Here is a 115,343-nt window from a genome sequence, read left to right on the forward strand (position 1 = left end):
GGCTGCGCCCCCGGGTCCGGCGGGCCCCGGGGGCGGGGGGCGCCCCCCCGGGGGGGGGGGCCCCCCGCCTTGGGGCGCGGGGGGGGCGGGGGGGGGGCCCGGCCGCGGACCGGTTAGCTGAACGAGTCGCCGCAGGCGCAGGAGCCGGTGGCGTTCGGGTTGTCGATCGTGAAGCCCTGCTTCTCGATGGTGTCGACGAAGTCGATCGAGGCGCCGCCCAGGTACGGGGCGCTCATCCGGTCGGTGACGACCTTGACGCCGCCGAAGTCCTTGACCACGTCGCCGTCGAGCGAGCGCTCGTCGAAGAAGAGCTGGTAGCGCAGTCCCGAGCAGCCACCGGGCTGGACGGCGACGCGCAGAGCGAGGTCCTCACGGCCCTCCTGCTCCAGCAGGGTCTTCACCTTGATGGCGGCAGCGTCGGACAGGAGGATGCCGTCCGTCGTGGTGGTCTCGTCCTGAACCGTCATGTGCTTCTCTCCCGGGTTGTACGGACTGCTGGCTACCGACTGCTAACCGGCAACCGCGCGGATTCATTCCGTGCGTGTCGAGGTCCGCTACGACTTATTCCCCTCCATGCTCGCACACCGCGGCGGCGGCGAGGGAGGGCGCGGGGAGCGGTGAGAGCGAATGCGTCACATTGACGAAACCGGCATCGTCAATCTGACACGAACGGGCTATCATAGATAACGTCAAGTAGACGAAAAGGTCTGCGCTGCAAAGAAAGGGCTACGGGCCCGTGACCACGACGCAACCGCTGGACGTACAGCCCACGCCTCTCGCACTCCTCCTGCTCGGCCGGGAGTCCGACCCCCGCAGCGAGCGCGGAGTCGAGTGCCCCGGGGACCTGCCCGCACCGTCCGACCCGGACCTGGTGGAGCGCGCCCGCGCCGCCAAGGCCCGCCTCGGCGACAAGGTCTTCATCCTCGGCCACCACTACCAGCGCGACGAGGTGATCGAGTTCGCGGACGTCACCGGCGACTCCTTCAAGCTCGCGCGGGACGCCGCCGCCAGGCCGGAGGCCGAGTACATCGTCTTCTGCGGTGTGCACTTCATGGCCGAGTCGGCCGACATCCTCACCTCGGAGCGGCAGCAGGTCATCCTGCCCGACCTCGCCGCGGGCTGCTCGATGGCCGACATGGCCAGCGCCGAGCAGGTCGCGGAGTGCTGGGACGTGCTCGCCGAGGCGGGCGTCGCCGACGTCACCGTGCCGGTGTCGTACATGAACTCCTCCGCCGACATCAAGTCCTTCACCGGCCGCCACGGCGGCACCATCTGCACCTCGTCCAACGCCCGGCGCGCGCTGGAGTGGGCCTTCTCGCGGGGCGAGAAGGTGCTCTTCCTCCCCGACCAGCACCTCGGCCGCAACACCGCCGTACGCGACATGGGCTTCTCGCTGGACGACTGCGTCGTCTACAACCCGCACAAGCCGAACGGCGGTCTGACCGTCGAGCAGCTCCGCGCGGCCAAGATGATCCTGTGGCGCGGCCACTGCTCGGTGCACGGCCGCTTCTCGCTGGAGTCGGTCGAGGACGTCCGCGCCCGGATACCCGGCGTCAACGTCCTGGTGCACCCCGAGTGCAAGCACGAGGTGGTCGCGGCGGCGGACTACGTCGGCTCGACCGAGCACATCATCACGATGCTGGACGAGGCCCCCGCCGGTTCCGCGTGGGCGCTGGGCACCGAGCTGAACCTGGTGCGCAGGCTCGCCAACTCCCACCCCGACAAGCAGATCGTCTTCCTCGACAAGACCGTCTGCTTCTGCTCGACGATGAACCGGATCGACCTGCCGCACCTGGTGTGGACGCTGGAGTCGCTGGCCGACGGCAAGCTCGTCAACCGCATCCAGGTCGACGCGGAGACCGAGCACTTCGCGAAGCTGGCACTGGAACAGATGCTGGCCCTGCCGTAACGCGCGGCGCGATGATGGACGCGTGATCCTTCGACCGGTACGTGACGACGAGGAGGACGCCGAAGTCGTGCGGGTGATCTCGTCCGCCGCCTTCGGCGCCTCGCACGTGCTGAAGGGCGAGGCGCCGCAAGGGCCGTTACCGGCCGCGGAGATCGCCAGACAGCACAGCACCACCCGGCACCTGGCGCGCAGCGACCCCGGCGGCTGCTGGCTGATCGAGGACGGGACGGCGGGCCCGGTCGGGGTCGCGCTGTCCACCCGGCGCGAGGGCACCTGGGGCCTGTCGCTGCTGGCCGTGGTGCCCGGCGCGCAGGGCAAGGGCGTCGGAAAGGCGCTGCTCGCGCGGGCGTTGGTGCACGGCAGGGCGTGCCTGCGCGGCATCATCTGCGGCTCGCGGCACCCGGTGGCGGCCCGTACGTACCGCAGGGCGGGCTTCACGCTGCACCCCGCGATGCGGCTCACGGGCCCGGTGGACGCGGCCGGTCTCAAGCCGCCGGACGGCGCGGTGCACGAGGGCACCGCCCGCCACCGCGACCTGCTGGACTCCCTCGACCGCAGGACCCGGGGCGGCGCGCACGGCGCCGACCACGAGGAACTGCTGCGCCACCACCGGCTGTTCGTGGTCGACGACCTCGCGGGCAGCGGCTACTGCTATCTGCGCGGCGGCAGCGTCGAGCTGATCGCCGCCACCTCGCGGCGTCTTGCCTCCCGCCTCCTGACCGCCGCGCTGCTGAGCGTCCCCGAGGGCGAGACCGCCCGCGTCGACCGGCTGACCGCCGAGCAGGACTGGGCCCTGGACGTCGGGATCGCCGCCGGCCTGGAGATCGCCAACGCCGGATTCGTCTGCCTGCGCGGCATGCGCCCGCCGATGCCGTACATCCCCTCGGAGACCTTCCTCTGAGGAGTCTGACGAGGCGGCTCCGCTGCGGGCGGGCGGTGGCGGGGCGGGCGAAGGGCCCGGCCGGGGGGCGCGGTCAGCGGGGGTGGGGGCGGACCAGGCCCGACTCGTAGGCGGCGACGACCAGTTGGGCGCGGTCGCGGGCGGCGAGCTTGGCCATGGTGTGGTTGATGTGGGTCTTGACGGTGAGCGGGCTGACGCCGAGGCGCGCCGCGATGGCCGCGTTGGACAGCCCGCCCGCCACCTCGATCAGCACCTCCCGCTCCCGGACGGTCAGCGCGTCGAGACCGGCGACCGTACGGACCCCGGCGTCGATCTGCTGCGACACGAAACGGGCGATCAGGCTCTTGGTCGCGGACGGCGACAGCAGCGCGTCGCCCGCCGCCACCGTCCTGATGCCGCCGAGCAGTTCCTCGGGCTCCGCGCCCTTGCCGAGGAAGCCCGCGGCCCCCGCGAGGATCGCCTGCACCACGTACTCGTCGGCCTCGAAGGTGGTCAGCACCAGCACCGCGACCCCGGTCAGCTCCGGGTCGGCGGTGATCTCGCGGGTGGCGGCGAGGCCGTCGGTACGGGGCATCCGGATGTCCATCAGCACCACGTCGGGGCTTGCGGTCCTGGCCAGTGCGACCGCCTCCGCGCCGTCGGTGGCCTCCCCGACCACCTCCATGTCGGGCTCGGACTCCACCAGGACGCGCAGCGCGCCGCGCAGCAGGGCCTGGTCGTCGGCGAGAACGACGCGCAGCGGTCCCCGCTCGCGCTCGTCGGCGAGGCGGCCGGTGCCGATCATCCGGCGCTCCCCTGGGCGCGCGGCGGGACGGCCGGGGCGGCGGCCGGGTGCGGGGGCGTGGAGAGCGGGAGCCGGACCCAGACGCGGAAGCCGCCGCCGGGGCGGGCACCGGTGCGGCACATGCCGCCGAGCGCGCTGGCCCGTTCGTGCATGCCGAGCAGGCCGTGGCCGCCGGGGGCGCCGTCGCGCGGATCGGCGGGACACGGCGGCCCGCCGTCCCCCGTACCGCCCGCGCCGCCCGTACCGCCCGTACCGCCCGTGCCGCCCGTGCCGCCTGCACCGCTGCCGCGCCGGGGCCCCGGCAGCGCGCCGGACGGCAGCAGCGAGGCGGCCTCGCCGGGCGCGCCGTCGTCGTCCACCACGACTTCGAGCACGCCCGGCTCACGGCGGATGCGGACGACGGCGCCCGCGCCGGGGCCCACGTGCTTCTGCACGTTCGTGAGGGACTCCTGGATCACGCGGTACGCGGTGAGGTCGACGCTGGCGGGCAGCGGCGGCACGGCCGGGTCGTCCGCCGCGCTCCCGCCCCGCTCCCCCGGCCCGGCACGCGCGTCCTCGCGCACCTCGTGGCCGTCCACCGCGCATTCGACGGTGACGCGCAGCCCGGCGCGCAGGAAGCCGTCGAGGAGCTGATCGAGGACGGCGAGGCCCGGCGCCGGTTCCATCGGCGCCTCGGGCTCTCCCGACTGGCGCAACAGGCCGACGGTGGCGCGCAGTTCGTGCAGGGCGGACCGGCTCGCCTCGCGGACGTGCGCGAGGGCCTGCTTGGCCTGGTCGGGCCTGCTGTCCATGACGTGCGCGGCGACCCCGGCCTGCACATTGACCAGGGCGATGTGGTGGGCGACCACGTCGTGCAGCTCGCGGGCGATCCGCATCCGTTCCTCCGCCACCCGCCGCCTGGCCTCCTCCTCGCGGCTGCGTTCCGCACGCAGCGCCCGTTCCTCGACGGCGGCGACGTACGCGCGGCGGCTGCGGGCCGCGTCACCGGCCGCCGCGGCCATGCCCGTCCAGGCGAAGACGCCGAAGTTGGACTGCCCGTACCAGGGCCCCGGACCGCAGGACATGGCCAGCGCGGTCAGTCCGACGCTGACCAGCAGGCCGGTCACCCAGGTGGTGTGCCGGTCGGTGCGGGCGGCGACGGTGCACAGGGCGAGGGCCACCGCGAAGATCACCGGGATCCGGCCGTCCACCGGGCGCAGCGCGATGAAGACCGCGGAGAGCACACAGGTGAAGACCAGCACCGCCCACGGGACGCGGCGGCGCAGGACGAGCGACCCGCAGGCCAGCGCCGCGAGCGCGGTGTCGACCAGGCCGAGCCGGTACGTCTGGATCCCGGCCACCGTGCCGGCCAGGATCACCGCGAAGACGAGGGCGGCGAGACCCGCGTCAGCCGTCCCCTGATGCGCCCGCAGCCAGCGGCTGGGGCCCACGAGAGGATTCCTCGGCGGAAGCGGATACTGCACGGTAGGCAACGGTACGGGAAGCCCGGCGCGCCCCGTACCCGCCCGGTGCCCCGCCCTCAGCCCGGGATCAGTCCGTCGTCGTTGAGCAGTTCACGGACCTCTTCGAGGCTCGCGTCCGGCGACGGCAGGATCAGTGTCGACGGCTCCAGGGAGTCGTCGGGCACCGGCTCGCCGAAGCGGCGGACCGCGTCGAGCAGGGCGCCCAGCGTGCGCCGGAAGCCCTCCTCGTCCCCGTTCCTGACCTCGGCGAGCAGCTCGTCGTCCAGCTTGTTCAGCTCGCCGAGATGGCTCTCGTCGAGCCCGACCTGGCCCTCCCCCATGATCCGTACGATCATGACGGCCTCCTCCGTAACCCTGCTGACGTGCCGCCCGGCGGCCGAGCCTGCCTGTCCTGCGTACCCCTGCGGCGCGCGTCCTGTCCACGTCCACCGCAGTCCACATCCACCGCTGGTCACGACCTACCGCCGGTCATGACCTCCTGCCGGTGAGACCTACTGCTTGTCGAACCGCGGGGTGTCCTGCGGCTCGGGCTTGGCGGCCTGACCGCCCTGCCCGCCCTCGATCGCCTGCGGCGCGCTGCCCCCGGCAAGCTCGGCCTTCATCCGCTGGAGCTCCAGCTCGACGTCGCTGCCGCCGGAGAGACGGTCGAGCTCGGACTGGATGTCGTCCTTGGCCAGACCGCTCGGGTCGTCGAGCGCGCCCGAGGCCAGCAGCTCGTCGAGAGCGCCCGCGCGGGCCCTGAGCTGCTCGGTCTTGTCCTCGGCACGCTGGATCGCCATGCCGACGTCGCCCATCTCCTCGGAGATGCCGGAGAACGCCTCGCCGATCTGGGTCTGCGCCTGGGCCGCGGTGTACGTGGCCTTGATGGTCTCCTTCTTGGTGCGGAAGGCGTCCACCTTGGCCTGGAGCCGCTGGGAGGCGAGCGTGAGCTTCTCCTCCTCGCCCTGGAGCGTGGTGTGCTGCGTCTCCAGGTCGGCGACCTGCTGCTGGAGGGCGGCCCGGCGCGACAGCGCCTCGCGGGCCAGGTCCTCACGGCCCAGCGCCAGCGCCTTGCGCCCCTGGTCCTCGTAGGTCGACGACTTCTTCTGCAACTCCGTGAGCTGCAATTCGAGCCGCTTACGGGAGGTGGCGACGTCCGCCACGCCCCGCCGTACCTTCTGCAGCAGTTCGAGCTGCTTCTGGTACGAGTAGTCGAGCGTCTCGCGCGGGTCCTCGGCCCTGTCCAGGGCCTTGTTGGCCTTCGCGCGGAAAATCAGTCCCATCCGCTTCATGACACCGCTCATGGGCCTCGCGCGCCCCCTTCTCCGGCAACTGCTCCAGCATGCCTCAGCACCTCTACAGACCCCAGCCTACGGGCCCTGGTTCCATTACCGCACTGTTCGGGTGCGGATGCGGTCATCCGTAGGGACGATCACGGTTCGGTGACCTCAGGCCCAAGGAGTAGGTGAGGGGCTGGGGCCGGGCCCGGGAACCACGTAACCTGGAGGTGTGTTCCGACGTCGTTCCGAAGATGAGCAGGTCTCGACCACCGCGGTGATCGAAGACCAGGTACGTGACCCGCAGGCTCCCAAGGGTCGCCCCACTCCGAAGCGCAGTGAGGCCCAGAGCCAGCGCCGCAAGGCCGTCACCGCGCCGACCGACCGCAAGGCGGCCACGCGGCAGGCCCGCGACGCCCGCCGCACCGAGATGGCCAAGCAGCGCCAGGCGCTGGCCGGTGGCGACGAGCGGTATCTGCCGGTCAGGGACAAGGGGCCAGTGCGCAAGTTCACCCGCGACTACGTCGACTCGCGGTTCCGGGTGGCCGAGTTCTTCCTGCCGGTCGCGGTCCTGATCCTCGTGATGAGCATCATCGGCTCCCTCCAGAGCCTGTCGCTGCTGCTGTGGCTGGTCGTGATCGTGGCGATCGTGGTCGACTCGTTCGTCACCGCGTTCCGGCTGCGCCAGCAGTTGCGCAAGCGGCTCCCCGACAAGAGCCACAAGGGCGCCGTCGCCTACGGGCTGATGCGCACCCTCCAGATGCGCCGTCTGCGGCTGCCCAAGCCGCAGGTGCAGCGCGGCGACCAGCTCTGAACGGCGGCGGATCCTGAACGACGCGAGGGCGGCCGACGCCGCCGGTTTCGGTGCGCCCGCTCCGGGCGGGGACGACCCGTCCGCCGGGTCCTTCGGCGCGGTGACGCCGTACGGGTCGGCGTATCCGGCCGGCGCGTACGGCTTCGGGACTCCGGCCGCCGGTGTGCCCGTCCCGCCCCCGGCTCCCGCCGCGGAGCCGCCCGGCGCGGGCGGCTTCTCCGGCGGCGCGGGCAACTGGCTGGCCGGGCTCGACGGCCTGCGCAACACCGTCAGGCAGGAGCTGGTCTCGCGCCAGCTCGACGAGCGCCTCACCGCGCACTTCCCGCCCAGCGGCGGCGCCCACGCACGGCACCAGCGGTCGCTGCGCGTGCTGGACATCGGCCCCGGCCAGGGCACCCAGGCGCTGCGGCTGGCCCGCGCGGGCCACATCGTGACCGGTCTGGAGTCCGACCCGGCGATGCTCACCGCCCTGCGGGCCGCGGTCGCCGCCGAGCCGCAGGACGTACGCGACCGGATGGCGCTGCTGCGCGGCGACGGCCGCCAGACCGGCCGCCACTTCGGGCCCGCCTGCTTCGACGTCGTGCTCTGCCACGGCGTGCTCATGTACGTGCCCGACCCCGAGCCGCTGCTCGCCGCGCTCGCCAGGGTGCTGGCCCCCGGCGGCCTGCTCTCGCTGCTGGTGCGGAACGGCGACGCGCTGGCCATGCGGCCGGGGCTGCTCGGCGACTGGTCGGGCGCCCTGGGCGCGGTCGGCGCCACCGGCTACACCAACCGGCTCGGCCTGACCACCCGCGCCGACCGGCGCGAACGCCTCACGGCGACGCTCGCCGGGATCGGTGTGCCCCTCCAGGCGTGGTACGGGGTGCGGGTCTTCACCGACACCGCGCCGGACGGCGCGCGCCCTCCGCAGGACCCGCACGAGCTGGCCCAGCTGCTCGACGCGGAGGAGGCCGCCGGGCGGACCGATCCGTACCGCGCGGTGGCCGCGCTGCTGCACCTGTGCGGCGTGCGCTGCTGACCGCGCCTGCGTGAAGGTGTCCGCACGGAGGTCCGCGTGAAGGCCGCGTGGAGGCCCGTACGGAGATCCGCGTTCCGGCCGCGGGGAGGCCCGAGTGAGGTCCCGCGGGGAGGCCCGGGCGGAGGACGGTGTCCCGGCGGGGGCGAGACCCGTTTGGCCGTGCGGGCCGAGTCAGGGGCAGCTTCAAACGTGACAATTCAGGCATGAGTGGATCGCGTACCCCTTGGCACCGCACCCGGTTCCTGCTGCCCGGCGCCGCCGCCGTCTGCGCGACGGCGATGTTGGCCTCCGGTTGCAGCTCCGACTCCGGCTCGGCGGCGAGGTCGGCCCCCGCCACGGTGGCGCCCGCGGCCGACACGTCCTCGTCGGGGAGCAACGACCTCCAGACCTCGTACGAGAACACCGTGAAGAACGTGCTGCCGTCGGTCGTGCAGATCACGACGAACTCCGACCTCGGCTCCGGGGTCGTGTACGACGACAAGGGCGACATCGTCACGAACGCCCATGTGGTCGGCACCGCGAAGAGCTTCCAGGTCAATCTGGCCACCGGCGGCAAGGCGCTGGCCGCGACCCTGGTGGCGACCTACCCGGCCGAGGACCTGGCCGTGATCAGGCTGTCGTCGCCGCCGAGCGGTCTGCACCCGGCGAGCTTCGCGGACTCCTCGAAGGTGGCGGTCGGCCAGATCGTGCTGGCGATGGGCAATCCGCTGGGGCTGTCGAGCAGCGTCACCGAGGGCATCGTGTCGGCGACCGGCCGCACCGTCAGCGAGGGCGCCACGGGCGGCGGGACCGGCGCGACCATCCCCGACATGGTGCAGACCTCGGCGTCGATCAATCCGGGCAACAGCGGCGGCGCGCTCGTGAACCTCGCCAACCAGGTCATCGGCATCCCCACGCTGGCCGCGACCGACCCGCAGCTCGGCAACGGCTCGGCGCCCGGCATCGGCTTCGCGATCCCGTCCTCGACGGTCACCCGGATCGCCGGCCAGATCATCAAGGACGGCAAGGTCGTGGACTCCGGCCGGGCGGCGCTCGGCATCACCGTGCGCGGCGTCGTGGACAACGGGCTCCAGCCCGCGGGCGCCGCGATCGTCTCGGTGACCAAAGGGGGCGCCGCCGAGAAGGCCGGGCTCAAAACTGGCGACGTGATCACCAAACTGGGCTCGACGCCGATCACCACGGCGCAGACGCTGACCGAGGCGCTGGCCTCGTACAAGCCGGGCGACAAGGTGCGGGTCGGCTACGAGCAGGACGGGGCGGCGAAGACCGTGGAGGTCACGCTGGGCTCGTTGTGAGCGCGGTACGGCATGACGACGGCGGTGCCGCACCCCGTGCGCGGGTGCGGCACCGCCGTCGTTCCGGACAGGCCCCGAGGTCAGTCCTCGTCGCCGTGCAGGCTCATCGGGCCGTAGATCTTGGTGTCGCCGTCGAAGAGGTGGACCTGGTCGGTGCCGCCTTCCAGCAGTTCCTTCCAGACCTCGCCCACCCAGGACTCCGCGTCGCCCTGTGTGGTGAACTCCTCGGGCTGCACCGCGGGCTGCACCTCGGTGCCGTCGGCCTTCTCGAACCGCCACGTCCACGCCATGTGTGTCTCTCCTCGGTCCCGTCGGTCCACCGTGCCGCCCGCACTCCCGTTCCCGCCGCCGCGAGCTGCGGGGATCACCGGGCGCGTGCCGCCTGCACCGCAGCGTATCGGGAGTCCTCGCCGTATCGGGAGTCTCCGCATGGCGGACCCCGCGCGCCCTGCGCGGCAGGACGCGAGACGATCGTCCCGTGGAACTGACTCTGCTCGGCACCGGCGGCCCCGAGGGGCTGCCGCTGCCCGACTGCCCCTGCGCGGCGTGCGCGCTCGCCGTCGGCGCGGGCGCGCGCGGCGCGACCGCCGTTCTGGTGGACGGTGTGGTGCTGCTCGACCTGACGCCCGGGGTGGCGCTGGCCGCGGCGCGGGCCGGGCACACGCTCGGCGGGCTGCGCCTGGTGCTGCTCTCGCACCCGCACGACGGCCCGGCCGTGGAGATCCCGCCGGGGCTGCCCGCCCCGACCCGCGTCCCCGACGGGCAGCGGCTCGCGCTGATCACCGGGCACCATGTGCAGGCCGTCGCCATGGACGCGCCCGGCACCGGTTACGCCGTCGAGTCCCCCGACGGGCTGCGCGTGCTCTACCTCCCGCCGGGCGGCGCGCCCGCCGGGACGCCGGACGGGCAGGTGCCGTACGACCTCGTCCTGCTCGACGCCGTCGGACGGCCGGACGCCCTCGCCCGGCTGCGCGCCGCGGGCGCCGTCGGGCCGACCACCGACGTGGTCGCCGTCCACCTCGACCACGGGGCGCCGCCGCGGCCGGAGCTGGGCCGACGGCTGGCGGCCCTCGGGGCCCGCGCGGTCCCCGACGGTACGACGCTGACCGTCGGGGACTACCAGGAGGTGCCGGACATCCCGCGCCGGACCCTCGTGCTGGGCGGGGCCCGCTCGGGCAAGTCCGCCGAGGCCGAGCGGCGGCTGGCCGGTTTCCCCGGGGTCCTCTACGTCGCCACCGGGGGGTCTCGCGACGGCGACGACGAGTGGGCCCGCCGGGTGGCCGCCCACCGCGAGCGCCGGCCCGCCTCGTGGCGCACCGAGGAGACCTGCGACCTCGTCCCCCTGCTGACCGCCCCCGGCCCGCCCCTGCTCATCGACTGCCTCGGCCTCTGGCTCACGTCCGTCCTCGACAAGGCCGACGCCTGGGCGCCGGGGGCTTCCCTCGACGAGGTCCGCGGCCGTACCACCGAGCTCGTCGCCGCCTTTCGCCGCACCCCGCGCACCGTCGTCGCCGTCTCCAACGAAGTCGGCTCCGGCGTCGTCCCCTCCCACCCCTCCGGCCGCCTCTTCCGCGACGAGCTCGGCCGTCTCAACGCCGCCGTCGCCGCCGAATCCGAATCCGTCCTCCTCCTCGTATCCGGCCTCCCCCTCCCCCTCCGCTGACCCCTTCGCCCGGACGGCGAACCGACCTTCTAGCGGCGCGGGGAACGCTCCCGCACGTCACCACCCGCCCCGGCGGGGCAGATCGGTCGTCCCCGGACCACCGGCCGGTGGGGGCCGGCCGCGCAGTTCCCCGCGCCCCTCACGGGGCGGGCCGCCCCTTGTCCGGGCGCCAGCCACATGTCTTTAGGGGCGCGGGGAACTCCGCCACCAGCCACCACGCTCCCGCACGACACCACCCGCCCCGGCGGGGCAGATCGGTCGTCCCCGGACCACCCGCCGATGGGGGCCGGCCGCGCAGTTCCCCGCGCCCCTGACGGGGCGCACCGTCTTTCGTCCGGGCGCCAGCCACGTGTCTTTAGGGGCGCGGGGAACTGCGCCACCAGCCACCACGCTCCCGCACGTCACCACCGGCCCCGGCGGGGCAGTTCGGATGTATCCCGACCACCGGGCCGGTGGGGGCCGGCCGCGCAGTTCCCCGCGCCCCTGACGGGGCGGGCCGTCCTTCGCCCGGACGGCGAACCGACCTTCTAGCGGCGCGGGGAACGCTCCCGCACGTCACCGCCCGCCCCGGCGGGGCAGATCGGATGTATCCCGACCACCGGGCCGGTGGGGGCGGGGCCTCGGGGAGGTTGGGGGTAGCGGGTGAACCCGTGAGGCCACGCCGGCGAGGCGACCGGTAGGGTTCCACGGGTGAGCGGCATCGACTTGGACGACTTCGGCTCCCTCGTGGAGCGGCCCGACGCTGGGGTTCGACGCGACTCGCAGGAGCGCTGGCAGAAGCTGGTGCGTCCGGCGGGAGGGCTGGGGAAACCGGCCGAGCTGGCGGACTGGCTGGCGGCGGTGCGCGGCGAGGTGCCGACCGGGCCGATCGCGGCGCCGCGCGCGCTGATCTTCGCGGCCGACCACGGCGTGGCCTCGCTGGAGGTGTCGGCGCGGAAGGCCGGTACGGCCACCGAGTTGGTGAAGGCGGTGCTGGACGGCACCGCACCGGCCAGCGTGCTGGCGCGCCAGTACGGCGCGCACGTCGACGTCATCGACATGGCGCTGGACTGCGACCCGTCCGAGCTGCCGGACTACGTGACGGCGCACCGCGTGCGCCGCGGCTCCGGCCGGATCGACATCGAGGACGCGCTGACGCGGGAAGAGGCCGAGCAGGCGTTCCGGGTCGGCATGACCGTCGCGGACGAGCAGGCGGACTCCGGCACGGACCTCGTACTCCTCGGCGACCTGAGCGTCGGTGGCACGACGCCCGCCGCCGTACTGATCGCGGCGCTGTGCGGCACGGACGCCTCCGTCGTCACCGGCCGCGGCTCCGGCATCGACGACCTCGCGTGGATGCGCAAGTGCGCCGCGATCCGTGACGCGCTGCGCCGGGCCCGCCCGGTCCTCGGCGACCAGCTCGCGCTGCTGGCCGCGGTCGGCGGCGCCGACTTCGCCGCGATGACCGGCTTCCTGCTCCAGGCGGCGGTCCGCAAGCTCCCGGTGGTCCTCGACGGAGTCGTCAGCGCCGCGTGCGCGCTGGTCGCCCAGCGGATCGCCTTCCGGGCGCCGGACTGGTGGCTGGCGGGTCACGCCAGCGGCGAGCCGGGCCAGGCGAAGGCGCTGGACCGGATCTCCCTCGAACCGCTGCTCGACCAGGGCGTGCACCTCGGCGGCGCGGCCGGCTCCCTGCTGGCCCTCCCCCTCCTCCAGGCCGCGGCGGCGCTGTCGGCCGAACTCCCGTACCCGGCGGAGAAGCCGGACCCGGAGCCGGAGAAGGACGCCGAGGACACCGAGGACACCGAGGAAGCCAAGGACCCCGAAGAGGCAGAACCGCAGGCAAAGGCCGAGACGGAGCCGGCGCCGCAGCCGGAAGCCGACCCCGCCTCGTAACCGAAAAGCACCTCGGCGGAACCGTCCCCGCCGAGGTGCGAGCGGCCCGGCGCGACCCCAAATCGGGCATTACGTCATAAAATCCCCTCCTATGGGAACGGGCAGCACCACCAGCACACAGCCGCGCCCTCACGCGTGTCCGGGACGCGCGGCCACCTTCGCCGTCCGCTACCTGCGCACCGTCGCGTGCGTGAATCTCCTCGGCGCCGTCTGGGTCTCCTTCGGCCAGGACATCCGCCGCCACAACGTCGAGGACTACTTCACCCCGTACCTGCTGAGCGCGGGCTTCACCTCCGGCGCCTTCGCCCTCTTCCTGGCCGTCACCATGCGCCGCCGCAAGCGCGCCGCGTGGATCCTCAACCTCGTGCTGTGCGGGCTGTTCCTGGCCGCGCTGTCGGTCAGCATGGTGTGGCCCGACATCCACCGGCACGCGCAGAACTGGATCTCGCTGGCGCTCACCGCCGCCTTCCTGGCGGCGCTGCTCGTCGGCCGCGGCGAGTTCCGGGCGAAGGGCGACCCCGCCAACCCGCGGGACGCGGCCCTGGTGGCCGCCGCCGGTCTGCCGCTGGCCGCGCTGCTCGGCACCGCGCTGGTCACGGTCACCAACGACGACCAGGGCGCGGGCTTCGGCGACTGCCTCGGCTACGCGGTCCTGCGGCTGGTGTCCCTGGTGCCGGACGACAGCGGCTCGCTGACCATCTCCACGCCCGGCTGGGTGGACGTCGTCATCAACGCCATGAGCGCCCTGCTCTTCCTGCTCGTGCTCTTCGTCGCCTTCCGCTCGCCGCGCGGTCGGGCGCTGCTGTGCCCGGCGGACGAGGAGCGGCTGCGCGGCCTGCTCGACCGGCACGGCGACCGCGACTCCCTCGGCTACTTCGCGCTGCGCCGCGACAAGAGCGTCATCTGGTCGCCCAGCGGCAAGTCGGCCATCGCCTACCGGGTGGTGGGCGGTGTCTCGCTCGCGTCCGGCGATCCGATCGGCGACCCCGAGGCGTGGCCCGGCGCCATCGAGGCGTGGCTGGCGGAGGCGGCGGGGCACGCGTGGGTGCCCGCCGTGATGGGCGCGAGCGAGGAGGCCGGTACGGTCTACGCCCGGCACGGCCTGGACGCGCTGGAGCTGGGCGACGAAGCCATCGTGGACACCGCCGAGTTCACCCTTGAGGGCCGCGCGATGCGGACGGTCCGGCAGGCGTACAACCGGGTCGCGCGCTCCGGCTGCACCGTACGCATCCGCAGGCACGCCGACATCCCGGCCGCGGAGATGGCGGCGCTGCTGGAGCGGGCCGACCGGTGGCGGGACGGCGGCACCGAGCGCGGCTTCTCGATGGCGCTGGGGCGGCTGGGCGACGCGGGCGACGGGCAGTGCGTGATGGTCGAGTGCCACGACGGCGACGGCGTGCCCAGGGCGCTGCTGAGCCTGGTGCCGTGGGGTCCGCGCGGGCTCTCGCTTGACCTGATGCGGCGTGACCGGGGCGCGGACAACGGGCTGATCGAGTACATGGTGATCGAACTCGTCCAGCGGGCGGACGAGGTCGGCGTGGAGCAGATCTCGCTGAACTTCGCGATGTTCCGGTCGGTCTTCGAGCGCGGCTCACGGCTCGGCGCGGGGCCCGTCCTGCGGGTGTGGCGGTCGCTGCTGACGTTCTTCTCGCGCTGGTGGCAGATCGAGTCGTTGTACCGGGCGAACGCCAAATTCCGCCCGATCTGGGAGCCCCGCTATCTGCTCTTCGGCAAGTCCAGCGAACTGCCCCGGATCGGTATCGCGGGCGCCCGCGCCGAGGGTTTCCTCGAAGCGCCCAGAATGCCGTCGCCGCTGCGCCGCAGAGAACGGTTCACCGCCAAGTGAGGGGCCCCGCGCGGGCCGCCGGGGGGCCCGGCCCCGCGGAGGCGCGGTGAGCGCGTCCGACAAGGTGCGGGAGTTCGCGCGCGCCGAGTGGGGGCAGATGGCGTACGACGTACGCGACCGGCTCTGGGCGCGCGGGCTGCGGGCGATTCCGCTGACGCTGTGGTCCTGCGTGGGCATCCTCTGCCTCCAGCTCGTCCAGCACGCGCAGGGGCCGAGCGACTGGGTGGACCGGCTCGGCGGCATCTACTGCACCCTGCCGTGGTGGAAGGCGCTGCTGCGCACGCCCCTGTCGCTGTTCATCCCCGATCCGACGCTGCCGATCTGGGGGCTTGTCATCCAGGTCGTGGTGGTCTTCGGGATCGCCGAGACGACGCTGGGCGCGCGCCGGACGCTGGCCATCGCGCTGTACACGACGCTGGCCGGCACGACCTTCGCCCGCTACTCGTACTGGGTCGGCCCCGACGGCTTCCTCGGGCTGCCCGTCGCCGAACTCATCGGCCGCGACACCGGGCCCTCCGCCGCGGTCGTCGCGCTCGGGGTGTACGTCGCCTGCCGGTACCACGCCTGGTGGACGGCGGCAGCCGTGGCCATGTCCATGGTCATCGAGGTGCTCGCCCTCGCCAATCTCGCCGGTTACGAGCACCTGACCGCGATCATCGCCGTCCTGCTGCTCTTCGCCGTCGAGACCTGGTGGGCGCGGCGGCGGCGCCGTACCGATTCCTCCGGGGACGGCCCCTCGGGGGACGGCGGCGACGACCACGCCGACCTGGTGCGCTGAGCCCGCGGCCACGCTGACCTGGCGCGATAGCCTCACGCGGTGACCGAACCCGAACCCGAACCCGAACCCGAGCCCGTGTCCGGGCCCTTGCCCGAGCCCTTGCCCGAGCCTTTGCCCGAGCCCTTGCCCGAGCCCTTGCCCGAGCCCGGCGGCAGGGCGACCGTCGGCGACGCCCTGCGCTTCGCCTTCGGCACGCTCAGCGTGCTGCCGGTGACGGTGACGCGCTGGGACCGGGCGGCGGCGCGCGGCGGGATGCTGGCCGCGCCGCTGGTCGGCGCCGTCGTCGGTCTCGGCGCCGCGCTCGGCGGCGGCGTCCTGACCGCACTCGGCGCGAGCCCGCTGCTCGCCGCCGTCGGGGCGGTCGCCGTGCCCGCCGTCGCCACTCGCGGCCTGCACCTGGACGGGCTCGCCGACACCGCCGACGGTCTCGGCAGCGGGTTGCCCGCCGAGGGGGCGCTGCGCGTCATGAAGCAGTCCGACATCGGGCCCTTCGGCGTCCTCACCCTCGTGCTGGTCCTGCTCGCCCAGACCGCCGCCCTCGCCTCCTGCTACGCGCACGGCTGGCGTTACGGCTGCACCGCCGCCGTGCTGTCCGCCGTCCTCGGCCGCGCCGCCATGACGCTCGCCTGCCGTACGGGTGTACGCGCCGCCCGGCCCGGCGGCCTCGGCGCCGCCGTCGCCTCCGCCGTGTCCCTGCGGGGGGCCTGGTCGGCCGGCGTCCTCTGCTGCGCCCTCGCCTGCGCCGCCGGCCTCCCCTTCGGCGGCCTCACCCCCCTCCGCGCCGGCCTCTCCGCCGCCCTCGCCCTCCTCTGCGCCGAACTCCTCCTCCGCCACGCCGTCCGCCGCCTCGGCGGCACCACCGGCGACGTTTTCGGCGCCCTCTGCGAAACCGCCACCACCACCTCCCTCCTCCTCCTGGCCCTCCGCTGACCCCCTCCGGGCCGTGCGGTGACCCGCGACAGCGTGCCCAGCGCCCCTGAAAAGACCGGCTCACCGCCCGGACAAAAGACAGTGCGCCCCGTCAGGGGCGCGGGGAACTGCGCGACCAGCCCCCACCGGCGGGTGATCCGGGGACAACCGAACTGCCCCGCCGAGGCGGGTCATGACCTGCCGAAGCGTCGTGGGTGAGCGCGCGCACGCGGCGGCAGGTGGGGGGCGGGGAGGAGTGGCGGGAGAGGGGTGGGTGGGGGAGCGCGCCGCAGGCGTAGGGTCGGGGATTGGGCAACGGGCGCGTGCCGCCCCGCTGATGTGGCGGAATACGATGCCCGGGGCCGGGCCGGGCCAACCAACCGGCCGCAGCACAGGACCTCGACCGAATAGGACCCCCTCCACCGTGACTGCTCTGACACTCAGTACCTCCTCCGCCGCAGCGTTGCGTGCGGACGCCGTCGTCGTGGGCGTGACCAAAGGGGCCAAGGGCCCCAAGGTCGCACCGGGGGCGGAGGCGGTGGACAAGGCGTTCGACGGAAAGCTGGCCGCCGTACTGGAGACGCTGGGCGCCTCGGGTGCGGACGGCGAGGTGACCAAGCTCCCGGCACCCGCGGGCCTGAAGTCCGCGGTGGTGGTCGCGGTCGGCCTCGGCGACACCCCCGAGGACGGCACCGGCTTCGACGCCGAGGCGCTGCGCAGGGCCGCGGGCGTCGCCGCCCGCGCGCTCGGCGGCGCGAAGAAGGCGGCGTTCGCGCTGCCCGCCGCCGACCCGGCGGACCTGGAAGCGGTCGCCACCGGCGCGCTGCTGGGCGCGTACGCGTTCACCACGTACCAGGCCGAGAACGGCAAGGGCACGCTCGGCGAGGTCGCCGTGACCGGTGCCAAGCCGCGCGACAAGGCGCACAAGGCCGCGGCGGCCCGCGCCGTCGCGGTGGGCGCCGAGGTGAACCGGGCGCGCGACCTGATCAACACCCCGCCCAACGACCTGAACCCGAAGGCGTTCGCCGCCGCCGTACAGGCCGCGGGCAAGGAGCACGGCCTCAAGGTCGAGGTGCTGGACGAGAAGGCGCTGGCCAAGGGCGGCTACGGCGGCATCCTCGGCGTCGGCCAGGGCTCGGCGACGCCGCCCCGGCTGGTCCGGGTGGCGTACACCCACGCCAAGGCGACCCGTACCCTCGCCTTCGTCGGCAAGGGCATCACGTACGACTCGGGCGGCATCTCGCTGAAGCCGCCGGGGCACAACGAGACGATGAAGTGCGACATGAGCGGCGCCGCCGCGGTGTTCGCCGCGGTCGTGGCGACCGCGAAGCTCGGCCTCGAGGTCAATGTGACCGGCTGGCTCGCGCTGGCCGAGAACATGCCGGGCGGCGGCGCCACGCGCCCCGGCGACGTGCTGAAGATGTACAGCGGCACGACGGTGGAGGTGCTGAACACCGACGCCGAGGGCCGTCTGGTGCTGGCCGACGCGCTGGCCCGCGCCTCCGAGGAGGCCCCGGACGCGATCGTCGACGTGGCGACGCTGACCGGCGCGATGGTGCTGGCGCTGGGCGAGGGCCGGTTCGGCATCATGTCGAACGACGACGGCTTCCGTACCCGGATCCACACCGCCGCGCTGGCCGCGGGCGAGGACTCCTGGCCGATGCCGCTCCCCAAGGAACTGCGCAAGACCTTCGACTCCCCCACCGCCGACATCGCCAACATGGGTGTGCGGCCGGGCGGCGGCCTGATCGCGGGGCTGTTCCTGAAGGAGTTCGTCGGCGAGGGCATCACCTGGGCCCACCTCGACATCGCGGGCCCCGCCTTCCACGAGGGCGCGCCCTTCGGCTACACCCCCAAGGGCGGCACCGGCACCGCGGTCCGCACCCTGCTCAGCCTGGCCCACCAGGCCGCGGACGGCGATCTCCTCTGACCGCCGCGCCGCACCCTGCTCCGAACAGGTGAGATAGGTCACTTACGGCCCCGGACGGCGCGTCCGGGGCCGTATTCGACGGGTCTCACCCCACAGGCCGATGACCCGTCCGCCGCGAACAAGTGCGAAGATGTGGTTCGGCACGACAGGGCCCCCTTTTAGACAAAGCGGCCGAACCAAAGCCGCCGCCCGGTCATGGTGGACCGGCTCCGGCGAACCCATGCATGGAGGACGTGACGTGGCGAACGACGCCAGCACTGTTTTCGACCTAGTGATCCTCGGCGGCGGCAGTGGCGGCTACGCAGCCGCGCTGCGTGCCGCGCAACTGGGACTGGACGTCGCCCTGATCGAGAAGAACAAGCTCGGGGGCACCTGTCTGCACAACGGCTGCATTCCCACCAAGGCGCTGCTGCACGCCGGTGAGATCGCGGACCAGGCTCGCGAGAGCGAGCAGTTCGGAGTGAAGGCCACCTTCGAGGGCATCGACATCGCGGCCGTCCACAAGTACAAGGACGACGTGATCGCTGGCCTGTACAAGGGCCTCCAGGGCCTGGTGGCCTCGCGCAAGGTGACGTACATCGAGGGCGAGGGAAAGCTGTCCTCCCCCACCTCGGTGGATGTGAACGGCCAGCGGATCCAGGGCCGGCACGTCCTGCTCGCGACCGGTTCCGTACCGAAGTCGCTGCCGGGCCTGACCATCGACGGCGACCGGATCATCTCCTCCGACCACGCGCTGGTCCTGGACCGGGTGCCGCAGTCGGCGATCATCCTGGGCGGCGGCGTGATCGGCGTCGAGTTCGCCTCGGCGTGGAAGTCCTTCGGCACCGACGTGACCATCGTCGAGGGTCTGCCGCACCTGGTGCCGGTCGAGGAGGAGAACAGCTCCAAGCTGCTGGAGCGCGCCTTCCGCAAGCGCGGCATCAAGTTCAACCTGGGCACCTTCTTCCAGAGCGCCGAGTACACCGACAGCGGTGTGAAGGTCACCCTGGCGGACGGCAAGACCTTCGAGGCCGAGGTGCTGCTGGTCGCCATCGGCCGCGGCCCGGTCTCGCAGGGCCTGGGGTACGAGGAGCAGGGCGTCGCGATGGACCGCGGCTATGTCCTGGTCGACGAGTACATGCGCACCAACGTGCCGACGATCTCGGCCGTCGGCGACCTGGTCCCGACGCTCCAGCTCGCGCACGTCGGCTTCGCCGAGGGCATCCTCGTGGCGGAGCGGCTGGCCGGTCTCAAGACCGTGCCGATCGACTACGACGGTGTCCCGCGCGTCACGTACTGCCACCCGGAGGTCGCCTCCGTCGGCATCACCGAGGCGAAGGCCAAGGAGCTGTACGGCGCGGACAAGGTCGTCACGCTGAAGTACAACCTGGCGGGCAACGGCAAGAGCAAGATCCTCAAGACGTCCGGCGAGGTCAAGCTCGTCCAGGTGCGCGACGGCGCCGTCGTCGGCGTCCACATGGTCGGTGACCGGATGGGTGAGCAGGTGGGCGAGGCCCAGCTCATCTACAACTGGGAGGCGCTGCCCGCCGAGGTCGCGCAGCTCATCCACGCGCACCCGACCCAGAGCGAGGCGCTCGGCGAGGCCCACCTGGCCCTCGCGGGCAAGCCGCTGCACTCGCACGACTGACCCTCCTCCACGCCACCCCATCCGCACAGATCGTTAGGAGTAACCGCAACCATGGCGGTTTCCGTAACCCTGCCGGCGCTCGGCGAGAGCGTGACCGAGGGCACTGTCACCCGCTGGCTGAAGGCCGAGGGCGAGCGCGTCGAGGCCGACGAGCCGCTGCTCGAGGTCTCGACCGACAAGGTCGACACCGAGATCCCCTCCCCCGCGTCCGGCGTGCTCGCGTCCATCAAGGTCGCCGAGGACGAGACGGTCGAGGTCGGCGCCGAGCTGGCCGTCATCGACGACGGCAGCGGCGGCGGCGCGCCCGCGGCTGCCCCGGCTGCGGCGGCCGAGCCCGAGCCCGCCCAGGCACCCGCGGCTCCCGAGCCCGCCCAGGCACCTGCGGCTCCCGAGCCCGCTCAGGCGGCTCCGTCCACCGAGCAGGCGGCGCCCGCGCCCGCCCCGACCGCCGAGGCGGCCAGCGGTGGCGGCGGCGCGAGCGGCACCGACGTCGTCCTGCCCGCGCTCGGTGAGTCCGTCACCGAGGGCACCGTGACCCGTTGGCTGAAGGCCGTCGGCGAGAGCGTCGAGGCCGACGAACCGCTGCTGGAGGTCTCGACCGACAAGGTCGACACCGAGATCCCGTCGCCGGTGGCGGGCACCCTGCTGGAGATCCTGGTCCAGGAGGACGAGACCGCGGAGGTCGGCGCGAAGCTGGCCGTGGTCGGCGCCGCTGGTGCCGCCCCGGCCGCGGCACCCGCGCCCGCGGCCCCGGCTCCCGCCGAGGCACCCGCCCCGACTCCGGCTCCGGCCCCCGCGGCTCCCGCCCCCGCCGCACCGGCTCCCGCACCGGCCGCTCCGGCCGCTCCGGCACCGGCCCCCGCGCCTGTCGCCGCCGCACCGGCTCCCGCGCCCGCCGCACCCGCGCCCGCCGCTCCGGCTCCGGCGCCCGCTCCGGTGGCCCCGGCCGCCCCGGCTCCCGTCGCCACCAGCGGTGACGACGGCGCCTACGTCACCCCGCTGGTCCGCAAGCTCGCCTCGGAGAGCGGCGTGGACCTCGGCTCGGTGCGCGGCACCGGCGTCGGCGGCCGCATCCGCAAGCAGGACGTCATCTCCGCCGCGGAGGCCGCCAAGGCCGCCGCGTCGAAGCCGGCGACCGCCGCGGCCCAGAAGGCGGCGCCCGCGGTGTCGCCGCTGCGCGGCCAGACGGTCAAGATGACCCGGATGCGCAAGGTCATCGGCGACAACATGATGAAGGCCCTGCACTCGCAGGCGCAGCTCACCAGCGTCGTCGAGGTGGACCTGACCCGCGTGATGCGGCTGCGCAACGCGGCGAAGGACGCCTTCGCGGCCCGTGAGGGCGTGAAGCTGTCCCCGATGCCGTTCTTCGTCAAGGCGGCGGCCCAGGCGCTGAAGGCCCACCCGGTCATCAACGCCCGGATCAACGAGGACGAGGGCACGATCACCTACTTCGACTCCGAGAACATCGGGATCGCGGTGGACTCCGAGCGCGGTCTGATGACCCCGGTCATCAAGGGTGCGGGCGACCTCAACATCGCCGGTATCGCCAAGAAGACCGCGGAGCTCGCGGGCAACGTGCGGGCCAGCAAGATCACCCCGGACGACCTGGCGGGCGCGACCTTCACGATCAGCAACACCGGTTCGCGCGGCGCGCTGTTCGACACGGTCATCGTGCCGCCGAACCAGGCCGCCATCCTCGGTGTCGGCGCGACCGTCAAGCGCCCGGTGGTCGTCGAGACCCCCGACGGCACGGTCATCGGCGTCCGGGACATGACGTACCTGGCGCTCTCCTACGACCACCGGCTGGTGGACGGCGCGGACGCCGCCCGTTACCTGACGGCGGTCAAGGAGATCCTCGAAGCGGGCGAGTTCGAGGTCGAGCTGGGCCTGTAAGGCCGCACACGGGCCTGTACGGCGTGTACGAAGGAGCCCCCGTCCCTCTTCCGGGACGGGGGCTCCTTCGCGTCCCGGCGGGCCCCCGCAGCGGCCTGCGGGGAGGCAGCGCCGCTTCCTGGTCGTATCGTCTATGTCACGCAAACCGTGAAGGAGCGCCCCATGGCCCCTGCCGTCGTCCAGCACCTGGTCGTCCACAGCCTGCGTGAGCAGATCCGGGAGCACATCCTCGAAGGCATCGTGAGCGGGCGCTGGAAGCCGGGCGAGCGGATCGTGGAGCGCCGGATCGCGGTGGAGCTCCAGGTCAGCCAGACGCCGGTGCGGGAGGCGCTGCGGGAGCTGGAGACGCTGCGGCTGATCGAGTCCGCGCCGAACAAGGGCGTACGCGTACGAAGCCTGACCGCCGCAGACCTCAAGGAGAGCTATCCGGTGCGCGCCGGGCTCGAACAGGTCGCCGCGGAACTGGCCGCGGCCCGGCTCGCCGCCGACCCCGCCGCCCTCGAGCGCGAGGTGGCCGCCCTGCGCGACGCCGACGCCGCCCTGGACAGCGAGGCCCAGGTCAGGCACACCGTCGCCTTCCACCACGAGCTGGTGCGCGCGGCCGACAACGCCGTATTGCTGCACGCCTGGGAGTCGCTGGGCATCGAGGTCTGGACGACGCTGTCCATCCGCTGGCTGAGCCCGGAGCCCCGCCCTTACGCGGCCGAGCACCAGGACATAGTCGACGCCTTCGTACGCCGTGACCCGGACATCTGCGGTCTCATCAAGTCCCACGTCCTGAGCTGCGCTCCCCAGGTCTGACGACATCCCCCGCGGCCCCGGCGGCCGGCGGTTTCCGTGACATGCAAGGCCACAAGGCCGAGGCACCCCGTGCCTTAAGGTCTGGCACCCCGTGCCGTCTTGGAATTACTGGCCCGGAAGCCATTGATCGATCATCGATCGTCGGCGTATCGTCGTCGGTGGGGAACAGCCCTGTCGTGCCGACAAGCGCATTCCCCACCCCCAACCTCCGTTCGAAGGCGGCACCCATGCCCGACGACGTACGCCCCCCGCGGGGCCAGCTCGACCAGATCCCGGACCGCGACCCGGAAGAGACCTCGGAGTGGCTCGCGTCGCTGGAGGCGGTCGCCAAGGCGGCCGGTCCGCACCGGGCCGCGTATCTGATGCGTCGCACCCTGGAAAGCGCCGGGGCGGGCGTCGGGCTTCCGTCGCTGCTCGAAACCGAGTACATCAACACGATCCCGACCTCCGCCGAGCCCGCCTACCCGGGCGACGAGGCACTGGAGGCGCGGATCACCGCGTGGAACCGGTGGAACGCGGCGGCCATGGTCACCCGCGGCAGCCGCCTGGGCCTCGGCGGCCACATCGCGACCTTCGCCTCGGCGGCCTGGCTCTACGAGACCGGCTTCCAGCACTTCTTCAGGGGCAAGGAGGGCGCGGGCAGCGGGGACCAGCTCTACCTCCAGGGCCACGCCTCCCCCGGCATCTACGCCCGCGCGTTCCTCGACGGGCGGCTGACCGAGGGCCAGCTCGACCGCTTCCGCCAGGAGGCGAACGGCGACGGCCTGCCCTCGTACCCGCACCCGCGACGGCTGCCCTGGCTGTGGGAGTTCCCCACCGTCTCGATGGGCCTCGGCCCGCTGTCGGCGATCTACCAGGCGCGGTTCAACCGCTATCTGGAGCACCGCGGCATCAAGGACACCTCGGACTCCCACGTGTGGGCGTTCCTCGGTGACGGCGAGATGGACGAGCCCGAGTCGACCGCCGCCCTGGCGCTGGCCGGCCGCGAGGGCCTGGACAACCTCACCTTCGTCATCAACTGCAATCTCCAGCGGCTCGACGGCCCGGTCCGCCCCAACTTCAAGATCGTGCAGGAGCTGGAGTCCCAGTTCCGCGCGGCGGGCTGGAACGTGGTCAAGTCGCTGTGGGGCGCGGCCTGGGACGACGTGCTCGCCCAGGACGTGGACGGCGCGCTGCTCAAGCGGCTGCGCGAGGTCCCGGACGCGCAGTTCCAGACGTACGCCACGCGCGACGCGGCCTATCTGCGCGAGCACTTCTTCGGCGCGGACCCCTCGCTGCGCACCATCGGCGCCCGGCTGACCGACGCCAAGCTGACCGAGCTGTTCCAGAGCTCGCGCGCGGGGCACGAGCCGCGCAAGGTCTACGCGGCCTACCGCGCGGCCGTCGAGCACAAGGGCGCGCCGACGGTGATCCTGGCGCAGACCGTCAAGGGCTGGACGCTGGGCGCGGGCTTCGAGTCGCGCAACGCCAACCACCAGATGAAGAAGCTGACGGGCGCTCAGTTCCGTACGATGCGCGACCTGTTGGAGCTGCCGATCCCGGACAGCGCGCTGGACGCGGACGTGGTCCCGTACTGGCACCCCGGCGAGAACTCGCCCGAGGTGCGGTACCTGCGCGAGCGGCGGGCGGCGCTCGGGGGTCTCGCCCCGGCCCGCAAGGTGGTCGCCAAACCGCTGCCGCTGCCGCCGGACAAGGCGTACAAGGCGCTGGAGAAGGGTTCAGGCACGCAGGAGATCGCCACCACGATGGCGTTCGTGCGGCTGGTCAAGGACCTGATGCGGGAGAAGGAGACCGGCCGCCGCTGGGTGCCGATCGTCCCCGACGAGGCCCGCACCTTCGGCATGGAGTCGCTGTTCCCGTCCGCGGGTCTGTACTCGCCGAAGGGGCAGACGTACGACCCGGTCGACCGCGACCAACTCCTGTACTACAAGGAGGCGAAGGACGGTCAGATCCTCAACGAGGGGATCACCGAGGCCGGTTCGCTCGCCGACTTCACGGCCGCCGCGACCGCGTACGCGACGCACGGCGAGCCGATGATCCCGTTCTACATCTTCTACTCGATGTTCGGCTGGCAGCGGACCGCCGACCAGTTCTGGGCGCTGGCCGACCAGCTCGGCCGCGGCTTCGTGATCGGCGCCACCGCGGGCAAGACCACGATGACCGGCGAGGGCCTGCAACACGCCGACGGCCACTCGCACTTGATCGCCTCCACCAACCCGGCGGCGCTCTCGTACGACCCGGCGTTCGCGTACGAGGTCGCGGTGATCGTCCGCGAGGGTCTGCGGCGGATGTACGGGCCGGACGCCGAGGACGTCTTCTACTACCTGACGGTCTACAACGAGCCGAAGGTGCAGCCCGCGATGCCCGAGGGCGTCGAGGACGGCATCCTCAAGGGCCTCTACCGCTTCCAGCAGGCGCAGGACCCGGCGGCGGACGCGGCCAGGCTGCAACTGCTGGCGTCCGGCACCGCGATCCACTGGGCGCTGGACGCGCAGCGGATGCTGGCGCAGGAGTGGGGTGTGGCCGCCGACGTGTGGTCCGCGCCGTCCTGGACCGAGCTGCGGCGCGAGGCGCTGGAGTGCGACGCGGCCCGGCTGCGCGGCGAGGAGCGGGTGCCGTACGTGACGCGGGCGCTGGAAGGCGCGCCGGGTCCCGTGGTCGCGGTCAGCGACTGGATGCGGGCCGTGCCCGACCAGATCGCGCAGTGGGTGGAGCAGGACTGGACGTCGGTGGGCACCGACGGCTTCGGCCTGTCCGACACCCGCGACGCGGCCCGCCGCCACTTCGGGGTGGACCCGCGGTCGCTGGTGGTCGCGTCGCTCGCCGCGCTCGCCCGGCGCGGCGACATCAAGCCCGAGACGGTCAAGGAGGCCGCCGAGCGGTACGGCCTGTAAGGCCGATGGCGGACGGGCGCGGTACGCGCCCCGTCCGCGCCCCGAACAGCCCTGGTACGGCCGCGCGCGGACCTTCGCACCCCGCGCGGCCGTATCCGCCTCGGAGAATATTCATAGGTTTCAGCAGACGTTTCCGGCCACCCCCGAGTCACCCCGTGCCACCGGCCGCGGCGGCCCTCCGCAGAGCCCGCGAAACCGCGCGCGGCCCGTACCGTACGGGATGTGCGGCGGTACGGGTGCGGCCCGGTGGAACGCGAGAGGTGCGTGAATCGGCTACCGCCCGCTCCCGTCCTGGCCGGAAAGAGATTGCGGGCGCATACAGCTACCGGCTACGTTCCCTCGGATGCCACCAAATCCCAGCCCTCTGACGGCTCCTACCGCCGAGGATTTCCGCGCCTGGCACCGGGTGCAGTCGGCCGCTCTCGCACACGACCGGCCAGGTGAGCCCGTGCTGTCCGCCACCGCCCTCCAGGCGAAGCTGACGACGACGGGGAACCGCAGCAGGCTGCTGCTGTGGCTGGTGCGCAACGCGAACGAGGAGCCGGTGGCCACCGCGACCCTGCGGCTGTTCAGCGAACCGGGGCGCAGCCACCTCGCCGAGGTCAGGATGACCGTCCACCCCGCCTACCGGCGGCTGGGCACCGGCTCGCGGCTGCTGTCCACGGTGACCGAGGCCGCGGCCGAGGCGGGCTGCCGCAGCGTGGTCACCGAGGTCATGGCGGGTACCCCGCACGAGGGATTTCTGGCCACCCGCGACTTCCATCCGGTCCTGCGGCTGACCTGGCAGCGGCTCGCGCTCGACGACGTACCCGACCGTATTCACAAGCTCCCCGACGTCCCGCACCCCGGCTACCGGCTGACGTCCTGGGACGGGGTCGTCCCCGACGCGCTCGCCGAGAGCTTCGCGGACGCCCGGCGCGCCATGGACGACATGCCGACCGGTGCCATGGACTTCGGCGAGGTGCGCTGGGACGTGGCCGCGGTCCGCGAGGCCGCCGAGGTGATCGCCCGGCGCGGCGAGCAACTGCTGACGGTCGCCGCGGTGGACGCGCTCGACGGCTCCGTCGCCGGTTACACCGAGCTGGTGATCCCGGCGGAGGGCGCGGGCACCGCCCAGCAGTACGACACGGCCGTCCTCCCCGCGCACCGCGGCCACGGCCTCGGGCTGTGGGTGAAGGCCGAGATGCTGCGCCGGGTACGGGAGGAGTTCCCGCAGCTCACCGCCGTGCAGACGGACAACGCCGACGACAACCGGCACATGCTGGCCCTCAACACCGCGCTCGGCTTCCGGCCGCTGCGCCGCACGGTCGAGTACCAGCTCACCCTCGGTCGGCGCTGACCCCCCGGACCTCGTACAGTGGGCGACCCACCCCGCACGGATGGAGTCCGTAACGACACGGGCGCATCCGGGGCACTCCGCGTGCGGGTGCGCGCGGCAACCGGGAAGCTGGACCAGTGATGGACGAGACGGAGTTCTGGGAGATCGTCGACCGTACGCGAGAGGCGGCGGACGGCGATCCGGAGGAGCATGCCGACCTGCTGATCGAGCGGCTGGCCCAGCTCGACCCGGACTCCGTGGTGGACTTCGCCCGGCACTTCGAGACCCGGTTCGTCCGGGCCTTCCGCTGGGACCTGTGGGGCGCCGCCGACATCATGCTGGGCGGCGCGGACGACGAGTCCTTCGACTACTTCCGCTGCTGGCTGATCGGCCAGGGCCGCCATGTCTTCGAGGGCGGTCTGGCCGCCCCCGACGACCTGGCCTTCCTCGTCACCGAGTTCGACCCGGAGACGGACGGCGACGCGGAGGATCTGGGCTACGCGGCGGACGAGGCGTACGAGCAGCTCACCGGGGTCCGGCTGCCGGACCTCGAACTTGCGCAGCCGGACCAGCCGGAGGGCGAGTCGCTGGACATGGACGACGAGCGGGCGATGGCGGAGCGGTATCCGCAGCTGTGGTCGCGCTTCGGCTGAGCCGGCTCTGGCGGCGCGGTTCTGTCGGGTTCTGTCGGCGCGGCTCTGTCGCTCGGCTCGGCTTTGTCGGCGGGGCACTGTCGACGGGGCACCGTCGGCTCGGTTCTGTCGGCGCGGTTCTGTCGGCTCAGACCGCCGTGAGGTCGACCGCCCGGCCCATCAGGACGTCGTCCACGTAGGCGCCGTCCAGCAGGAACTCCCCCGGCAGCACGCCCTCCACGGCGAAGCCGACCGACTCGTAGAGCCGCCGGGCCGGGGCGTTGTGCCCCAGCACCCGCAGGGTGATCCGGACGGCGCCCTGCCGCCGCGCCTCGGCGACGGCAGCGTCCATCAGCGTGCGCGCGATGCCCCGCCCGCGCGCCCAGGTGTCGACGGCCAGACCCTGTATCTGCCGCACATGCGCGTTGCAGGCCAGGGCGGTCGGCGGGACCAGCTTGAGATATCCGGCCAGCCGGCCCTCGGCCTCGGCGACCAGGACGTACCGGTGTCCGTCGGGCGAGCCGTAGAAGGCGGCGCCGGGCGCCGGTGCGGGCTGTACGGAGTGCAGCGGGGACCAGGTACGGGCGTCGAGCGCCGCGAGGCCGGAGTCGTCGGCGCGGGTCGCGGGCCGGACGGTCGCTGAGGTCATGCCGGTCACTGTGCCATGGCGCGCCGCGCGCCGGCATCGGACGTCCCGGGCCGTCGGCGGGCACAATGCGAATATGCGTATCGCAGTCACGGGTTCCTCCGGTCTGATCGGCTCCGCCCTGTCCCGCTCGCTCGCCGCGGACGGCCACGACGTCGTACGGCTGGTGCGGCGCGCGCCCGTCGGTCCCGCCGAGGTGCGCTGGGATCCAGCGCGCGGCACGGTGGACACCGCGGGTCTCGAGGGCTGCGAGGCCGTCGTGCACCTGGCGGGCGCCGGGATCGGCGACCGCCGCTGGACCGACAGCCGCAAGAAGGAGCTGGTGGACAGCCGGGTGCTCGGCACCGGCGCCGTCGCCAAGGCCGCCGCCGCGCTCGACACCCCGCCTCGGGTCCTGGTCAGCGCGAGCGCCATCGGCATCTACGGCGACACCGGCGACACGGCCGTCGACGAGGACAGCCCGGTGGGCAGCGGCTTCCTGGCCGAGCTGTGCCAGGAGTGGGAGGCCGCGGCCGATCCCGCCCGCGCGGCCGGCATCCGTACCGTCCACCCCCGTACGGGCCTGGTCGTCGCCAAGGGCGGCGGCGCGTGGGCGCGGCTGTTCCCGCTGTTCAAGGCCGGGCTCGGCGGACGCCTGGGCGACGGACGGCAGTTCTGGAGCTTCATCGCCCTGCACGACGAGGTGGCCGCCATTCGCCACGCGCTGGACACGGCCGATCTGTCCGGGCCGGTCAACCTCACCGCGCCCGAGCCGCTGACCAACCGTGAGATCACCGCCGAGATGGGGCGCGTCCTGCACCGCCCCACCGTGGCCGCGGTCCCGGAGTCCGTCCTGCGCCTGGTCCTCGGCGAACTGGCCCAGGACGTCACCGGCAGCCAACGGGTCCGCCCCAAGCGCCTCTTGGACTCCGGCTTCCGCTTCGCCTTTCCCGAATTCGCGCAGGCCGTGACGGCGGCTCTCGCCGAATAGCCGCTGCCGCCCGGCGCTACGGTGGGGCGGGGCGGCTCTCGGGCGGCGGGGCGTCGCGCGGGCGGCGGGGCGGCTCGCGGGCGGCGGCCGGAGAGGTGACCAGGCCGGAGAGGTGACCGGGCCGGAGACATTCGGCCGGGGGTGCCGAAAAGCGCTGGATAAGGGCTGGAATCGGCGGGTTGCCCCGGCATCAGATGGCTTTGATGAGGGCATGACCTTTACCAGCGTTCTGCGACGCCTCGGGCGTGACGCCGACGTGAGCGGGGATTCGAACCCGACCTCGGGGAGGGGCACAGTGCTCTCACCAGCACGCCGTGACGTCGCGGGAATCGTGGACGTCGTCGTGATCGGCGCAGGCATATCCGGGCTGTCCGCCGCGCATCAACTCATCGGCGGCGGCCTGTCGGTCACCGTCCTGGAGGCCGCCGACCACGTCGGCGGCCGCATGGCCACCGACGTGGTGGACGGCTTCCGGCTCGACCGCGGCGCTCACCTGCTCAACACGTCCTATCCGGAACTGCGCCGCACGCCGGGGCTGCGGGGGCTGCCGCTGGCGCCGCTCGCGCCCGGCGCCCTGGTCAGAGCCGACGGGCGCGGTTACCGGGTCGGTGACGCGCGCGGCTCCCGTACCGTTCGCGGCTCGGCCCGTGCCCCGATCGGCTCCACGCTGGACCGGGCCCGGCTCGGCACCACCCTCAACCGCCTTGCCGCGACGCCCGCCTCACGGCTCGCCAGCCGCCCCGAGACGACCGCCGCGCGGGCGCTGAGCGCACGCGGTTTCGCGCCGCGGACCGTCGAGGGCTTCGTACGGCCGCTGCTGGCCGCCCTGTTGTGCGACCCGGAGCTGCAAACCTCCAGCCGCTGCGCCGACTTGGTACTGCGCGGCTTCGCCCGCGGCCGTACGTGCCTGCCCGCGACGGGCGCGGCGTCCGTACCGCGGCGGCTCGCCGCGGGGCTCCCGCCGGGCGCGGTACGGCTCGGCACGCGCGCGGTGCGGGTCGCCGTCAACTGCGTGCAGACCGAGGACGGCGCCGAACTGCCCTGCCGGGCCGTGCTGGTGGCCACCGGGGCGCGGGCCGCGGCCGAACTCCTGCCGGGGCTGCGGGTGCCGTCCTTCCACGAGGTCACCGTCCTGCACCACGCGGCGCCCGTCCCACCCGTACGCGAGCCGGTGCTCGTCCTCGACGCCGACCGCATGGGGCCCGTCTCGCACACTCTCCCGGTCAGTGAGATCGACCCGAGCCGGGCGCCGGCCGGGCGCGCCCTCGTCACGTCCGTCGTCCTCGGGCCGCCGCCCGACGGGGCGGGCGACAAGACCGTCCGCGCTCACCTCGCCGAGCTGTACGAGACCTCCACCGACGCGTGGGAGCTGCTCGCCGTCCACAACGATCCCGAGGCCGTGCCGGCCATGCCCGCGCCCCACGATTTGCGGCGTCCCGCCCGGCTCCTCGACGGTCTCTACATCTGCGGTGCCCACCGCACCACCAGCACGCCCCAGGGCGCCCTTCTCTCCGCCCGCCGCGCCGCCCACAGCATCCTCCGCGACGCCGTCCCCCACCCCGCCGACACCCCCACCCCCCAGGCCGCCTAGCCCCTGCCCCACCGGGGCCTCTTCTTCGCCCGCGCCACCGTCGGTGGCCGAGCGCGCACTTCCCCGCGCCCCTCAAAAGACCGGCTCACCGCCCCGGCGAAAGACGGCCCGCCCCGTCAGGGGCGCGAGGAACTGCGCGAGCAACCCACCACCGGCCAGTGGCCCGAAGAACCACCGAACCACCCCACCGGGGCCGGTGGTGACCCGCAGGAGCATCGTGGCTGAGCGCGCAGTTCCCCGCGCCCCTCAAAAGACCGGCTCACCGCCCCGACGAAAGACAGTCGCCCCGCCAGGGGCGCTGGGGGCACCTCCCGGCCGGAGGCTGGGGGAGGAACTGCGCGGGCGACCCACCACCGGCTGGTGGTCCGGGGAGCCACCGAGCTGCCCCGGCGGGGCGGGGGGAACGTCAGGGGACCGCGCCCCTGGGGGGGACCCACTTGCGGGAGGTGGGTAAGGGACCGTGACCGGAGGTCGTCATGGGGCGACCAGCCCCAAGGCGACGGCGCGGTCGCGAAAGGCGCGAACGGCCGCGGCATCGCGATACGGCTCGAGGCGCCGCCCGAAGTCCCGCACGTACTCGACGGCGCGAGCCGACCGCATCTCGGCGGCCTGCTGCATGACCTCGATGCCGAGAGCACAGGCGACGTCCACCTCCCCGAGCCCGAGGCGAGCGGAAGCGAGCACGGTGCGGCAGAAGAGCCGGCTGCGGGCGTACGCGGGGGCGCGGAGCTGGAGGGAGCGCTCGGCGTGCTGCGCGGCGGCCCGGTGCAGTTGGAGGTCCCGGTGGCAGTGCCCGAACTCGTCGGCGAGCTGGGCCTCGTCGAAGAAGCGCGCCCAGGAGGGCACCTCGTCACCGGGGCGGGCCGCCCCGAGCGAGCGTTCGGCCCGCGCGAGCGCCGCGGAACACGCGCGGATCTCACCGAGCAGCCCGTGCCCGCGCGCCTCGGCACTGTGCAGCAGGGCCTGGACGACGGCGGGCGCGCCGGAGCCGACGCCCTGCTGGGCGACCCGGGCGAGCTGGACGGCCTCGCGGCCGTGCCCGAGGTAGACGGCCTGGCGGCTCATGGTGACGAGCACGTAGCCGCCGTAGACCCGGTCCCCCGCGGCCTGCGAGAGCCGTAGCGCCTGGACGAAGTAGCGCTGCGCGAGCCCGTGCGCGCCGATGTCGTACGACGTCCATCCGGCGAGCCGGGTGAGGTCGGCGACGGAGGAGAACAGGCGGCGGCCGAGTGCCTCGCCGTAACTGCCGCGCAGCATCGGCTCGGCCTCGTGCTCCAGGTAACGGACGAGGGCCTGGCGGGCGTGGCCGCCGCCGTACGCGTGGTCGAGCCCCCGGAAGAGGTCGCCGACGGCGCGCAGGGCGGCGATGTCACCGGCCCCGACCTTGGCGCGGGGCGGCCCGGCCTTGGCGGCGAGCCCCGGCGCGGGTCCGGGCGCGGCGGACGGCGGGAGCCCCAGGGGGCCGGGGCCGCGGCTCTGCGCGGGCACCCGTACCGGCGTGGCGTCGGCGCCCCGCGCGACCCTCTCGTCGGCGCGGCCGATCAGCCAGTCGCGGCTGGGCACGACGAGCCCGGCCGCGGTGAAGGCGATCTTCCGCAGCTCCGTCTGGTTGCCGGTGTCCTTGCGCCACAGGCCGCTGACGATGTCCACCGCCTCGTCGGGCGACCCGGCGAATTCGAGGCCCGCGTAGACCGGCGCGCACGCGTCGAGCCCGAGGTCCTGGGCGGAGAGCCGGCGGCCGAGCCGTTGGGTGAAGACCTCGGCGATCAGCGCGGGTGTGGTGCCGCGTGGCTGCTGGCCGCGCAGCCAGCGGGTCACCGAGGTCTTGTCGTACCGCAGGTCGAGGCCGTGCTCTATGCCGAGCTGGTCGACCCGGCGGGCGAGCCCCGCGTTGGAGAAGCCTGCCTCCGCGATCAACGAGGCGAGTCTGCTGTTGGGACGGGTGGGGGTTCGCTGCGTGGAACGGTCCGTCATCGGCAGTGCGGTCCACTTCCTGGGACTGGGGAGGTAACCGGAACGGCGTGAATGTAACGGTCGGTACCGGGAAGCTCACCGTAAGACCTCGTTATTCGCCCGAATGGGCGATAAGGACCCTCAAGGGTCGGTAAACCGCCCCGGTCGGTCGGAGGCGCCGTGCTATGGCGCCGCCTCAAGCCCCGCCCCCACAGGACGGGAAGCTTCGGCCCCGCTCGGGCCCCACGGACCCGCCGCCGTACAGTGGCAGAGGCGCGAAACAAGCACCGCCGGGCACGCAGAGGAGTGGTCATGGGGTTTCCGCAGGACGCCGCGCGGACGGACGAGCTGCGCTTCGTCCACCTGGGGTTCGGGGCCGACGCCGTCGAGTACACCGAGGCGTGGCAGGAACAGCGCCGGGTGCACGCCGCACGCGTGGAGGACGAGATCCCCGACACCTGCCTGCTCCTCGAACACCCGCCGGTCTACACGGCGGGACGCCGTACGACCGACAGCGAGCGCCCGCTGGACGGCACCCCCGTGGTCGACGTGGACCGCGGCGGCAAGATCACCTGGCACGGCCCCGGCCAGCTCGTCGGCTACCCGATCCTGAAGCTGCCGCGCCCGGTCGACGTGGTCGCGCACGTACGCCGTCTGGAAGAGGCGCTGATCCGTACCTGCGCCGAATTCGGTCTGGAGACCACGCGCGTGGAGGGCCGCAGCGGGGTGTGGGTGCTCGGTGACCCGGTGGCGGACCGCCCGGCGGTCAACGGCCTGACCCTCGACCTCGACCCGCGGGTGGGAGCGGGCTCCTCGTCGAAGGGGGGCGAGGCCAGCGAGTTCGACCCGCGACTGAACGGCCCCGAGTACGCGCCCTCCAACGCCGGGCAGCGCCGCGAGGACCGCAAGCTCGCCGCGATCGGCATCCGCGTCGCCAAGGGTGTGACGATGCACGGCTTCGCGATGAACTGCGACCCGGACAACACCTGGTTCGACCGGATCGTGCCCTGCGGCATCCGCGACGCGGGCGTCACCTCGCTCTCCAACGAACTGGGCCGCGACATCGGCGTCACCGAGGTGCTGCCGGTGCTGGAACGGCACCTGGCGGACGTCCTGGGCGCGGTCGTGCCGCTGCCGCGGGCCGTATAGCCGGGGCGGTGGGCCGTACGACGGGGGCTCACGGGCCGTATCGCCGGCCGTACAACCGGGGGCTGACGGCCGGGGCCGGTGGCCGTACCGCCGGGCCTCGGCGGTAGCAGGTATCCGGCCGGGAATGCGGCTACGACACGGCTGGTTGCTTCCAGAGGAAGCCGCACGGATCAAGCCGTACGAATCACGGGCGTACTCTGGTGTTCGCCGAAGAATCGAAGCTTTAGGGAGCCGGTCGTGTCCGCAGTCGCACCCGACGGACGCAAGATGCTGCGCCTGGAGGTCCGCAACAGCCAGACCCCCATCGAGCGCAAGCCCGAGTGGATCAAGACCCGCGCCAAGATGGGCCCCGAGTACACCCAGATGCAGAAACTCGTGAAGAGCGAGGGGCTGCACACGGTGTGCCAGGAGGCCGGCTGTCCCAACATCTACGAATGCTGGGAGGACCGCGAGGCGACCTTCCTCATCGGCGGCGACCAGTGCACGCGGCGCTGCGACTTCTGCCAGATCGACACCGGCAAGCCGCAGGCGCTCGACCGTGACGAGCCGCGCCGCGTCGGCGAGTCCGTCGTCACGATGGACCTCAACTACGCCACGATCACCGGCGTCGCCCGCGACGACCTGGAGGACGGCGGCTCCTGGCTGTACGCGGAGACCGTCCGGCAGATCCACGCCATGACGGCGGCGCGCGAGGGCGGCCACACCAAGGTCGAGCTGCTCATCCCCGACTTCAACGCCGAGCCCGCGCAGCTCGCCGAGGTCTTCGGCTCCCGCCCCGAGGTGCTCGCGCACAACGTCGAGACGGTGCCGCGGATCTTCAAGCGGATCCGTCCCGGCTTCCGCTACGAGCGCTCGCTCGAAGTGATCACCCGCGCCCGCGAGGCCGGTCTGGTCACCAAGTCCAACCTGATCCTGGGCATGGGCGAGGAGCGCGAGGAGATCAGCCAGGCGCTCCAGGACCTGCACGACGCGGGCTGCGAGCTGATCACCATCACGCAGTACCTGCGGCCGTCCGTGCGGCACCACCCGGTGGAGCGCTGGGTGAAGCCCGCGGAGTTCGTGGAGCTGAAGGAGGAGGCCGAGGAGATCGGCTACGCGGGCGTCATGTCCGGGCCGCTGGTCCGTTCCTCGTACCGCGCCGGACGGCTCTTCCAGCAGGCCGTGGACAAGCGGCTGCGGGAGGGCGAGCGGCTGGCCGTGGGCCCGGTGGCGGCGCCCTCCGTATGACCCCGGCCGTGACCCCCGTCATGGCCCCGTTCCGACCCTCGGTTCCGACCCTCGTCGTGTGAGTCCGCTCACCGCCGACGACGCCCCGCCGGGCGAGTGACCTGGCGGGGCGCCGTGCTGCCGGAGTGAGGCTTTCATGCGAGATTGACCGAGTGGTCACCGACTGGTAACACGTTGTGGCGACCCTGGTGTCACGCACGGGGCTCTTCGAGTCACCGGCGCTGCCCGCACCACGCGCGTCATCACGTACCGCCCCGCACCTTCCTACTCTCAGCTCTCAGCCGCATATGAGGGGGACGCCATGCCGTCCGAGTCCGTGCACATCCGTCCGGCCGTGGCGCTGCGCGCCGTGGAGTCCTTTCTGCTGCGCGGCGGGCAGCAGACAGCCCGCCGTAACGCCTGGGCAGCCGTCGTCGAGGACCGCCGCAGGGCCCGGGACCGGCGGGAGGCGCAGCACGAGATGGACGCCCTTGTGAGCGCCGCACGGGGAAGCGCCCTCAACGACTGAGCGGGCACCCCCCTCGCGTATCCTGAGCGGCATGGCGAGGAAGGAAACACCCGAGAACCCCGAGAATTCTGGACGACTGAAGCAGATCGTCCAGACCTACAAGATGACCAGGCAGGCCGACCCCAAGGTCGGGCTTGTCGTTGCGGCTGTGGGAATCGTCACCTTCGGTGTCATCCTCGCCCTCGGCTTCTTGATCGGTCACCCCATCTACGCAGGCATCCTTGGCTTCCTGCTGGCCTTCCTCGCGATGGCGGTCATCTTCGGCCGCCGGGCCGAGAAGGCCGCGTTCGGGCAGCTCGAAGGCAAGCCGGGCGCCGCCGCGGCCGTTCTGCAGAATGTCGGACGCGGCTGGACCGTCACCCCGGCCGTCGCGATGAACAAGAGCCAGGACGTGGTGCACCGCGCCGTCGGCAAGGCCGGTGTCGTCCTGATCGGTGAAGGCAACCCGAACCGTGTGAAGGGCCTGCTGGCCGCCGAGAAGAAGAAGGTCAACCGGGTCGTCTTCGACGTGCCGGTGCACGACTTCATCGTCGGCAACGGCCCGGACGAGCTGTCGCTGAAGAAGGTGCGCACCACGCTGCTGAAGCTGCCGCGCGTGCTGTCCGGCCCGAAGACGACCGAGGTGAACGACCGGCTGCGGGCGCTCGGGGATCTGATGAGCAACATGCCGATCCCGAAGGGCCCGATGCCCAAGGGGATGCGGATGCCGAAGGGCCGCTAGGCGGTCGGGGCACGGAGGTCGTTGTACGAAGGGGGTCCGGGGACAGCGTCCCCGGACCCCCTTTTTCTGTGCCCTCTTCCGTGCCTTCTTCCGTGTCTTCTTCTGCGTCCCGGCTGGGTCAGATCCGTACCTGTACGGACTTGGCGGCCTTGTCGTGCAGGCCGCGGGTATCGCGGTCCCAGATGACGGCGGGGACGACGAGCAGCAGCAGCGCCGTACGGATGACGACGGCGACGGCTCCCAGACGGCCGCCGTCGAGGCGTACGACGCGCAGGCCCATCAGCCGCTTGCCCAAGGTGGTGCCGACGGTCAGCAGCAGGACGACGCTGACCACGCCGAAGACGACGAGTGTCCAGGTATTGGACTTGCCGGCGTCACGGTGCGCGATCAGGCCGTATGCGATCAGCAGGCAGAGGAACCAGTCGATGAAGAGCGCCACGACGCGGCGCCCCACCGGCGCGATGGAACCCGGCCCGTTCTCCGGCAGTCCGAGGCGCTGCCCGCGGTAGCCGAACTCCACGCCCATCTGCTCGGCGGCGGCACCCGGGCCCGACAGCCACGATCCGATTGCATCCCTGTTGTCCACCCGACCACGGTAACCCGGCGCCGTCCGCGGCCCTACAGCGCGGTCGCGGACGGGGCCTTCCGGACGCCCACCCGTACGGCGCTGCCCGGGTGCCGCCCCGGCGTCGCGGTTAACGCCTCGGAAACAAATGGGTCATGCTGGAGAAATCCCTGATCCCTATGGTCGGGGCAGTGTGCGCCACCGCACTGGCGCGCCTCGAGTTGTCAACCCGACCCGTGGGGCCGGGCCTAGGAGGAGTGGGATGTTCCAGAACGCCGACGACGTCAACCGGTTCATTACGGACGAGGACGTCAAGTTCGTCGACGTCCGGTTCTGTGACCTGCCCGGCGTCATGCAGCACTTCACGGTCCCGGTCTCGACGTTCGACCCGACCGATGAGCTTGCTTTCGACGGCTCGTCGATCCGCGGCTTCCAGGCCATCCACGAGTCGGACATGGCGCTGCGCGCCGACCTCTCGACGGCCCGCGTGGACCCGTTCCGCCGGGACAAGACGCTCAACATCAACTTCTTCATCCACGACCCGATCACCGGCGAGGCGTACAGCCGTGACCCGCGGAACGTGGCGAAGAAGGCCGAGGCGTACCTCGCCTCCACCGGCGTCGCCGACACGGCGTACTTCGGCCCCGAGGCCGAGTTCTACGTCTTCGACAGCGTCCGCTTCCAGACGTCGGCGAACGAGTCCTTCTACCACATCGACTCCGAGGCCGCGGCCTGGAACACCGGTGCGGTCGAGGACAACCGCGGCTACAAGGTCCGTTACAAGGGCGGCTACTTCCCGGCCCCGCCGGTCGACCACTTCGCCGACCTGCGCGCCGAGATCTCCCTCCAGTTGGAGGCCTCCGGCCTCCAGGTCGAGCGCCAGCACCACGAGGTGGGCACCGCGGGCCAGGCGGAGATCAACTACAAGTTCAACACGCTGCTCGCCGCGGCCGACGACCTGATGCTCTTCAAGTACATCGTGAAGAACGTCGCGTGGCGCAACAACAAGACCGCGACCTTCATGCCCAAGCCGATCTTCGGTGACAACGGCTCCGGCATGCACGTCCACCAGTCGCTGTGGCAGGGCGGCACGCCGCTCTTCTACGACGAGCAGGGTTACGCGGGCCTGTCCGACATCGCCCGCTACTACATCGGCGGCATCCTCAAGCACGCGCCGTCGCTGCTCGCCTTCACCAACCCGACGGTGAACTCGTACCACCGCCTGGTCCCCGGCTTCGAGGCCCCGGTCAACCTGGTCTACTCGCAGCGCAACCGGTCCGCCGCGATGCGCATCCCGATCACGGGTTCCAACCCGAAGGCCAAGCGCGTCGAGTTCCGCGCCCCGGACCCGTCCTCGAACCCGTACCTCGCCTTCTCCGCCCTCCTCCTCGCGGGCCTCGACGGCGTCAAGAACAAGATCGAGCCCGCCGAGCCGATCGACAAGGACCTCTACGAGCTCGCCCCCGAGGAGCACGCGGGCGTCCCCCAGGTCCCCACCTCCCTCCCCGCCGTCCTCGACGCCCTCGAGGCCGACAACGAGTACCTCCAGGCCGGCGGCGTCTTCACCTCCGACCTGATCGACACCTGGATCGACTACAAGCGCACCGCCGAAATCGCCCCGATCCAGCTCCGCCCGCACCCCCACGAGTTCGAGCTGTACTTCGACATCTAAGCCCGGGCTGCCGCCCCGTGCGGCAACCCCCACCAGATGCACCGGAGCCCCGCCACCTCCCTCCCGGAGCGTGACGGGGCTCCCTCGCGTCGGCGGTGGGATCGATCCCCGGGACAGCTCCCGTCAGGCCGGAGAAGGCCAGGTGGCTGCGAGGATGACGTCCGCGTGGGCATCGGGCCGCGCTGCCCGTGGTCGGCCGGGTGGCTTCTGCTGATGGTGGTGTGTGCGAGGGGCGTCGGTTATTCGCCGGTGGCGCCGTCGATGGCCTCGCGGAGGAGATCGGCGTGGCCGAGGTGGCGGGCGTACTCCTCGATCACGTGCTCGAGGACGAAGCGCACGTCGGTGGCGCCGAATTCCGGGTTCGGCATGATGCGGGTGAGGTCGGCGGTCACCTTCGTGAAGAGCTGCCGCGACTCCTCGCACGACGTCAGGTAGTCCTCGTAGACGTCCTCGGCGGACGTGGCGTCCGACTCGTCGTACCACTCGTCGCCGTCGGGGGTGGTGTAGGTCCGGTAGGGGAAGAAGCGAGGCGCGGTGTCGGCCAAGGTCCGCTGGAACCAGGCACGTTCGACTCCTTGCAGGTGGCGCATGAGTCCCAGCAGCGTCAACGCCGAGGATCGCAGCGGGCGTTGGCGCAGTTGGGCGTCCGAGAGGCCCTCGCACTTCCACAGGAAGGTCGCCCGGTGGTAGTCGAGATTCGAGGCGATCACCTCCAGCCAGGAGCCTGACAGCACGCGGTCGGGCCGGACGATGTTCTGCACCACGATGTCGCTCACGCTGGGGTCTCCCTACCGGTCGTGCTCGGCCGAGTTCGTACGTCCCCAGGAAGACCTCACCGCGTGCCGGAACTCATCGCCCGCCCGCGATTCGAGGAGAGGCGGCCAGGAGCGCGCCGCCGATCTCCACCGCGAGACCGGCGGAGGGCTCAGTCCGTGTCCGCTGTTTCGCTGGGCGTCGGCGGCTTCTTCTCGTCGACGGCTTCGCTGTACGAGGCCAGTACCTCGTCCATCACCTCGTCCTCCAGGGTCTCCCTCTGGTAGAGCGTCTTGTCCTCGGCGGGGGTGGTGCCCGGCTCATCCGTCATGACCTTCGCATGTCCGCGACGACGAGGTTGATACCGACCAAGGTCACTTCCGATCCGCGGAAGACGCTCGTAGGGGGCTCCCCACGCCGCGGGACACGGTCCGTGGGGGCGGGGTGGGGTTGGGGGAAGGCAGGCGAGGGGGTGTATACCGTGTATACGATGGGGTGGGGCTTCTGGCCCATGGGTTTGAACTGATGACGGAAGGCAGGCACGTCAGCATGCTCACCACGGATTCCATTCTCGGATCGGCCACATGGATCGACATCGCGGCGAAGGACACGGTGGCCGCGGCCGGGTTCTACGGGGCGGTGTTCGACTGGACGTTCCACCCGGCGGGGCCTGACGCCGGGAGTTACGGGACCTTGCAGAAGGACGGGAAGATCGTGGCGGCGCTGGGGCCGCTGGTGGACGAGGGGGCGACCCCGGCGTGGACGGTGTACTTCGAGACGCCGGACGTGGAGGCCACAGCGAAGGCGGTCGCGCAGGCCGGTGGGGCGGTGCGGGCCGAGCCGTTCGACGCGCGGGACGCGGCGCGGATGGCGGCGGTCACCGATCCGGGCGGGGCGGAATTCGCGCTCTTCCAGCCGAAGGCCCTGAAGGGGCTGGAGACCACGTCGGTGTACGGGTCGCTGGGGTGGGTCGAGCTCCAGACGGCGGACCCGGCCGCGGCGCTGGAGTTCTACCGCGGGCTGTTCGGCTGGCGGGGGGCGGACACGCAGGTGGGTGACGCGCCGTACACGTTCGTCTCGACCTCGGAGGGCGACCAGGGGAACACGGCCTTCGGCGGCATCACGGCCGCGCAGGAGGGTGTGAGCCCGCGCTGGGTGCCGTACTTCGACGTGGCGGACGCGGACGACATCGTCACCCGCGTCCAGGGCGCGGGCGGGACGGTGCTGGTGCCGACCGTGGACGTGCCGGGCATCGGCCGGATCGCCTGGTTCGCCGACCCCTCGGGCGCGACGTTCGCCGTACTCCAGCCCGCCTGATCCCGGCTGTCCCGCGCCGCCCCGGGGCCGTACGCCCCGGGGCGGCGGTCTGTCCGGGGCGGGTCGGGCGGCGGCAGGGCAGACTGGGGGTATGCCTGAATTGCCGGAGGTCGAGTCCCTGAGCAGGTTCCTGGCCGAGCAGCTGGTCGGCCGTACGGTCGAGCGGGTGTACCCGGTCGCCGTGCACGCGCTCAAGACGTACGACCCGCCGATCGGAGCGCTGGAGGGGCGGACCTTCGACGCCGTGGGGCGGCACGGGAAATTCCTCGACCTCACGGCCGGGGAGCTGCACCTCGTGATCCACCTGGCGCGGGCCGGGTGGGTGCGGTGGACGGAGAAGATGGCGGACGCGCCGCCGCGCCCCGGCAAGGGACCGCTGGCACTGCGCGTACGGCTCACCCCGGTAGCGGGAAACGGGGCCGGGGACGGGGCCGGGGACGGGGCTGGAAGCGGGGCCGGAACGACCGGTGGCGAGGGAACCGGCTTCGACGTCACCGAGGCCGGCACCCAGAAGGGCCTCGCGGTCTACGTCGTACGGGACCCGCTGGACGTTCCGGGCGTCGCGCGCCTCGGCCCCGACCCCTTCGCCGCCGACTTCACCCTCGCGGCCTTCACCGAACTGCTGGCGGGCAAGCGCAGCCAGATCAAGGGCGTGCTGCGCGACCAGAGCGTGATCGCCGGGATCGGGAACGCGTACTCCGACGAGATCCTGCACGCGGCGCGCATGTCGCCGTACAAGCTGGCCGCCACGCTCACCGAGGACGAGGTGGCCACGCTCTACGACGCGGTCGGTACGACGCTGGCCGACGCCGTCGAGCGGTCGCGCGGGCTGCCGCTGCGCGATCTGAAGTCGGAGAAGAAGAGCGGGCTGCGGGTGCACGGGCGCAAGGGCGAGCCGTGTCCGGTGTGCGGGGACACGATCCGCGAGGTGTCCTTCAGCAACTCGGCGATGCAGTACTGCCCGACGTGCCAGACCGGCGGCAAGCCGCTGGCGGACCGGCGGATGTCCCGGCTGCTCAAGTAGGCGCACACGTGAGCTCGCGCGATCACTCCACCAGTCGCTCAAGCAGCCGCTCAGGCAATCGCTCAGGCAGCCGCTCAAACAGGCGCTCAAGCGCTTGCTCACGCGGCTGCCCACGAGGCCGGTCAACTGGTGCCGCACGGGCCCGCGTCGAGGTCTCGCCCGCTCAAGTGCGGTACGCCCCGCTCCGGTTCGGCGGACGCCGGGGTTCCGAGTTGGTTGACCGGTGACGTTAACCGTTGGTAGCGTAATGAGGCAAAAATGTGATCACCTGCTACCGGGCGTGGGCTCCTGCCATGCCAGGTGGATACCAGGGGAGTACCAGGTGTGATCGAACGCGATGGGGAACGCTCAGGCCCGTAAGTGCTCCCGCAGTCGCCCTCGTTGGCCATTTTCGGCCGGTCGGGGTGGCGTCGCGTTGTGGAAAGGCGCCCGCTCGGGGGCAGGCCGCCGATGTGGTTCTTACTCGGAAGAGACACGGGCGGATTTATGACTTCGGAAATTCTCCACCATTCGCGTCGCATGCCGTTTCCCGCGCGGCTCCGCGTGGTGTTGTTCATGGAGGACCAGATCCTGCGCCTCGGGGTGCAGGCGATCATGTCGGGTCTCGCGACCGGTGTGGAGACGTACTTCGCGGCGAACGAGTTCGACTTCATCGGCAAGGTGCGCGAACACGCCCCCGACGTGGCGGTGTTGACCGCGACCAACCGGCGGCTGTGGACGGTCGTCGGGGAAGCCGGGAGGGCCGGGGCGACCGGACGGGTCGGGGCCGCCGGGGGTGTCGGGAGCGCCGGGGGCGAGAACCCGTCGCCACGGCTGCTGTTGGTGATCGAGCAGCATCAGACGGGGGACCTGGCGGGGCTGCCCGCCGACGGTTATCTGATCCGGCAGGACCTGTCGGCGGCCGGAATGGCCCGCGCCCTCGACCAGTTGGCGGCCGGGGAGATGGCGATTCCGGTGGAGCTGGGCCGCAGCCTCATCCAACAGGCGGCGGCAGCGGCCCCGGTAAAACGGCGCGGGGCGCTGACGTCACGTGAGAACGAGACGCTGGTGCTGCTGGTGCGCGGCCTGAGCAACAAGCAGATCGGCAGGCGTCTGTTGATCTCCGAGCACGGCGCCAAACGGCTGGTGAGCAGTGTCCTGCTGAAGCTCGACGCCACGAACCGGACCAGCGCCGTCGTCAAGGCGATCAGGATGGGGCTGGTCGACGAGGCGACGCTGGCGGACACCGCGAACTGACGGCTGCGCCCGCCCGCGTGAGACGTGAGCCCGTACGGACAGGGGCCGTACGGGCGCGGGCGGCGCTACGGCCACAGGCGGCGCGGGCGCGGGCCGTACGAGCGGAGACGGCACCAGCACTGGCACCGGCACCGGCACCGGCACCGGCACCGGCACCGACCAAACGAGCGCCGACCGTACGCGCCCACCTCGCCCGGCCGCAGGCCCCAACGGCTCACCTCACGCGCCCGCCGCGAACACCCGCGTAAATTCCGTTGAACATTCGGCGTACGAGGCGGCCAACCCCGCCGTACCGCGCGGGCGCGCGGCTAGTGTCAGCGGCCGTGACCTCCGTTCCCGACATCGACGACGGCGCCGGGACCTCCGCGCGGCCGGCCCCCGGAACCGACCGGGCGCCGGGCCTGGACGCCCGCCCGGAAGCGGTCCCGACACCCCGCGGCCCCGACCAAGGCGACCGCGACGGCGGACCCGGCCGCACGACCACCCCGTACCCCCTCCCCGTCCGCCTCGCCGCGGCCCTCCTCGGCCTCGCCGCCGTCGCCGCCATGTGCTGGAGCGGGCTCAACCACGACGTGCGGTACGTCCTCGGCGGCATGCGGGCGAGCGGGCGCGGCGGGATTCCGGCGTCCGGCACCTTCGTGCACCGGCCGCTCGCGTACCGCTGGCCGCTGTCGTGGCTCGACCACCTCACCGCCGGGCCGGTCGCCGTGCGCGAGGCGTCGATACGGCTGCTGGTGATCGTCGTCGCGGCGGCCGTCGTGTGGTGGCTGCGCCAGGGCCTCGCCCGCCACCTGCCGCGCCGCGAGGCGAACGCGGTGGCGGGAGCCGTGGGGCTCGCGCTGCTCTTCGCGCCCGCCTGGGACTTCCTCCAGCCGGAGTGGGTGGCCGTGCTGTGCGCGGTGGCCGGTCTCGCCGCCGCGCTCGCGCCGCGCCGCACCTGGGTGGCCGTCGGCCTCGGCGGCGTGCTGGTCGCGCTCGCGGTGCTGGTGAAGTACACGACCGCGCCCACGGCGCTGCTGCCGCTGGGCGCGCTCCTCGTCCTGGACCGGAGGCGCGGCTGGCTGACCACGGCAGCCGCCGCCGTCGCCGCCCCCGCGGGCTTCGCGCTGGCGATCCTCGTGCAGCCGCGCGAGTGGCGCTGGTTCAACGAACTGTCCGCGCTGAACCCCAACACCCCTTTGCAGAACGGCCTGCACTCCGCCGACGTGCACGCGCTGATCACCACGGTCGGCACCGAGGCGCTGATGAATCCGGTGGTGGCGCTGCTGCCCGCCGCCGTGGTGCTGCTCGCGCGCGGCAGCGCGTCCCGCGCCGCCCGCTGGGCGTGGCCGCTGCTGACGGCGGCCGGGGTCGCGGGCGTGCTGGCCGCGCTGGTGGTGCAGGGGCAGTGGTTCCAGTACCACCTGGCCGCGCTCCCGGTGCTGGCCGCCGCCCTGTGCGGTCTCGCCGTCGCCCGCCGCCCCGACCTGCCGCTGCTCGCCGGGGCCCTGCTGCTCGGCGTCGCCGTCCCCCTGATCGCCGGGCAGTCCTGGAACTGGCGGCACGCGCACGAGACGGCCGCGTACACGCTGGTCTCGGCGGTCGTCGTGGCGACGCTGCTCACGGCCTCGCTGCACGGGCGAGCACGGGTGCAGGCACGGGTACGCGTACGGGCACGGGTACCCGGACAGGTGCCGGTACGCGCCCCCTCCCCCGGCCTCCTCCTCCGCTCCGTCCCGGCCCTCGCCCTGCTCCTCGCGCTGGCGATCCCGGTGTGGCCGACGACGCCGTACTCGTACGACACCCGGCACTCGACCTTCACCTCGCTCGAACGCGCCGACACCCGGCACGAGTTGACCCGGTGGCTGACCGGCGTCCGGCACCGAATCGGCGCGGACACCCCCGTCACGTACCTGGCGTTCGGCGACATCGGCTATCTGCTCGGCAACCCGACGCACTGCCGCTACCCGACGCCCGACTTCCTCCAACGCACGCGCTACGACCGGTCGATCACCAGTCAGGTCAGCTACCGCGAGAATCTGCGCTGCCTGAGCGACCCCGCCTCGCGCTACGCCGTGCTCGACACCTTCTGGTTCCCGCTGGGCCAGGTCGCGCCCGAGGCGGCGGACACGATCCGCGGCCGGTTCGACTGTCACCGGCCCGTCGCCGCCCTGCCCGCCTACCACTTGGTGGTCTGCCCGCGCCGCTGACCCGCTGTCGGCGGCCCGGACCGGGGGTTGTCCCCACCGGGCGTTCGGGTGACAGCTCCATCGATCATGGTGCGCGGCGCGGGTTGGATGGACGCAGTCCGCACGGGGCGGGCCCGGGTCGTCCAACGGGGAGCCGTCATGAGGGTGTCGTTGTCGGGGAAGCGCACCATCGTGGCGGCGTGGTCGGTGGCACTGGCCGCGTCGGCGCTGGCGGCGGTGCCCGCGCACGGCTCGGGCGGCCGACACCACTACGGGCAGGGGGACTTGCGCGGCGACCTCGCCGCGGTGCGGGCCGCGGGGGACGGCCAGGTCAATGTCGTGGCGCGGGTCGACACCCCGGACGGGCCGCTGCGGGCGCGGTTCGGCACGGCGGGACGCGGCTCCAAGGAGCCCGTCCCGTGGGAGCCGGAGTTCCGCGCGGCGAGCACCACCAAGACCTTCACGGCGGTCGTGGTGCTCCAACTGGCCGCCGAGGGCAAGCTGTCGCTGGACGACACCGTCGAGCACTGGCTGCCCGGCGTGGTGCGCGGCCACGGCAACGACGGCTCGCGGATCACGGTGCGGGACCTGCTGCGGCAGACCAGCGGGCTCTACGACTACGTGGCCGACCCGTCCGTCCAGGACCGGCTCTTCCACCACTTCGACGAGAACCGCTACGACGTGACGCCCGCCCCGCAGCTCGTCGCCCTCGCGATGAGCCACCCGCCGCTGTTCACACCGGGACCGGCGGGTACGGCCCGGCAGTGGGCGTACTCCAACACCAACTACCTGCTGGCCGCGATGATCGCGGAGAAGGCGAACGACAGGGCGGAGCGGACGGCGGGCGGATCGGGCGCCACCTGGCGGGAGTTGGTCGAGCACCGCGTCATCGCGAAGCTGGGGCTGCGGCACACGTACATCCCCGGCGACAATCCGTTCCTGGTCGGGCCGCACGAGCGGGTGACCGTGGACGCTCCCGACGGCGGGGTGCTCGACGCGACCGAGCTGAGCTTCCAGCACACGGCGGACTCCGGGGTGGTGAGCACGCCGGGCGACCTCAACGCCTTCTTCCGGGCGCTCGCGACCGGCGAGTTGCTGCCCGCCGAGCAGTGGCGGGAGATGCGCGAGACGGTGCCGTACGACGATCTGCCGGTGCCGCCGTCCGGCAGGCAGGGCGGTTACGGGCTCGGGCTGCGGGTGGTCCCGCTGAGCTGCGGCGGCGTCTCCTACCTGCACGAGGGCGACGGTTTCGGCGTGTACACCCGGCCCGCCGTGAGCGCCGACGGCCGCCGCGCGGTGACGGTGTCGGTGACCACCACCACCGCGCTGATCGACCAGGACAAGGTCAATCGCGCGGTGGAGGCGCTCACCGACGACGCGCTGTGCGACCGTCAGGCGCCGTGACCCGCGCCGACGGCATCACGAACGGCGCGGGTCGCACTCCGGTCAGGCGCTGTAGACCTCCAGTTCGGAGAGCTGCCCGGCGGGCCAGCCGGTGTTGGCGGTGAAGTTCAGCCGCACGTAGCGCGCGGTGACCGCCGACGGCAGGTTGATCGTCACGGAGTTCCCCGACGCGGGGTTGAACGTGTAGTTCTGCGCGGGGATCTGGGTGGTCAGCGGGACGCTGGGGCCGGCCTGTACGGAGATGGTCTGGGAGCGGGTGCTCCAGGCGGTGGGCGGCGGCAGCTTGAGCACCAGCCGCTTGACGGTGGTGGTGATGCCGAGGTCGACCTGGATCCACTGCGGGAAGGCGTTGTTGTTGCTCTCCCAGTACGAGTTGGGGTCGCCGTCGACCACGTTGCCCGAGCCGTAGACCTGGGTGTGGCTGCTCTCCGAAGTGGCCTTGCCCAGGGCGAGGTTGGTGCCCGGCGGCACGGTCGTCGCGTCGGTGGTGACGCTGACCTGGTTGGACGCGGGGGACACGTTGCCCGCCGCGTCGACGGCCTGGACGGTGAAGGCGTAGGCGGTGGACGGGCTGAGCCCGGTGACGGTGGCGGTCGTGGCGTTGCCCGCCGCGCTGCCCGCCTGGGTGCTGGTGGAGCCGGTGACCCGCATGATCCGGTAGCCGGTGACGCCGACGTTGTCGGTCGAGGCGGTCCAGGCCAGCGCGGCGGTGGTGTCGGTGTGCCCGGTGACGTGCAGCGTGCCGGGCGCGGTCGGCGGTACGGTGTCGCCGCCGCCGGAGACCAGCGGCTGGGTGGGGCGGACCGCGGTGAGGGCGATCTGGCCCTTGAGCATCTTGCCGCCGTCGCCGGTCAGCCGCAGGTAGTAGTCCGAGGAGCAGGCCGTACCGTCCTCGTCCAGCGCCAGGAAGCCGGAGTTGGTGGGCGTCCACGCCTGGGACTCGGCGGTCTTGGCGATCTGGTTGCCCTCGTTGTACTCGTCGAACATCGAGATGTAGATGCCCTGCACCCCGGCCCGGCAGACGTTGTAGAACTGCCGCCACATGAAGTCGCCGTGCGCGCGCTGCCGTCCGGAGACGTCACCGGGCAGGACGCACGGCTGGTAGTCGATGCCGTGCGCGGCGCAGTCGGCCTCGTCGCCGACGGTGTAGGTGTTGTAGGCGTTGTCGGAGTCGCCCGCGTTGCCGATCGCGCCGACCATCCACGGCGAGATCATGTTGAACGCGTGGTAGACGTCCGAGTAGCCGGTGCGGGTGCCCGCGCCGCCGGTGCGCCACTCGCGCGGCACCCCGCCGATGACGTAACAGCCCTGTCCCTTGAACCAGTTGATGACGTCGATGCAGGCGTCGGTGCTGAACGGGTGGTTGTTGTCGTTGAAGCCGAAGCCCCAGATGCAGACGACCGGCTTGCCGTTCTGCGTCGCGTACGCCGAGGAGGCCGTGTGGGCCTTCATCTTGTTGGTCCAGTCCGTCTTGATCTCGGACTGCATGTTCGTCCAGCCGGTGACGTCGTACATGATGTAGAACTTCCGGCTGTGCGACTCCGCGGCGCTGCGCACCTTGGTGGCCATCGCGTCGCGCGTCGGGCCTTCGCCGCCGGTGGGGTTGAAGCGCTGGAGCGCGGCGGTGTCGATGCCGTACTGCTGCATCCACTGGAAGTGCGTGTCGACGGTCTGCTGGTCGTAGGACGAGAAGAGCGTCGCGGGCTGGCCGTTGCCGAGGGCGGCGTATCCCGTCTGGTAGGTGTGGGTGTACTCGCGCATGTCCGGCCAGCTACTGATGCCGGTGTTGGACGGTGACGGGGTCTGGCCCCAGTTCTGCGTCCAGTGCCACCAGCCGTTGATCGGGGCGCCGTCGCCGATGCAGGCGAACCAGCCCTGATAGCCGACCGTGACCTTCCCGACCACGTCTCCCGGCCCGCTGGCCGCTGTCGCGCTGCCCGCGGCGGCGGTCTCCGCGACACCTAGGGTTCCTGCCGCAGTGGCCGCTATGGCGGCTTGCAGGAAGACCCGGCGTGTGACACCCATCTGGACTCCTCCGATCGGCTGTCAACTCCCGCCGCCCGCGCGGCCGTCGGGCACTCGGGTGAGTGCTCGGGCGAGTGCTCTGCGGCAGGGGCCGGAAGTCTGGTGCGGGGGATCGTAACGACAGGGTTACGTGAGCGCAATAGATCGCGCAGCAGGCGAAATAATTGACAGAGATGACGCAAGAACCGTTCTGTCGTGGTTTTCGGTGGTGCCGCGCGGGATGGGCGCAAAGGTTCACAAGATTGGAACCGGGATCTCAGCGGAATCCAAGAAACGATTCATACGGTCCTCCGCATGGATGACGAACAGACGTCCGGCGGAGCTGGGGGTGACGCCGGGAGCGGGGCCGGAGACGTGGCCGGAGACGTGGCCGCGGACACAGCCTGGGACGATGCCGGGAACGAGACGGGGAGCGGGGCCGCCGCGCACTGGTGGACCCGGCGGCCCCTCGTGGTGTCCACCACGACACTCGCGGTGATCGCGGTGCTGACGCTGGCCACCGTCATCCAGTCGCCGTCCGCGCGGGCCGGGGCGGACGGAAAGGCGACCAGCGGCGCGACGGACAAGGCGTCCCCCTCCCCCGCCCCCACCACCGCGAAGCCCTTCACCCCGGCGCAGGCGCCCTCGACCACCACGCCGCCGACCACCACTCCGCCGACCACCACGCCGCCCTCCCCCTCGGCCGCTCCCCCGCAGAAGACGACGGCCACACCCGCGCGGGACACCCAGGCCGAACTGCGCGCGGCGATCAAGGCCCTTTCCGACACCGGCTCCGGGCACTTCTCGGTCGCCGTGACCGAACTGGGCGGGGACAGCGACGACAGCGGCGGTACGGTCGCCACGTACGACAGCGGCGACACGACGGCGTACGACACCGCGAGCATCGTCAAGGTCGACATCCTGGCGGCGCTGCTGCTCCGGCATCAGCGCGCGGGCACCCAACTGACCTCCGAACAGCGCGACTTGGCCACCGACATGATCGAGCAGAGCGACAACGACGCGGCGCTCGCGCTGTGGGAGGCCATCGGCGGCGGCCCGGGGCTGGCGTCCGCCAACGCCTCGCTCGGCCTGAGCCACACCACCCCCGGCAGCGGCGAATTGTGGGGCCTGACCCAGACCACCGCCGCCGACCAGATCACCCTGCTGCGCGCGGTCTACGGCGACGGCGACGACTCCCCGCTCAGCGCCGCCTCGCGTGACTACATCTCGGACCTGATGCACGCGGTCACCGCCGACCAGCGGTGGGGCGTGTCGGCCGCCGACTCCGACGGCGGCGACTACGCGCTGAAGAACGGCTGGCTGCCGCGGAGCGCCACCGGCCTGTGGGACGTCAACAGCATCGGGAAGGTCGAGCACGACGGCCATACGCTGCTGGTCGCGGTGCTCTCCGGCGGCCATGTGTCGGAGCAGGACGGGATCGCGCTGGTGGAGCGGGTCGCGGAGGCGGCGGCGAAGGCCGTGACGTAAGGAGAAGGCCCGTCCCGTAGGAAGCCAGGAAGCCGCCCAGGGGTGCCCGGGACTCCGGCGCTCAGCCCGCCGACCAGGCGATGACCGGCGGTACGACGCGGGCGCACAGCGGGTGCCCCTCGGGGTCGGTGAGGCCGAGGCGCCCGGTGAGCCGCCCGGACCGTACGGCGGCGGCGAGCACGTCCGGCTCGACGGCTTCGAGCAGCAGCTTGGCGCGGCGGAACACCGCGAAGGACCCGTCCGCGCCGACCCCGCCCCACGACAGATAGACGAAGCGCCCGCCCGGCCCGCCCTGCACGTAAGGGCCGGTCAGCTCGGTGCCGTCCGCGACCGTCCGCGCGACGCACTCCAGCGTCCATACGGCGCGGTCCGCGTCGCCGGGGGTCGGGTCGAGCAACTCCCCCGGTTTCGCGCGCCGTTGAACGGCGACGTGGATGTCCGTGTATCCGGGGAAGCCGGGGGCGGCGGCGCAGGCGCGACCGGGAAGGTCGGTGCCTTCGATGCGGAGCGTGACGGGCGTGGAGGTGCCGGGCGTCGCTGGGGCCATGCGGTCATTCTGGCATTCCGCGCGTCCGGCCGGACGGGTTTGTCAGTTTGGATTGACACGACATCGCGCGTCAGTCTAGCCTGACACCCATGGATACCAACAGTGTCTCCGCGGCCGTGAACTCGGACGACCCCGCGGTCGGCCTGCGGGCCGTCGGCGCGCTGCACCGGCTCGCCGAACAGGTCGAGGCCGCGCATGTGGCGCTGGCCCGCCGGAAGGGCTGGTCGTGGGAGCAGATCGGCGACGCCCTCGGGGTGTCGCGTCAGTCGGTGCACGCGAAGTACGGAAAGTGAGGCCCCCGATGCCGGAGAACACCGCTCACGCCCGGTTCAAGCTCGTCGTGGAGCAGGCGGGCGAGGAGGCCGCCCGGCGCGGCGACCGCCGGATCGGCACCGATCACCTGCTGCTCGCGCTGCTCCGCGACGAGTCCGCCCAGCCCGCCCGCGCCCTCGGCGTCACCCTCGCCGAGGGGCACGCCGCCCTCGAAGCCCTCGACCGGGCCGCCCTCGGCTCGCTCGGCATCCACCTCGACATCCCCCTCGCCCCGCCGCCGGTCCGCGGCCGGCGGCGTATCACCCTCAATTCGGCCGCCCGCGCGACCGTCGTCGCCGCCAAGCGCGAGGCCGAGCGCGAGCGGCGCGGACGCCGTATCGAGCCCCGCCATCTGCTGCTCGCGCTCCTGCCCGCCCCGCACCCCGACCCCGCCGCGACGCTGCTCAGCGCGCTGGACCTCGACCCTGCCACCGTCCGCGAACGCCTGGCGGGCTGCTGAGCCCACCGCCGCCGGGCGGTCCTACGCCTCCGCCGGAGCCAGATCGTGCGGCGCAATGCCCAGGACCCGGTGGAGTTCGCGCTCGCCGAGCGCCGTGACCTTCACCGCGCGGCCGGTGCCGATACGGGTGGCCCAGGCGCGGGTGAGGACGAGGCGGCAGAGTTCCGCGCCCGCGGTGCCGCCCAGGTGGGGGCGCCGCTCGGTCCAGTCGAGGCAGGGACGGGCCAGCGGGCGGCGGGACGAGGGCGGCCCGGACAAATCCGCGCCGAGGCCGGTGAACCAGGCCACGCCGTCGTCGGTGAGGGCGAAGCCGGTGTCCTGCCGGAGCAGGCCGTTGCCGGTCAGCGCGTCGGTGAGGGCCACGCCCAGCCGGCCGGCGAGGTGGTCGTAGCACGTACGGCCGCGCGCCATCGCCCGGCCCGCGCTGTGCGCCCGCAGCCCGGCGCCCGTGGTCCGGGGTACGGCGACGGCCACCCGTTCCGCCATGTCCTCGACGAATCGAGCCGCTTCGGGGCCGGCCAGGCGTACGTAACGGTGCCGCCCCTGGTGTTCGCGGGCCAGCAGTCCGCCGTCGACCAGGCGGGTCAGGTGCTCGCTCATGGTGGACGGCGCGACCCCGCAGTGCCGGGCCAGCTCCCCGCCGGTCCAGGCCCGCTTGTCCAGCAGCGCCAGGCAGACCGCCGCCCTGGTCTCGTCGGCCAGGAGCGCGGCGAGGGCCGCGAGCCGGGGGACGGCGGGGTCGGCGAGCGCGGGCGTACGGGGGTCGCCGGTCCTCGGCGCCCCCGGGGTCCTGGTGCGGGTGGCCATGTCCCCATCCTCGCCCCGCGACGTTTCGGCGGCCACCGAAAGGCCGGGGGCGGGAGGGCGCGGGGTCCGAGGCGCTACGGGGACGGGTGTCGGTGCGGGGACGGGCGTGGATACGGGGACGGGCGTCGGCACGGGGACGGGCGTCGGCACGGGGACGGGCGTCGCTACGGGAACGGGCGTCGGTACGGGGACGGGCGTCGGTACGGGTTCGACCGTCGGCGGGAACCGTCCTTCGGCCCCGAGCCCGGGCCCGCGCAACGGACGGCGGGCCAGGGCCGGTTGGACCGGCTGCTCGTGTGACGAGGCGTCAGCCGGTGGGCGCGGCCACGTCGATGAGCACCTTGCCGATGACGCTGTCCTCCACCGCCTGGTGGGCACGGGCGGTCTCGGCGAGCGGGAAGCGGTGGAAGGGCAGCCCGGCGTCGGGGCCCGCGTGGAGGGCGTCGTCGGCGACGGCGGCCGTGACCGCCGCGACGGCGTGGGCCTTGGCGGCGGGCGGGACGGTGTAGACCAGGACGCCCTGCCAGCGGAGGTTGAGCGCCATGGAGGGGCGGACCGGCACGGTGGCCGAGGCGTCGTCGTCGGCGTAGAAGGCGATGACGGCGTCGGGGGCGGCGACGGCCCGGTCGAGGGCGGCGTTGGCGGCCGGGGCGACCTCGACCACGATGTCGACGCCGTCCGGGGCGATCCGGCGGATCTCGGCGGCGGCGTCCTGGGCGCGGTAGTCCACGACGTGATGGGCTCCCGCGGCCCGCGCGAGGTCACCCTTGGCGGGTCCGCTGACCGTGCTGACGACGGTGGCCCCGGCCCAGCGGGCGAGCTGGATCGCGGCGTTGCCGACGGCGCCCGCGCCGCCCGCGACCAGGACCGTACATCCGTCGAGGGCGCCGGGGGCGAGCCGCTCGGGGCCGCCGTCCGCGACGGTGAGGGCGCGGTGCGCGGTGAGGGCGGGGATGCCGAGGCTCGCGCCGAGGTCGAAGGAGGCGTGGTCGGGCAGGGCGACGGCCTGGCCCGCGGGCAGCGCCACGTACTCCTGCGCGGTGCCGTCCGCGCGGCCGTACGCGGCCTCCCAGATCCAGACGCGCTCGCCGATCCGCGTCTCGGGGACGCCGGAGCCGACCGCGTCGATGACGCCGGAGCCGTCCTGGTTCGGCACCTGCGCCGAGGCGGGGGCGGTGTTGCGCCGCGACTTCCAGTCCGTCGGGTTGACGCCGGAGACGTGGACGCGGGCCCGTACCTCGCCGGGTCCCGGCTCCGGAACCGGGCGCTCGGTGAGCGTGAGGACGTCGGGGCCGCCGTTGCTGGTGTAAGTGATCGCCTTCATGCCGCGTACAAGTGACGTGCCCGCCCGTTTCTTCCCCGTGGCCGGAATCCACTGGTCCATTTGATCCGCCCGCCGCGTAAATCCCGGTGCCCGCCGGGCCGCCGGGTGATCCTTGGCCGCAAAGCACCGGCCAGGCCGACCCTGGCCGGGACCACCGGCCGGGCTGCCCCCTGGCCGCGGCTATGAGGCGGCCGGGACATCCCCGGCCGCGACCATCGGCACGACCTGGAGCGCCCATGACCACTCCGGATTCCCCCGTCGACCGCACCGGCACCTTCTACGAGGCGGTCGGCGGCAGTGACGCGCTGCGCCGCCTCATCGACAGCTTCTACGAGCAGGTCCTCGTCGATCCGCTCCTCGCCCCGGTCTTCATGCACTTCACCCGGGCCCATGTCGACCATGTCGTCGTCTGGCTCACGGAGGTCTTCGGCGGCCCCGCCGAGTACACCGCCCGCCTCGGCGGCCACCAGGCCCTGCTCTCCCAGCACCTGGACCTGCGGATCACCGAGGAACAGCGGGCGCGCTGGGTGGAGTTGATGCTCGCGACCGCCGTGAAGGAGCTGCCCGCCGACGCGTTGCTGCGGCAGCGCTTCACCGAGTACATCGAGTGGGGCACGCGGATCGCCATGTCGGTCTCCCACCAGGAGAGTTCCGATCTCGGCGACCCCGGTCCCGTACCGCACTGGGGCTGGGACGGGCTGGCGCGGTAGTCCGGGTATTCCGTGAGTAAAAATTCGTCGCCGCCGGCTCCGGCGGGCATATTCGGAATAGCCCCGTCCGAAATTCTCCCCGGCGGGAATCGGCAGGTGGACGTTTGCGCATTCACCGCTCAACCCCTTTACGGGGCGGCTGAGTTCGGAGTCGTAGCCCTTTTGGGCAGCTGTTCGCCCGGCAAGTGCGCTTGTTATGGTGCCGGGCATGAAAACCTCCGAAACGCTGACACCGTTACTGCTCGATCATTTCGGCCAGAACCAGCACGAGGAGAACGTCGAGCTGCGCGCGCTCGGCCCGGTGGCGCTGGTGGAACTGCCCGGCGGGGTACCGGCCTGGGCCGTCACGCACCACGAGACGCTGCGGCAACTACTGGTCGACCCGCGGGTGTCGAAGGACCCGCGGCAGTGGCCGCGCAACACCGAGGGGCGGCTGCCCGAGGACTGGCCGCTGCTGAACTTCGTCAGCCTCCCCGGGATACTCACGCGGGACGGCGCCGAGCACCGGCGGCTGCGCGCGCTCGCGGGCCAGGCGATGACGCCCCGCCGAACCGCCGCGCTGCGCCCGCGGATCGAGGAACTGGCCCACCGCCTGCTGGACGAAGCGGCCGCGCGCGGCGACGAGTTCGACCTGCGCGAGGATTACGCGCTCCCGCTGCCGGTCAAGGTGATCGCCGAACTGCTGGGCCTGCCGCCGATGGACGGCGAGCGGCTGCGTACGCTCTCCGACGCCGTGCTCAGCAGCCACCCCGCGGCCAAGGGCAACCAGACGCAGGAGGCCCAGGACCAGCTCCTGGTCCTGCTCGCCGAGGCGGCACAGGCCAAGCGCGAGAGCCCCGGCGACGACCTGACCAGCGCGCTGATCGCCGCCAGCGAGGAAGGCGACCGGCTGAGCGAGGACGAGGTCGTGGTCATCATGCTCACCGTGCTGGTGGGCGGCCACGAGACCACCGTCAACCTGATCACCAACGCGGTCAGGGCGCTGCTCGCCAACCCGGGACAACTGGCACGGGCCCGGTCCGGCGAGGTCTCCTGGGGCTCCGTCATCGAGGAGGTCGTGCGCTACGACTGCCCGGTCGGCCACTTCCCGCTGCGCTACGCCCTCGAGGACATCCCGGTCGGCGACGTGGTGATCCGGCGCGGCGAGGCCATGCTCGCCTCCTACGCCGCGGCCGGCCGTGACGACCAGCAGTTCCCCGACGCCGACAGCTTCGACGTCGCGCGCCCCAATTCCCGCCAGCTCTCCTTCGGCAACGGCCAGCACTTCTGCATTGGCGCCGGACTGGCGCGGCTGGAGGGCGAGATCGCGTTGAGCGTCCTGTTCGAGCACTTCCCGAAACTGCGGTTGTCACGGCCGTCGGGGTGCCCGGTGCGGTCGTTCATCATCAACAGCGCCAGCGAACTGTGGGTTTCCGGTTCGGGCTCGGGTTCTTAACTCCGGTTCCAGCTCGGGTTCTTAACTTGTCGTTTATCCGTTTGTAGCGGTTCGTCGTGGCTTGGTGCCCTTCTTGTGATGGGCGGGCCGGGCGTACGCCTCGCCGGTGGCCAGGACTCTTCCCACCTCGTAGCGAGTGGCGGGCCGCTGATTCTTCGACCCGGGCGGCCGGCCCGGGCCGGGGCGGGTGGGTTTCGGTGCACGCGCTGGTGAGGCTGCCTTCGTGTGGAGGTTCCTGAACCCTCGGCGGACGCGGGCGGGGGTGAGTTTGTTCGGTTCCGCCGGCCGCTCCCAGGGCCGTCGAAGGTCGGCGACCAGCGGTCGGGCGAGGCGGAGCTGGGTGTGCACGGCGACGACGAGCCAGGTCCAACGATCAGCCGCCGTCGAGTCGCGGAGGCGGGGCCGGGTCCAGCCGAGAGTCTGCTTGAGCAGGCGGAACGTGTGCTCCAGGTCGAACCTGCGTAGGAACGACTGCCAGCAGAGGTCCACGTCGGCCGGGCTCGCACCGGTGCGCGACCACCACAGCCGGACTGGCCGGTTCACCCCACGGCTGGGCAGCTTCTCGACGGCCAGGCGGATCACCATGCCCTCGATGACTGGCAGCGGCCCGTCGTGCTCCAGCCAGGCCGCGCGGCGGGTCAGCCGGGGGTGGAGCCGGTCCCACGCCTGGGCGACGGCGGTGCCGTAGCGGCGGTTTCGGTGGTGGTGACCGCCTGCTCGTCGCCCCAGGTGGCGGGGTCGCCGAATACGAACTCCCCGCCGTGCTTGGGCGGGCGGCCCCCGGCCAGATCGGCGCCGGGCTCCAGTCGCACCGCGTCCAGGACGGCCGTCCACGAGGTGCGGCCGGTCTCCAGCGCGACGACGAACGAGTAGGGCCAGCCGGGGATCATCTGGTGCTTGGCGTCGCCGCGGCCGTAGGTGTGGCAGAACGACCGTCCGGGCAGGTGGCGGCGTCCGGCCGCAGCCACGGTGAGACGTCCACAGCGAGCACCAGGCGGCCGTCGGCGGCGCGCGGCAGCGGCAGGCCGGCCAGCGCGGTCCGCAGCCGGCCGACGTCCAGGCAGCCCCGGTTCAGCGCGCCGTACAGGGCGCCGTGTCCGCGCCGGTGCTCGGGCGCGAGCGCCAGGTCCACCAGCGTCCTCACCGGCCCGTAGGTGCACAGCACCGCGTCGGCGAGCTCGAACAGCGCGTCGCGCCGCCCGGTCAGGCAGTCGTAGAAGCCCCCCCGGAAGCGGGACAGCTCCGCGAACTGATCGCACCGCCCGCCCTCTTGCACCACACCCACCAGCACAGCCTTCGCGTCAAGTCCTGTTCCTCTTGGTCGAGTTCAGGATCACGTAGAGGCCGTATCGCCGTCCCCTGAGACACCCGGAGGAGTGATCATCTGGTCCGCCTGTCGAAGCCGAACGCAGGCGGGGGTCTGCTTCCGGCGTCAGGATTGCGGGGCCCATGGGTCGTCGTGCTCCAGCTGATCAGGGTGTTCGGGGTGAAGCATCTCTCGGACGCAGCGCCGCAGTCCCGTCTCGTTCGATCCGCTGGCGGCAGCCATCCAAGGCAGGTCGTCCATGGCGCGGGCGCGCTCATTGGTGGCGAGTTGGTCGACGGCTGAGCGCAGGTCGTCGGGGGCGGGTTCGTCGGTGAGGCAGAGCCAGCCGATCGCGGCGGCCAGCCGGGCCTCGGACGCTTGCGTTCGGTCCCCCCAGCGCTCGCGCATCCACACGGTGGTCGGCGGATGGGGTTGGGTGCGGGTGGCTTCGGCTGTGGCGAAGACCAGGGCGGCGTGGACGATCGGGTCCTGCTCGGCGTCGAGCCGGTCGCGGAAGGCTGCACGGACCGCGTGATCCAGGTCGGTGGCGGCGGCCAGTGCGTAGGCGGCGCGGATCCGGATCGCAGGGTCGGGGTCGTGCAGAAGAGGCTTCAGGAGGGTGGCGTCGGCGGTGATCGCGGCCCGAGCGGCGGCAACCGACCAGCCCGCCGGGTAGCCGGTCACCTCGACGCCGTAGTCGTCGTAGAGGCGGTCGTTCTGGGGATCGGCGCGGTGGAGCAGCAGCTCGCCGCGGGTGGCGACGCCGGAGTAGCGGGCGCGAGCTGGAGAGGAGACTTCGGCGAGCGTGTCGGCACGGCAAGGGTGGTGGGTATCGGCAGCGATCCGGATCAGGAACGGCACGGCAAGCACGGCGGCCGCCCGCATGTCGTTGGCGCACATCCCACTCACAACACCCGTTCCGGCGCGAACGGGCGAGCCGCCGGTGTGGAGCAGCTGAATGGCCTCCCTGACGTGATCCCCCCGCGGAAAGTTCTCCCAGGGGACTTCGTCGAGCAAGAATCCGTCCTTGACCTCGGGCCGTACGGCGGCCACCACCGCACGTACATCGAACGGCCCGCCCACGAACGAGGACAGGTCTGCCCCGCCCGTCAAAGCCCGGCACATCGCGAACGTTGGATCGGTTCGCCACTCGCCCACGTCACATCACCCCACCCCTGAGTCCGATCGGAGTAGATCATGCCCGAGCGGACCGACATCGCTGTCGAGACACATCTCTCGCACGGCAGGGGTGAACGCGAGGCCGCGCGGACGCGTGATCGTCAGGCTCGTCTGTTCGAAGCTGGACGTTAAACGCCAAGCTTGACTCCGGTTCCAGCTCGGACTCCGACTCCGGCGAATGGGCCGTCATTCTCTCGGCTCCGCTGACGCCTTCGGTGGACACGAGGGTTCACCGCTGCTCGTAAACTGAAGGCGTGGCATTCATGAGCACCCCGCACCACTGCTTCCCGTGACCGGGAGCCTTCGAGGGCGATGCCGGACGGCGTCGCCCTCCTCGGCGTGCCCATAACGCCGCCTTCTGGCTCGTTCCGCCCGCGGAGCGGGAATCCGGGCGCGCGCGGGCGCGGTCCCTTCCCTTCACCGTTGCCAGGAGTGCTCTCCATGCCCGTGCCGCCTCCGCCTGCCCTCGCACAGATCCTCGATGTCCTGCGCTGCCCGATCTGCCGCGGCCCCCTCCGGCCGGACCGGGGCGCGTTGCGCTGCCCCGCGGGCCACACCTTCGACCTCGCCCGCCACGGCTACGTCGGCCTGCTGACCGGCACCCGCGCCGTCAGCGCCGACGACGCCGCCATGGCACAGGCCCGCGCCCGCTTCCTGGCCACCGGCGCCTACCTCCCCATCCGGCACGCCGTGGCCCGGCTGGCCGCCGACGCCGGGCCGGGCACCGTCCTGGACGTCGGCTGCGGCACGGGCTACTACCTGGCCGGCGTGCTCGCCCGGCTCACCGACGCCCGCGGCCTGGGGCTCGACGCCTCGGTACGCGCCCTGCGCTCGGCCGCCCGCGCCCACGAACGAGCCGCCGCGGCGAGCTGGGACGTCTCCCGCCGCTTCCCGGTCGCCGACCGCGCGGCCGACCTCGTACTGAACGTCTTCGCGCCCCGCAACCCGGCCGAATTCCGCCGGGTCCTGCGCCCGACGGGCCGGCTGATCGTCGTCCGTCCCACCGACCGCCACCTGGCCGAACTGCGGCACCGCGTACGGGCCATGGTCACCGTCGACCCCGCCAAGGAACAGCGCCTGCACCACGCCCTCGACCCCCACTTCATGGCCGCCAGGACCGAGCGGGTCGACTACCTCGCCCCGCTCACCGGGTCCGACGCCCTGGACCTGGTGGGCATGTCACCGAGCGCCCGCCACGTGAGCCGCGCGGACGCCGGGAGCGGCCCGCTGCCAGGTCACGTGACCGTCTCCGTCCTGGCCACCGCCTACCGGCCGCGGTGACCGTCCGGCGGCGGAGTCGGCGCTGGCCTAGGACCTGTCCAGGGCCGACTCCGCCGCCGCCAGGATCTCGGTGACGCGCAGGCCGAAGCGGGCGTCGCAGGCGTGCGGAGTGCCGGAGGTGAGCGCGGTGATGGCGTGGGCCAGGGAAGCCGTCGCCTCACCCGCGACGCCGTCGGGGTAGGTCACGACGCCCTGGCCGCCGCGCAGTTCGACGACCACGCCCGCGGCGGCCGGCGGCGCGGTCAGCGTGAGGGTGGAGGTGCTGGAGGCACCGGATTCGTGACGGAGCGTCAAATGTACGGTGTCGCCGGGGCCGTTGGCCGCGGTGACGGCGGTGACGTCCCCGAGTACGGGCAGCAGGACGGACAGCGCGTGCGGGCCGACGTCCCACAGGCCGCCCTTCTCCCGCCGCCACGGCGAGTCCGCGAAGGGGTTCTCGTCTCCGGTGAAGACGGCGCTGTACCAGTCCGCGCGGCCGGTGTACCACTCGCCGCGCGCCGCCTGCTCCTCGATCCACCCGGCTGTCGCCGGGTCGAAGCGCAGGGTGAAGAAGACCACCGACCCGACTCCGGCCGCCGTGACGGCCTCGGCCACTGCCTTCGCGTCCTCCACGGTCGTCGCCACCGGCTTGTCCAGCAGCACGTGACGGCCCGCGCGGGCCGCCGCCACCGCCAACGGCGCCTGCAAATGCGGCGGCAGCGCGACCGCCACCGCGTCCACATCCGCGATCAGCGCCTCCGCGTCCCCGTACGCCCGCGCACCGAACTGCGCCGCCACCTCAGCCGCCGCCTCCGGCCTCCGGCCCCAGACCCCGACGAATTCCACCTCCGGGTGGGCGGCGAGAGCGGGTCCATGGGCGAGCCGGGCCCAGGGGCCGGTGCCGAGAAGTCCGAAGCGCATGGTCATGACGGCGAGCCTACCGGCGTCCCGCCCGGTCACGGCTACCCGGCGGGGTCCGCCGCCGGGGTGCGGCTGCGCGAGGGGGGCTGGGCTCCTGGGGTGCGCTTGCGTGAGGTGGGTTCGCCCTTACGGCACCGCTGCGCGGTGGGGTTCGCCGCTGAGTGCGGCTGCGCGAGGGGGCTGGGCTCCTGGGATGCCCCTGCGCGGGGGCTGCGCCCCTCCGGTACCGCTGCGCGGTGGGGTTCGCCGCCAGGTCACCGCCACGCGCCGGGGTTCGCTGCACGGGTGACCCTGCGCGGGGAGCTGGGCTCCTGGGGTGCGCTTGCGTGAGGTGGGTTCGCCCCTACGGCACCGCTGCGCGCTGGGGTTCGCCGGTGGGGTGCGTTTGCGCGGGGGGCTGCGCCCCTCCGGTACCGCTGCGCGAGGTGGGTTCGCCGGTAGCCAGCGAGCCGAAGGCGGCGCCGGTGTTGAAAGGGAGAACGCGCACAGCGACCGAGGAACGAGGGAGCGAGCACGATCGACCGTCGACACCGGATTTAAGCCGCCGGAGGCGAGAGGGCGGCAAAAAAGGGGAATCGCGGTGAGCTGACGCAAGAGGGCTCGCACGCACGGTGAGGATGCGCGAGGCGGCTCCCCCGCGCGGTGGGCTCACGCAGGACGGCTCACGCGCACGTGTTCGCCGTGGGTGGGTGCCGTCTCGCGTGAGGTTGCCGTGGGGTGCCTGCCCCCCGGGGTCAGTTGACCGTGGTGGGTGCCGACTCGTACTAGTTCACCGTGCGTGGGTGCCCTCTCGGGTGCCTGAGCGTTGCGGGTGAACGTGGGTGGGTGCCGTCCTGTGTGGGCTCACCGTGGTGCGAACCGCCTCGCGCATCCTCACCCTGCGCGGGTGCCGTCCTGCGTGAACTCACCGTCGTGCGAACCGCCTCGCGCAATCTCGCCCTGGGGGGGAGCCGTCCTTTCTATGCGCACCCCGATCCCCTTTTTTTGCCGCCCTCTCGCCTCCGGGCGCTTAGATCCGGTGTCGACGGTCGATCGTGCTCGTTCGCTCGTTCCTCGCTCTCTGTGCGCGTTCTCCCTTTCAACACCGGCGCGCCCTTCGGCTCCATGGCTACCGGCGAACCCACCTCGCGCAAACGTGGCCCAAGGGCTCAGCCCCTCGCGCAAACGCACCCCCGCAGTGAACCCCACCTGCGCAGCCCTGCCGCAAGGGCTCAGCCCCACGCACAAACACACCCCAGCGGCGAAGCCCACCGCGCAGCGGTGACAGGCGGGGCTCCTGGGGTGTTGCCGCTGGTCACGTAGGGGCGTTCACAGTGGGTTAACACGGGGGCAACAGTCGGGAAAAGGGATTTTGCGACGCTGCGGGTGGCTCGATCAGCGCAGCTCGGCCAGCACCCGCGAAGACTGTTCGTTAAGGATGGCGTCCCGTGACCTACAAGGCTGAGTACATCTGGATAGACGGCACCCTGCCGACCGCGAAGCTGCGTTCCAAGACGCGCATCCTGGCCGACGGCGCCGAGCTCCCGATCTGGGGCTTCGACGGTTCCAGCACCAACCAGGCGGAGGGCCACGCGTCCGACCGCGTACTCAAGCCGGTCTCCTCGTTCCCCGACCCGATACGCGGCGGGGACGACGTCCTGGTGATGTGCGAGGTCTTCAACATCGACGGGACGCCGCACGAGTCCAACACGCGGGCCGCGCTGCGCGAGGTGGCGGAGCGGTTCGCGGCGCAGGAGTCGCTGTTCGGCATCGAGCAGGAGTACACGTTCTTCCAGGGCTCGCGTCCGCTCGGGTTCCCCGAGGGCGGGTACCCGGCGCCGCAGGGCGGCTACTACTGCGGGGTCGGCGCGGACGAGATCTTCGGCCGTCCGGTGGTCGAGAAGCACCTGGAGAACTGCCTGGCCGCGGGCCTGGGCATCTCGGGGATCAACGCCGAGGTCATGCCGGGGCAGTGGGAGTTCCAGGTCGGGCCGCTGAGCCCGCTGGAGGTCTCCGACCACCTGTGGGTGGCGCGCTGGCTGCTGTACCGCACGGCGGAGGACTTCGGCGTCTCGGCGACGCTGGACCCGAAGCCCGCCAAGGGCGACTGGAACGGCGCGGGCGCGCACACGAACTTCTCCACCAAGGCGATGCGCGAGGGCTACGAGGCGATCATCGAGGCCGCCGAGTCGCTGGGCCGCGACGACAAGCCGCTGGAGCACATCAAGAACTACGGCGTCGGCGTCGAGGCGCGGCTGACCGGCGCGCACGAGACCGCTCCGTGGAACGAGTACAGCTACGGCGTCTCCAACCGCGGCGCGTCGGTGCGTATCCCGTGGCAGGTCGAGGTGGACCAGAAGGGCTACATCGAGGACCGCCGCCCGAACGCCAACATGGACCCGTACGTGGTGACGCGGCTCATGGTGGACACCTGCGGTACGGCGCTGGAGAAGGCCGGACTGGTCTGACCTGCGTCAACTCCGTTGTACAGGGCGCCCGTCACGGTCAGGTGACGGGCGCCCCGGCGCGTCGGGACCGCCGCGCGCGAGCGGTATCTCGTGACCATCGGATGATCCACTCGTTTGACGGGGCGTGAACACGCGCTCAGCAGAAAGCGATTCCGCCGATGACGAGCCCGGCCCGGTCGCTGTGGAAGAGGCGGAGGCGGCGCTCGTCGAGCACTACCCGCGCCTGGTACGGCTGGCGTATCTGGCGCTGCCCACCGCGCTCGGCACGCATCGCAGAGTGCTGACCGCGCACCGCCTGGTGCAGCGGTCGCTGCCGCGCGACCGGCGGTATCCGCCGGGGACGGCGGGTGCGACGGACGGGCCGCGCGGTGAGGCGTACGCGCTGCTGCGGCACGAGGTGTTGCGCGAGGCGCTGGCCTACGGGCGGCACGGCGGCGGCCGTTGGGGCTGGCGGGAGCGTGTGCGTACGGCCGCCGCCGGTGGTACGGCGCTGCCGCAGGTCGTCGGCTTGCGGCTGCATCCGCGGGCGGGCGGCAGCGAGGAGTTGGCGCTGGACCGGGCGCTGGCGGAGTTGGCGCCCGAGGCACGGGCGGCGTTCGCGCTGCGCGGGGTCGAGGAGTTGGCCGACGCCGAGGTGCTGGCCGTGCTGAGGGCCGCGGGCGCGGCCGATCCGCGCGGCGCGATGCGGGCGGCGGCGGCCGTCAAGGGCGGCCAACACCTGCTGACGGCCGGTGAGTTCGATCCCTGCACGCTCCAGGTGGGGCCGACCGACCTGCTGCGGCGCAGGCAGCGCAGGCGCGCGGGGCTGGTGACCGGGGCGGCCGTCGCGGTGGCCGCCGTGCTGGTGTCCGGCTGGGCGGTGTGGGGCAGCGGCGGCGACGGCGGTACGGCGTCGTACGCGGCGCCGGGCTCTCCCGCGTCCGGTGCGGGGGACGCGGCCCGCGCGCTCGATCCGGCCGCTCTCGTACGGCCGGACGCGGCGCTGTGGGCGTCGACCGCGCGGATGGACTTCACGGCGTGGCCCGCGCGCGGCGGCCGGGCCGACGACAAGGCGCTGCTCGGCCGGGCGCTCGCGGTGTGGGCGCGCCCCGGCGCGGACGTGGACGTCTCCTCGACGCCCGGCACTCCGCGCAACGCCCCTGCCCAGCCGCCGCAGTTGCTCTTCGCGGGGAATGTCGACGCGGCGGCGGTGGTGATCTTCTACGACGGTCTGCGGATCGTCCGTTACGCGCAGCCGCGCAGCGGTTCGGGGCGCGCCGCGCTGGACTTCGCGCAGGTGCAGGACGCCGATGTGACGACGGCGGCGGCGGTCGTGGTCGACCGGGTGGACGGCAACACCCGTTTCCTGACCGCCCCGTGGATCGCGGACGCGCAGACCCGCGATCTGATGCGGCCCAACGTCCTCGGCGCGCCGCTGCACCGCGACGCGGACGGGGTGACCGATCCGGTACGGATGCCGGGCGCGGGGGCCGCCGCGGGTGCGTGCGGCAGCGCCTGGCCGGTGGTGCAGCTCAAGTCGTCCTCGAGGATCGTGGAGAGCCACACCTTCCTGCTGACCGACCTCGGCGACCTGTCGCCGGTCCACCTCACGTACACCCCGCCTCCGGGCGGCGGTGTCCCGGCGCGGCAGCCGCGTGAGGCCACCGGGGCTCAGGCACTGGTCAGTTGGGCGCACAACGCCTGCTATCTGGGCGAGTTGCGCGGGCAGGGCGTGAAGGCCGTCAACAACTGGGAGTTCGCCCGTACCCCGCTGCCCGAGGGCGGCGGCGAGGCGTCCTGGACCTGCGCCCGCGCCGACACCTGGCGCGGGCCGGGGCAGGCCACCGTGACCTTCGTCCCGCCGTCCTCCCCCGCCGCCGCGCCCGGCACCGTCGCCGGCCGGCAGACCGACGGCAACGCGTGCAGCCGCTTCGGCCAGCACGTCATGGCGGGCGTCATGTGGCAGTCCCCCCGCTCCCACTGGTACCTCGTCGCCGCGGGCAGCCGCGACGTCACCCGGATCACCGCCACCGCGGGCGTCCACGCCTCCGCCGACGGCCCCTACCTCTCCACCCGCGCCCCCCGCGGCACTCGCGCCACCCTCACCGCCCACCTCACCACCGGCGCCACCCTGACCCCACTCCCCGCCTCGTAACGCCCGGGGCCGCCGGAACTATTCGTGGGCCGGTTGGGGGGTGGGGGCCGGGGTGGGGACGGTGAGGCGCATGCGGACGTGGTCGCCGGTGCGGCCGTCTTCCTGCCAGCCCTGGTGGGTGTAGAAGGCGCGGGCGCGGGCGTTGGGGGCGAAGACCTCCAGGCGGGCGGTGGTGAGGCCCGCGGCCTGCCAGACGGCGACGCAGGCGCGGTGCAGGGCGGTGCCTGTGCCGGTGCGCCAGACGGAGGGGTCGATGTGGAAGTGGAAGAGGGTGTCCTCGTCGTGCCGGGCGGCGAGCACGGCGAAGCCGACCACCCGGTCGTCCCTGACCGCGCACAGCACGGTCCGGTCGTCCGAGGAAATGGCCCTGGCCGTACCCACGCGCTGTCGTTCCAGCTCCGCGGGGCCGCTGTACTCCTCGGCCGGGAGGTGGCCCGCGTAGTAGCTGGCGCGGGCGCGGGCGTGGATGTCCGATATCGCGCTCAGGTCTTCGGGCGTGGCAGGGCGGACCCTGATGTGCGGGGAGCTCATATGGGCGTGGACGCATCCAGGGCAACATTGGTTCCCTCCGGCGTACGACCCGGCCGTAAAACTTGACGCGCCAAGGGGAGCCCGCGGTTCCCGCCGTCCGCGATTCAGTGCGGAAACGGCCGGATCGCGGGCTCCCCTCACGGGCGCCCGACGGTCCTCAGCGACCGGTCCTGAACACCGCCACCGTCCGCCCCGGCACGGTGAAGGTCCCGGTCCCCGCCGCGTACGTCGAGGTCCTGACGACCGGGTCGGTCCCGGCCGCCTGCACCGGGTGCAGGGCGTACGAGGTTCCGCGCGCCGCCTCCACCCGCTGCTTCTGCGTCGTCGGCGTCGCGTTGAAGACGATCACCAGGTCGCCGGCCTTCATGGTGATGACGCCGGGCGTCTCGTCGGGGCCCGACAGCGGGAAGGAGACCTGCTGTTGGACCTGGGCCGCGGTGCCGAGCCGGAAGGCGGGCTCGGCGGTGCGGATCCGCAGCAGATCCTGGTACGCGGCGGAGGCCGCGGTGATCTGCGCGCAGCCGGGGCTGAGCTGGGGCTGCGTCAACAGCGGCTTGGCGTACGGCCACTTGGCCTGGTTGTCGGCTGCGGGCGGAAGTCCCCGGCCGAAGCCGGTGCCGTCGGCGCACTGCCAGTGGATCGCGTTGAACCAGTCCCCGGAGTCGAAGGAGTTGCGGTCGAGGGACTTGGAGCGCAGCAGGTCCGAGCCCGCCTGGTAGAGCGCGGGCCCCTGGGAGAGCGCGGCGGTCGCCTCGGCGACGACCTGCATACGGGCGCGGTCGGCGGCCGAGGTGCCGACGGGGAGCTTGAAGGCGAGGGCGTCGTAGAGGGATTCGTTGTCGTGGGCGTCGACATAGGCGAGGGCGTCGCCCGGCGCGTCGGCGTATCCGGCGGGTGCGCCGTTGTAGTCGATCTCGGCTCCGGTGACCCGCCTGCCCGCCGAGTCGGTGAAGCCGAACTCCTTGAGGTTGCCGGTGAGTCCGACCTTGATGAGGTCCTGGTAGTGCAGCAGCCGGGCCTTCTGCTCGGCCGGAGTGCCGTTGTTCACCGAGGAGTTGGGGTCGGTGTAGAGGCCGGAGGCGAAGCCCTGCACGCCGGGGTCCTCGTCGAACGGACTGCCGCCGCGTACGGCGTCGCGCGCCCGGTCGGAGAAGGTCGCGATGCCGGTGCCCGCCATGTTGGCCTGGGTGGCCTGGACGAAGCGGGCGTCGTCGGCGACCTCGCCGAAGTTCCAGCCCTCCCCGTAGAGGATGATCTTCTTCCCGTCCACGCCGTCGTGACCGGGCGTCAGCGCGTCCAGCGCCTTGCGGACGGCGAGGATGTTCGCCTTGGGGTGGTGGCCCATCAGGTCGAAGCGGAAGCCGTCGACCTTGTACTCCTTGGCCCACGTGACGATCGAGTCCACGACGAGCTTGCCCATCATGGTGTTCTCGGGCGCGGTGTTGGCGCAGCAGGTGGAGGTGGCGACCGAGCCGTCCGGCATCAGCCGCTGGTAGTAGCCGGGCACGATCTTGTCGAGGACGGAGGTGTCGGCCTGGCCCGCCGCCGAGGTGTGGTTGTAGACGACGTCCATGACCACGCGCAGGCCCGCGTTGTTGAGGCCCTGCACCATCTGCCGGAATTCCGTGGTGCGCTGCGGCCCGTCGGGGTTCTTGGCGTAGGAGCCCTCGGGCACGGTGAAGTGGTACGGGTCGTAACCCCAGTTGTAGGCGTCCTTCGCCGCCGCCGCGGTCACGCACGCCTGCTGCCGCTCGCTGTCGGGCGCGTACGAGGCCAGGTCGCAGGCGGGCTTCGCCTGGTCCCGCTCGCGTTCGGGCACCGTCGAGAAGTCGAAGGCGGGCAGCAGGTGGACGTAGTTGACGCCTGCCGCGGCGAGCGCCTTGAGGTGGGTCATGCCCGCGGACGAGGTGTCGGTGAAGGCGGCGTATTTCCCGCGGTCGGCGGCCGGGACGGTGCTGTCGGCCACCGAGAAGTCGCGGATGTGCAGCTCCTGGATCTGCGCCCGGCCGATCGGCGCCGCGGCCGGTTTGGCCTGCCGCTCCCAGCCCTTGGGGGCGAGCTTCGGGTCGTCCAGGTCGACCAGCAGGCTGCGCTCGGAGTCGGTGGTCAGCGCGACCGAGTAGGGGTCGGTGACCTTGTTGACCACGAGCTTTTGGACGCTGGGCGCCCAGACGGTGACGTCGTAGAGATACGTCTTCCCGGTCCACGACCGGCTGCCGGTCACCGACCAGACGCCGCTGGCCTTGTCCCGGCGCATCGGTACGGTCCTGCCGTCGATCTCCACGCTCACCCGGTGCGCGGTCGGCGCCCACAGCGACAGCCGCGGGGTGCCGTGCGTGAAGACCGGGCCGAGGGTGTCCTTCGCGGCGGCGGCGCCGTAGACCGCGTCGAGCACGCCCTGGGTCTGGACGCCCGTCGCGGCCAACAGGGCTCCGTTGGCGGCGCGTTGGGTGGCGATGATCTGGCCGCTGAGCGCGTCGGTGGCGCGGGCCCGGTCGCGCGGGTCGATCGTGAAGGCCGAATACCCCTTGAGCTGCGGGTACTTGGCGAGCTGGGCGGCGGTGAGACCGGTCGCGGCCTTCGTCAGCCGCAGCCACTTGCCCTCGCTCGACAGCGCGCCGTCCTTGACGGTGATGCCGCCGTCGGGCGCGTAGACGAGCTGCTGGGACGCCGCCGCGGCGGAGGTCTGCCAGGCGACGGTGTCACGGTCGATCCACTGGGCCTGCGACTTGGTGAGGTCCAAGTCAGCTCCTGATCCCTGGGGTTGCGGCAGGAGATACTTTTCCGTGCCGCCGAGCAGCCACACCTCGTGGCCGGTCCCGGTCAGGTCGAGCGACTGGTCGCTGGGCAGGTCCTTCGCGTCGCCGTTGTGCAGGATGTAGCTGAGCGAGGTGGCGCCCGCGGCGAGCGGGACCTCGTACACCGCGCCGTAGGAGTCGATCCGGGCCGGCCTGACGGGCGAGGACCAGTCGGTGGGGGTGGCCGCGCCGGTCCAGACGTGCAGGCCCCAGCCGGTGTAGTCGCCGTCCGCGCGGTGGTAGTGCAGGACGGCCTTGCCGGTGTCCTGCGGCGGGTAGGCGCCGTCCGGCGCGGTCGTGGCCACGTCCGGGCTGCCCTGCTTGATCCACACCTCGCCGGTCGCGGTGAGGTCGATCGCGCGGTCGCCGTCGGTGTCCTTGACGCCGTCCTTGTTCACGACGATGAAGCCGACATCGGACGCGCCGGGCTTGAGCTTCACATAGGCGAAGGCGCCGTACGCGTCACGGCCGGTGAAGGCGTGGCCCGCCGGGTACGTGGTGGCCTCGCCGTCGGCGATGTCGCCCCAGGTGTACAGGCCCCAGTCCGCGTAGTCGCCGTCGGTCCGCTGGTAGTGGACCACCGCGTAGTCGTGGCTGATCGCGGTGGGCGGCGGGGTGACCGGGGTCGTACCGGTGCTGGTCGCGGCGGTGGCCGCGGCCGTGCGTCCGGCGGCGTCCACCACAACGGCCTTGTAGCGTACGGGCGTTCCGGCCGCCGTCTTCGGGTCGATCGTCTGCGTCACCTTGTACGGGGCGTGGTCGGCAGAACCGAGCACCTGCCACGTGGCGTTGCCGGTCTGGGCGGCGAAGACGACCCGGTTGAGGCCGCCGCCGCTGACGTCGGCCGTCAGCTCGACGGTGCCGGTGGCGCCCGCCTCGGGTGCGGCCAGCGTGATCGTCGGCTTCGCGGTGGGCGCGGGCAGCGGCCCCGCGGCCTGGTAGACCACCGAACTCAGCGCGGGCACCGTCACCTTGAGCGAACCGTCCGCGCCCGTGGTGAGCGTCCCCGTCGTCCCGTACAGCGCCCGGTACGCGGCCTTCGCCGCGCCCGCAGCCGGGATCGTGACCGTCTTCGCGGCCGTCGCGTTGTTGACCGCCACCAGGTAGTCGTCACGCGTCTTCGCGTCCGTGCGGGAGTACGCGTAGACACCGGCCGCCGTGCCGGGCTCCGCGTACCGCTCGGTCTGGACCCCGTCGCGCAGCGCAGGGTGGTCCTTGGTGAGCTTCGACAGCGCGGCGATGGCGCGGTAGAGCGGGTGCGTCGGGTCGTACGCGTCGTCGGCGTGCGTGCGCGCCGTACCGATCTCGTCGTCGTCGAGGTAGTCGGCGACCTGGGAGGCGAACATCGTCTGCCGGGCGTCCTTGTCGCCGCCCGCGCCCGTGAAGCCCTGCTCGTCGCCGTAGTAGACGACGGGGTTGCCGCGGCCGAGGAACATCACCTCATTGGCCAGCCGGTCCCGTCGCACCAGTTCGGCGTCGTCCGCCGCCGGGTTGTCCTGCTTCAGGAAGGAGCCGATCCGGCCCATGTCGTGGTTGCCGAGGAAGGTGACCTGCTCGTACGCGTTGGCCTTGTCCGTCGTGTAGCGGTAGTCCTGGCCGTAGACCCCGGCGAGCTTCGCGGGCGCCGCGCCCTGCGAGGCGTAGGCGCGGGCCGCGTCCTGGAAGGGGAAGTCGAGCGTCGCGTCGAGGCGGCCCCGCGTGACGTACGGCGAGGTGATGGCCGGGTCGGCGGAGTACGTCTCGCCGAACATGAAGAAGTTCGGCCGGCCGTGCCTGGCCGCGTAGTCGTCCAGCGCGGTCGCCCACTGCGTCCAGAACGGCAGGTCGACGTTCTTGACCGTGTCGATCCGGAAGCCGTCGATCGCGAAGTCCTTGACCCACTTCTCGTAGATCCGCTCCATGCCGCTGACGACCTCGGGCCGCTCGGTCCACAGGTCGTCCAGGCCGCTGAAGTCGCCCTGGTCCGCGCTCTCGCCCGCGAAGGTCGAGTCGCCGCGGTTGTGGTACATCGTCGGGTCGTTGAGCCAGGCCGGCACCTTCGCGTTCCTCTGGTCCGCGGGCACGATGGGCGTGCGCGGGAACGACGCGGTCGTGACCTTCGGGAACGTCGCCTTCCCGGCACCGTTCCCGCCGTCGGCGTAGGTGCTGTCGTCGAAGGGGGTGCCGTCCGCGGCGAGGTACGGGAACGCGCCCTTGGACAGGTAGGTGTACGTGTTCTCCGCGTTGCCGATGACGTCGGCCGTGTGGTTGGTGATCACATCGAAGAAGATCTTCATGCCCTTGGCATGCGCCGCGGTGATCAGCCTGCGCAGGTCGTCGCTGGTCCCGAAGTGCGGGTCCACCTGGGTGAAGTCCGTGATCCAGTAGCCGTGGTACCCGGCGCTGGCGTCCGTGCCCGTGCCCTGCACCGGCCGGTTCTTGAAGATCGGGGCCATCCAGATCGCGGTGGTGCCCAGGCCCTTGATGTAATCCAGCTTCTGCGTCAGGCCCTTGAGGTCACCGCCCTGGTAGAACCCCTTGTCCGTGGGGTCGTACCCGGTGGTCAGCCTGCCGCCGGTCAGACCGCCCTTGTCGTTGGCCTTGTCCCCGTTGGCGAAGCGGTCCGGCATCACGAAGTAGAACTGCTCCCGCGTGGCGTCGTGCCGCGCGGCCTGCCCGGCGAGCGCCTTGTCCGACGGCGGTGGTGGCGGGGCGGGCACGCCGTGTGCGGACGCGGCCGGTACGGCCAGCGCCACGAGCGCGGCGAGCGCCGTGGCGACGGCGGTGCTTCTGATACGTCTACCGGTCCGCGACCGGTACGCGGGCAGCCTGAACGGCAGGGCCACGGGCGGTTCTCCTTGCGACTACTCCGCCTGACGGCGGAAAGGGGACAGCCTCGCGCCGGGGCCCCACGCGCATGAAAACCCGGTGCAGCTCCGGCATCGGCGCCGGAACGAACTTGACCGGGACCGTATCCCCGCGGGGAGGCTTACAGCAAGACCTTGTAAGGGATTCCAGCATGCGATACGCCGGGTAACGCTCCTCAACTCCCCTTCCGTACAGGTCTTCCCGCCGTCCGGCACCCCCCGGCCGTCCGCGGTCCGCACCGCGTTCCGCCTCCCCGAGCGGGTGTCGCACGGTGGTAACGCGTTCGTCACATCGGAAGGGTTCTTGCAGAAAGTTGCTTGCAAGGACTTTCGCAAGGGATTGCATCGCTGTTACGTTCCTGCCCAGCCCGAGCAGTGGAGCCAGTCGGATCTGGGCGAACGGGCACTTCCCTCTTCAAGGAGTCAGGTATGCGACGCGGCATATCCGCCGTGGCGATGGCCGCGGCCATCGTTCTCGGGGTGACCGCCTGTGGCGGTAGCAGTGACAGCAAGGATGACAAGGCGTCGGCGGCGAAGGACCCGGCGGCGGTGACCGGGTCGATCACGTACTGGGACACCTCGGACGCGAAGAACGAGGCTCCGACGTACAAGGCGCTGATCGCGGACTTCGAGGCGAAGTACCCGAAGATCAAGGTGAACTACCAGAACGTGGACTTCACCACGGTGGAGCAGAAGTTCAAGGCGGCGGCGCAGAGCGGCAAGGGCGCGCCGGACGTGATCAGGGCGGACGTCGGCCTGATCCCGGAGTACGCGTCGCTGCACTACATCGCGCCGCTGGACGGCACGGCCGCGCTGACGGACGCCGACGACTTCCTGGCGGGGCCGCTGAACACGACGAAGTACGACGGGAAGACATACGGGGTGCCGTCGGTGACGGACACGCTGGGGCTGCTCTACAACAAGGACATCTTCGCGAAGGCGGGGATCGCGGCGCCGCCGAAGACGTGGGACGAGCTGATCGCGGACTCCAAGACGATCAAGGAGAAGGTGCCGGGGGTCGCGGGCACGTACGTGAACCCGGACTCGTACTTCCTGTTCCCGCTGCTGTTCGGCGAGGGCGCCGACCTGGCGGACCCGGCGGGCAAGAAGATCACGATCAACTCGCCCGAGGCGGTCAAGGCGGTGACCAAGGCCAAGGAGGTCTACGACACCTCCTCGCTGAAGGTCGACTTCGCGAGCGCGTACGACAACATGCAGACGTCCTTCAAGACCGGCAAGGTCGCGATGCTGATCCAGGGCCCCTGGTCGGTCAGCGACGACCTGGCGGGCAGCGCCTTCCAGGGCAAGGAGAGCAACCTGGGGTACGCGCCGGTCCCGGCCGGTTCTACCGGCAAGGCGCTGGCGCCGACCGGCGGTCACGACCTGGCGGTCTACCAGGGCTCGAAGAACCTGGACGCGTCGTACCTGTTCACGCAGTTCATGACCTCCTCCAGCAGCCAACAGCAGATCGCGCTGAAGAACGGCACGCTGCCGACGCGGACGTCCGCGTACACCGCCGAGGTCACCAAGAACCCGCAGATCGCCGGGTTCAAGCCGATCATGGACACCGCCCGGCCGCGGGTGGCGCTGCCCCAGGTCGGCAGCCTGTTCACGCCGCTCCAGCAGCAGTACATCAAGATCCTTCAGGGTGAGACCTCCGTGAAGGACGGGCTCGACACGGCGGCGAAGGAGTTCGGCAAGCTGCTGCCCGGATTCACCGTCCAGTAGCCCCCTTTTCTCCGGGCCGGCCGGCCGGGGCCCCGCCACCTGAACAGGCGGGGCCCACGCGCCCGGCCGGCCGGTCCGGTCCACTCCTGAACAGCCACAAGACCCGACAGAGCCGAGGAGCGATGACCACCGCCACCATGGACACCCCCGCCCGGGGCAAGGCCCCCCGGCCGGGCCTCAGGACGTCGCTGCGGCGGTCCTGGGACAAGTACTGGTACGCCTGGGTGATGGTCGCCCCGGTGCTCATCGTCATCGGCGTGCTCGTCCTCTACCCGCTGGTGTACGGCATCTACCTGTCGCTCACCAACGCGACCGAGATGAACGTCGCCAAGGACATCGGCCCGGTCCACATCGGCGCCACGTACGACTTCGTGGGCCTGCACAACTACTGGCAGATCATCTCCGGCAAGGACGGCGACTTCTACCCGCGGCTCCAGTGGACGGTCATCTGGACCGTGTCCTGCGTCGCGATCACGTACGCCATCGGCCTCGGCATGGCGATGCTGCTCAACCGCCCGGTGCGCTTCCGCCTCTTCTACCGGCTCGCGCTGATCCTGCCGTGGGCGGTCCCCGCCTTCATCGGCGTCTTCGCCTGGCGGCTGATGTTCAACTCGCAGTACGGCGTCTTCAACGACATCATCACGCACATGGGAATGCCCGCCCAGGACTGGCTGGGCACCCCCTTCGCGCAGAAGATCGCGGTCATCATCGTCAACGTCTGGTGCGGCGTGCCGTTCATGATGGTGGCGACCCTGGGCGGCCTCCAGTCCATACCCAGCGAGCTGTACGAGGCGGCCGAGATGGACGGCGCGACGCCGTTGCAGCGGTTCCTCAACGTGACGCTGCCGGGCCTGCGGCCGGTCACCAGCACGGTGATCCTGCTGAGCACCGTGTGGACGTTCAACATGTTCCCGATCATCTTCCTGCTGCTCGGCAACAACACCACAGGGGACACCGACATCCTGGTGACGTACGCCTACGAGAAGGCGTTCACCGGAGTGTCCGACTATTCGGGCGCCGCGGCCTACGGCATCGTCATCCTCCTCATCCTTGTGGCCTTCTCCACCTTCTACCGCCGCCAGTTGAAGTCCGAGCAGGCATAGGAGCCGGATCACCATGAGTGCCACCACCCACAGCGGCCCGGCCGCCACCGCCCCCGCCGCCCGTACCGGCGCGGCCCCCGGGTCCGCCGCGCGCCGCAAGTACCGCCCGCGCGGCACCCGCAGCCGCGGCGCCTCGCTCGCGCTGCACGCCACCTTGCTGGTGGCGAGCGCCGTCGCGGTCTTCCCCGTGCTGTGGATCGTCTTCATCTCGCTGGGCCCCAGCACCTCGTGGCAGCAGCCCGGCGAGGTCATGCGCCATCTGAGCCTGGGCAACTACCGGTTCGTGCTCTTCCACACCAACTTCCCCAAGTGGTTCCTCAACTCGGTGATCGTGGCCGCGGCCACCACGGTGCTCGGCGTGCTGATCGCCTCCAGCGCCGGATACGCGATCTCCCGGATGAAGTTCCCCGGGCACAAGTCGCTGATGTGGACCTTCCTGATCACGCAGATGTTCCCGGTGGCCGTGCTGATCGTGCCGCTGTACAACCTGATGGCGCAGCTCGACCTGATCGACACCTACCTCGGCCTGGTGCTGGTCTACTGCACGATCTCGGTGCCCTTCTGCGCCTGGATGCTCAAGGGGTACTTCGACACGATCCCGCGCGACATCGACGAGGCGGGCCGAGTGGACGGCCTGACCCCGTTCGGCACCTTCTGGCGGCTGATCGTGCCGCTGGCGCGGCCGGGCCTCGCGGTCACCGCCTTCTACAGCTTCCTCACCGCGTGGGGCGAAGTCGCCTACTCCAGCCAGTTCATGAGCAACAAGCACTCCACGCTGGCGGCGGGCATCCGCACCTTCGCCTCCGACCAGCGCGCCGACTGGGGCAGCATGACCGCCGCCTCGGTCGTGATCGCGATCCCCGCGGGCATCGTCTTCCTGCTCGTCCAGCGCCACCTGGTGGCCGGCCTCACCGCCGGAGGCACCAAGGGCTGAGGCCCGCGAGGTCCCCTCGAGGGCCCGACCGTCCGCACCGCACCACGTACGTAAGCCAGTTGTCGTTCCCCCGCCGCCGAAGGCCCGGAACAATGAAGGAAGCCATGAGCCAGCACCTCACCCACGCGCCCAGCTCCGCCACCGCCGACGCCGCTGGCGACGCCGGGGCGGAGCGCAGAGACTGGTGGCGCGACGCGGTCATCTACCAGGTCTATCCGCGCAGCTTCGCCGACGGCAACGGCGACGGCATGGGCGACCTGCCCGGGATCACCGCCCGGCTGCCGTACCTGCGCGAGCTGGGTGTGGACGCGGTGTGGCTGTCGCCGTTCTACGCCTCCCCGCAGGCCGACGCGGGGTACGACGTGGCCGACTACCGGGCCGTCGACCCGATGTTCGGCAGCCTCACCGACGCCGACGACCTGATCAGGGCCGCGCACGCGCTGGGCCTGAAGGTCATCGTGGACCTGGTGCCCAACCACTGCTCGGACCAGCACGAGTGGTTCAAGCGGGCGCTGCACGAGGGACCGGGCTCGCCGCTGCGGGACCGCTTCCACTTCCTGCCCGGCAAGGGCGCGGACGGCGAACTGCCGCCCAACGACTGGGAGTCCATCTTCGGCGGCCCGGCCTGGACCCGTACGCTCAACCCGGACGGCACGCCCGGCGAGTGGTACCTGCACCTGTTCGCGCCCGAGCAGCCCGACTTCAACTGGAACCACCCGGCGGTGCACGACGAGTTCCGCTCCGTGCTGCGCTTCTGGCTGGACCTGGGCACCGACGGCTTCCGGATCGACGTCGCGCACGGCCTGGTGAAGGCCGATGGCCTGCCGGACATCGGGCACGCGGAGCAGCTCACGCTGCTGGGCACGGCGGCGATGCCGTACTTCGACCAGGACGGTGTGCACGAGATCTACCGCGGCTGGCGCCGCATCCTGGACGAGTACGCGGGAGACCGGATCGCGGTCGCCGAGGCGTGGACGCCGACGATCGAGCGGGCCGCGCTCTACCTGCGCCCCGACGAGCTGCACCAGGCGTTCAACTTCGAGTATCTGAGCACCCCTTGGGACGCGCCGGAGCTGCGCAAGGTCATCGACAAGTCGCTGACCGCGATGAGCGCGGTGGGCGCGCCCGCCACGTGGGTGCTGTCCAACCACGACGTGACCCGGCACGCGACGCGCTTCGGCAACCCGCCGGAGCTGGGGACGCAGCAACGTGAGCCGGGCGACCGGGAGTTGGGGCTGCGCAGAGCTCGGGCGGCGGTCGTGCTGATGCTGGCGCTGCCGGGTTCGGCCTATCTCTACCAGGGCGAGGAGCTGGGCCTGCCGGACGTGACGGACCTGCCGGACGAGGTACGGCAGGACCCGTCGTTCTTCCGCGCGGCCGGGCAGGACGGCTTCCGCGACGGCTGCCGGGTGCCGATCCCGTGGTCGGGCGACGAGGCCCCGTACGGCTTCGGTCCGGCGGGCGGGCCGAGCTGGCTGCCGCAGCCGAAGAGCTGGGCGGGCCTGAGCGTCGAGGCGCAGACGGGCGACCCGGCGTCGACCCTCGAGCTGTACCGGGCGGCCCTCGCGGTGCGCCGGGAGCACCCGGCGCTGGGCGCGGGCGCCGCGGTGACGTGGCTGGACGCGCCCGAGGGCGTACTGGCCTTCCGCAGGGGCGGCGGGGACGAGCCCGGCGCCGGGAGCTTCGTCTGCGCGGTCAACCTGACCCGCGAGCCGGTGACGGTGACGCTTCCCGGCCCCGGGCGGATGCTGCTGTCCAGCGACAGCGGCCTGCACGCGGGCGCGGGCGCGGGCACTGGCTCCGGCTCCGGCTCCACCAGCGGCAGCGGTAACGTCAGCGGTGACAGCGATGTCAGCGGCGGCTCGACGGCGGGCGTCCCGAACACGGAGAATGGCAGCATTGAGCTGACTATCTCCGCAGACACGGCAATTTGGTGGGCGATCTGACGTGGTGGCGTTCCGTCCCCTAGCATCCGGTGCTGTGACCGCGCGGCTCGCTGACATCGCAGCCCAGGCGGGGGTCAGTGAAGCGACGGTCAGCCGGGTACTCAACGGCAAACCCGGCGTCTCCACGACCACCCGTGAATCCGTACTGGCCGCGCTCGACCTCCTGGGGTACGAGCGGCCGGTCCGGCTGCGCCAGCGCAGCGCCGGACTGGTCGGGCTGATCACCCCCGAGCTGCTGAATCCGATCTTCCCCGCGTTCGCGCAGATCATCGGACAGGCGCTGACCCGCCAGGGGTACACCCCGGTGCTCGCCACCCAGACGCCCGGCGGGTCCACCGAGGACGAACTGGTGGAGATGCTGGTCGAGCGGGGGGTCGCCGGGATCATCTTCGTCTCCGGTCTGCACGCCGACTCGGCCGCCGACATGGAGCGCTACGCCAGGCTCCAGGGCCAGGGCGTGCCGTTCGTGCTGATCAACGGCTTCTCGGAGAAGGTCGACGCGCCGTTCGTGTCGCCGGACGACCGGGACGCGGTCCGGCTGGCCGTCACCCATCTCGCGGCGCTCGGCCACCGCAGGATCGGCCTGGCCGTCGGGCAGAAACGGTACGTCCCCGTACAGCGCAAGATCGAGGGCTTCACGGCGTCCATGGCGGACGTGCTGGGCATGGCGGAGGACGAGGCGCAGACACTGGTCCAGCACTCGCTGTACACGCTGGAGGGCGGTCAGGCGGCGGCCACGGCGCTGATCGCCTCGGGCTGCACCGCGATCGTCTGCGCGTCGGACATGATGGCGCTCGGCGCGATCCGGGCGGCCAGGCAGCAGGGCCTGTCGGTGCCGGAGGACGTCTCGGTGGTCGGATACGACGACTCGCCGCTGATCGCCTTCACCGATCCGCCGCTGACCACCATCAGGCAGCCGGTCGCGGCGATGAGCCAGGCCGCGGTGAACGCGCTGCTGGAGGAGATCGGCGGCACACCGGCGCCGCACAGCGAATTCGTCTTCCTGCCCGAGCTGGTCGTTCGAGGTTCAACAGCCGCCGCGCCGGCCGCGCGGAACACGCCCGTGCCCGCACAGAAACCCTCCTCAAGGGGGACGGGCGGCACGCAGGATCCGACCGAAGGCTGACCTGCGATACGGGGCGAATCTGGCAGACTGGTGTCCCATGGGGGAACCGACTGCGAAGACTATGGGCGGCCGTACGACCGCCTCGCCGCGCTCCACCGGTTCCACTCCCCCGGATGGAGCGACCGGCGTGGCCCGCACGGAGCCGCGCCACACCCTCATCAGGCGCATCCGCACACCCCGCAGACCCCGGCTCTGGTTCGAGATCCTGCTGATCGGCGTCAGTTACTGGGTGTACTCGCTGATCAGGAACGCGGTTCCGGAGCAGAAGGCCGTCGCCCTGCGACACGCCGCGTCGGTGTGGTCCTTCGAGAACCACCTCGGTCTGGCGATCGAACGGTCCGTCAACCACGCCGTGAATTCGGCGACCTGGCTGATCGTCATCATGAACTACTACTACGCCACGCTGCACTTCATCATCACCATCGGTGTGCTGGTGTGGCTCTACCGCCGCCATCCGGGGCGGTACGGCCCGGCCCGTCTGGTGCTCTTCGTGACCACCGCCATGGCCCTGGTCGGCTTCTACTTCTACCCGCTGGCGCCGCCCCGGCTGATGACGGGCGGCGGCTTCATCGACACCGTCGAGGTGCACCACACCTGGGGCTCGCTGTCCTCGGGCAATCTGGCGCATGTGTCGAACCAGTACGCGGCCATGCCGTCGATGCACATCGGCTGGTCCCTGTGGTGCGGGATCACCATCGCGATACTGGCCAAGCACACCTGGGCGAAGGCGCTGGGCGCGCTGTACCCGGTGTTCACCCTCACGGTCATCATCTCCACCGGCAACCACTTCTGGCTGGACGCGGTCGGCGGTGTGGTGTGCCTGGCGGTCGGTTACGGGATCTCGTACCTGGTCTACGGGCGCTGGCTGTACCGGATGCCGCGCCAGCCGGTGGACGCGGTGTCGGCCCGGGCGTCGGACCCTCAGACGGCGTGATGCGGCGCCACGTACAGCGTCTGGAGCGCGAAGCCGTGGTAACCGGCGGTGTCGGCGAGGCGGGTGCTGGTCGTACCCCCGCCCGCCCCGTCCAGGGCTGACACGGCGTCCAGTGCCACCCAGGGGCCGACCGGCGGACGCAGGAAGCTCAGCACGAGGTCGAGGTTGCTGAACAGGTGGGTGCGGAAGTCCAGCGCGGCGCTGAAGCCGCTGGCGCCGTCCGAGACGAGGACGGCCCGCTGGGTGCCGGAGGTCGTCTCGCCCGCGACGAGCGGGAACTTCGGGCGCACCCACACCGTGGCCGGTCCCGGCGTCGTGACGAATCCGGCGAGGTAGCGGTAGTCCATGGACGCGATCCAGCCATGGTCCAAGTGGCCGGGGAGCGGGTCGGCCGGGACGACGTCGTCGGGGTCCGGCAGCGGCGCGGCCTGGACGGGGACGTCCGGTACGAGGCCGGGTGAGCGGCGGCGCCACCAGGCGCGGGCCGACAGGACGACCCGGCCGTCGACGCTCAGCTCGCCCGCGAGGAGCTGGGCGCGCCTGCCGGGCTTGAGGACGGAGGCGCGGACGCGGACCGGGCCGACGGGGACGGGGCCGTGGAAGTCCATGGCGATTTTCGCGAGGTGGCCGTCGGGGTGGCCCTCGGAGTCGCTGTCGGGGTCGCCGTCGGAGTCGCCGTCCCGTGCCGTCGCCGCGACCAGGGCCTCGAACTCGCGGACCAGCAGCGCGCTGGGCGGGCCGCCGTGCTGGAGGTCGGGCGACCAGGGGCCCTGGGTGGCGTCCGTCGCCACGAAGGACCCGTCCGGGTCGGGCTCGTAGAAAGCGGTCGGTTCGCCCATCCCTGCTCCTCCGGCTCGTGTACGTTTCGCATTCCGTAACGCCTGGCACCACCGTATGATTTCGGAATCAGAAGCGTCAAGGAGGGTCGGATGGAGGGTGGCACCGGTGGCCCCCGGCCGGGCGGCGAGGTCCGTGGCTCGCGCACCGGGCGGCCCCTGATGGCCGCGCTCGATCTGCTGGGGCGGCGCTGGGCGCTGCGCATTCTCTGGGAGCTGCGGGACGGGCCGGTCGGCGCTCGTGACCTGCGTGAACGGTGCGACGCGATGTCGCCCAGCGTTCTTTATCAGCGGTTGCGGGAGTTGGCCGCGGCCGGGCTGCTCGCGCAGGGGGATCAGGGGCGTTACGGGCTCACGCCTCTCGGGGCGGGGCTGGCCGAGGCCATCGCGCCGTTGGATCACTGGTCTCGTACGTGGGCGGAGACGCTTTCCGACTAAGTGGGGTGTTCTTGCCCGCCCGCCCACCCGTGCGGGTGCTTTTTCGTCTGCGGGTGCCGCTTGTGCCTGAGTCGGTGCCGGTCCGGGGTACCTCCTCGAAATGCGGCTACCTGGTACCTGTGTATCCGGTGCCCTTCTTGTCACCGCATTTCTGCGGGGGCACCCCGGCCCGTCCCCTCCGGGTACGTCGGCGTCCGACGGGCCGGTGGGGGTGGCCGGGGTGGGTGGCAAGGACCATGAGGGCGCCCCGAGCGTCCTCCGCCCGGGGCTGGGCGGGTGGCACCCTCACACGGTCCGCGGGTGGACGGGTGTCCAAGACCGTGAGGGCGCCCCGCCGTTCCGGCCCCCTTCCCCACATCCGGGGGTGGAGGGGGTTGGGGGTGGAGGGGGAGGGGTTCGAAATGCTGCCGGATATTTGTGGCGCAGGAGAGGTCACCGGATACGGAGTACCAGAAGCGCCGTAAATATACCGATTTCGAACCCCTCTCCCGCAGCCCCCGGCCCCCGACCCACGAACGGCCGAGCCGCCCCGACCCGAGGCGGTCCGAGGCGGGCTACTCGTAGGCGTAGAAGAGGCGTTCGACGACGGCGCGGGCGCGGCGGGTGCGGCGGCGGTAGTCCTCCAGCATGTCGCCGACGTGGCCGGGCGGGTAGCCGAGATAGCGGCCGACGGCGGCCAGTTCGCGGCCGTCGCTGGGGAAGGTGTCGCCGGGGCGGCCGCGGACGAGCATGACGGCGTTGCGGACGCGGGTGGCGAGAACCCAGGCGTCGTCGAGGACTGCGGCGTCCTCGGGGTCGATGAGCCCGGCCTCGCGGGCGGCGGCGAGGGCCGGGCGGGTGCCGGTGGTGCGCAGGGCGGGCAGCCGCCCCGCGTGCTGGAGCTGCACGAGCTGGATCGTCCACTCGACGTCGGACAGCCCGCCGCGCCCGAGCTTGGCGTGCGTCGTGGGGTCGGCGCCGCGCGGCAGCCGCTCGGTCTCCATCCGGGCCTTCAGGCGCCGTATCTCGCGGACCGCCTCTTCTTCGAGGCCGTTCTCCGGGTACCGCAGCGGGTCGACCAGGGCGGTGAACCGCGCGCCGAGGTCCGCGTCGCCCGCGACCGGCAGGGCGCGCAGCAGCGCCTGGTTCTCCCAGATCAGCCCCCAGCGCCGGTAGTAGGCGGCGTACGACGCGAGGCTGCGGACCATGGGCCCGCTCTTGCCCTCGGGCCGCAGATCGGCGTCGACCAGCAGCGGCGGGTCCGCGGTGGGGATCTGGAGCAGGCGGCGCAGTTCGTCGGCGACGGCGAGCGCGGCGCGGGTGGCCTCGCCCTCGTCCGCGCCGTCGAGCGGTTCGTGGACGAAGAGCACGTCGGCGTCCGAGCCGTAGGCCAGCTCCCGGCCGCCGAAGCGGCCCATGCCGATGACGGCGAAACGGGTGGGCAGCGGGTGCGCGTCGTTGCCGGTGACGTGGTTGACGGCGGCGCGCAGCGCGCCCGCGAGCGTCGCGGCGGTGAGCCCGTAGATGGCGGTGCCGACGCGGTCGACCAGCGCGGCGGGGTCCGGCGGCTCCTCGGGCGTCTCCTCCTGGGCCTCCTCGTCGTCGCCGTAGGTGTCGATGAGGTCGGCGGCGGCGGTACGGAACAGCTCGCGGCGGCGTACTCCGCGTACCGAGGCGATGGCCTGCTCGGGGGTGTCGGCGCGGCCGACGGCGGCCAGCACCTCCTGCTCCAGGGCGGCGTGGTCGCGCGGCACGAGACCGTCGGCGGCGCCGAGCAGCGCGACCGCCTCGGGGGCGCGCATCAGCAGGTCGGGGGCGAGCCGCCCGGAGGAGAGCACGCGGGCCAGCCGCTGCGCCGCCGCGCCCTCGTCGCGCAGCAGCCGCAGGTACCAGGGGGTCTTGCCGAGCGCGTCGGAGACCTTGCGGAAGCCGAGCAGCCCGGCGTCGGGGTCGGCGGAGTCCGCGAACCAGCCGAGCAGCACCGGAAGCAGCGTGCGCTGGATGGCGGCCTTGCGGCTCACGCCGCTGGCCAGCGCCTCCAGGTGGCGGACGGCGGCGGCCGGGTCGGCGTATCCGAGCGCCTGGAGGCGCTGGCGGGCCGCGTCGGTGCTGAGCCGGGTCTCCTCGCCGCCGAGCTGGGCGACCGCGTCCAGCAGCGGCCGGTAGAACAGCTTCTCGTGCAGCCGCCGTACCTCCATGGCGTGCCGCTTCCACTCCCGGTTCAGCTCGGCGACCGGGTCGGCGCGGAAGCCCAGGCCGCGGCCGAGGCGGCGCAGTCCCGCCTGGTCGTCGGGGACGAGGTGGGTGCGGCGCATCTTCTGGAGCTGGATGCGGTGTTCCATCAGCCGCAGGAAGCGGTAGGCGTCGTCGAGCGCGGCGGCGTCGGTGCGGCCGACGTAGCCGCCCGCGGCGAGGTCGGCGAGCGCGGTCAGCGTGGTGCCGCTGCGCAGCGACGGATCGGTGCGGCCGTGCACGAGCTGGAGGAGCTGCACGGCGAATTCGACGTCGCGCAGGCCGCCGGGGCCGAGCTTCAGCTCGCGGTCGATCTGGGCGGCGGGGATGTTCTCCACGACGCGGCGGCGCATCTGCTGCACGTCGGTGACGAAGTTCTCGCGCTCGGCGGCCTGCCAGACCAGCGGGCGGATCGCGGCCAGGTACTCCTCGCCGAGCGCCTCGTCCCCGGCGACCGGCCTGGCCTTGAGCAGCGCCTGGAACTCCCAGGTCTTCGCCCACCGCCGGTAGTAGGCGAGGTGGCTGGAGAGCGTACGGACCAGCGGCCCGTTCTTGCCCTCGGGCCGCAGATTGGCGTCGACCGGCCAGATCGTGCCCTCGGCGGTGGTGTCGGAGCATATCCGCATCATCCGGGCGGCCAGCCGGGTGGCGGCGCGTACGGCGGTGCCCTCCGCGTCCTCCTGGCCCGCCGTCTCCTCGGCCGGTTCCGCCACGTAGACGACGTCGACGTCGGAGACGTAGTTCAGCTCGTGGCCGCCGCACTTGCCCATGCCGATGACGGACAGCCGGCAGACGGCGGCGTCCTGCGGGCTCTCGGCTGCGGCTATCGCCAGCGCGGCGCGCAGGGTGGCGGTGGCGAGGTCGGCCAGTTCCGCGGCGGTACGCACCAGGTCGCTGGTGCCGCACACGTCGCGGGCGGCGATGCCGAGCAGGCAGCGGCGGTAGGCGACGCGCAGCGCGTCGGGGGTGTCGGCGCCCGAGAGGGCCCGGACGAAGTCGGCGACGCCCGGGTGCAGGTCGGCGGACTCGTACATCACCAGCGCGTGCCAGTGGGCGGGGTGCCGGGCGAGGTGGTCGCCGAGGGCCTCGGAGGCGCCGAGGATGCCCAGCAGGCGGTCGCGCAGCGGCTTCGCCGTCATGACGGTGTCCAGCAGCGTCCGCCGCTCCGCCGGGTCCAGCGCCTCCGTGAGGCGTACCAGGCTGATCAGCGCCTGGTCGGGGTCGGCCGTCGCGCCCAGCGCCTCCAGCAGCACCGGGTCCGTCCTGACCGTCGACAGCTCGGGCAGCTCCAGCAGCCGCTCGGCCGCCGCCGGGTCCGTGAAGCCGTGCCGCAGCAGCCGCGTGAACGTACTGCTCCGGCGTCCCTGCATCGGCCCTCCCGGCGGGTCATGTGGTGTGGCGGGGTGACGCTCGACTGGCCTGGTTTGGTTTGGCTTGGTTTGGCTTCGCGGTGGCGCGTGTCCCGTACCCCGGAACGGTCCCGCGCAAGCCCGGATCGATCAAGGCTTCGGTTTGAGCGTAACCCCCTGCGGGGGGCTCGGTAGCCGGAGTGCGGCCACCAGTCCACCCGACCCCGATCCCGCGCCCCGCACACGGCCCCATCCCAGCGACCAAGAGGCCCGCACGAGCGTGGGCGTAAACACATGACCCGCACCACGCGGCGCGGCCCCGTACGGCACGCATGGCATGGGCGCAACCGCACGACCCGCACGGTGAGGGCGCACCCGCATGACCCGCACCGCATGGCGCGCGCAGCGCCGCCCCGCCGACCGCACCACCCCGCCCACACGGCCGGAGGCTCCCCGCGGCGCGGGCGGAACCGCACGGATCGCGTAGCGCCGCCCCAGCAACCGCACCACCCCGGCCTCCGACCCAAGGCCCCCGCCGTGCGGACGGAATCGCACGACCCGCACGCACGGCGCGCGCAGCGCCGCCCCGCCGACCGCGACACCCCACCTCCCGGCCGGAGGCCACCCGCGCCGCAGGCGCAACCGCACGACCCGCACCACGCGGCGCGCGCGCAGCGCCGACTCACCGACCACACCCCCCTCCCGGCCGGAGGCCCCCCGCCGTGCGGGCGGACATCGCGGGCTTGGCCACGCGGGAGAGTGGCGCGGCGTGGTGGGCGGGGCTGCCCGGTAGGGGGCAGGGGGGCGGCGCCCCAGCAGGAGGGTTGTGGGAGCCGGCGGCAGGCCGTACCTCGGTGTTCGCCTTCATTTCACCCGGCGCCCGCTCGCCCTGACGTGATCGGGCTCTTAAAATTTGTCATGTACAGCGGTTCCTCGTCCTTCCCCCCACTACCGGAGGTACGCCGTGCACGGCTGGACTCTGCCCCGCCGCAGCCGCACCGCTCTGTTGTCCGCAGTCGGCCTCGCCGCCGCGTCCGCCGGTCTGTGGACCGGTCTCGGCGGCTCGGCGCACGCGGCCGGTTCTGTGCCCACCCCCGACCACACCCTCGTGGTGGTCATGGAGAACCACGCGTACAGCCAGGTCATCGGCAGTTCGAGCGCGCCGTACATCAACTCGCTGGCCACCGGCGGCGCGAATCTCACGCAGAGCCACGCGATCACGCACCCGAGCCAGCCGAACTACTACGCGCTGTTCTCCGGGTCCACGCAGGGCGTGACGGACGACAGTTGCGTGAAGATCGGCTTCAGCTCGGCCGCGAATCTCGGCTCCGAGGTGATCGCCGCGGGCAAGACCTTCGGCAGTTACAACGAGACGCTGCCGAGCCAGGGTTCGACGACCTGCAAGAGCGGCAACTACGCGCAGAAGCACAACCCGTGGTTCGGCTTCGGCAATGTCCCGACGTCGACCGCGAAGACCTTCGCGCAGTTCCCGACGGACTACTCGACGCTGCCGCGGATGTCCTTCGTCGTACCGAATCTGTGCAGCGACATGCACGACTGCTCGGTGGCGACCGGCGACACCTGGATCAAGAACAACCTGGGCGCGTACGCGACGTGGGCGAAGACCCACAACAGCGTGCTGGTCGTGACCTTCGACGAGGACAACTCGCTGAGCGGCAACCGGATTCCGACCGTCTTCTACGGTCAGCCGGTCACCGCGGGCAGTTCGTCCGCGACCAACTACAACCACTACAACCTGCTGCGCACACTGGAGGATCTGGCGGGTACCTCGGGGCACGCGGGCAACGCCGCGTCCGCCGCGGACATCACCGGCATCTGGACCAACTGACCGATGTACGTCAGCGAGAGCCGCGGCAGCACGCCCGCGACACCCGCACCGACGAGCGCGGCGGACAGCCCGACGACAGCGCCGACGACCGCCCGGGGCCCGCGTCCCGGGCGGTCGTCCGCGGTCACCTCGACGGTGCTCGCGCTCGGCGCGGTCAGCCTCATCACCGATGTGTCGTCGGAGATGGTCACCGCGGTGCTGCCGCTGTACCTGGTCACCGGGCTCGGGCTCTCCCCGCTCGGCTTCGGTCTGCTCGACGGCGTCTACAACGGATTCAGCGCGGTGGTACGGCTGGTCGGCGGGCATCTCGCCGACCGCGGCGGGCGGCACAAGGCGGTGGCCGCCTTCGGGTACGGACTGTCCGCGCTGTGCAAGCCGCTGCTCCTGGCCGTGCACACGTTGCCCCTGATCGGCGCGGTGCTCGCCGTCGACCGCACCGGCAAGGGCCTGCGGACCGCGCCGCGCGACGCGCTCATCTCGCTCTCGGCGCCGCCGGAGTCGCGGGGCCGGGCGTTCGGTGTGCACCGCGCGATGGACACCACCGGGGCGCTTCTCGGGCCGCTGGCAGCCTTCCTGATCCTCCGTCAGGCGGCGGAAGGATACGACGCGGTCTTCACCGTCAGCTTCTGTGTGGCGGCGGTCGGCGTGGTCGTGCTGCTGCTGTTCGTGCCGTCGGGCGTACGGCGGTCAACTCCCGTGCCTGACAAGGACGTTGACCGGCCGTCCTTACGGGCCGCCGTGGGGCTGCTCGGGCGGCGGGAGCTGCGCGGGCTGGCGCTGTGCGCGGTGGCGCTCGGGCTCGCCACCGTCAGCGACTCCTTCGTCTATCTGCTGCTGCAACGCCGACTCGGCGTCCCCGACCGGTGGTTCGCGCTCCTCCCGCTGGGCACCGCCGCCGCCTTCCTGCTGCTCGCCGTGCCGCTGGGCCGCTGGGCGGACCGGGTCGGCCGCTGGCGGGTCTTCGTCGGCGGCCATTTCGCGCTGCTCCTGGCGTACGGGCTGCTCCTCGCCCACCTGCGGGCGGGCGTACTGCCGTACGCCGTACTGGCGTTGCACGGGGCCTTCTACGCGGCCACGGACGGGGTGCTGATGGCGGCCGCGGCCGGTTCCGTACCGGCGGCGCTGCGCTCCAGCGGGCTCGCGCTCGTACAGACCGGGCAGGCCGCAGCGCGCTTCGTCTGCTCCATAGCCTTCGGGGCGGCGTGGACCGCGTGGGGCGACCAATCCGCCCTGACGGGGGCCGCGTTGGCACTGACGGCGAGCGTCGCGCTGTCGGTCCGGCTGCGGCCGTCACGGACTCCCACGGCGCCGGAGGCGACGGCATGAGCGGGCGGGTCGAGGGCGGTATGAGCATGCGCAACCGGCTGCTGGTGCTGCTGGCCAGCATCACCGTGCTGGCGTGCGTGGCGGGGGTCGCGGTCTGGCGGGCCGCCGACCGGGCCGACCGGAAGAACCAGGTGCAGGCGGGCGGCCCCGCCGTCCGCGCCGGTACGGTCTCGCTGGCCGCCGGCGGCCCCCGTATCGTCTTCCGCTCCATGGCGTGGGGGCCGCACCGCGACGAGTTGGCCTCGGTGCCCGCCTTCGCGCCGACCGGGCCCCGCGTCGCGTCCGGCGTGAAGTGCCTGCGCTTCTACGCGGCGGGCGGCACCGGCATCTGCCTCCAGGCCAAGCGCGGCGCGGTCAACGACTCGTACGACGCGGTCGTCCTGGACTCGGCGCTGCGCGCCACCCGCCGTGTGCCGCTCGCGGGCATCCCGACCCGCGCCCGTGTCTCGCCCAGCGGGCGGATGGCCGCCTGGACCGTCTTCGTCGGCGGCGACTCGTACGCGGGCACCGACTTCTCCACCCGCACCTCGATCCTGGACACCCGCACCGGGACCCTCCAGTCGTCCCTCGAGGACTACGCCGTCACCCGCGACGGGCACCGCGTGCGCGCCGCCGATATCAACTTCTGGGGCGTCACCTTCGCCGACGACCGGCACTTCTACGCCACGCTCGCCACCGGCGGCCACACCTACCTCGTGCGCGGCGACGTCGCCGCCCGTACCGTCACCACGCTGCGCACCAACGTCGAGTGCCCGTCGCTCTCCCCCGACGGCACCCGGATCGCCTTCAAGAAACGCGTGCCCGGCCTGCCCGCCGACGCCCCCTGGCGCCTCTACGTCCTCGACCTGGCCACCTCGCGCGAGTGGCCGCTGGCCGAGACCCGCAGCGTCGACGACCAGGCCGTGTGGTCCGACAACGCGACCGTCGTCTACTCCCTCCCCGGCGACTACGGCTCCGACCTGTACACCGCCCCCGCCGACGGCACCGGCGCCCCCCGCCTCCTCACCCCCTCGGCCCTGGCCCCCGCCTGGCTGCCCTGACCCCGGAGGTGACGTCCTCCGGGGCCGCCCCGCCTCGGGGGGCGCGGGTCAGCAGACGCGGACGGACTGCGCGGAGGAGAGGTCGCTGTCGGTGTAGCCGGGCGGGCGGCCCGAGTAGTCCTGGGCGACGCTGCCGATGGGGTTCTTGCCGTCGCGGCCGTAGTAGAAGGTGGTGCGCACCCCGCCGACCTGGTTGTTGTTGATCCAGGTGGCCTGCTCGTCGATGGCGATGTTGTGGACCGCGCAGGCGTTCCACGGGCCGAGCCAGTACCACGTGTTGGTGTCCGTGTTGTGGATGTGCAGGCACATGTCGCCCACCGGGGGGAGGTTGCAGTCCACCGCCTGGGCGGGGGACGCGGCCACGAAGCCGACCGTGCCGGCGAGCAGCGCGCCGCTTACCGCGAGGGTGACCGTCCGCTTTCCGATACGCATACTCAAGGGCCTCCTTGTTCGCAGGAATTGACCGAATTCCGCACCCGGAGCCGTGCCGACGCATTGCCGTTCACGGTCGCGCGTAAACGCGCACCGATTCTCCGGGCAGCCCCAAGTAGACGCCGACGTTGGCCGGGATTGCCATTGATTGGATGAGGTTCCAATGTTTGGCTGGCGGTTCGGACGTCCGCCCGATCCGTCCGGGAAGGCATCATGCTGCGTCTGTCGCTGGGCCCGGCCGAGCTGGCCAGGACCCGGTTCGCCATCTCACCGATGGTCGAACTGTTCGGTGTCCTGTCCACCGCCATGAGGTCGTCCCGCCGCGGGGAACGGCTCGGCGCGCTGCCGCGGCTGCTGCACGACCGACAGATGCCCCTGCTGGCGGGGTTCTTCCAGGGCGAGGTGTGGCTGCCGGATTTCATCAGCCCCGCGCCCGCGCGGTTCGCGCCCAGCCTGGATGACGAACTCCACCGGATAGCCACCCTCGCGCCGACCCGGCTGGTGCAGGAAATCACCGTGTTCACCACGGGCTTCGCCGGTCAGGGCTTTCCCGGAACCGAGCTGTCCGCACCAGTCCTGAGCCAACTCGACCGGGGGGAAACCGCATTCGTCCAGAAAGCGGCTCAGGAACTGCACGCTTTGTGGAACCACACACTCGCAGCGCGCTGGCCGGTGATCCGTGGCCGCCTCGAAGCCGATATCAACGCCCGTTCCCAGCTCATGGCCCGGCAGGGAACCGGCGCGGTCCTGGATTCCCTGCATCCGGACACCGGTTGGCACGACGGCACACTGACCATCCGCAGCCCGTTCCGCACCACGGTGCCGCACGCGCCGGCCGTCGTCATGATCCCCACCGTCACCGGGGACCTGACGCCGGGCCTCGACCCGATGTTCCAGCACGACACGATGCTCTGCTATCCGGTGCCCCGCGCTCCGTCAGGCCGCCGCGCCGCACAGGGCGGCCACCCGGCGGCCGACGTCCTGGGGGCCACCCGGCACAGCCTGCTGCTGTCGCTGGGCCGCCCCCTCACCACCACGGAGCTGGCCGAGCTCCACCACCTGGACCCGTCGACCGTCTCCTACCACCTCACGCGCCTGCACCGGGCGGGTCTCCTCACCCGGACCCGCCACGGCCACCGCGTCTACTACCGCCGCACCCCGCAGGCCGAGCAGCTCCTCTCGGCTACAGGTTCGGGAGGTTCTTCCGCAGCTCGAAGGCGGTGACCTCGGAGCGGTACTCCTCCCACTCCTGCTTCTTGTTGCGCAGGAAGAAGTCGAAGACGTGCTCGCCGAGGGTCTCGGCGACGAGTTCGCTGCGCTCCATGAGGGTGATGGCCTCGCCGAGGTTCTGCGGGAGGGGCTCGATGCCGAGGGCGCGGCGCTCGGAGTCGGACAGGGCCCAGACGTCGTCGTCGGCGCCGGCCGGGAGTTCGTAGCCCTCCTGGATGCCCTTCATGCCCGCGGCGAGGAGGACGGCGTAGGCGAGGTAGGGGTTGGCGCCGGAGTCGATCGAGCGGACCTCGACGCGGGTGGAGCCGGTCTTGCCGGGCTTGTACATGGGGACGCGGATCAGGGCCGAGCGGTTGTTGTGGCCCCAGCAGATGTACGAGGGGGCCTCGCCGCCCGCGCCCGCGGTGCGCTGGGAGCCGCCCCAGATCCGCTTGTAGGAGTTGACCCACTGGTTGGTGACCGCGGCGGTCTCACCGGCGTGCCGGAGCAGGCCCGCGATGAAGGAGCGGCCGACCTTGGAGAGCTGGAACTCCGCGCCCGACTCGTAGAAGGCGTTGCGGTCGCCCTCGAAGAGCGACAGGTGGGTGTGCATGCCGGAGCCGGGGTGCTCGGAGAACGGCTTGGGCATGAAGGTGGCGTGCACGCCCTGTTCGAGGGCGACCTGCTTCATGACGAGCCGGAAGGTCATCACATTGTCGGCGGTGGAGAGCGCGTCGGCGTAGCGCAGGTCGATCTCCTGCTGGCCGGGGGCGCCCTCGTGGTGCGAGAACTCCACCGAGATGCCCATGGACTCCAGCATCGTGATGGCCTGGCGGCGGAAGTCCATGCCGACGTTCTGCGGGGTGTGGTCGAAGTAGCCGGAGTTGTCGGCGGGGGTCGGCCGCCCGCCGTCCATCGGCTTGTCCTTGAGCAGGAAGAACTCGATCTCGGGGTGGGTGTAGAAGGTGAAGCCGAGGTCGGAGGTCTTGGCGAGCGCGCGCTTGAGGACGTAGCGCGGGTCGGCGTACGACGGGGAGCCGTCGGGCATGAGGATGTCGCAGAACATGCGCGCGGTGCCGGGGCTCTCGGCGCGCCAGGGCAGGATCTGGAAGGTGCTGGGGTCCGGCTTGGCGATCATGTCGGACTCGTACACCCGGGCGAAGCCCTCGATGGCGGAGCCGTCGAAGCCGATGCCCTCGTCGAAGGCCTGCTCCAGTTCGGCCGGTGCGACGGCGACCGACTTCAGGTAGCCGAGCACGTCGGTGAACCACAGGCGGACGAAGCGGATGTCCCGCTCCTCCAGGGTGCGGAGAACGAACTCCTGCTGCTTGTCCATATCCATCCATCCTTGCCGGTCAGGCCACCTGCTCCCCGCCACTGGCCATATCGGGGACGCACATCCGGGATTGCGAGCCGAGCATCCCATCACGCGATTTCCGGCGCGTTGCGGGGGCCCTCTCCCCCATAGTGCCTGCCCGCGACGAGTCCTTCATCATCGCGCGGCGCCTGATCGCGGCGCCTGATCGGTGACGGCGCGAAACGGCCGGCGTTTTAATAAGGGTAGCCTTACCTAAGACGTACGTCTGTTCGCCACAGCTGCGTACCCGTACGAGGAGCCGTGCCCGTGGGCACACGCACGCGTAGCGGCGGCCGTCGCGGGGCCCGCCGTCATCGTCGGCTATCTGCTGGACGCCGGCTGGCGACTCACCAACCGCTGGCCGCAACCGCTGATCGCGGGGTCCGCGCTACCCGAAGGTGTCGATGCTCGCGATCTTCCAGGTGCCGTCCTGGTGCACGGCGTCCACCGCGAACATCGCCGCCGCGTAAGTGGTCGCCGCGTTCGCGGACTTGGCGGTGCTGGTGTTGCTCTGGTCGGCGAAGACCAGGACGCGGGCGCGGTCGCCGTCGAGCAGTTCCACGCCGGTGTCGGTGACGGTCGTGGTCAGCACGAGCTTCTGCGCCGGTGCCTGGGCGCGGACCTGGGCGAGCATCGCCGCGTACTGCTGGACGGCCTTTCCGGTCAGTACGCGCTTGGCCGCGTCGTCGGTGCGGGCGGTGTCGGCGTAGTTGTAGGAGAAGACCGCGTTCACGGCCTGGGCGACGGTGCCTTTGACCTCGCTGGTGCGGGCGGTGTCGGTCAGCGCGGTGTTGCCGGAGGCCACCGAGTCGCGCAGGTCGGACGCCTTGCCCGCGGACCAGGCGGCGAGGCCGCCGAGCAGCACGGTCAGCAGGGCGAGGCCGACGGTGAGGACGGTGACGGGCCGCGGGCGCCACGTGCGCGGGCCGCTCCCGGCCTCGGGTTCGGCGTCGGCGGCCGTGCCGGTGGGAGTCCCGGCGGTGACGTCGGCGGCCTTGTCGGACGTACGCGGCGGCCGTGCCGGGCGGGTGCGGACGGCGGTCGCGGCGCGGCCCCGGGCGGGGCGCTCCGAACGGCCGCCGCCCTCCGCCTCGGTCTCCGCGCCGGAGTCGGTGTCGGAGTGGGTGTCGGTGTCGGTGTCGGTGTCGGAGTCGGGGTCGACGTCGGTGGCGGCTTCCGCCGTGCGGGTCACGCGCTCGCGCGGCGGCGCGGTGGCCGCCAGGCGGCGTTGGCGGTTGATGAGGTGGCGGGTGGTCGACATGGGCGGCGGTCCTCTCGCGGACGGCGGGGCGGCTTACTGGCCGTCGGTGGTGGACGGGGACGGCCTCGCGGTGGCGGTGCCGCCGCTCGGGGGCGAGGACGCGGACGGGTCCGCGGCGCTGTCGCCCATCGGGGCCTGGCCGAGGGCGCTGAGCTTCCAGCCCGTGTCGGTGCGGGTGAGTTCGCCGAGCATCCGGCTCTCCTTGACCGCGGGCTTGGCCTTGGGCGCCTCGACGGTGATCCGCAGCGCGATCATCACGCTGGCCTTGCCGGTCCTGGTGTCGAGTTCGGTGACCGCGCCGGACAGGATCTTCGCGGTGCTGACCGTCTGGGCCTGCTGCACCTGCTTCTCGAACGCGGCCCGCCCCTGGACCAGTTGGCTGTGCAGGTCGCCGGTCGTGGAGCTCTCCCAGATGTCGAGCCCGTGGTCGACGTCGGAGTGGTCCAGGGTGTTCATGTTCTGCACCGCCTGCTCCCCCGCCGCGAGCACCGTGTCGCGGGTCCGGGCGAAGGCCGCGTCGTCGTCGTGCGCGGCCCCGTACCAGGACCAGCCGGTCAGGGCGGCGGCGACCGCCGCGGCGACGGCGAGCGCGACGGCCGTGGCGAGCAGCGACCGGCCCGGCGCGCGCAGCCGCGCCCCGAGCCGGTCCCGCGACCCGCCGCCACCCTTGAAGGGCATCCGTGCCATCCGTCTTCCTCCTACCGGGCCTTGAGATCGGTGATCCGCCAGTGGTCGCCGTCGAGCCTGGCGGTGACCGAGAGTTGGGCCGCCGCGCTGGTGGCCGCGGCGCCCTTGCGCCGGGCGGTCTGGTCGAGGAAGACCAGCAGCCGGGCGTGGTCGGCGGTGAGCCGGACGACCCCGGCGCGCACCACCCGTGTGGTCAGGGTGAGTTGCTGCTCGGCGACGCGCTGCCGGATCTGCCCGAACAGCGCCTGGTACTGGTCGGCCGCCGCGCCGTCCAGCAGGTCGCGGGCGGCCCGCTCCGTCGACCCGGTGTCCTCCGGCGTGTACGCGAAGATCTTGCCGAGCGCGTTGCTGACGTCCCCGACGACCCGGTTGGTCGCCTCGGTGTCGGTCAGCGCGCGGTTGTCCGTCGCGGCCGGGTCGGTCAACCGGTGGGCCGCGTAACCGAATCCGCCGCCGCCGAGGAGCAGCAGCACGATCGCGGCGACCGCCGCCGTACGCCGCGCACCGTACGGCCACCGCCAACGCCGTCCGGCGGCGGCCTCGTTGGCCTCCGGCTCGTCCGGAGCGGCGGCCACCGATGCGTCGGTCTGCGGCGCCTCGGCCTCCGCCGCCTCGGCCTCGGGCTCATGCGTGGTGCTCACTGGGCCGCCTCTCCTAGCTCGCGCCGACGGGCACCGCGGTGAGCGCCGTGAGTTTCCAGCCGTCCGAGGTACGGGACAGGCCCGCCTCGAACCGCTTGCGGTCGGTGGTGGCCGCGCCGCCGCGCGGCATGACCCGGACCTGCACGGTTGCGATGAGCTTCGCCGTACCGGCCCTGGTGTCGAGTTCGGTGACCGCCGCGTCGGTGACCGTGCCCCGGGTGGAGGTGCCGGACTGCTTGAGCGCGGCGGCGTCCGCGGTGTGCGTACGGCTCATGCGGTCGTGCAGCGGCCCGGTCGTGGTGTCCAGCCAGGCCGCGAGGTCGCGGTCCAGGTGGGCCGCGTCCACCGTGTTCAGCCGGGTGATGTCCCGCTGCCCGTCGGTCAGTACGGCGTCGCGGGCCTTGGCGTAATTGAGCGTGCCGTCGCCGCGCGTGTCCGCGTACGACCAGGCGCCGAGCGCGCACACCACGGCGGCGACCGCCCACGCGGTGACCCAGACCAGGGTGGACCGGCGGGCGCTCATCGGGTGCCCCCGAAGCCCGTGCCCCCGAAGCCCGTGTCCCCGGAGCGCGTGTCACCGGAGCGCGTGTCACCGAACGGCGTGTCGCCGAGGCCGAGCAGATCCGCCATCGTGCCGCCGGTGGGCCCGGTCGGCAGCGAGGGCAGGCCCAGCGCTCCCGGCAGCACGCTCGTGCCGTACGTCGTCGTCCCGGTGGACGGGCCCGCGGCGGACGGGGTCCCGGCGCCGGTCGGCAGCACCGAGCCGGGCTGCACGGGGTTCGGGACGCCCCCGCCGTTCGGGGCGTTGGCCGAGCCGCGCACGTCGGTGCCGGAGGAGGCGGGGGCGGTGCAGCGGGCCGCGGTGTTGAGGGCGGTGGCGGGCGCCTTGGTGTCCAGGCCGTTGCGGTACGTGGTGCCGCCGTATCCGGAGGTGCAGGGCAGCGGGGAGAAGAAGGTGACGGCCATGCCGAAGTGCAGGCCCTTGCCGTCCACCGCCGTCGATCCGGCGGCGGCCACCGCGGGCACCTTGACCAGGAATTCCTCGATGCCGTGCTGCCGGGTGACGGCCACGTCCGAGGTGGTCAGCAAGTTGGCCAGGACAACGCTGAGTTGGGGTCCGACGTCCCGCAGCAGCGCGCTGACCTGCCCGGCCGCGTCGGGCGCCGCGGCGATGAGCCGTCGCAGGTCGGTGTCGGAGTCGTTGAGCTGCTTGGCGAGCTGACTTGCGCTGCTGGCGAAGGACTTGATGGCGTCGCCCTCGTCGGCCTGCGTGCGCAGCACCGTCCGCCCGTCGGCCATCAGCGTGATGTTGCCGGGCAGGTTCATGTCCGCGGCGGAGATGAACTCGCCGCTGGTGTCGAGCAGCGACTGGAGGTTGTCGCCCTGTCCCGCGAACGCCTTGCCGAATTCGTCGACGACGGTCTGAAGGGACTTCAACGGGACCGATCCGGCCAGGCTGTTGACGCTGGTGAGCAGGTTGGTGACGGGCGCGGGGATGGTGGTGTCGGCGCGTTCGACGCGGGAGCCGTCGGCGAGATACGGCCCCTGGTCGGTGGTCGGCCGCAGGTCGATGTACTGCTCGCCGACGGCGGACAGGCTGGCGACGACGGCCTTGAGGTGGGAGGGGATGTGCGGCGCGGAGTCGTTGATCCGCAAGGACGCCTCCACACCGTCGTCGGTGAGTCTGATCGGGCCGACCCGGCCGACCGAGACACCGCGGTAGGTGACGTTGGCATGCTCGAACAGGCCGCCCGCTTCGGGGAGTTCGACCTTGACGGTGTAGTAGCCGCGCAGGCCCACGTACCGGCCGAGGTCGGCGTAGCGGACGCCGATGAAGCCGAGCACGAGCACGGCGATCAGCAGGAAGGCGATGTTCTTGGCGATGGTGACGCGGGTCAGCATCAGCGGCCCCCGGTCCTGGTCGAGCCGGTGACCGACGGCAGCGGCAGCGGGATGCCCGCCTCCCGCAGCTTCTTGTCGACCGTCGTCGTCCGGTCGGCCTTGGTGTGCGCGGACATCGGGTTCTCGGGGTCGGGCGGGTAGACGTTCCCGGACGCGGGCATCTCGGGGATGAGCTGCGTGCCGGGTACGGCGGTCAGGTCGAGGTAGACGTTGAGGTAGTCGCCCTTGACGCCGTTGAGGACCTCGTCGGTGAACGGGTAGGTGACCAGCACCTGGAGCGAGTCGGGCAGCGCGTCGCCCGCGTCGGCGAGCCGTCGCAGGGTGGGCGCGAGGGCCTTGAGGTCGGCGACCATGTCGTCCTTGCTGCGGTTGACGGTGTCCACCGCGACGCCGGAGAGCGTGTCCAGCGAGCGCAGCATGGTGACCAGCGAGCCGCGCTGCTGTTCCAGCACCTTCAGTCCGGGGCTGAGGCCGGTCAGTACGGTGCCGATCTTCTGGTCGCGGGCGGCGAGGGTGGCGGACAGTTCGTTGACGCCGTCGAGCGCGTCGGTGATGTCCTGCTTGTGGGCGTCGAGGTCGCTGACGAGCGTGTCGACCTGGTGGAGCATGGAGCGGATCTGCGGTTCGTTGCCGGTCAGGGCCTTGTTCAGCTCCACCGAGATGGTCTTGAGCTGGGCGACGCCGCCGCCGTTGAGCAGCATGGACAGTGCGCCGAAGACCTCTTCGACCTCGGGGTTGCGGTTGGTGCGCGAGGCGGGGATGACGGCGCCGTCGCGCAGGGTGCCGCCGGCGGCCCGCGTGCCGGGCGGCGCGGAGAGCTGGATGTACTTCTCGCCGAGCAGGCTGGACTGTTCCAGGTGCGCGTACGCGTTGGCGGGCAGTCGCACCTTGCCGTTGACCTTCATGGTGACGGTCGCGGACCAGCCGTCGGCGCCGAGGCCGATCTTGGTGACGCGGCCGACGGCGACGTCGTTGACGCGTACGGACGCCTGCGGGACGAGGTCGAGGACGTCGGCGAAGTCGGCCTTGACGGTGTAGGGGTGGCCGCCGAGGTCGGCGCCGCCGGGCAGCGGCACGTTCTGGACGTTCAGCGAGCAGCCGGCGAGGGCGAGCGCGAGCAGCGCGGTCCCGCCGACGGTGGCGGCGCTCCCCCGGGTGTGCGGACGCTTCATCGGGCCGCCCCCTTGGTGTAGACGGTGCCGACCGCCGGCAGGGGCAGCGGCAGGGTCTTGGCGTCCTTGGCCGCGGGCGTGAAGTCGGAGCCGGTCCTTGCGGTGTCCTTGGCGGCGGCGGGCGAGATGTCGCCGCCCATGCTCAGTTCGTTGATGTTGGCGCGCCCGTCGATGGTGCCGTACTGCGGGTCGTAGGCGTTGAGGAGGTTGTCGGCGGCCAGCGGCGCGGTGTCGAGGAGTTCGGCGAGTGACGCGCGCTGGTCGACCAACGTCTGGGTGATCGGGGCGAGTTTGCCGATGCTGGTCTTCAGCCGGGCCCGGTTGTCCTGGATGAAGGTCTTCACCTGGCCGAGCGCGGTGGACAGTTGGTGCAGCGCGCCGCCCAGGTTCTCCTTGTCCTCGGCCAGGAAGCCGCTGACGGTGGAGAGTTGATCGGTGGCGGCCCGTACCTTGCCGTCGTTGTTCTTCAGCATGGTGGTGAAGGACTGGAGGTAGGACAGGGTCGCGAAGAGGTCGTCGCTGTGGCCGTTGAGGGTCTTGGTGGCCTGGCCGAGCTGGTCGATGCTGTCGCCGATGGCCTTGCCGTTGCCGTCGAGGTTCTTCGCGCCGGTGTCGAGGAGGTTCGACAGGGCGCCGGTGGCGTTGGCGCCGTTCGGGCCGAGGGCGTCGCTGAGCCGGGTGATGCTCTCGTAGAGCTGGTCGACCTCGACGGGGGTCGCGGTGCGGGTGGCCGGGATGACGGTGCCCGCGGTGATCCGGGGGCCGCCGGTGTAGGCCGGGGTGAGCTGGATGTAGCGGTCGGCGACGACGCTGGGCGCGACGACGACGGCGCCGGCTCCCGCGGGGACCTTCACCCCGTGGTCGAGGACCAGCACGACCTTGACCTGCTTGCCCTGCGGCTTCACCGAGTCGACGGTGCCGACCTTGACGCCGAGCACGCGCAGGTCGGATCCGGCGTAGACGCCCACGGCGTGGTCGAAGTAGGCGGTGATCCGGGTGCCGTCGGGGCCGCCGAAGAGGCGTACGCCGCCGTAGGCGAGGGCCGCGAGGACGACGGCGAGCACCGTGCCGAGGGCGATGGCCCGCCGCCCTCGCGCGGCGCGGCCGATGGATGCCTTCACGATGTGCCTCCCGTCGCCTTGGGCGGCTCGCACCCGGTCGTCGGCTGGGTGCCCGGGGGCAGATAGCTCTTGGGGACCAGGCCGCACAGATAGCTGTCGAACCAGCGGCCGTTGCCGAGGGTGTTGCCGACCAGCCTGTAGTACGGCCCGGCCAGGGCGAGCGCCTTGTCGAGGCTGGACTGGTTGGCGAGCAGTACGCCGGTGACCCGGTCGAGGGCGTCCAGGGTCGGGCCGAGCTGCCGGTTGTTGTCGGCGACCAGGCCGTTGAGCTGGGTGCCGAGGTCCTGGGTGCCGGTGAGCAGCGCGTGGATGGCGTCGCGGCGCTTCTGGATCTCGCCGAGCAGCAGGTTGCCGTCCGAGATCAGCGTCTGGAAGCGGCTGTTCTGGTCGGAGAGGGTCTTGGTGAGCTGCTTGCTGCCCGCGAGCAGGTCGGCGAGCTGGGCGTCCCGGCTGGAGATGGTCCGCGACAGCGACGACAGGCCGGTGGCGGCGCTGCGCACCGAGGCCGGGGTGTCCTTGAAGGTGTCGGAGAGGGTCTGGAAGCTGGCGGCGAGCTGCGTGGTGTCGATCGACCCGAGGGTGTTGCCGAGGCCGTCGAGCGCCTGCGTGACGTCGTACGGCGAGGTGGTGCGGGTCCTGGGGATGCGCTGGCCGGGGTTCTGCGCGCGGCTGCCGAGCGGGTCGACGGCCAGGTACTTCTCGCCGAGCAGCGTCTTGATGCCGATGGCGGCGGTGCTGGCGTCGCCGATCCAGGTGTCCTTGACGCGGAAGGTGACCTTGACCTGGGCGCCGTCCAGCGACACCCCGGTGACCTTGCCGACCTTGACGCCCGCGACCCGCACCTCGTTGCCGGACCTGAGCCCGGCGGCCTCGGTGAAGCTCGCGCTGTACGTGGTGCCGCCGCCGATCAGCGGGAGCGCGTCCGCGTTGTACGCGACCAGGCCGGCCAGGGCGAGCACGAGCAGGCCGACGGTGCCGACGAGGACGGGGCTGCGTTCGCGCAGCGGCCGGAAGAGGGGGCGGCCCCGGCGCGCGGGGGCGCGGAAGCGGAGGCGCGGGGTCGGTATGCGGGGGCGGTTCATGACCGGCACCTCGATTCGGTGATCGCTATGCCGGTGGGCGGCTTGCTGCCGTCGGAGGTGGTGACCCCGGCGACGGTGGCCTGGCAGAGGTAGAGGTTGAGCCAGGAGCCGTAGGAGGCGAGCCGGCCGATGGTCTGGAGCTTGGCCGGGGTCTTGGTGAGGAAGTTCTCCAACTGCGGTGTGTTGTCGGCGAGGTTGGTGGACAGCCGGCCGAGCTGGGCGATGGAGTCCTTCAGCGGCTGGCGGCCGTCGGTGAGCAACCCGGCGGTGCTGGTGGTGAGTTGGGAGATCGCGGTGATCGACTGGCCGATCGGTTCGCGGTCGGAGGCGAAACCGCTGACGAGTTGCTGGAGCGAGGTCACCAGGTCGTTGAACCCGGCCTCACGGGTGTTCACCGTGGTGAGCACCGAGTTGAGGTTGTCGATGACCTGGCCGATCACCTTGTCCTTGGCGGCGAGCGTCGTGGTCAGCGAACCGACGTTGCTGATCAGGCTGTCGACGGTGCCGCCCTCGCCCTGGAGCACCTGGACGATCTCGCCCGCGAGCTGGTTGACGTCCTTGGGCGACAGGCCCTGGAACAGCGGCTGGAAGCCGTTGAAGAGCTGGGTGAGGTCGAGGGCCGGGGTGGTTCGCTGGAGGGGGATGGTGTCGCCGGGGGCGAGCGCCTGGCCGACCGGTCCCGTGCCCTGCTGGAGGTCGATGTACCGCTGGCCGACCATGTTGAGGTACTTGATGGTGGCGGTCACCGAGCCGGGCAGCTTCCGGGCGCGCTGCACCGAGAAGTGCACCTGCGCGACGCGGTGGTCGACGACCTTGATCGAGTCGACCTGGCCGACCTTGACCCCGGCGATCCGGACGCTGTCGCCCGAGGTGAGGCCGGTGGCGTCGGTGAACCGGGCGTTGTAGCCGGAGGTGTCGCCGACGTCGGTTCCGCCCGCGATGCTCACCGCGAGGACGGTGGTGGCCAGCGCGGTGACCAGGATGAAGATCAGCGACTTGACGATCGGTCCGACGAGGCTGCGGCGCTTCACCGCACCGTCACCTCCGCCCCTCGGTAGACGGGACCGGTGAGCAGGCTGCTCCAGTCGGGGAGCGAGCCGGGGTCGGTGCCGATGCCCGGCGCGAGGAGTTCGTTGATCAGCTCGTTCTCCTGCGGGGAGTTGGCCGGGGAGTCGGTGGTGGTCACGCTCGATGTGGACGCCGTGGACGCCGTGGAGGTCGTGGACGCGGTGGACGTGGTGGCGGTCGGCGAGGTCGCGGACTTCGTGGAGTGCGTCGCGGCCGGTGCGCCGCCGCGGCCGGTGTACGGGACCGGGTAGCACTGCGGGCCGCCGCTCGCGTCGTACACCGGGGTGTCCTTGCCGGGGACGTACTTGCCGCGGGACGGCACGCTGGTGAGGTTGACATGCAGGCCCGGCTCGTGGGTGCCCTTGCCGAGCGCCTTGTCCATGACGGGGACGAAGGCGGCCAGGGTGCGCAGCGTGCAGGGGAAGGACGGGGAGTACTTCGCGAGCAGCCCGAGGGTGCCGCGGCTGTCGGCGGTCAGCCGGATGATGGTGTCCTTGTTCTGCCGCAGATACGTCGTCAGGTCCTGCGCGGTGGCGGTGGTACTGCCGTACACGCTGTTGAGGTCGGCCTGTTCCTCGGCGATGGTGCCGCTGGTCCTGGTGAAGTCGGTGAGGGCCTGCACGATGTCGGGCGCGGCGGCGTTGTAGACGTGGCTGACGGTGACGAGCTGCTTGATGTCGTCGTTCAGCACGGGCAGTTCGGGGTTGAGCTTGGTCAGGTAGCGGTCGAGCTGGACGAGGGTGGTGCCGAGCTGGGTGCCGCGGCCGTCGAGCGCGGTCGCGACGGCGTTGAGGGTCGCGGCGAGCTTCTGGGGCTGGACGGCGGTGAGCAGCGGCAGCACGTTGTCGAGCACCTGCTGGAGCTCGATGGCGTCGCTGGAGCGGTCCTGGGCGATGGTGCTGTCGGCGGCGAGGGTGGGGCCGCCGCCGGTGGTGTCGGTGCCCGCGGGGGGTACGAGGGCCACGAAGCGTTCGCCGAACAGCGTGATGGGCAGCATCTGCGCGGTGACGTCCGCGGGGATGCGCTTGAGCTGGCCGGGGTCGATGGCGAGGTTGAGCCGGGCGCCGTCGCCGTCGGCGCTGATCGAGGCGACCCGGCCGACGACGACCCCGCGCAGTTTCACGTCGGCGCCCTGGTGCATCTCGTTGCCGACGGTGCCGGTCTCCAGGTGGACGGTCGCGGTGTCGCTGAACGTCTTGTCGTAGACGGCGACCGCGAGCCAGGCCAGCAGCGCGGGCACCAGCAGGAAGACGACGCCGGCGGTCCTGCGGCGGGCGGTGGCGCCGCCGGTCGGGCGGCGGCGCGGGGCCGGGGGCGCTCCGGCGGGACGGGTGTCGGTGGTGGTCATCCCGCCACCCGCACCGTCGTGGTGGCGCCCCAGATCGCCAGGCTGAGGAAGAAGTCGGTGATCGAGATGATCACGATGGCGTTGCGCACCGAGCGGCCGACGGCGATGCCGACGCCCGCGGGGCCGCCCTTGGCGGTGAACCCGTAGTAGCAGTGGGCGAGGATCACGATGACGCTGAAGATCAGCACTTTCAGTCCGGAGAGCAGGACGTCCTGCGGGGACAGGAAGAGGTTGAAGTAGTGGTCGTAGGTGCCCGCGGACTGGCCGTTGAACATGACGGTGACCATCCGGGAGGCGACGTAGCTGCTGAGCAGGCCGATGCCGTAGAGCGGGACGATGGCGACGACCCCGGCGATGATCCGGGTGGTGACCAGGTACGGCATGCTGCGCAGGCCCATGCCCTCCAGCGCGTCGATCTCCTCGTTGATCCGCATCGCGCCGAGCTGGGCGGTGAATCCGGCGCCGACGGTGGCCGACAGGGCCAGGCCCGCGACGAGCGGGGCGATCTCGCGGGTGTTGAAGTAGGCGGAGATGAAGCCGGTGAACGCGGCGGTGCCGAGCTGGTTCATCGCCGCGTAGCCCTGGAGGCCGACGACGGTGCCGGTGGCGAGGGTCATGCCGATCATCACGCCGACGGTGCCGCCGATGACGCCGAGGCCGCCGCTGCCGAACACGACCTCGGCGAGCAGGCGTTGGACCTCTTTGAGGTACCGGCGCAAGGTGCGCGGGATCCACAGCACGGCGGTGATGTGGAAGATGAAGTGGTCGCCGGTCTCGTCCAGCCAGTGCAGCCAGCGGCCGGTGTTCCGGCGTCGGCGCGGCCGTGGTCCTTCGGGCGGCGGCTCGGCCTGCGGGGTGTCCTTGTCCAGGAGCGCCATCGCTCAGGCTCCCTTCTGCGGGACGAGCTGGAGGTAGATCGCGGTCAGGACGACGTTCACCAGGAACAGCAGCAGGAAGGTGATGACGACGGACTGGTTGACCGCGTCGCCGACGCCCTTGGGACCGCCCTTGGGGTGCAGGCCGCGGTAGGCGGCGACGATGCCCGCGATGAAGCCGAAGATCACGGCCTTGATCTCGCTGATGTACAGGTCGGGGAGCTGCGCGAGCGCGGAGAAGCTGGACAGGTACGCGCCGGGGGTGCCGTGCTGGACGATGACGTTGAAGAAGTAGCCGCCCGCGGTGCCGACGACCGAGACCAGGCCGTTGAGGAAGACCGCGACGAGCATCGTCGCCAGGACGCGCGGCACGATCAGCCGCTGCACCGGGGAGACGCCCATCACCTCCATCGCGTCCAGTTCCTCGCGGATCTTGCGCGAGCCGAGGTCGGCGCAGATGGCGCTGCCGCCCGCGCCCGCGATGAGCAGGGCGACGATCAGCGGGCTCGCCTGCTGGATGACGGCCAGCACGCTGGCGCCGCCGGTGAACGACTGGGCACCCAACTGCTGTGCCAGTGAGCCGACTTGCAGGGCGATGACGGCGCCGAAGGGGATCGAGACCAGGGCGGCGGGCAGGATCGTCACGCTGGCCACGAACCAGAACTGCTCGATGAGTTCGCGCATCTGGAACGGCCTGCGGAAGGTGTCGCGCACGGTGGTGGCGGCGAGCGTCATGAGCTGCCCGGTCTCGCGCAGCGCGCCGGTGCCGGGGATCGGGCGGCGCGGGACGGTGACGCGTTCGGGGCGCGGCGGGGTCGGCTCGGGTCCCGGTCCCGGGACCCGTACGGGCGCGGTCATGCGGGCTCCCCCTGGACGGGGACGAGTCCGGCCTGTACGGCTTCGCGGGTCGCGGCCGGGAGCTGGTCCCACATGGCCAGGACGCGGGCCCTGCGGCGCTGTACCGCCTGCCGGGGCGGCAGTCCGGGTGACGGTTCGAGCTGCGGCGCGACGCGGCGCGGGGCCGCGGGCAGTTCGCGGCCGTTCAACTGCTCGCGGGCCAGGGCCGCTTCGTCCTTCTCCTCCGACATCCCGATCGGTCCGTCGCGGCGTCCGCTGAGGAACTGCCGTACGACCGGCTCGTTGCTGGTGAGCAGCAGCTCGCGGGGGCCGAAGGCGACCAGTTCGCGGCGGAAGAGCATGCCCATGTTGTCGGGCACGGTCGAGGCGATGTCGAGGTTGTGGGTGACGATCAGCATCGTCGCGTCGATCTGCGCGTTGAGGTCGATGAGGAGCTGCGAGATGAACGAGGTGCGGACCGGGTCGAGGCCGGAGTCGGGTTCGTCGCACAGGATGATCTGCGGGTCGAGCACCAGGGCGCGGGCGAGTCCCGCGCGTTTGCGCATGCCGCCGGATATCTCGCCCGGCAGTTTGCCCTCGGCACCGAGGAGGCCGACCATGTCGACCCGCTCCATGACGATGCGGCGGATCTCTGACTCCTTTTTCCTGGTGTGCTCGCGCAGCGGGAAGGCGATGTTGTCGAAGAGGTTCATCGACCCGAAGAGCGCGCCGTCCTGGAACATCAGGCCGAACATCTTGCGCGCCTCGTAGATGTCGCGCTCCGGGCTGTTCACCATGTCGACGCCGCCGACGAGCACCCGGCCGCGTTCGGGCTTGAGCAGGCCGATGAGCGATTTCAGGAATACCGTCTTGCCGGTTCCGGAAGGGCCGAGCATCACGCTGACTTCACCGGGCGGCAGTGTGAGCGTGACGTCCTGCCAGACGTTCTGCGTACCAAAGGACTTGGTGAGTCCTTCGACGATCACTTCGATTCCCATTGCACCTCCCGGAGCTGATCAGTGGTGGGGCGGTTCGGGAAAGGCGATCTCCGGATCGCATCCCGAGGCCGCGATGGGCACGCACAGCGGTCCCTGGATGAGATTCAGTGAGTTGCCGTGCCCCGATATCGCCGAGGTGAAGAGGGAATTCAGGTTCTCTCCGTGGCTGCCGCAGCCGGTGAATGGGGGAATGTAGAGGTCGTCCTGGGCCAGCGGCCCGCCGTCCTGCACTCCGTAGTCCGTGGGTCCGGTCGGGCGGCCGGTCAGTGAACTGCGGTCGTAGCCGACGAGTTTGATGTCCAGCGGCGCCGAGGCGCGGCAGTCGGCGCCGACGTCCAGCGGTACGCCGTTGACCTTGACGTCGGACAGCCGCAGTTCCTGCTTGCCGTAGATGGTGCTGGTGGTGATCGTGCCGAGGTTGCTGGTGCCGACCGTGACGACGGTCATCAGGCCCTTGGGGAGCAGTTCCATCCGGGCGGTGACCGGCACGAAGCCGAAGGTCAGGAAGGTGGTGTCGGACGGCGGCAGGGCCAGCTTCGCGATCGAGTCGATCTCGAAGTACTGCTTGAGCGGGTCGGGGTCGGTGAACTCCGTCCAGATGCTCTTCTGCACGACGGTGACGCGGGTCGGCTTCTTGGTCAGGTCGTTGATGACCGCCGCGCCCTTGAGCTTGAAGACGTTGGAGTAGCCGGTGACGTAACCGCACTGGGAGTACGGGGGGAACGGCGGGTCGCCGGGCCCGGGGCTGCGGACGGCGTTGGGCGGCCGGGGAATGGAGTCCATGACCGCGGGGTCGGTGTCGCCCTCCGGCGGGTCCTCGCAGTCGTGCACGCCGGAGTGCGGGGGCGAGGCCAGCGTGATGGTGTTGCGGCCGTCGGACCGGGCGGCGTCGGGGGCTCCGTCGCCCGCGCCCTCGCCGGTCTTGCCGACGCCCGCGCGGGAGCCGGTGCCCGGCGTGGGGGCGGCGGCCGAGGAGCCGCCGGGCGCGGTGGCGTGGCCGGGGCCCGAGGAGCCGCCGGGGGTGCCGGGGATGGAGACGGTACCGAGGAGGTCGCCCTGGTCGGGCTTGGGGGCGCAGGCGCCGATGATGTCGGCGGCGTCCTTGGCGGCCTGGCCCGTACCGGCGGAGTCCGCGGCCGTGCCGGTCGCGCTGTCGGTGCCGGACGCGCTGTCGGTGCCCGACGCACTGTCGGTGCCGGACGCGCTGTCGCTGTCGGTGCTCGGGGAGTCGGGCGGTGTGGACGCGGGGTCGGTCACGGGGGTGAGCTTGAGATCCAACTCCCCTGCGGTGAAGCGCACTTCGCCGGAGGCGGTGACCGTCAGCGGCGGCACCGCGCCGCCGAAGGTGAGCACCAGGTCCCCGTCGCCCTTGAGCGGTGTCGAGGGGGCGGTCAGTCCCGGCCATACGGCGTCCGCTCGCGAAGTGCCCTGCGCGACATGGGCGGTGAGGCTCGCGGCGCCGGTCAGGGCTGTGGCGCCGGCGGGCAGCAGCGCCTCGGCGCCGGCCCGCGGCATGGTGACCGTCGCCGTCAGGTCGCCCGGCTGGATGGGCTTTCCGACCACGGCGGTGTCCGGGTAGTTCTGCACCAGCGCGACGGTGACGTCCTGGACGACGGCCTTGTCGGTGCCGCCGGTGCCGCCGGAGCCGTCGGCGGCCGTACCGGCGGGGAAGGCGCACGCGTATCCGAGGGTCACCTTGCCGTCCGGGCCGCTGGCCGCGGAGTCGGGTCCTGGCAGCAGTCCGGCCAGGAGCGCCGCCGCTGCGACAGCGGCGAACCGCACCGCGCGGCGCGGCTTCACGGCACCCCTCATTACGGAACTCCTCAGGAAGGCGTCGGCGACGCAGGACATTACGGTCGAGTAATAAGGCCCCACAAGTGATCGACCGGACGAATATTCGACGGCGTGGACCGGGGCGGATTTCCTGTCACCGAATGACAAAACACAAGCGGAGTTTTGTCCTCCAGTGCGTGTTCGGGACCCCGGCCGCCACTGCGGCGGTCCGGGGTCCCGGTTCGGCCGGCGCGGGCTTCAGCGGTCGCGGCGGCCGGTGTTACGCGAGGGGCGGGGCTCAGGGAGAGACGACCTTCAGCGTCGTGGGGGTCACGACGTAGCCGGCCGAGTAGGTGGCCAGGTCGTTGTTGTTGATCAGGCCGAGGCACAGACCGGAGACGTTGTACGCCTTGAGGGTGCCGCCGGTGATGGCCAGCGTGTGGGTGGAGTTGGTGTACGTGGCGTTGAGGGTGGCGCCGTTGCCCACGCCGCTGGGGTCGGCGAAGGTCGCGTTGCACAGACCGGACAGGGTGGCCTTGACGCCGGTCAGCGTGCCGGTGGTGACGCCCGCGGACGTGGTGGCGGCGGTGCCGGTCAGCGTCCACGGGGTGCCCTGGGCGGCGACGGAGAAGGTGATGCCGCCGACCTTGCAGGTGTTCCACGAGACGGTGTTGATGGTGCCGAGGGTGCCGCCGTGCGAACCGTTGGTCACGGTGGCGGTGGCCGCCGACGAGGTGCAGGTGAGCTTGGTGCCCGTGGTGGTGTCGGTCAGCGTGGGCGTGGTGGCCGTCGCGGTGATCGCACCGGTCGACGAGCTGCCCGAGACGGTGTACGTGACGGCCGAGGCCGGGCTGACCGCGAGGCCGAGCGCCGCCGCCATCGCGGCACCGGTGACCATGGTTCCCTTGGCGGTCCTGGAGAGCTTGTGCACGGGCTGATCCTTCCTGGGAGATGACGTACCTGATAAACCGGCTTCCGCGTCTTCCATGTGTGGCGGGAAGGGGAATTCGGTTACGACTCACTACCTGGAACGTGGCACCGATTCCGCTCGGTTGCCCTTGCGGAGCAGGACGTTACGCACGGGTAACCCGGAGGCGCAATAATCCCGGCCAAGATTCTCCGGCGGACCCTACTCTCGGGTATTTTTCTGTCACGGAAGCAACAGTGCGCCGGGATTTTTTATAAGCAAGTGAGCAAGTCGGCCGCACGGTGCGCGCATCGGCCGGCCCGACGGGCGATCACCCGGAGTGCAACCATGGCCATCGGTCGCCGTCGCCCACCGTCGCGGGCCTGACACGTTTCCGTGTGCAAGGTGCTGCGTTCCGTACGCGATTGGTCTATGTTGCAGCGAGGTTGCCCACGACTACCATGCGTGGCACACCACTTCACCGGTTCACCGGCCAGCAGGGCCGTCGCGGGAGGGGGGTACGGACATGACCGTAACGCGGCAGACGCCGGAGCAGGCGGAATCAATCGGTCCGATTCCACGGGAGTTCGCCGCCATCATGCGGCCGGAACTCCCCAGCCTTTTAAAAGAGATGGCCACGGAAATCGTCACCACGATCCCCGAATACGGCCACTTGCTGGAGGGCCCGAACGCCCGGGTGATCAAAATCGGTATCGAGCAGAGCATCGCCACTTTCGTCGACCGGGTGGCCGCGCCGACCGCGACCACCGCGCTCCGCGACGACCTGTGCCGCCAGTTCGGCCGCTTCGAGGCGTACGAGGGCCGCAGCCTGGACAACCTCCAGGCCGCGTACCGCATCGGCTGCCAGGTGGCGCTGCGCCGGGTGCGCAGCGTGGGCCGCCGCTACAACCTGTCGGCGTCCTTCATGCTGACCTTCGCCGACGCGCTCTTCGCGTACATGGGCGATCTCGCCGAACTCTCCCGCGAGGGCTATGTGCAGGCGATGGCGGAACTGGGCGAGGAGCCCGACAATCGCCGCCGCCGGCTGTTGCGGCGGATTCTCAACGGCGCCTCCGTGGCCCGCAGCGCGCTGGCGGAACTGGCCGAGCACTCGGCGTGGCCGCTGCCGGAGGAGGTGACGCTGATCGCGGTCGCCCCCGACACGCGTCCGGCCGGGGCGGCGCTCGACAAGGACATCCTGATGGACTTCGCGGATCCGGAGCCGCATCTGCTGGTGCCGGGACCGTTCACCGACGAGCGGCGGGAGCGGCTGCACGCGGCGCTCAACGGCTGCCGGGCGGCGATCGGGCTGACCACCTCGCTGAGCGAGGCCGCGGATTCGCTGCGCTGGGCCCGGCACACGCTGGCGCTTGCCGACGCCGGGATCATCGACGACGACTCGGTGGCGCTGAGCGAGAACCATCTGCTGCCGCTGTGGTTATTGGGCGATCCCGCGCTGGTCACGCAGATCGCCAAGCGCTATCTGGGGCCGCTGGTCGGGCTGACCGCCACCCAGCGCGCCCGGCTGATCGACACCCTGCGGATCTGGCTGACCACCCGAGGCACCGCGGCGCAGATCGCCGACCAGCTCGGCGTGCACCCGCAGACCGTGCGCTACCGGATCCGTATCCTCGACCGCGCTTTCGGCGACCAACTCGCCCGCCCCGACGACCGGTTCGCCACCGAGATCGCGCTGCGCGCGCTGCACCTCCAGGAGAACGGCGAAACGCCGGACGGCGGCCTCCTGTCGGAGGACCGCCGCCCGGCGCGCGACCCCTCACGTTACGAGGAGTAGACCTCGAACTCGGAGATCTGGCCCGCGGGCCAGCCGGTGTTGCCGGTGATGGTCAGCCGTACGTAGCGGGCGCTCGCGGGAGTCACCGGGATGGTGACGGTGTTCCCGCTCGCGGGGTTGAAGGTGTAGCCCGCGGACGACTTCAGCGTGCTGTAGGTGTTGTTGTCGGTGGAGCCGAGGACGCTCAGCGTCTCGGTACGGGTGGCCCACGCCGTGGCGGGCGGGAGCTTGAGGACGACCCGGCCGACGGTCCTGGCCGCGCCGAGGTCGACGGTCAGCGACTGCGGGAAGGCGTTGTTGGTGCTCTCCCAGTAGCTGTTGGCGTTGCCGTCCACCGCGTTGCCCGCGACGTAGACATCGGAGTGACCGGTGTCGGAGGCCGGGTGCCCCTGGGCCAGGTTGCCCGAGGCCGGGGTGGTGGGGGGCGTGGTCGGCGGGGTGGTCGGGTTGCCCGAGCCCGGCTGCGGCCAGGTGGAGCAGTCGTTCCAGTTGCTGTCCCAACCGCTGTTGCCCGCACCGCGGTTGATGGTGAAGGCGGGCAGGTTCGCCGGGTAGGAGCAGTTGTACGTACCCGTCGCGCCGGTGCCGGTGGCCGTCACATTGGTGAAGGTCGCGGAGCCGGGCGTCTCGGCCTGCACCACGACCGTGCCGGTGTTGCTGGCCGTCGCGCCGCTGACGGTCACGCCGTTGATGGTGTAGCCGTGGCCGCCGCCGGAGACGAACTCGAAGTCGCTGTACGGGCTGCCGATGAAGGTCGTGTTGCTGATCCGGATGTCGTTGTTGATCGCGTAGTCGTAGCTGTCGACGCGCAACGCACCCATCGGGTGGCCCCAGTTGGGGTTCAGCGCGCCGGTACGGATCAGGGTGTTGCCGGAGACCGTGACGGTGCCGGACAGCGGGTTGAAGGGCTGGAGGAACGCCTGGTTGGAGATGGCGATGCCGCCGCCGAGCGCGTTGGTGTCGGCGATCACGTTGTTGGAGACGGTGTTGTTGCTGCCGCCGTAGATCGCGATGCCGTTGGCCAGGTTGGGCTGCACGATGGTGTTGTTGCTGAAGGTGTTGCCCGTGTCGGGCGCGCCGAGCGACCACATGGCGAGACTGTCGTCGCCCTGGTTGCGCAGGAAGTTGTTCTTCACCTGGACGCCGTTGGCGCTGCCGTCCAGGTTGAGGCCGTCGGCGGTGGTGCCGAGGATGCGGTTGTTCTGCACCACGAGGTTGTTGTTGTTGCCGGTCAGCCACAGACCGCACTTCTCGCGCTGCACCCAGATCCCGGAGACCACCGAGTTCGGGCCGAGGCTGCCGGTGATGAAGCTGTCGGGCGAGCCGTCGTTGCGGACGCTGACCTCGCCGAAGACGGCGAAGTCGTACAGCTTGGTGTTGCCGCTCGCGCTGGTCTGGTCGATCAGGTGCGAGCTGTGCAGCACGGAGTACCAGTTGCCCGCGCCACGGATGGTGACGCCGTCGGCCTGGATGGTGGAGCCCAGCTTGAAGTCGCCGGACGGGATCCAGACCTCCTTGCCCTGCGACTTCGCCTGGGCGATGGTCGTGTTGAAGGCGCTGGTGGAGTCGGCGCCCCCGGTGGCGTCGGCGCCGTTGCTGACGACGGATATGGAGTTCGCCGGGGCGCTCGCCGCCCCCGCCACCTGCTCGAAGTCGGCGACGTCGATGGTGGCCTGGCCGGTGTCGCCCGCGTCGAGCTGGAGCTTGACCTTGGCGCCGGCGGCCAGATTCTGGCCCAGCTTGATCCGCGAGTCGTCGAAGAAGTGGTGGGTCTTGGAACCGGCGATCCACGACGTGTCGACGTAGCTGTACTGCGCGGTGACCGCCAGCTTCTGGCTGATCTTGGTGCCGTTGACGTAGACCGAGACGGTGCCTGAGGCGCCGCGCGGCAGGTTGTAGGCGACATCCACCGCGTTGGCCGGGGCGGTCAGGGTGAACTCGACGTACTTGCCCTGGCCGTTGAGGCTGACCGCGCGGCGGCCCGACGCCTCGGAGGCGACGGTGGACTGGGTGTAGTCGGGGCCGACCGCCGAGCCGTTGGTGGCGGCGGCCTCGGCCTCGTACTCGGTGAACGGGACGCTCGCGCCTCCGCTCACGGCGAAGGGCGAGACGGTCGATACGGAGGGGGCGGCGCTGGCCGACTGGGCCGTCACGGCGAGCGCGAGCCCGCCCGCGACGACCGCCGCCGCGGTGGCGGAAGCCAACCAGGCCGTGGAACGACGTCTGTTGTCCATGGGGTGGGGGGTGTCCCTTCTGACTGGAGTCACAGAGGTGACGCACACCCTAGAGATGTCATGCATGAGACAGCAAGATGTCGATTGGATTTCGCAAAATTTGGATGGCTTGCAGAGATCTCGCAAATTCACCGCAAGAAACTTGCGCCACCTGTACTAGAATCGACGCCATGACACGACGACTTGCCGAGGTGGCAAAGAAGGTCGGGGTGAGTGAGGCCACCGTCAGCCGCGTGCTGAACGGGAAGCCTGGCGTCTCCGACGGAACCCGGGCAGCGGTCCTCACCGCTCTTGACGTGCTCGGTTACGAACGGCCCACCCAGCTCCGGGGGGAACGCGCCCGGCTGGTCGGCATGGTCATGCCCGAGCTGCAAAATCCGATCTTCCCGGCTTTCGCCGAGGTGGTCGGCGGCGCGCTGGCGCAGCAGGGCTTCACCCCGGTGCTGTGCACCCAGACCGCGGGCGGCGTCTCCGAGGCCGACTACGTGGAACTGCTGCTCCAGCAGCATGTCTCCGGCGTGGTCTTCTTCGGCGGGCTCTACGCCCAGGCCGAGTCACCGCACGACCACTACGCGCGGCTGGCCGAGCGCAATCTGCCCACCGTGCTGATGAACGCGGCCATCGACCATCTCGACTTCCCGCGCGTCAGTTGTGACGACGCGGTCGCGGTCGAGCAGGCGATGAACCACCTCATCTCGCTCGGCCATCAGCGGATAGCCCTCGTGCTCGGGCCGCCCGACCACGTACCGTCGCGCCGCAAGCTCGCCGCCGCCCGCCGGGTCGACCCGTCGGTGACCGTCGAGCACGCGCTGTTCACGCTGGAGGGCGGCCAGGCGGCGGCCAGCCGGCTGCTCGCGCGCGGCATCACGGCCTTCATCTGCGCGAGCGACCTGCTGGCGCTCGGCACCATAAGGGCGGCTCGCAGAAGGCGGCTGTCGGTGCCGGAGGACGTGTCGGTAATCGGTTACGACGACTCGTCGCTGATGAACTGCACAGAGCCGCCGCTGACCACCGTCCGGCAGCCGATCGAGGCGATGGGCCGGGCGGCCGTGGACCTGCTGGCCGGAGAGATCAGCGGTGCGTCGGTCGACCACGACGAGCTGTTCTTCGAACCGGAACTGGTAGTACGCGGTTCCACCGGTCCCGCCCCGCACCCCTCCCGCCTCCCCCACCCGGAGGCCCGCGCCAACGTCTGACCCCGCACCACGAGTCACCCGCGAACCCGGACCTGAGCCAGGGCCCGAGCCAGGATCAGGGCCAGGACCTGGGCTGAGCCCGTCCCGGGCTCGGCCCGAGCTCAGCCATGCCACCACGGCGCCGGGGCGGAGAGCCGTGCTCCCGCCCCGGCGCCGCCGTCCGCTCCCCCGGCGACCCGCCGGCCGCGGCCCGACCCGGCGCCGGGCCGCCGCTCCCCGTCGCGGCAGCCCGCGACCATCCGCGACCACCCGCGGTCGTCCCGGCCGCCGCGGCCCCCTGGGGCCCGCCGGGCGACCCTCCCGGGCCCGTGGGCACCCCCTCCGGCCCGGCCCGCGCCGGGCCCGCGGAGGGGCCGTCACGGGCCGTCCGCGAGCACACGGCCGGTGACCCCGCTTCCACTTGCGAGCCGTCCGACGTCGTAACCAAGTCGTGTCTTTGCGAAATTCGCGCGACATCTTGCGGACATCTATCGGGTTAAGTACGTTGAGCCAACCCGAAACGGCGGCGTGCAACTGCGCCGAGCATCACGTGCACCATGTGCCGCGGGGGTCCCAGATCGCAGTCCAACGACGCGCAGTGGTTCAGGGGAAAGGGTTTTGAACATGAGCAGAATCGGCTACCGCAGACTGGTGGCGGTCGCGCTGGTCGCGGGCATCGGATTGTCCGCTGCCGCGTGTTCCAGCAGCGACGACAAGAAGGATGACCCGGGAACGAAGGCCAGCAGCAGCTCCAGCAGCGCCGGCACCCCCTTGGACCCGAAGACCAAGGTGTCGATCACGGTCGACTGTGAGCCGCCGACCACGAAGAAGGCCGAGCGCCAGCAGTGGATCGACGACGTCGCCGAGTTCAACAAGACGTACCCGAACGTCACGGTCAACAGCAAGGACGCGTTCCCTTGCGAGGACCCGGCCAAGTTCACCGCCCAGCTCCAGGGCGGTAGCCAGACCGACGCGTTCTACACGTACATGACCGACCTCCAGCAGGTGCTGGACGCCGGCCAGGCGGCCGACATCACGGAATACGTCAACGACAAGACGGTCCCGAACCTCAAGGACATCGACCCCGGTGTCCTCGACGTCCTCAAGGACGGCGGCAAGCTGTACGGTCTGCCCACCTCGAACTACCAGATGGGCCTGATCTACAACCGGAAGATCTTCAAGGACGCCGGTCTGGACCCGAACAACCCGCCCACCACGTGGGAAGGCGTCCGCGCCGCCTCCAAGCAGATCGAGGACAAGCTCGGCAGCAAGGGCATCCACGGCTTCATCGAGAACGCCGGCGGCAACCAGGGCGGCTGGCACTTCACGTCCGAGCTGTACGGCCTCGGCGGCACCATGGTGTCCGAGGACGGCAAGAAGGCGACGTTCAACGACGACAGCGCCAAGACCCTGCTGACCACGCTGCACGACATGCGCTGGACGGACAACAGCATGCCCGCCACCCCGGGCAAGGAGTGGGGCGACGTCCAGAAGGCGATGGGCACCGGCGTCGTCGGCATGTACGTCGGCGCTCCCGACGACATCCCGCTGGTCGTCCAGCAGTACAAGGCCAAGTTCGAGGACCTCGGCATGGCCCCGATCCCCGGCGGCAAGACCTCGCTGTTCGGCGGCGCCGACTACATGTTCAAGAAGTCGGCCTCCCCGGACCAGATCAAGGCCGGCATCGCCTGGATCAACTTCAAGTACCTGACCCTCGAGAAGGGCCAGTTCAACTACCCGCGGAACAAGACGGACGGCCTGCCCGTCGGTCTCCCGCAGCCCTTCTTCTTCACCGGCGCGTCGAAGGAGAAGGACAACTCCACCAAGGCCGCGAACGCGACCGTCCCGGTCGAGAACTTCAAGACGTACGTCGACGCCCAGGTGCCCGTGAAGCCCGAGCCGCCGAACGCCCAGAAGATCTACACCGTGCTCGACACGGTGATGTCCGGTGTTCTGACCAACAAGAACGCTGACATCTCCAAGCTGCTCTCCACTGCCGAGTCCCAGGTCAACAGCCTCCTGGCCGCCTCTCAGTAACGACAGCCCGCGGGGGCCGGTCCGGCGACCGGCCCCCGCTCAGCGGTACCGGCCCGACGCATCACTTCAGTCGAGGAGCACCCATGGCGGCGACAACCGTCCCCGAGAAATCGAGTAGGCGCCACGCCGGGCGTCCCGTTGGTCAGCCCGATGGAACGCAGCGCCGTTCCGGCCTGAGCCGTAAAGTCCGGCAGAACGTCCAGGCGTACGGCTTCCTGATCGGCGCGGTCCTCTGCTTCGGGTTCTTCTCGTGGTACCCGATGGTCCGCGAGTTCATCATGAGCTTCCAGAAGACCAAGCGCGGTGTCACCACCTGGGTGGGCTTCGACAATCTCAAGCAGGTCTACCACGACCCGTATTTCTGGACGGCCTGGCGCAACACCCTGCAATTCACGGTGTACGCGCTGGTGATCGGCTTCATCGTGCCGTTCTTCGTGGCGATCCTGCTCAATGAACTGCGGCACGCACAGGCGTACCTGCGCATTCTGGTGTACCTGCCGGTGATGCTTCCGCCGGTCGCCGGTGTGCTGCTGTTCAAGTACTTCTACAACCCGGAGTACGGGCTCTTCAACCACATTCTGAAGACCCTTCACCTGCCGACCTCCGCATGGCTGGACTCGTCGCACACGGCGATGATCTCGGTGGTGATCGCGGCCACCTGGATGAGCATGGGAAGCGCCACGCTGATCTATCTGGCCGCGCTCCAGAACATCCCCGGCGAGCTGTACGAGGCCGCCGACCTGGACGGAGCCGGGCTGTTCAGCAAGATCTGGCACGTCACGATCCCGCAGACCCGCATGGTGCTCTCACTCATGCTGCTGCTCCAGATCGTGGCGACCATGCAGGAGTTCACCAACGTCTATCTGCTGACCGGCGGCAACGGTCCGGAGAACTCCACCACGACGGTCGTGTACATGGTCTACCAGTACGCGTTCCGCTACAACAATTTCGGAAGCGCCGCGGCGCTGGGCCTTTTCCTGCTGCTGGTGCTGGCCGGATTCTCCGGTGTGTACGCGCGGCTGAGCCGGAACAGCGACTAGGACGGAAGACGGACATGGCAGCGTTCACCCAGCAAAACCGGACCCTGATCTCGTCGGCCGCTTTGAGCCGACCGCGGGCGAAATTCGTCTACTGGACCGTGCTGAGCCTGGTCATCCTGGTCTTCACCCTGGTGTTCCTCGGCCCGCTCTACTGGATGGTGACCGGCGGCTTCAAGTCGGCCCAGGAAGTCCTGGCGAATCCGCCGACGCTCTTCCCGAAACACCCGAAGGCGAGCAACTACTCGGACGCCTGGAGCGAGCTGAAGATCGCCCGGTTGCTCTTCAACACCTTCTATTACGCGTTCGGCGCGCTGCTGCTGCAACTCGTCTTCGACGTGGCGGCGGCGTACGCGATCTCCAAGCTCCGGCCGGTGCTCGGCAATCTGATCCTCGGCATGATGCTCGCCACGCTGATGATCCCGGCGGCGGTGCTGATCGTGCCGCAGTACATGACGGTCCTCGACCTGCCGCTGCTGCACGTGAACCTGATCGGCACCCCGTGGGCGATCTGGCTGCCCACGGTGGCCAACGGCTTCAACATCTTCCTGCTGAAGCG

Annotated in this window: 92 protein-coding genes and 1 pseudogene (1 of these 93 running past the window's edge); 53 read left to right on the top strand and 40 right to left on the bottom strand. The window is 71.7% G+C overall.

Features of this window, described 5'->3' with window-relative positions; all coding sequences use genetic code 11:
- Positions 1-113: 113 nt before the first annotated feature.
- On the bottom strand, positions 114-467 hold the full coding sequence (locus ACIQCJ_RS20485) for an iron-sulfur cluster assembly accessory protein (RefSeq protein WP_188281477.1): 354 nt from the start codon (positions 465-467) through the stop codon (positions 114-116).
- 269 nt (positions 468-736) lie between these two features.
- Between ACIQCJ_RS20485 and nadA the strand changes: the two genes are divergently transcribed.
- Together nadA and ACIQCJ_RS20495 are read left to right on the top strand one after the other, a co-directional pair.
- Positions 737-1,909 carry a quinolinate synthase NadA gene (gene nadA / locus ACIQCJ_RS20490; protein WP_355334291.1) on the top strand — a complete coding sequence of 391 codons (1,173 nt, stop codon included), beginning with the start codon at positions 737-739 and terminating at the stop codon, positions 1,907-1,909.
- A gap of 22 nt (positions 1,910-1,931) precedes the next feature.
- The gene (locus ACIQCJ_RS20495; RefSeq protein ID WP_355334294.1) at positions 1,932-2,810 is read left to right on the top strand and encodes a GNAT family N-acetyltransferase; all 879 of its coding nucleotides are present in this window, start codon (positions 1,932-1,934) and stop codon (positions 2,808-2,810) included.
- A 73-nt stretch (positions 2,811-2,883) separates the two neighbouring features.
- Here the strand turns inward: ACIQCJ_RS20495 and ACIQCJ_RS20500 are convergent, their stop codons facing one another.
- From ACIQCJ_RS20500 to ACIQCJ_RS20515, 4 genes are all read right to left on the bottom strand, one after another.
- Positions 2,884-3,594, bottom strand: coding sequence for a response regulator (locus tag ACIQCJ_RS20500; RefSeq protein ID WP_402712147.1), 711 nt, complete (start codon positions 3,592-3,594; stop codon positions 2,884-2,886).
- Positions 3,591-5,024: a sensor histidine kinase gene (locus ACIQCJ_RS20505; RefSeq protein ID WP_402712148.1), complete on the bottom strand. Its 1,434-nt coding sequence runs from the start codon at positions 5,022-5,024 to the stop codon at positions 3,591-3,593. Before ACIQCJ_RS20505 ends, ACIQCJ_RS20500 begins: the two co-directional genes overlap by 4 nt.
- A gap of 89 nt (positions 5,025-5,113) precedes the next feature.
- Entirely contained in the window at positions 5,114-5,392 is a 279-nt protein-coding gene (locus ACIQCJ_RS20510) for a hypothetical protein (RefSeq protein ID WP_188282672.1), read from the bottom strand.
- 156 nt (positions 5,393-5,548) lie between these two features.
- The gene (locus ACIQCJ_RS20515) at positions 5,549-6,340 is read right to left on the bottom strand and encodes a PspA/IM30 family protein (protein WP_355334301.1); all 792 of its coding nucleotides are present in this window, start codon (positions 6,338-6,340) and stop codon (positions 5,549-5,551) included.
- 205 nt (positions 6,341-6,545) lie between these two features.
- Here ACIQCJ_RS20515 and ACIQCJ_RS20520 point away from each other — a divergent pair, with 205 nt between their 5' ends.
- The 3 genes from ACIQCJ_RS20520 (at position 6,546) to ACIQCJ_RS20530 (ending at position 9,440) form a co-directional block, all read left to right on the top strand.
- Positions 6,546-7,127: a DUF3043 domain-containing protein gene (locus ACIQCJ_RS20520; RefSeq protein ID WP_355334304.1), complete on the top strand. Its 582-nt coding sequence runs from the start codon at positions 6,546-6,548 to the stop codon at positions 7,125-7,127.
- A gap of 238 nt (positions 7,128-7,365) precedes the next feature.
- A complete protein-coding gene (locus tag ACIQCJ_RS20525) occupies positions 7,366-8,145 on the top strand; it encodes a methyltransferase domain-containing protein (protein WP_391124706.1) in 780 nt (259 codons plus the stop codon).
- A 203-nt stretch (positions 8,146-8,348) separates the two neighbouring features.
- Positions 8,349-9,440, top strand: a complete 1,092-nt coding sequence (locus ACIQCJ_RS20530) for a S1C family serine protease (RefSeq protein ID WP_402712149.1) — start codon at positions 8,349-8,351, stop codon at positions 9,438-9,440.
- An 80-nt stretch (positions 9,441-9,520) separates the two neighbouring features.
- Here the strand turns inward: ACIQCJ_RS20530 and ACIQCJ_RS20535 are convergent, their stop codons facing one another.
- Positions 9,521-9,730, bottom strand: a complete 210-nt coding sequence (locus ACIQCJ_RS20535; protein WP_355334309.1) for a hypothetical protein — start codon at positions 9,728-9,730, stop codon at positions 9,521-9,523.
- A gap of 188 nt (positions 9,731-9,918) precedes the next feature.
- Here ACIQCJ_RS20535 and ACIQCJ_RS20540 point away from each other — a divergent pair, with 188 nt between their 5' ends.
- From ACIQCJ_RS20540 to ACIQCJ_RS20595, 12 genes are all read left to right on the top strand, one after another.
- The gene (locus ACIQCJ_RS20540) at positions 9,919-11,103 is read left to right on the top strand and encodes a bifunctional adenosylcobinamide kinase/adenosylcobinamide-phosphate guanylyltransferase (protein WP_402712150.1); all 1,185 of its coding nucleotides are present in this window, start codon (positions 9,919-9,921) and stop codon (positions 11,101-11,103) included.
- Positions 11,104-11,793: 690 nt separating this feature from the next.
- Entirely contained in the window at positions 11,794-12,975 is a 1,182-nt protein-coding gene (cobT, locus tag ACIQCJ_RS20545) for a nicotinate-nucleotide--dimethylbenzimidazole phosphoribosyltransferase (RefSeq protein ID WP_402712151.1), read from the top strand.
- A gap of 91 nt (positions 12,976-13,066) precedes the next feature.
- Positions 13,067-14,821 (top strand): phosphatidylglycerol lysyltransferase domain-containing protein, encoded by a 1,755-nt coding sequence (locus ACIQCJ_RS20550; protein WP_355334317.1) that lies wholly within the window; start codon positions 13,067-13,069, stop codon positions 14,819-14,821.
- Between the two features lie 46 nt (positions 14,822-14,867).
- A complete protein-coding gene (locus ACIQCJ_RS20555; protein WP_402712152.1) occupies positions 14,868-15,599 on the top strand; it encodes a hypothetical protein in 732 nt (243 codons plus the stop codon).
- A gap of 123 nt (positions 15,600-15,722) precedes the next feature.
- A complete protein-coding gene (locus ACIQCJ_RS20560) occupies positions 15,723-16,529 on the top strand; it encodes an adenosylcobinamide-GDP ribazoletransferase (RefSeq protein WP_402712153.1) in 807 nt (268 codons plus the stop codon).
- A gap of 403 nt (positions 16,530-16,932) precedes the next feature.
- Positions 16,933-18,438, top strand: a complete 1,506-nt coding sequence (locus ACIQCJ_RS20565) for a leucyl aminopeptidase (protein WP_355334322.1) — start codon at positions 16,933-16,935, stop codon at positions 18,436-18,438.
- Between the two features lie 238 nt (positions 18,439-18,676).
- Positions 18,677-20,065 (top strand): dihydrolipoyl dehydrogenase, encoded by a 1,389-nt coding sequence (gene lpdA / locus ACIQCJ_RS20570; RefSeq protein WP_355334324.1) that lies wholly within the window; start codon positions 18,677-18,679, stop codon positions 20,063-20,065.
- A gap of 51 nt (positions 20,066-20,116) precedes the next feature.
- Positions 20,117-21,958 (top strand): 2-oxoglutarate dehydrogenase, E2 component, dihydrolipoamide succinyltransferase, encoded by a 1,842-nt coding sequence (gene sucB, locus ACIQCJ_RS20575; RefSeq protein ID WP_402712154.1) that lies wholly within the window; start codon positions 20,117-20,119, stop codon positions 21,956-21,958.
- Between the two features lie 162 nt (positions 21,959-22,120).
- Entirely contained in the window at positions 22,121-22,759 is a 639-nt protein-coding gene (locus tag ACIQCJ_RS20580) for a GntR family transcriptional regulator (protein WP_355334328.1), read from the top strand.
- Positions 22,760-22,986: 227 nt separating this feature from the next.
- Positions 22,987-25,653, top strand: coding sequence for a pyruvate dehydrogenase (acetyl-transferring), homodimeric type (gene aceE / locus ACIQCJ_RS20585; RefSeq protein WP_391043845.1), 2,667 nt, complete (start codon positions 22,987-22,989; stop codon positions 25,651-25,653).
- Positions 25,654-26,101: 448 nt separating this feature from the next.
- Positions 26,102-26,992 (top strand): GNAT family N-acetyltransferase, encoded by an 891-nt coding sequence (locus ACIQCJ_RS20590; protein WP_391159838.1) that lies wholly within the window; start codon positions 26,102-26,104, stop codon positions 26,990-26,992.
- A gap of 119 nt (positions 26,993-27,111) precedes the next feature.
- On the top strand, positions 27,112-27,624 hold the full coding sequence (locus ACIQCJ_RS20595) for a DUF4240 domain-containing protein (RefSeq protein ID WP_391043840.1): 513 nt from the start codon (positions 27,112-27,114) through the stop codon (positions 27,622-27,624).
- A 127-nt stretch (positions 27,625-27,751) separates the two neighbouring features.
- On the opposite strand, the gene ACIQCJ_RS20600 is transcribed toward ACIQCJ_RS20595, so the two are convergent.
- A complete protein-coding gene (locus ACIQCJ_RS20600) occupies positions 27,752-28,252 on the bottom strand; it encodes a GNAT family N-acetyltransferase (RefSeq protein ID WP_402712155.1) in 501 nt (166 codons plus the stop codon).
- A 73-nt stretch (positions 28,253-28,325) separates the two neighbouring features.
- Between ACIQCJ_RS20600 and ACIQCJ_RS20605 the strand changes: the two genes are divergently transcribed.
- Together ACIQCJ_RS20605 and ACIQCJ_RS20610 are read left to right on the top strand one after the other, a co-directional pair.
- A complete protein-coding gene (locus ACIQCJ_RS20605; protein ID WP_401303886.1) occupies positions 28,326-29,219 on the top strand; it encodes a TIGR01777 family oxidoreductase in 894 nt (297 codons plus the stop codon).
- A gap of 295 nt (positions 29,220-29,514) precedes the next feature.
- On the top strand, positions 29,515-30,810 hold the full coding sequence (locus ACIQCJ_RS20610; protein ID WP_402712156.1) for an NAD(P)/FAD-dependent oxidoreductase: 1,296 nt from the start codon (positions 29,515-29,517) through the stop codon (positions 30,808-30,810).
- A 474-nt stretch (positions 30,811-31,284) separates the two neighbouring features.
- Here ACIQCJ_RS20610 and ACIQCJ_RS20615 read toward each other — a convergent pair whose 3' ends face one another.
- Positions 31,285-32,784 (bottom strand): regulator, encoded by a 1,500-nt coding sequence (locus ACIQCJ_RS20615; protein ID WP_402712157.1) that lies wholly within the window; start codon positions 32,782-32,784, stop codon positions 31,285-31,287.
- 291 nt (positions 32,785-33,075) lie between these two features.
- On the opposite strand from ACIQCJ_RS20615, the gene lipB reads away from it, so the two are divergent.
- The 4 genes from lipB to ACIQCJ_RS20635 all read left to right on the top strand — a co-directional run bounded on the left by lipB (position 33,076) and on the right by ACIQCJ_RS20635 (position 36,368).
- Positions 33,076-33,912, top strand: coding sequence for a lipoyl(octanoyl) transferase LipB (lipB, locus tag ACIQCJ_RS20620; RefSeq protein WP_401303892.1), 837 nt, complete (start codon positions 33,076-33,078; stop codon positions 33,910-33,912).
- A 237-nt stretch (positions 33,913-34,149) separates the two neighbouring features.
- Positions 34,150-35,139 carry a lipoyl synthase gene (lipA, locus tag ACIQCJ_RS20625; protein WP_355334351.1) on the top strand — a complete coding sequence of 330 codons (990 nt, stop codon included), beginning with the start codon at positions 34,150-34,152 and terminating at the stop codon, positions 35,137-35,139.
- A gap of 301 nt (positions 35,140-35,440) precedes the next feature.
- On the top strand, positions 35,441-35,647 hold the full coding sequence (locus ACIQCJ_RS20630) for a hypothetical protein (protein ID WP_355334353.1): 207 nt from the start codon (positions 35,441-35,443) through the stop codon (positions 35,645-35,647).
- Positions 35,648-35,678: 31 nt separating this feature from the next.
- Positions 35,679-36,368, top strand: coding sequence for a DUF4191 domain-containing protein (locus ACIQCJ_RS20635; protein WP_355334356.1), 690 nt, complete (start codon positions 35,679-35,681; stop codon positions 36,366-36,368).
- Positions 36,369-36,486: 118 nt separating this feature from the next.
- Here ACIQCJ_RS20635 and ACIQCJ_RS20640 read toward each other — a convergent pair whose 3' ends face one another.
- Positions 36,487-36,954 (bottom strand): RDD family protein, encoded by a 468-nt coding sequence (locus ACIQCJ_RS20640; protein WP_188283232.1) that lies wholly within the window; start codon positions 36,952-36,954, stop codon positions 36,487-36,489.
- Between the two features lie 241 nt (positions 36,955-37,195).
- Between ACIQCJ_RS20640 and glnA the strand changes: the two genes are divergently transcribed.
- The gene (gene glnA, locus ACIQCJ_RS20645) at positions 37,196-38,605 is read left to right on the top strand and encodes a type I glutamate--ammonia ligase (protein WP_188283233.1); all 1,410 of its coding nucleotides are present in this window, start codon (positions 37,196-37,198) and stop codon (positions 38,603-38,605) included.
- Between the two features lie 239 nt (positions 38,606-38,844).
- Here glnA and ACIQCJ_RS20650 read toward each other — a convergent pair whose 3' ends face one another.
- Positions 38,845-39,381, bottom strand: coding sequence for a DinB family protein (locus tag ACIQCJ_RS20650; RefSeq protein ID WP_402712158.1), 537 nt, complete (start codon positions 39,379-39,381; stop codon positions 38,845-38,847).
- Between the two features lie 149 nt (positions 39,382-39,530).
- Positions 39,531-39,689, bottom strand: a complete 159-nt coding sequence (locus ACIQCJ_RS20655) for a hypothetical protein (protein ID WP_402712159.1) — start codon at positions 39,687-39,689, stop codon at positions 39,531-39,533.
- Between the two features lie 194 nt (positions 39,690-39,883).
- Here ACIQCJ_RS20655 and ACIQCJ_RS20660 point away from each other — a divergent pair, with 194 nt between their 5' ends.
- The 5 genes from ACIQCJ_RS20660 (at position 39,884) to ACIQCJ_RS20680 (ending at position 46,507) form a co-directional block, all read left to right on the top strand.
- Positions 39,884-40,675, top strand: coding sequence for a VOC family protein (locus ACIQCJ_RS20660; protein ID WP_355334365.1), 792 nt, complete (start codon positions 39,884-39,886; stop codon positions 40,673-40,675).
- A gap of 91 nt (positions 40,676-40,766) precedes the next feature.
- Positions 40,767-41,699, top strand: coding sequence for an Fpg/Nei family DNA glycosylase (locus tag ACIQCJ_RS20665; RefSeq protein WP_402712160.1), 933 nt, complete (start codon positions 40,767-40,769; stop codon positions 41,697-41,699).
- A gap of 555 nt (positions 41,700-42,254) precedes the next feature.
- On the top strand, positions 42,255-42,935 hold the full coding sequence (locus ACIQCJ_RS20670) for a response regulator transcription factor (protein ID WP_401714802.1): 681 nt from the start codon (positions 42,255-42,257) through the stop codon (positions 42,933-42,935).
- 323 nt (positions 42,936-43,258) lie between these two features.
- The gene (locus ACIQCJ_RS20675; protein WP_402712161.1) at positions 43,259-45,124 is read left to right on the top strand and encodes a hypothetical protein; all 1,866 of its coding nucleotides are present in this window, start codon (positions 43,259-43,261) and stop codon (positions 45,122-45,124) included.
- Positions 45,125-45,262: 138 nt separating this feature from the next.
- Entirely contained in the window at positions 45,263-46,507 is a 1,245-nt protein-coding gene (locus ACIQCJ_RS20680; RefSeq protein WP_401303908.1) for a serine hydrolase domain-containing protein, read from the top strand.
- 42 nt (positions 46,508-46,549) lie between these two features.
- On the opposite strand, the gene ACIQCJ_RS20685 is transcribed toward ACIQCJ_RS20680, so the two are convergent.
- A complete protein-coding gene (locus ACIQCJ_RS20685) occupies positions 46,550-48,532 on the bottom strand; it encodes a discoidin domain-containing protein (protein WP_402712162.1) in 1,983 nt (660 codons plus the stop codon).
- Positions 48,533-48,826: 294 nt separating this feature from the next.
- On the opposite strand from ACIQCJ_RS20685, the gene ACIQCJ_RS20690 reads away from it, so the two are divergent.
- Positions 48,827-49,999 carry a serine hydrolase gene (locus ACIQCJ_RS20690; protein WP_402712163.1) on the top strand — a complete coding sequence of 391 codons (1,173 nt, stop codon included), beginning with the start codon at positions 48,827-48,829 and terminating at the stop codon, positions 49,997-49,999.
- A gap of 61 nt (positions 50,000-50,060) precedes the next feature.
- Here the strand turns inward: ACIQCJ_RS20690 and ACIQCJ_RS20695 are convergent, their stop codons facing one another.
- Positions 50,061-50,546 (bottom strand): DUF5990 family protein, encoded by a 486-nt coding sequence (locus tag ACIQCJ_RS20695; RefSeq protein ID WP_402712164.1) that lies wholly within the window; start codon positions 50,544-50,546, stop codon positions 50,061-50,063.
- Between the two features lie 89 nt (positions 50,547-50,635).
- Between ACIQCJ_RS20695 and ACIQCJ_RS20700 the strand changes: the two genes are divergently transcribed.
- Positions 50,636-50,839 (top strand): helix-turn-helix domain-containing protein, encoded by a 204-nt coding sequence (locus ACIQCJ_RS20700; protein ID WP_355334380.1) that lies wholly within the window; start codon positions 50,636-50,638, stop codon positions 50,837-50,839.
- 8 nt (positions 50,840-50,847) lie between these two features.
- On the top strand, positions 50,848-51,318 hold the full coding sequence (locus ACIQCJ_RS20705; RefSeq protein ID WP_402712165.1) for a Clp protease N-terminal domain-containing protein: 471 nt from the start codon (positions 50,848-50,850) through the stop codon (positions 51,316-51,318).
- A 21-nt stretch (positions 51,319-51,339) separates the two neighbouring features.
- On the opposite strand, the gene ACIQCJ_RS20710 is transcribed toward ACIQCJ_RS20705, so the two are convergent.
- Complete coding sequence (locus tag ACIQCJ_RS20710) at positions 51,340-52,125, bottom strand: ArsR/SmtB family transcription factor (protein ID WP_402712166.1); 786 nt, start codon at positions 52,123-52,125, stop codon at positions 51,340-51,342.
- 307 nt (positions 52,126-52,432) lie between these two features.
- Positions 52,433-53,449, bottom strand: a complete 1,017-nt coding sequence (locus ACIQCJ_RS20715) for an NADPH:quinone reductase (protein ID WP_402712167.1) — start codon at positions 53,447-53,449, stop codon at positions 52,433-52,435.
- Between the two features lie 236 nt (positions 53,450-53,685).
- Between ACIQCJ_RS20715 and ACIQCJ_RS20720 the strand changes: the two genes are divergently transcribed.
- On the top strand, positions 53,686-54,159 hold the full coding sequence (locus tag ACIQCJ_RS20720; protein ID WP_402712168.1) for a group II truncated hemoglobin: 474 nt from the start codon (positions 53,686-53,688) through the stop codon (positions 54,157-54,159).
- 208 nt (positions 54,160-54,367) lie between these two features.
- Entirely contained in the window at positions 54,368-55,594 is a 1,227-nt protein-coding gene (locus tag ACIQCJ_RS20725; protein ID WP_402712169.1) for a cytochrome P450, read from the top strand.
- 33 nt (positions 55,595-55,627) lie between these two features.
- Here ACIQCJ_RS20725 and ACIQCJ_RS20730 read toward each other — a convergent pair.
- Positions 55,628-56,873 (bottom strand): annotated as a pseudogene (locus tag ACIQCJ_RS20730) (transposase).
- Positions 56,874-57,026: 153 nt separating this feature from the next.
- Positions 57,027-58,058 carry a hypothetical protein gene (locus tag ACIQCJ_RS20735; RefSeq protein ID WP_402712170.1) on the bottom strand — a complete coding sequence of 344 codons (1,032 nt, stop codon included), beginning with the start codon at positions 58,056-58,058 and terminating at the stop codon, positions 57,027-57,029.
- Between the two features lie 462 nt (positions 58,059-58,520).
- On the opposite strand from ACIQCJ_RS20735, the gene ACIQCJ_RS20740 reads away from it, so the two are divergent.
- Entirely contained in the window at positions 58,521-59,360 is an 840-nt protein-coding gene (locus tag ACIQCJ_RS20740; protein ID WP_402712171.1) for a putative RNA methyltransferase, read from the top strand.
- A 27-nt stretch (positions 59,361-59,387) separates the two neighbouring features.
- Here the strand turns inward: ACIQCJ_RS20740 and ACIQCJ_RS20745 are convergent, their stop codons facing one another.
- Positions 59,388-60,260 (bottom strand): Gfo/Idh/MocA family protein, encoded by an 873-nt coding sequence (locus tag ACIQCJ_RS20745; RefSeq protein WP_402712357.1) that lies wholly within the window; start codon positions 60,258-60,260, stop codon positions 59,388-59,390.
- A gap of 1,427 nt (positions 60,261-61,687) precedes the next feature.
- Here ACIQCJ_RS20745 and glnII point away from each other — a divergent pair.
- Positions 61,688-62,707: a glutamine synthetase gene (glnII, locus tag ACIQCJ_RS20750; RefSeq protein WP_402712172.1), complete on the top strand. Its 1,020-nt coding sequence runs from the start codon at positions 61,688-61,690 to the stop codon at positions 62,705-62,707.
- Positions 62,708-62,831: 124 nt separating this feature from the next.
- On the top strand, positions 62,832-64,841 hold the full coding sequence (locus ACIQCJ_RS20755; protein ID WP_402712173.1) for a hypothetical protein: 2,010 nt from the start codon (positions 62,832-62,834) through the stop codon (positions 64,839-64,841).
- Between the two features lie 18 nt (positions 64,842-64,859).
- On the opposite strand, the gene ACIQCJ_RS20760 is transcribed toward ACIQCJ_RS20755, so the two are convergent.
- The gene (locus ACIQCJ_RS20760; protein WP_391043789.1) at positions 64,860-65,372 is read right to left on the bottom strand and encodes a GNAT family N-acetyltransferase; all 513 of its coding nucleotides are present in this window, start codon (positions 65,370-65,372) and stop codon (positions 64,860-64,862) included.
- Between the two features lie 157 nt (positions 65,373-65,529).
- Positions 65,530-70,995 carry a pullulanase-type alpha-1,6-glucosidase gene (gene pulA, locus ACIQCJ_RS20765; protein ID WP_402712174.1) on the bottom strand — a complete coding sequence of 1,822 codons (5,466 nt, stop codon included), beginning with the start codon at positions 70,993-70,995 and terminating at the stop codon, positions 65,530-65,532.
- 450 nt (positions 70,996-71,445) lie between these two features.
- On the opposite strand from pulA, the gene ACIQCJ_RS20770 reads away from it, so the two are divergent.
- The 6 genes from ACIQCJ_RS20770 (at position 71,446) to ACIQCJ_RS20795 (ending at position 78,787) form a co-directional block, all read left to right on the top strand.
- Positions 71,446-72,744: an extracellular solute-binding protein gene (locus ACIQCJ_RS20770; RefSeq protein ID WP_355334402.1), complete on the top strand. Its 1,299-nt coding sequence runs from the start codon at positions 71,446-71,448 to the stop codon at positions 72,742-72,744.
- A gap of 122 nt (positions 72,745-72,866) precedes the next feature.
- A complete protein-coding gene (locus tag ACIQCJ_RS20775) occupies positions 72,867-73,847 on the top strand; it encodes a carbohydrate ABC transporter permease (RefSeq protein WP_188283291.1) in 981 nt (326 codons plus the stop codon).
- A gap of 13 nt (positions 73,848-73,860) precedes the next feature.
- Entirely contained in the window at positions 73,861-74,781 is a 921-nt protein-coding gene (locus ACIQCJ_RS20780) for a carbohydrate ABC transporter permease (RefSeq protein WP_355334406.1), read from the top strand.
- Positions 74,782-74,885: 104 nt separating this feature from the next.
- Positions 74,886-76,727, top strand: a complete 1,842-nt coding sequence (locus ACIQCJ_RS20785; protein WP_402712175.1) for a glycoside hydrolase family 13 protein — start codon at positions 74,886-74,888, stop codon at positions 76,725-76,727.
- A gap of 34 nt (positions 76,728-76,761) precedes the next feature.
- Entirely contained in the window at positions 76,762-77,853 is a 1,092-nt protein-coding gene (locus ACIQCJ_RS20790) for a LacI family DNA-binding transcriptional regulator (protein ID WP_355334408.1), read from the top strand.
- 37 nt (positions 77,854-77,890) lie between these two features.
- Entirely contained in the window at positions 77,891-78,787 is an 897-nt protein-coding gene (locus tag ACIQCJ_RS20795; protein ID WP_401303945.1) for a phosphatase PAP2 family protein, read from the top strand.
- Here ACIQCJ_RS20795 and ACIQCJ_RS20800 read toward each other — a convergent pair.
- Entirely contained in the window at positions 78,775-79,626 is an 852-nt protein-coding gene (locus ACIQCJ_RS20800) for a thioesterase family protein (RefSeq protein WP_402712176.1), read from the bottom strand. The two genes, ACIQCJ_RS20795 and ACIQCJ_RS20800, sit on opposite strands and share 13 nt — an antisense overlap.
- A gap of 159 nt (positions 79,627-79,785) precedes the next feature.
- Here ACIQCJ_RS20800 and ACIQCJ_RS20805 point away from each other — a divergent pair, with 159 nt between their 5' ends.
- Positions 79,786-80,061: a winged helix-turn-helix transcriptional regulator gene (locus ACIQCJ_RS20805; RefSeq protein ID WP_391044258.1), complete on the top strand. Its 276-nt coding sequence runs from the start codon at positions 79,786-79,788 to the stop codon at positions 80,059-80,061.
- 554 nt (positions 80,062-80,615) lie between these two features.
- Here ACIQCJ_RS20805 and ACIQCJ_RS20810 read toward each other — a convergent pair.
- Positions 80,616-83,642: a bifunctional [glutamine synthetase] adenylyltransferase/[glutamine synthetase]-adenylyl-L-tyrosine phosphorylase gene (locus ACIQCJ_RS20810; RefSeq protein WP_401853008.1), complete on the bottom strand. Its 3,027-nt coding sequence runs from the start codon at positions 83,640-83,642 to the stop codon at positions 80,616-80,618.
- 943 nt (positions 83,643-84,585) lie between these two features.
- Between ACIQCJ_RS20810 and ACIQCJ_RS20815 the strand changes: the two genes are divergently transcribed.
- From ACIQCJ_RS20815 to ACIQCJ_RS20825, 3 genes are read left to right on the top strand one after another with little or no spacing between them, the layout of a single operon-like run.
- Positions 84,586-85,470 carry an alkaline phosphatase family protein gene (locus tag ACIQCJ_RS20815; RefSeq protein ID WP_188279784.1) on the top strand — a complete coding sequence of 295 codons (885 nt, stop codon included), beginning with the start codon at positions 84,586-84,588 and terminating at the stop codon, positions 85,468-85,470.
- A gap of 3 nt (positions 85,471-85,473) precedes the next feature.
- Positions 85,474-86,796: an MFS transporter gene (locus ACIQCJ_RS20820; protein ID WP_355334422.1), complete on the top strand. Its 1,323-nt coding sequence runs from the start codon at positions 85,474-85,476 to the stop codon at positions 86,794-86,796.
- Between the two features lie 20 nt (positions 86,797-86,816).
- Positions 86,817-87,836 (top strand): TolB family protein, encoded by a 1,020-nt coding sequence (locus ACIQCJ_RS20825; RefSeq protein WP_402712358.1) that lies wholly within the window; start codon positions 86,817-86,819, stop codon positions 87,834-87,836.
- 48 nt (positions 87,837-87,884) lie between these two features.
- Here ACIQCJ_RS20825 and ACIQCJ_RS20830 read toward each other — a convergent pair whose 3' ends face one another.
- Positions 87,885-88,268: a hypothetical protein gene (locus tag ACIQCJ_RS20830; RefSeq protein ID WP_355334424.1), complete on the bottom strand. Its 384-nt coding sequence runs from the start codon at positions 88,266-88,268 to the stop codon at positions 87,885-87,887.
- Positions 88,269-88,481: 213 nt separating this feature from the next.
- Between ACIQCJ_RS20830 and ACIQCJ_RS20835 the strand changes: the two genes are divergently transcribed.
- Positions 88,482-89,492: an ArsR/SmtB family transcription factor gene (locus ACIQCJ_RS20835; RefSeq protein WP_402712177.1), complete on the top strand. Its 1,011-nt coding sequence runs from the start codon at positions 88,482-88,484 to the stop codon at positions 89,490-89,492.
- Here ACIQCJ_RS20835 and ACIQCJ_RS20840 read toward each other — a convergent pair.
- The 16 genes from ACIQCJ_RS20840 to ACIQCJ_RS20915 form a co-directional block, all read right to left on the bottom strand.
- Entirely contained in the window at positions 89,452-90,813 is a 1,362-nt protein-coding gene (locus ACIQCJ_RS20840; RefSeq protein ID WP_188279782.1) for a glutamine synthetase family protein, read from the bottom strand. The genes ACIQCJ_RS20835 and ACIQCJ_RS20840 overlap by 41 nt on opposite strands.
- 409 nt (positions 90,814-91,222) lie before the next feature.
- Entirely contained in the window at positions 91,223-92,095 is an 873-nt protein-coding gene (locus tag ACIQCJ_RS20845) for a hypothetical protein (protein ID WP_402712178.1), read from the bottom strand.
- A gap of 33 nt (positions 92,096-92,128) precedes the next feature.
- A complete protein-coding gene (locus ACIQCJ_RS20850) occupies positions 92,129-92,782 on the bottom strand; it encodes a nuclear transport factor 2 family protein (protein WP_401304008.1) in 654 nt (217 codons plus the stop codon).
- An 11-nt stretch (positions 92,783-92,793) separates the two neighbouring features.
- Positions 92,794-93,423 carry a hypothetical protein gene (locus tag ACIQCJ_RS20855; protein WP_402712180.1) on the bottom strand — a complete coding sequence of 210 codons (630 nt, stop codon included), beginning with the start codon at positions 93,421-93,423 and terminating at the stop codon, positions 92,794-92,796.
- Positions 93,424-93,436: 13 nt separating this feature from the next.
- Positions 93,437-93,946, bottom strand: a complete 510-nt coding sequence (locus ACIQCJ_RS20860; protein ID WP_355334437.1) for a hypothetical protein — start codon at positions 93,944-93,946, stop codon at positions 93,437-93,439.
- Positions 93,943-95,325: an MCE family protein gene (locus tag ACIQCJ_RS20865; protein WP_402712181.1), complete on the bottom strand. Its 1,383-nt coding sequence runs from the start codon at positions 95,323-95,325 to the stop codon at positions 93,943-93,945. Before ACIQCJ_RS20865 ends, ACIQCJ_RS20860 begins: the two co-directional genes overlap by 4 nt.
- Positions 95,325-96,497: an MCE family protein gene (locus tag ACIQCJ_RS20870; RefSeq protein ID WP_402712182.1), complete on the bottom strand. Its 1,173-nt coding sequence runs from the start codon at positions 96,495-96,497 to the stop codon at positions 95,325-95,327. The genes ACIQCJ_RS20865 and ACIQCJ_RS20870 overlap by 1 nt, the downstream gene beginning before the upstream one ends.
- Positions 96,494-97,618, bottom strand: coding sequence for an MCE family protein (locus ACIQCJ_RS20875; RefSeq protein WP_391160015.1), 1,125 nt, complete (start codon positions 97,616-97,618; stop codon positions 96,494-96,496). The genes ACIQCJ_RS20870 and ACIQCJ_RS20875 overlap by 4 nt, the downstream gene beginning before the upstream one ends.
- Entirely contained in the window at positions 97,615-98,700 is a 1,086-nt protein-coding gene (locus ACIQCJ_RS20880) for an MCE family protein (protein WP_355334446.1), read from the bottom strand. Before ACIQCJ_RS20880 ends, ACIQCJ_RS20875 begins: the two co-directional genes overlap by 4 nt.
- The gene (locus tag ACIQCJ_RS20885) at positions 98,697-99,731 is read right to left on the bottom strand and encodes an MCE family protein (protein ID WP_391043749.1); all 1,035 of its coding nucleotides are present in this window, start codon (positions 99,729-99,731) and stop codon (positions 98,697-98,699) included. The genes ACIQCJ_RS20880 and ACIQCJ_RS20885 overlap by 4 nt, the downstream gene beginning before the upstream one ends.
- Positions 99,728-101,116 (bottom strand): MCE family protein, encoded by a 1,389-nt coding sequence (locus ACIQCJ_RS20890; protein WP_402712183.1) that lies wholly within the window; start codon positions 101,114-101,116, stop codon positions 99,728-99,730. Before ACIQCJ_RS20890 ends, ACIQCJ_RS20885 begins: the two co-directional genes overlap by 4 nt.
- Positions 101,113-101,994: an ABC transporter permease gene (locus ACIQCJ_RS20895; protein WP_391160018.1), complete on the bottom strand. Its 882-nt coding sequence runs from the start codon at positions 101,992-101,994 to the stop codon at positions 101,113-101,115. Before ACIQCJ_RS20895 ends, ACIQCJ_RS20890 begins: the two co-directional genes overlap by 4 nt.
- A gap of 3 nt (positions 101,995-101,997) precedes the next feature.
- The gene (locus ACIQCJ_RS20900; RefSeq protein WP_188279770.1) at positions 101,998-102,849 is read right to left on the bottom strand and encodes an ABC transporter permease; all 852 of its coding nucleotides are present in this window, start codon (positions 102,847-102,849) and stop codon (positions 101,998-102,000) included.
- On the bottom strand, positions 102,846-103,826 hold the full coding sequence (locus ACIQCJ_RS20905; protein ID WP_355334456.1) for an ATP-binding cassette domain-containing protein: 981 nt from the start codon (positions 103,824-103,826) through the stop codon (positions 102,846-102,848). The genes ACIQCJ_RS20900 and ACIQCJ_RS20905 overlap by 4 nt, the downstream gene beginning before the upstream one ends.
- 18 nt (positions 103,827-103,844) lie before the next feature.
- Positions 103,845-105,638, bottom strand: a complete 1,794-nt coding sequence (locus ACIQCJ_RS20910; RefSeq protein ID WP_402712184.1) for a DUF6801 domain-containing protein — start codon at positions 105,636-105,638, stop codon at positions 103,845-103,847.
- A 259-nt stretch (positions 105,639-105,897) separates the two neighbouring features.
- A complete protein-coding gene (locus tag ACIQCJ_RS20915) occupies positions 105,898-106,530 on the bottom strand; it encodes a hypothetical protein (RefSeq protein ID WP_355334461.1) in 633 nt (210 codons plus the stop codon).
- Between the two features lie 502 nt (positions 106,531-107,032).
- On the opposite strand from ACIQCJ_RS20915, the gene ACIQCJ_RS20920 reads away from it, so the two are divergent.
- Positions 107,033-108,301, top strand: a complete 1,269-nt coding sequence (locus ACIQCJ_RS20920; protein WP_355334463.1) for a helix-turn-helix domain-containing protein — start codon at positions 107,033-107,035, stop codon at positions 108,299-108,301.
- Here ACIQCJ_RS20920 and ACIQCJ_RS20925 read toward each other — a convergent pair.
- Positions 108,289-110,535, bottom strand: coding sequence for a discoidin domain-containing protein (locus tag ACIQCJ_RS20925; protein WP_402712185.1), 2,247 nt, complete (start codon positions 110,533-110,535; stop codon positions 108,289-108,291). The genes ACIQCJ_RS20920 and ACIQCJ_RS20925 overlap by 13 nt on opposite strands.
- Before the next feature lie 170 nt (positions 110,536-110,705).
- Between ACIQCJ_RS20925 and ACIQCJ_RS20930 the strand changes: the two genes are divergently transcribed.
- From ACIQCJ_RS20930 to ACIQCJ_RS20945, 4 genes are all read left to right on the top strand, one after another.
- Positions 110,706-111,731: a LacI family DNA-binding transcriptional regulator gene (locus tag ACIQCJ_RS20930; protein WP_188279764.1), complete on the top strand. Its 1,026-nt coding sequence runs from the start codon at positions 110,706-110,708 to the stop codon at positions 111,729-111,731.
- Positions 111,732-112,334: 603 nt separating this feature from the next.
- On the top strand, positions 112,335-113,747 hold the full coding sequence (locus ACIQCJ_RS20935; RefSeq protein WP_355334468.1) for an extracellular solute-binding protein: 1,413 nt from the start codon (positions 112,335-112,337) through the stop codon (positions 113,745-113,747).
- Between the two features lie 83 nt (positions 113,748-113,830).
- Complete coding sequence (locus ACIQCJ_RS20940; protein WP_355334470.1) at positions 113,831-114,787, top strand: sugar ABC transporter permease; 957 nt, start codon at positions 113,831-113,833, stop codon at positions 114,785-114,787.
- A 14-nt stretch (positions 114,788-114,801) separates the two neighbouring features.
- Positions 114,802-115,343 carry the 5' portion of a carbohydrate ABC transporter permease gene (locus tag ACIQCJ_RS20945; RefSeq protein WP_355334473.1) on the top strand. Its footprint extends 349 nt past the window's final position, so only the first 542 of its 891 coding nucleotides appear in the window; its start codon is at positions 114,802-114,804; the stop codon falls past the right edge of the window.

The organism is Streptomyces sp. NPDC093221, assembly GCF_044753885.1.
Taxonomy (GTDB): Bacteria; Actinomycetota; Actinomycetes; order Streptomycetales; family Streptomycetaceae; genus Actinacidiphila.

Bases quoted from the DNA above. Each gene is read 5' to 3' on its own strand.
- ACIQCJ_RS20485 (WP_188281477.1), bottom strand. From the start codon at position 467: ATGACGGTTCAGGACGAGACCACCACGACGGACGGCATCCTCCTGTCC.
- ACIQCJ_RS20500 (WP_402712147.1), bottom strand. From the start codon at position 3,594: ATGATCGGCACCGGCCGCCTCGCCGACGAGCGCGAGCGGGGACCGCTG.
- ACIQCJ_RS20510 (WP_188282672.1), bottom strand. From the start codon at position 5,392: ATGATCGTACGGATCATGGGGGAGGGCCAGGTCGGGCTCGACGAGAGC.
- ACIQCJ_RS20515 (WP_355334301.1), bottom strand. From the start codon at position 6,340: ATGAGCGGTGTCATGAAGCGGATGGGACTGATTTTCCGCGCGAAGGCC.
- ACIQCJ_RS20530 (WP_402712149.1), top strand. From the start codon at position 8,349: ATGAGTGGATCGCGTACCCCTTGGCACCGCACCCGGTTCCTGCTGCCC.
- ACIQCJ_RS20535 (WP_355334309.1), bottom strand. From the start codon at position 9,730: ATGGCGTGGACGTGGCGGTTCGAGAAGGCCGACGGCACCGAGGTGCAG.
- ACIQCJ_RS20550 (WP_355334317.1), top strand. From the start codon at position 13,067: ATGGGAACGGGCAGCACCACCAGCACACAGCCGCGCCCTCACGCGTGT.
- sucB (WP_402712154.1), top strand. From the start codon at position 20,117: ATGGCGGTTTCCGTAACCCTGCCGGCGCTCGGCGAGAGCGTGACCGAG.
- ACIQCJ_RS20580 (WP_355334328.1), top strand. From the start codon at position 22,121: ATGGCCCCTGCCGTCGTCCAGCACCTGGTCGTCCACAGCCTGCGTGAG.
- aceE (WP_391043845.1), top strand. From the start codon at position 22,987: ATGCCCGACGACGTACGCCCCCCGCGGGGCCAGCTCGACCAGATCCCG.
- ACIQCJ_RS20595 (WP_391043840.1), top strand. From the start codon at position 27,112: ATGGACGAGACGGAGTTCTGGGAGATCGTCGACCGTACGCGAGAGGCG.
- ACIQCJ_RS20600 (WP_402712155.1), bottom strand. From the start codon at position 28,252: ATGACCTCAGCGACCGTCCGGCCCGCGACCCGCGCCGACGACTCCGGC.
- ACIQCJ_RS20605 (WP_401303886.1), top strand. From the start codon at position 28,326: ATGCGTATCGCAGTCACGGGTTCCTCCGGTCTGATCGGCTCCGCCCTG.
- ACIQCJ_RS20615 (WP_402712157.1), bottom strand. From the start codon at position 32,784: ATGACGGACCGTTCCACGCAGCGAACCCCCACCCGTCCCAACAGCAGA.
- lipB (WP_401303892.1), top strand. From the start codon at position 33,076: ATGGGGTTTCCGCAGGACGCCGCGCGGACGGACGAGCTGCGCTTCGTC.
- ACIQCJ_RS20630 (WP_355334353.1), top strand. From the start codon at position 35,441: ATGCCGTCCGAGTCCGTGCACATCCGTCCGGCCGTGGCGCTGCGCGCC.
- ACIQCJ_RS20635 (WP_355334356.1), top strand. From the start codon at position 35,679: ATGGCGAGGAAGGAAACACCCGAGAACCCCGAGAATTCTGGACGACTG.
- glnA (WP_188283233.1), top strand. From the start codon at position 37,196: ATGTTCCAGAACGCCGACGACGTCAACCGGTTCATTACGGACGAGGAC.
- ACIQCJ_RS20655 (WP_402712159.1), bottom strand. From the start codon at position 39,689: ATGACGGATGAGCCGGGCACCACCCCCGCCGAGGACAAGACGCTCTAC.
- ACIQCJ_RS20660 (WP_355334365.1), top strand. From the start codon at position 39,884: ATGACGGAAGGCAGGCACGTCAGCATGCTCACCACGGATTCCATTCTC.
- ACIQCJ_RS20665 (WP_402712160.1), top strand. From the start codon at position 40,767: ATGCCTGAATTGCCGGAGGTCGAGTCCCTGAGCAGGTTCCTGGCCGAG.
- ACIQCJ_RS20670 (WP_401714802.1), top strand. From the start codon at position 42,255: ATGGAGGACCAGATCCTGCGCCTCGGGGTGCAGGCGATCATGTCGGGT.
- ACIQCJ_RS20680 (WP_401303908.1), top strand. From the start codon at position 45,263: ATGAGGGTGTCGTTGTCGGGGAAGCGCACCATCGTGGCGGCGTGGTCG.
- ACIQCJ_RS20685 (WP_402712162.1), bottom strand. From the start codon at position 48,532: ATGGGTGTCACACGCCGGGTCTTCCTGCAAGCCGCCATAGCGGCCACT.
- ACIQCJ_RS20690 (WP_402712163.1), top strand. From the start codon at position 48,827: ATGGATGACGAACAGACGTCCGGCGGAGCTGGGGGTGACGCCGGGAGC.
- ACIQCJ_RS20695 (WP_402712164.1), bottom strand. From the start codon at position 50,546: ATGGCCCCAGCGACGCCCGGCACCTCCACGCCCGTCACGCTCCGCATC.
- ACIQCJ_RS20700 (WP_355334380.1), top strand. From the start codon at position 50,636: ATGGATACCAACAGTGTCTCCGCGGCCGTGAACTCGGACGACCCCGCG.
- ACIQCJ_RS20705 (WP_402712165.1), top strand. From the start codon at position 50,848: ATGCCGGAGAACACCGCTCACGCCCGGTTCAAGCTCGTCGTGGAGCAG.
- ACIQCJ_RS20710 (WP_402712166.1), bottom strand. From the start codon at position 52,125: ATGGCCACCCGCACCAGGACCCCGGGGGCGCCGAGGACCGGCGACCCC.
- ACIQCJ_RS20715 (WP_402712167.1), bottom strand. From the start codon at position 53,449: ATGAAGGCGATCACTTACACCAGCAACGGCGGCCCCGACGTCCTCACG.
- ACIQCJ_RS20720 (WP_402712168.1), top strand. From the start codon at position 53,686: ATGACCACTCCGGATTCCCCCGTCGACCGCACCGGCACCTTCTACGAG.
- ACIQCJ_RS20725 (WP_402712169.1), top strand. From the start codon at position 54,368: ATGAAAACCTCCGAAACGCTGACACCGTTACTGCTCGATCATTTCGGC.
- ACIQCJ_RS20740 (WP_402712171.1), top strand. From the start codon at position 58,521: ATGCCCGTGCCGCCTCCGCCTGCCCTCGCACAGATCCTCGATGTCCTG.
- ACIQCJ_RS20745 (WP_402712357.1), bottom strand. From the start codon at position 60,260: ATGCGCTTCGGACTTCTCGGCACCGGCCCCTGGGCCCGGCTCGCCCAT.
- ACIQCJ_RS20760 (WP_391043789.1), bottom strand. From the start codon at position 65,372: ATGAGCTCCCCGCACATCAGGGTCCGCCCTGCCACGCCCGAAGACCTG.
- ACIQCJ_RS20770 (WP_355334402.1), top strand. From the start codon at position 71,446: ATGCGACGCGGCATATCCGCCGTGGCGATGGCCGCGGCCATCGTTCTC.
- ACIQCJ_RS20775 (WP_188283291.1), top strand. From the start codon at position 72,867: ATGACCACCGCCACCATGGACACCCCCGCCCGGGGCAAGGCCCCCCGG.
- ACIQCJ_RS20780 (WP_355334406.1), top strand. From the start codon at position 73,861: ATGAGTGCCACCACCCACAGCGGCCCGGCCGCCACCGCCCCCGCCGCC.
- ACIQCJ_RS20785 (WP_402712175.1), top strand. From the start codon at position 74,886: ATGAGCCAGCACCTCACCCACGCGCCCAGCTCCGCCACCGCCGACGCC.
- ACIQCJ_RS20795 (WP_401303945.1), top strand. From the start codon at position 77,891: ATGGGGGAACCGACTGCGAAGACTATGGGCGGCCGTACGACCGCCTCG.
- ACIQCJ_RS20800 (WP_402712176.1), bottom strand. From the start codon at position 79,626: ATGGGCGAACCGACCGCTTTCTACGAGCCCGACCCGGACGGGTCCTTC.
- ACIQCJ_RS20805 (WP_391044258.1), top strand. From the start codon at position 79,786: ATGGCCGCGCTCGATCTGCTGGGGCGGCGCTGGGCGCTGCGCATTCTC.
- ACIQCJ_RS20810 (WP_401853008.1), bottom strand. From the start codon at position 83,642: ATGCAGGGACGCCGGAGCAGTACGTTCACGCGGCTGCTGCGGCACGGC.
- ACIQCJ_RS20820 (WP_355334422.1), top strand. From the start codon at position 85,474: ATGTACGTCAGCGAGAGCCGCGGCAGCACGCCCGCGACACCCGCACCG.
- ACIQCJ_RS20825 (WP_402712358.1), top strand. From the start codon at position 86,817: ATGAGCATGCGCAACCGGCTGCTGGTGCTGCTGGCCAGCATCACCGTG.
- ACIQCJ_RS20830 (WP_355334424.1), bottom strand. From the start codon at position 88,268: ATGCGTATCGGAAAGCGGACGGTCACCCTCGCGGTAAGCGGCGCGCTG.
- ACIQCJ_RS20835 (WP_402712177.1), top strand. From the start codon at position 88,482: ATGCTGCGTCTGTCGCTGGGCCCGGCCGAGCTGGCCAGGACCCGGTTC.
- ACIQCJ_RS20840 (WP_188279782.1), bottom strand. From the start codon at position 90,813: ATGGACAAGCAGCAGGAGTTCGTTCTCCGCACCCTGGAGGAGCGGGAC.
- ACIQCJ_RS20845 (WP_402712178.1), bottom strand. From the start codon at position 92,095: ATGTCGACCACCCGCCACCTCATCAACCGCCAACGCCGCCTGGCGGCC.
- ACIQCJ_RS20850 (WP_401304008.1), bottom strand. From the start codon at position 92,782: ATGGCACGGATGCCCTTCAAGGGTGGCGGCGGGTCGCGGGACCGGCTC.
- ACIQCJ_RS20860 (WP_355334437.1), bottom strand. From the start codon at position 93,946: ATGAGCGCCCGCCGGTCCACCCTGGTCTGGGTCACCGCGTGGGCGGTC.
- ACIQCJ_RS20865 (WP_402712181.1), bottom strand. From the start codon at position 95,325: ATGCTGACCCGCGTCACCATCGCCAAGAACATCGCCTTCCTGCTGATC.
- ACIQCJ_RS20870 (WP_402712182.1), bottom strand. From the start codon at position 96,497: ATGAAGCGTCCGCACACCCGGGGGAGCGCCGCCACCGTCGGCGGGACC.
- ACIQCJ_RS20880 (WP_355334446.1), bottom strand. From the start codon at position 98,700: ATGAACCGCCCCCGCATACCGACCCCGCGCCTCCGCTTCCGCGCCCCC.
- ACIQCJ_RS20890 (WP_402712183.1), bottom strand. From the start codon at position 101,116: ATGACCACCACCGACACCCGTCCCGCCGGAGCGCCCCCGGCCCCGCGC.
- ACIQCJ_RS20895 (WP_391160018.1), bottom strand. From the start codon at position 101,994: ATGGCGCTCCTGGACAAGGACACCCCGCAGGCCGAGCCGCCGCCCGAA.
- ACIQCJ_RS20900 (WP_188279770.1), bottom strand. From the start codon at position 102,849: ATGACCGCGCCCGTACGGGTCCCGGGACCGGGACCCGAGCCGACCCCG.
- ACIQCJ_RS20905 (WP_355334456.1), bottom strand. From the start codon at position 103,826: ATGGGAATCGAAGTGATCGTCGAAGGACTCACCAAGTCCTTTGGTACG.
- ACIQCJ_RS20910 (WP_402712184.1), bottom strand. From the start codon at position 105,638: ATGAGGGGTGCCGTGAAGCCGCGCCGCGCGGTGCGGTTCGCCGCTGTC.
- ACIQCJ_RS20920 (WP_355334463.1), top strand. From the start codon at position 107,033: ATGACCGTAACGCGGCAGACGCCGGAGCAGGCGGAATCAATCGGTCCG.
- ACIQCJ_RS20925 (WP_402712185.1), bottom strand. From the start codon at position 110,535: ATGGACAACAGACGTCGTTCCACGGCCTGGTTGGCTTCCGCCACCGCG.
- ACIQCJ_RS20930 (WP_188279764.1), top strand. From the start codon at position 110,706: ATGACACGACGACTTGCCGAGGTGGCAAAGAAGGTCGGGGTGAGTGAG.
- ACIQCJ_RS20935 (WP_355334468.1), top strand. From the start codon at position 112,335: ATGAGCAGAATCGGCTACCGCAGACTGGTGGCGGTCGCGCTGGTCGCG.
- ACIQCJ_RS20940 (WP_355334470.1), top strand. From the start codon at position 113,831: ATGGCGGCGACAACCGTCCCCGAGAAATCGAGTAGGCGCCACGCCGGG.